The organism is Nitrosomonas nitrosa, assembly GCF_003051105.1.
GTDB lineage: Bacteria > Pseudomonadota > Gammaproteobacteria > Burkholderiales > Nitrosomonadaceae > Nitrosomonas > Nitrosomonas nitrosa.
The window spans coordinates 1-115,343 of record NZ_QAOO01000001.1 but is presented as its reverse complement, the minus strand read 5'-3'; the positions used below and the strand labels follow the sequence as shown (position 1 = coordinate 115,343).

General features: G+C 45.7%; 108 protein-coding genes, 1 tRNA gene and 1 other RNA gene. 24 read left to right on the top strand and 86 right to left on the bottom strand.

The genetic code is table 11. The annotated features are described in order from the left end of the window. Nucleotides 1–118: 118 nt before the first annotated feature. The 6 genes from C8R30_RS00555 to htpG all read right to left on the bottom strand — a co-directional run bounded on the left by C8R30_RS00555 (nucleotide 119) and on the right by htpG (nucleotide 8,255). Nucleotides 119–2,041 carry a polysaccharide biosynthesis protein gene (locus C8R30_RS00555; RefSeq protein WP_090665997.1) on the bottom strand — a complete coding sequence of 641 codons (1,923 nt, stop codon included), beginning with the start codon at nucleotides 2,039–2,041 and terminating at the stop codon, nucleotides 119–121. Further along, nucleotides 2,028–3,035, bottom strand: a complete 1,008-nt coding sequence (locus C8R30_RS00550) for an MraY family glycosyltransferase (RefSeq protein WP_090665995.1) — start codon at nucleotides 3,033–3,035, stop codon at nucleotides 2,028–2,030. The genes C8R30_RS00555 and C8R30_RS00550 overlap by 14 nt, the downstream gene beginning before the upstream one ends. A gap of 199 nt (nucleotides 3,036–3,234) precedes the next feature. Continuing rightward, a complete protein-coding gene (locus C8R30_RS00545) occupies nucleotides 3,235–4,452 on the bottom strand; it encodes a pyridoxal-phosphate-dependent aminotransferase family protein (protein ID WP_107789261.1) in 1,218 nt (405 codons plus the stop codon). Nucleotides 4,453–4,816: 364 nt separating this feature from the next. Next, the gene (gene xerD, locus C8R30_RS00540) at nucleotides 4,817–5,737 is read right to left on the bottom strand and encodes a site-specific tyrosine recombinase XerD (RefSeq protein ID WP_090665991.1); all 921 of its coding nucleotides are present in this window, start codon (nucleotides 5,735–5,737) and stop codon (nucleotides 4,817–4,819) included. Further along, nucleotides 5,724–6,167 carry a methylated-DNA--[protein]-cysteine S-methyltransferase gene (locus C8R30_RS00535; protein WP_090665989.1) on the bottom strand — a complete coding sequence of 148 codons (444 nt, stop codon included), beginning with the start codon at nucleotides 6,165–6,167 and terminating at the stop codon, nucleotides 5,724–5,726. Before C8R30_RS00535 ends, xerD begins: the two co-directional genes overlap by 14 nt. A gap of 165 nt (nucleotides 6,168–6,332) precedes the next feature. After that, nucleotides 6,333–8,255, bottom strand: a complete 1,923-nt coding sequence (gene htpG / locus C8R30_RS00530) for a molecular chaperone HtpG (RefSeq protein WP_090665987.1) — start codon at nucleotides 8,253–8,255, stop codon at nucleotides 6,333–6,335. Between the two features lie 150 nt (nucleotides 8,256–8,405). Here htpG and C8R30_RS00525 point away from each other — a divergent pair, with 150 nt between their 5' ends. Next, nucleotides 8,406–9,509 (top strand): PQQ-dependent sugar dehydrogenase, encoded by a 1,104-nt coding sequence (locus C8R30_RS00525; protein ID WP_090665985.1) that lies wholly within the window; start codon nucleotides 8,406–8,408, stop codon nucleotides 9,507–9,509. 133 nt (nucleotides 9,510–9,642) lie between these two features. Here the strand turns inward: C8R30_RS00525 and nuoN are convergent, their stop codons facing one another. The 18 genes from nuoN to C8R30_RS00435 all read right to left on the bottom strand — a co-directional run bounded on the left by nuoN (nucleotide 9,643) and on the right by C8R30_RS00435 (nucleotide 26,934). Beyond that, nucleotides 9,643–11,088 (bottom strand): NADH-quinone oxidoreductase subunit NuoN, encoded by a 1,446-nt coding sequence (gene nuoN, locus C8R30_RS00520; RefSeq protein WP_090665983.1) that lies wholly within the window; start codon nucleotides 11,086–11,088, stop codon nucleotides 9,643–9,645. 46 nt (nucleotides 11,089–11,134) lie between these two features. Continuing rightward, nucleotides 11,135–12,619 (bottom strand): NADH-quinone oxidoreductase subunit M, encoded by a 1,485-nt coding sequence (locus C8R30_RS00515; protein WP_090665981.1) that lies wholly within the window; start codon nucleotides 12,617–12,619, stop codon nucleotides 11,135–11,137. 97 nt (nucleotides 12,620–12,716) lie between these two features. Then, entirely contained in the window at nucleotides 12,717–14,663 is a 1,947-nt protein-coding gene (gene nuoL / locus C8R30_RS00510) for an NADH-quinone oxidoreductase subunit L (protein ID WP_107783643.1), read from the bottom strand. A 58-nt stretch (nucleotides 14,664–14,721) separates the two neighbouring features. Beyond that, complete coding sequence (gene nuoK / locus C8R30_RS00505; protein WP_090665977.1) at nucleotides 14,722–15,027, bottom strand: NADH-quinone oxidoreductase subunit NuoK; 306 nt, start codon at nucleotides 15,025–15,027, stop codon at nucleotides 14,722–14,724. A gap of 69 nt (nucleotides 15,028–15,096) precedes the next feature. Next, nucleotides 15,097–15,702, bottom strand: coding sequence for an NADH-quinone oxidoreductase subunit J (locus C8R30_RS00500; protein WP_090665975.1), 606 nt, complete (start codon nucleotides 15,700–15,702; stop codon nucleotides 15,097–15,099). 19 nt (nucleotides 15,703–15,721) lie between these two features. Continuing rightward, entirely contained in the window at nucleotides 15,722–16,210 is a 489-nt protein-coding gene (gene nuoI / locus C8R30_RS00495) for an NADH-quinone oxidoreductase subunit NuoI (protein ID WP_090665973.1), read from the bottom strand. Between the two features lie 12 nt (nucleotides 16,211–16,222). Continuing rightward, nucleotides 16,223–17,323: an NADH-quinone oxidoreductase subunit NuoH gene (gene nuoH, locus C8R30_RS00490; RefSeq protein ID WP_090665971.1), complete on the bottom strand. Its 1,101-nt coding sequence runs from the start codon at nucleotides 17,321–17,323 to the stop codon at nucleotides 16,223–16,225. 22 nt (nucleotides 17,324–17,345) lie between these two features. Further along, entirely contained in the window at nucleotides 17,346–19,757 is a 2,412-nt protein-coding gene (nuoG, locus tag C8R30_RS00485; protein ID WP_090665969.1) for an NADH-quinone oxidoreductase subunit NuoG, read from the bottom strand. Nucleotides 19,758–19,815: 58 nt separating this feature from the next. Next, complete coding sequence (gene nuoF, locus C8R30_RS00480) at nucleotides 19,816–21,093, bottom strand: NADH-quinone oxidoreductase subunit NuoF (RefSeq protein WP_107789260.1); 1,278 nt, start codon at nucleotides 21,091–21,093, stop codon at nucleotides 19,816–19,818. Then, nucleotides 21,090–21,566 (bottom strand): NADH-quinone oxidoreductase subunit NuoE, encoded by a 477-nt coding sequence (gene nuoE / locus C8R30_RS00475; protein ID WP_090665966.1) that lies wholly within the window; start codon nucleotides 21,564–21,566, stop codon nucleotides 21,090–21,092. The genes nuoF and nuoE overlap by 4 nt, the downstream gene beginning before the upstream one ends. A 14-nt stretch (nucleotides 21,567–21,580) precedes the next feature. After that, nucleotides 21,581–22,834: an NADH-quinone oxidoreductase subunit D gene (locus C8R30_RS00470; RefSeq protein WP_090665964.1), complete on the bottom strand. Its 1,254-nt coding sequence runs from the start codon at nucleotides 22,832–22,834 to the stop codon at nucleotides 21,581–21,583. Between the two features lie 46 nt (nucleotides 22,835–22,880). Next, entirely contained in the window at nucleotides 22,881–23,507 is a 627-nt protein-coding gene (locus C8R30_RS00465) for an NADH-quinone oxidoreductase subunit C (protein ID WP_090665962.1), read from the bottom strand. Nucleotides 23,508–23,517: 10 nt separating this feature from the next. Continuing rightward, nucleotides 23,518–23,991: a NuoB/complex I 20 kDa subunit family protein gene (locus tag C8R30_RS00460; RefSeq protein WP_090665961.1), complete on the bottom strand. Its 474-nt coding sequence runs from the start codon at nucleotides 23,989–23,991 to the stop codon at nucleotides 23,518–23,520. 1 nt (nucleotide 23,992) lies between these two features. Beyond that, nucleotides 23,993–24,349 carry an NADH-quinone oxidoreductase subunit A gene (locus C8R30_RS00455; RefSeq protein WP_090666141.1) on the bottom strand — a complete coding sequence of 119 codons (357 nt, stop codon included), beginning with the start codon at nucleotides 24,347–24,349 and terminating at the stop codon, nucleotides 23,993–23,995. 68 nt (nucleotides 24,350–24,417) lie between these two features. Beyond that, nucleotides 24,418–24,502, bottom strand: a tRNA-Leu gene (locus tag C8R30_RS00450). Between the two features lie 36 nt (nucleotides 24,503–24,538). Further along, on the bottom strand, nucleotides 24,539–24,916 hold the full coding sequence (gene secG / locus C8R30_RS00445) for a preprotein translocase subunit SecG (protein WP_090665959.1): 378 nt from the start codon (nucleotides 24,914–24,916) through the stop codon (nucleotides 24,539–24,541). Between the two features lie 17 nt (nucleotides 24,917–24,933). Continuing rightward, nucleotides 24,934–25,689, bottom strand: coding sequence for a triose-phosphate isomerase (gene tpiA / locus C8R30_RS00440; RefSeq protein ID WP_090665958.1), 756 nt, complete (start codon nucleotides 25,687–25,689; stop codon nucleotides 24,934–24,936). Between the two features lie 324 nt (nucleotides 25,690–26,013). Then, nucleotides 26,014–26,934, bottom strand: a complete 921-nt coding sequence (locus C8R30_RS00435; RefSeq protein ID WP_090665956.1) for a sulfotransferase domain-containing protein — start codon at nucleotides 26,932–26,934, stop codon at nucleotides 26,014–26,016. Between the two features lie 412 nt (nucleotides 26,935–27,346). Between C8R30_RS00435 and C8R30_RS00430 the strand changes: the two genes are divergently transcribed. The 3 genes from C8R30_RS00430 to ptsP are packed head-to-tail and all read left to right on the top strand — an operon-like array spanning nucleotide 27,347 to nucleotide 29,734. Then, complete coding sequence (locus tag C8R30_RS00430) at nucleotides 27,347–27,739, top strand: PTS sugar transporter subunit IIA (RefSeq protein WP_107783640.1); 393 nt, start codon at nucleotides 27,347–27,349, stop codon at nucleotides 27,737–27,739. Between the two features lies 1 nt (nucleotide 27,740). Next, nucleotides 27,741–28,010 (top strand): HPr family phosphocarrier protein, encoded by a 270-nt coding sequence (locus C8R30_RS00425; RefSeq protein ID WP_090665952.1) that lies wholly within the window; start codon nucleotides 27,741–27,743, stop codon nucleotides 28,008–28,010. Further along, complete coding sequence (gene ptsP, locus C8R30_RS00420; RefSeq protein WP_090665950.1) at nucleotides 28,007–29,734, top strand: phosphoenolpyruvate--protein phosphotransferase; 1,728 nt, start codon at nucleotides 28,007–28,009, stop codon at nucleotides 29,732–29,734. The genes C8R30_RS00425 and ptsP overlap by 4 nt, the downstream gene beginning before the upstream one ends. Before the next feature lie 142 nt (nucleotides 29,735–29,876). Here the strand turns inward: ptsP and ssrS are convergent. The 3 genes from ssrS to C8R30_RS00405 all read right to left on the bottom strand — a co-directional run bounded on the left by ssrS (nucleotide 29,877) and on the right by C8R30_RS00405 (nucleotide 30,611). After that, nucleotides 29,877–30,055: non-coding RNA, 6S RNA (ssrS, locus tag C8R30_RS00415), on the bottom strand. A gap of 48 nt (nucleotides 30,056–30,103) precedes the next feature. Beyond that, nucleotides 30,104–30,406, bottom strand: coding sequence for a cell division protein ZapA (locus C8R30_RS00410; protein WP_090665948.1), 303 nt, complete (start codon nucleotides 30,404–30,406; stop codon nucleotides 30,104–30,106). A gap of 1 nt (nucleotide 30,407) precedes the next feature. Then, nucleotides 30,408–30,611, bottom strand: coding sequence for a hypothetical protein (locus C8R30_RS00405; RefSeq protein ID WP_219908803.1), 204 nt, complete (start codon nucleotides 30,609–30,611; stop codon nucleotides 30,408–30,410). A 167-nt stretch (nucleotides 30,612–30,778) separates the two neighbouring features. Here C8R30_RS00405 and C8R30_RS00400 point away from each other — a divergent pair, with 167 nt between their 5' ends. Next, nucleotides 30,779–32,212, top strand: a complete 1,434-nt coding sequence (locus C8R30_RS00400) for a dihydrolipoyl dehydrogenase (RefSeq protein WP_107783638.1) — start codon at nucleotides 30,779–30,781, stop codon at nucleotides 32,210–32,212. 9 nt (nucleotides 32,213–32,221) lie between these two features. On the opposite strand, the gene C8R30_RS00395 is transcribed toward C8R30_RS00400, so the two are convergent. From C8R30_RS00395 to C8R30_RS00300, 20 genes are all read right to left on the bottom strand, one after another. Further along, nucleotides 32,222–32,911, bottom strand: a complete 690-nt coding sequence (locus C8R30_RS00395; RefSeq protein WP_107789259.1) for a VIT1/CCC1 transporter family protein — start codon at nucleotides 32,909–32,911, stop codon at nucleotides 32,222–32,224. A gap of 301 nt (nucleotides 32,912–33,212) precedes the next feature. Next, on the bottom strand, nucleotides 33,213–33,614 hold the full coding sequence (cheY, locus tag C8R30_RS00390; protein WP_090665941.1) for a chemotaxis response regulator CheY: 402 nt from the start codon (nucleotides 33,612–33,614) through the stop codon (nucleotides 33,213–33,215). A 376-nt stretch (nucleotides 33,615–33,990) separates the two neighbouring features. Then, the gene (locus C8R30_RS00385) at nucleotides 33,991–35,247 is read right to left on the bottom strand and encodes an FAD:protein FMN transferase (protein WP_181257775.1); all 1,257 of its coding nucleotides are present in this window, start codon (nucleotides 35,245–35,247) and stop codon (nucleotides 33,991–33,993) included. A gap of 21 nt (nucleotides 35,248–35,268) precedes the next feature. After that, nucleotides 35,269–36,489 (bottom strand): NADH:ubiquinone reductase (Na(+)-transporting) subunit F, encoded by a 1,221-nt coding sequence (gene nqrF, locus C8R30_RS00380; protein ID WP_107783636.1) that lies wholly within the window; start codon nucleotides 36,487–36,489, stop codon nucleotides 35,269–35,271. 13 nt (nucleotides 36,490–36,502) lie between these two features. Then, nucleotides 36,503–37,111, bottom strand: a complete 609-nt coding sequence (gene nqrE, locus C8R30_RS00375; protein ID WP_107783635.1) for an NADH:ubiquinone reductase (Na(+)-transporting) subunit E — start codon at nucleotides 37,109–37,111, stop codon at nucleotides 36,503–36,505. Then, entirely contained in the window at nucleotides 37,111–37,776 is a 666-nt protein-coding gene (locus C8R30_RS00370; protein WP_107783634.1) for an NADH:ubiquinone reductase (Na(+)-transporting) subunit D, read from the bottom strand. The genes nqrE and C8R30_RS00370 overlap by 1 nt, the downstream gene beginning before the upstream one ends. A gap of 4 nt (nucleotides 37,777–37,780) precedes the next feature. After that, complete coding sequence (locus C8R30_RS00365) at nucleotides 37,781–38,581, bottom strand: Na(+)-translocating NADH-quinone reductase subunit C (protein ID WP_107783633.1); 801 nt, start codon at nucleotides 38,579–38,581, stop codon at nucleotides 37,781–37,783. Further along, the gene (locus C8R30_RS00360; RefSeq protein ID WP_107783632.1) at nucleotides 38,574–39,803 is read right to left on the bottom strand and encodes an NADH:ubiquinone reductase (Na(+)-transporting) subunit B; all 1,230 of its coding nucleotides are present in this window, start codon (nucleotides 39,801–39,803) and stop codon (nucleotides 38,574–38,576) included. The genes C8R30_RS00365 and C8R30_RS00360 overlap by 8 nt, the downstream gene beginning before the upstream one ends. 8 nt (nucleotides 39,804–39,811) lie before the next feature. Next, nucleotides 39,812–41,239: an NADH:ubiquinone reductase (Na(+)-transporting) subunit A gene (gene nqrA, locus C8R30_RS00355; RefSeq protein ID WP_258191895.1), complete on the bottom strand. Its 1,428-nt coding sequence runs from the start codon at nucleotides 41,237–41,239 to the stop codon at nucleotides 39,812–39,814. A 173-nt stretch (nucleotides 41,240–41,412) separates the two neighbouring features. Next, nucleotides 41,413–41,853 (bottom strand): CBS domain-containing protein, encoded by a 441-nt coding sequence (locus C8R30_RS00350; protein WP_090665928.1) that lies wholly within the window; start codon nucleotides 41,851–41,853, stop codon nucleotides 41,413–41,415. Nucleotides 41,854–42,404: 551 nt separating this feature from the next. After that, entirely contained in the window at nucleotides 42,405–42,740 is a 336-nt protein-coding gene (locus C8R30_RS00345) for a hypothetical protein (protein ID WP_239654059.1), read from the bottom strand. Nucleotides 42,741–42,975: 235 nt separating this feature from the next. Beyond that, on the bottom strand, nucleotides 42,976–44,103 hold the full coding sequence (locus tag C8R30_RS00340; protein WP_090665925.1) for a PQQ-dependent sugar dehydrogenase: 1,128 nt from the start codon (nucleotides 44,101–44,103) through the stop codon (nucleotides 42,976–42,978). A gap of 188 nt (nucleotides 44,104–44,291) precedes the next feature. Continuing rightward, on the bottom strand, nucleotides 44,292–44,645 hold the full coding sequence (locus C8R30_RS00335) for a DUF1428 domain-containing protein (protein WP_090665923.1): 354 nt from the start codon (nucleotides 44,643–44,645) through the stop codon (nucleotides 44,292–44,294). Between the two features lie 46 nt (nucleotides 44,646–44,691). Then, nucleotides 44,692–45,048 (bottom strand): YciI family protein, encoded by a 357-nt coding sequence (locus C8R30_RS00330; RefSeq protein WP_090665921.1) that lies wholly within the window; start codon nucleotides 45,046–45,048, stop codon nucleotides 44,692–44,694. Nucleotides 45,049–45,090: 42 nt separating this feature from the next. Then, nucleotides 45,091–45,576, bottom strand: a complete 486-nt coding sequence (locus tag C8R30_RS00325; RefSeq protein WP_204799230.1) for a VOC family protein — start codon at nucleotides 45,574–45,576, stop codon at nucleotides 45,091–45,093. Nucleotides 45,577–45,706: 130 nt separating this feature from the next. Beyond that, nucleotides 45,707–46,111 (bottom strand): YciI family protein, encoded by a 405-nt coding sequence (locus C8R30_RS00320; protein WP_090665917.1) that lies wholly within the window; start codon nucleotides 46,109–46,111, stop codon nucleotides 45,707–45,709. A 47-nt stretch (nucleotides 46,112–46,158) separates the two neighbouring features. Then, entirely contained in the window at nucleotides 46,159–46,560 is a 402-nt protein-coding gene (locus C8R30_RS00315; RefSeq protein WP_090665915.1) for a VOC family protein, read from the bottom strand. Nucleotides 46,561–46,617: 57 nt separating this feature from the next. After that, the gene (locus tag C8R30_RS00310; protein ID WP_090665914.1) at nucleotides 46,618–47,094 is read right to left on the bottom strand and encodes a VOC family protein; all 477 of its coding nucleotides are present in this window, start codon (nucleotides 47,092–47,094) and stop codon (nucleotides 46,618–46,620) included. Nucleotides 47,095–47,214: 120 nt separating this feature from the next. Then, on the bottom strand, nucleotides 47,215–47,589 hold the full coding sequence (locus C8R30_RS00305; protein ID WP_090665912.1) for a YciI family protein: 375 nt from the start codon (nucleotides 47,587–47,589) through the stop codon (nucleotides 47,215–47,217). Between the two features lie 296 nt (nucleotides 47,590–47,885). After that, nucleotides 47,886–49,139, bottom strand: coding sequence for an RNA polymerase sigma factor (locus C8R30_RS00300; RefSeq protein ID WP_107789258.1), 1,254 nt, complete (start codon nucleotides 49,137–49,139; stop codon nucleotides 47,886–47,888). A gap of 422 nt (nucleotides 49,140–49,561) precedes the next feature. On the opposite strand from C8R30_RS00300, the gene C8R30_RS00295 reads away from it, so the two are divergent. Then, on the top strand, nucleotides 49,562–50,017 hold the full coding sequence (locus tag C8R30_RS00295) for a carboxypeptidase-like regulatory domain-containing protein (RefSeq protein WP_090665909.1): 456 nt from the start codon (nucleotides 49,562–49,564) through the stop codon (nucleotides 50,015–50,017). Nucleotides 50,018–50,186: 169 nt separating this feature from the next. Here C8R30_RS00295 and C8R30_RS00290 read toward each other — a convergent pair whose 3' ends face one another. Beyond that, nucleotides 50,187–50,861, bottom strand: a complete 675-nt coding sequence (locus C8R30_RS00290; RefSeq protein ID WP_090665907.1) for a hypothetical protein — start codon at nucleotides 50,859–50,861, stop codon at nucleotides 50,187–50,189. A 285-nt stretch (nucleotides 50,862–51,146) separates the two neighbouring features. Here C8R30_RS00290 and C8R30_RS00285 point away from each other — a divergent pair, with 285 nt between their 5' ends. The 4 genes from C8R30_RS00285 to C8R30_RS00270 all read left to right on the top strand — a co-directional run bounded on the left by C8R30_RS00285 (nucleotide 51,147) and on the right by C8R30_RS00270 (nucleotide 53,294). Beyond that, the gene (locus C8R30_RS00285) at nucleotides 51,147–51,341 is read left to right on the top strand and encodes a CsbD family protein (RefSeq protein ID WP_107784521.1); all 195 of its coding nucleotides are present in this window, start codon (nucleotides 51,147–51,149) and stop codon (nucleotides 51,339–51,341) included. A 711-nt stretch (nucleotides 51,342–52,052) separates the two neighbouring features. Then, a complete protein-coding gene (locus C8R30_RS00280; protein WP_239654060.1) occupies nucleotides 52,053–52,457 on the top strand; it encodes a BON domain-containing protein in 405 nt (134 codons plus the stop codon). 35 nt (nucleotides 52,458–52,492) lie between these two features. Beyond that, nucleotides 52,493–52,696: a CsbD family protein gene (locus tag C8R30_RS00275; RefSeq protein ID WP_090665905.1), complete on the top strand. Its 204-nt coding sequence runs from the start codon at nucleotides 52,493–52,495 to the stop codon at nucleotides 52,694–52,696. A 217-nt stretch (nucleotides 52,697–52,913) separates the two neighbouring features. Continuing rightward, entirely contained in the window at nucleotides 52,914–53,294 is a 381-nt protein-coding gene (locus C8R30_RS00270; protein WP_090665903.1) for an HvfA family oxazolone/thioamide-modified RiPP metallophore, read from the top strand. A 132-nt stretch (nucleotides 53,295–53,426) separates the two neighbouring features. Here the strand turns inward: C8R30_RS00270 and C8R30_RS00265 are convergent, their stop codons facing one another. The 17 genes from C8R30_RS00265 to C8R30_RS00185 all read right to left on the bottom strand — a co-directional run bounded on the left by C8R30_RS00265 (nucleotide 53,427) and on the right by C8R30_RS00185 (nucleotide 71,616). After that, nucleotides 53,427–54,791, bottom strand: coding sequence for an NAD-dependent succinate-semialdehyde dehydrogenase (locus tag C8R30_RS00265; protein ID WP_107784520.1), 1,365 nt, complete (start codon nucleotides 54,789–54,791; stop codon nucleotides 53,427–53,429). Nucleotides 54,792–54,819: 28 nt separating this feature from the next. Next, nucleotides 54,820–57,267 (bottom strand): EAL domain-containing protein, encoded by a 2,448-nt coding sequence (locus tag C8R30_RS00260; protein ID WP_090665899.1) that lies wholly within the window; start codon nucleotides 57,265–57,267, stop codon nucleotides 54,820–54,822. Nucleotides 57,268–57,290: 23 nt separating this feature from the next. Then, complete coding sequence (locus C8R30_RS00255; RefSeq protein ID WP_090665897.1) at nucleotides 57,291–57,731, bottom strand: response regulator; 441 nt, start codon at nucleotides 57,729–57,731, stop codon at nucleotides 57,291–57,293. Further along, nucleotides 57,728–60,286, bottom strand: a complete 2,559-nt coding sequence (locus C8R30_RS00250; RefSeq protein WP_107789257.1) for a PAS domain S-box protein — start codon at nucleotides 60,284–60,286, stop codon at nucleotides 57,728–57,730. The genes C8R30_RS00255 and C8R30_RS00250 overlap by 4 nt, the downstream gene beginning before the upstream one ends. Before the next feature lie 173 nt (nucleotides 60,287–60,459). Further along, entirely contained in the window at nucleotides 60,460–63,798 is a 3,339-nt protein-coding gene (locus tag C8R30_RS00245) for a mechanosensitive ion channel domain-containing protein (RefSeq protein WP_107789256.1), read from the bottom strand. A gap of 204 nt (nucleotides 63,799–64,002) precedes the next feature. After that, the gene (gene tatC, locus C8R30_RS00240; RefSeq protein WP_090665891.1) at nucleotides 64,003–64,785 is read right to left on the bottom strand and encodes a twin-arginine translocase subunit TatC; all 783 of its coding nucleotides are present in this window, start codon (nucleotides 64,783–64,785) and stop codon (nucleotides 64,003–64,005) included. 124 nt (nucleotides 64,786–64,909) lie between these two features. Next, on the bottom strand, nucleotides 64,910–65,332 hold the full coding sequence (tatB, locus tag C8R30_RS00235; RefSeq protein WP_090665889.1) for a Sec-independent protein translocase protein TatB: 423 nt from the start codon (nucleotides 65,330–65,332) through the stop codon (nucleotides 64,910–64,912). Nucleotides 65,333–65,394: 62 nt separating this feature from the next. Further along, a complete protein-coding gene (gene tatA, locus C8R30_RS00230; protein ID WP_090665887.1) occupies nucleotides 65,395–65,628 on the bottom strand; it encodes a Sec-independent protein translocase subunit TatA in 234 nt (77 codons plus the stop codon). A gap of 21 nt (nucleotides 65,629–65,649) precedes the next feature. After that, entirely contained in the window at nucleotides 65,650–66,003 is a 354-nt protein-coding gene (locus C8R30_RS00225) for a histidine triad nucleotide-binding protein (protein ID WP_177182259.1), read from the bottom strand. A 2-nt stretch (nucleotides 66,004–66,005) separates the two neighbouring features. Beyond that, a complete protein-coding gene (locus C8R30_RS00220) occupies nucleotides 66,006–66,335 on the bottom strand; it encodes a phosphoribosyl-ATP diphosphatase (protein ID WP_107789255.1) in 330 nt (109 codons plus the stop codon). Further along, nucleotides 66,332–66,721, bottom strand: coding sequence for a phosphoribosyl-AMP cyclohydrolase (gene hisI, locus C8R30_RS00215; RefSeq protein WP_090665881.1), 390 nt, complete (start codon nucleotides 66,719–66,721; stop codon nucleotides 66,332–66,334). Before hisI ends, C8R30_RS00220 begins: the two co-directional genes overlap by 4 nt. Nucleotides 66,722–66,765: 44 nt before the next feature. Continuing rightward, a complete protein-coding gene (gene hisF / locus C8R30_RS00210) occupies nucleotides 66,766–67,542 on the bottom strand; it encodes an imidazole glycerol phosphate synthase subunit HisF (RefSeq protein ID WP_090665879.1) in 777 nt (258 codons plus the stop codon). 204 nt (nucleotides 67,543–67,746) lie between these two features. Then, nucleotides 67,747–68,502 (bottom strand): 1-(5-phosphoribosyl)-5-[(5-phosphoribosylamino)methylideneamino]imidazole-4-carboxamide isomerase, encoded by a 756-nt coding sequence (gene hisA, locus C8R30_RS00205; protein ID WP_090665878.1) that lies wholly within the window; start codon nucleotides 68,500–68,502, stop codon nucleotides 67,747–67,749. Between the two features lie 68 nt (nucleotides 68,503–68,570). Further along, the gene (gene hisH / locus C8R30_RS00200; RefSeq protein WP_090665876.1) at nucleotides 68,571–69,221 is read right to left on the bottom strand and encodes an imidazole glycerol phosphate synthase subunit HisH; all 651 of its coding nucleotides are present in this window, start codon (nucleotides 69,219–69,221) and stop codon (nucleotides 68,571–68,573) included. A gap of 21 nt (nucleotides 69,222–69,242) precedes the next feature. Then, nucleotides 69,243–69,830: an imidazoleglycerol-phosphate dehydratase HisB gene (hisB, locus tag C8R30_RS00195; RefSeq protein WP_090665874.1), complete on the bottom strand. Its 588-nt coding sequence runs from the start codon at nucleotides 69,828–69,830 to the stop codon at nucleotides 69,243–69,245. A gap of 29 nt (nucleotides 69,831–69,859) precedes the next feature. Then, nucleotides 69,860–70,948 (bottom strand): histidinol-phosphate transaminase, encoded by a 1,089-nt coding sequence (hisC, locus tag C8R30_RS00190; RefSeq protein WP_090665872.1) that lies wholly within the window; start codon nucleotides 70,946–70,948, stop codon nucleotides 69,860–69,862. A 365-nt stretch (nucleotides 70,949–71,313) separates the two neighbouring features. Next, a complete protein-coding gene (locus C8R30_RS00185) occupies nucleotides 71,314–71,616 on the bottom strand; it encodes a hypothetical protein (RefSeq protein ID WP_420812374.1) in 303 nt (100 codons plus the stop codon). A 402-nt stretch (nucleotides 71,617–72,018) separates the two neighbouring features. Here C8R30_RS00185 and C8R30_RS00180 point away from each other — a divergent pair, with 402 nt between their 5' ends. Together C8R30_RS00180 and fghA are read left to right on the top strand one after the other, a co-directional pair. Next, nucleotides 72,019–73,125: an S-(hydroxymethyl)glutathione dehydrogenase/class III alcohol dehydrogenase gene (locus tag C8R30_RS00180; RefSeq protein WP_090665870.1), complete on the top strand. Its 1,107-nt coding sequence runs from the start codon at nucleotides 72,019–72,021 to the stop codon at nucleotides 73,123–73,125. A gap of 7 nt (nucleotides 73,126–73,132) precedes the next feature. Further along, nucleotides 73,133–73,978, top strand: coding sequence for an S-formylglutathione hydrolase (fghA, locus tag C8R30_RS00175; RefSeq protein ID WP_090665868.1), 846 nt, complete (start codon nucleotides 73,133–73,135; stop codon nucleotides 73,976–73,978). A 76-nt stretch (nucleotides 73,979–74,054) separates the two neighbouring features. Here fghA and C8R30_RS00170 read toward each other — a convergent pair whose 3' ends face one another. The 3 genes from C8R30_RS00170 to C8R30_RS00160 all read right to left on the bottom strand — a co-directional run bounded on the left by C8R30_RS00170 (nucleotide 74,055) and on the right by C8R30_RS00160 (nucleotide 77,122). Continuing rightward, nucleotides 74,055–75,272, bottom strand: a complete 1,218-nt coding sequence (locus C8R30_RS00170; protein ID WP_090665866.1) for an EAL domain-containing response regulator — start codon at nucleotides 75,270–75,272, stop codon at nucleotides 74,055–74,057. A 77-nt stretch (nucleotides 75,273–75,349) separates the two neighbouring features. Further along, a complete protein-coding gene (locus C8R30_RS00165; RefSeq protein ID WP_107789254.1) occupies nucleotides 75,350–76,393 on the bottom strand; it encodes a metal-dependent hydrolase in 1,044 nt (347 codons plus the stop codon). Nucleotides 76,394–76,402: 9 nt separating this feature from the next. Continuing rightward, complete coding sequence (locus C8R30_RS00160; protein ID WP_244887950.1) at nucleotides 76,403–77,122, bottom strand: TetR/AcrR family transcriptional regulator; 720 nt, start codon at nucleotides 77,120–77,122, stop codon at nucleotides 76,403–76,405. A 113-nt stretch (nucleotides 77,123–77,235) separates the two neighbouring features. Between C8R30_RS00160 and C8R30_RS00155 the strand changes: the two genes are divergently transcribed. Beyond that, the gene (locus C8R30_RS00155) at nucleotides 77,236–78,117 is read left to right on the top strand and encodes a hypothetical protein (protein ID WP_107789253.1); all 882 of its coding nucleotides are present in this window, start codon (nucleotides 77,236–77,238) and stop codon (nucleotides 78,115–78,117) included. 99 nt (nucleotides 78,118–78,216) lie between these two features. On the opposite strand, the gene C8R30_RS00150 is transcribed toward C8R30_RS00155, so the two are convergent. The 4 genes from C8R30_RS00150 to C8R30_RS00135 are packed head-to-tail and all read right to left on the bottom strand — an operon-like array spanning nucleotide 78,217 to nucleotide 85,872. Then, nucleotides 78,217–80,727 carry an ABC transporter permease gene (locus tag C8R30_RS00150; RefSeq protein ID WP_107789252.1) on the bottom strand — a complete coding sequence of 837 codons (2,511 nt, stop codon included), beginning with the start codon at nucleotides 80,725–80,727 and terminating at the stop codon, nucleotides 78,217–78,219. Between the two features lie 48 nt (nucleotides 80,728–80,775). Beyond that, nucleotides 80,776–83,880 (bottom strand): efflux RND transporter permease subunit, encoded by a 3,105-nt coding sequence (locus tag C8R30_RS00145; protein ID WP_107789251.1) that lies wholly within the window; start codon nucleotides 83,878–83,880, stop codon nucleotides 80,776–80,778. Between the two features lie 9 nt (nucleotides 83,881–83,889). Then, nucleotides 83,890–85,128 (bottom strand): efflux RND transporter periplasmic adaptor subunit, encoded by a 1,239-nt coding sequence (locus C8R30_RS00140; protein WP_146162661.1) that lies wholly within the window; start codon nucleotides 85,126–85,128, stop codon nucleotides 83,890–83,892. 48 nt (nucleotides 85,129–85,176) lie between these two features. Beyond that, nucleotides 85,177–85,872 (bottom strand): ABC transporter ATP-binding protein, encoded by a 696-nt coding sequence (locus C8R30_RS00135; protein WP_090665855.1) that lies wholly within the window; start codon nucleotides 85,870–85,872, stop codon nucleotides 85,177–85,179. On the opposite strand from C8R30_RS00135, the gene C8R30_RS00130 reads away from it, so the two are divergent. Continuing rightward, complete coding sequence (locus C8R30_RS00130) at nucleotides 85,871–86,545, top strand: arylesterase (RefSeq protein WP_090665853.1); 675 nt, start codon at nucleotides 85,871–85,873, stop codon at nucleotides 86,543–86,545. The two genes, C8R30_RS00135 and C8R30_RS00130, sit on opposite strands and share 2 nt — an antisense overlap. A gap of 29 nt (nucleotides 86,546–86,574) precedes the next feature. Here C8R30_RS00130 and C8R30_RS00125 read toward each other — a convergent pair whose 3' ends face one another. Continuing rightward, nucleotides 86,575–87,552 carry an RluA family pseudouridine synthase gene (locus C8R30_RS00125; RefSeq protein WP_181258671.1) on the bottom strand — a complete coding sequence of 326 codons (978 nt, stop codon included), beginning with the start codon at nucleotides 87,550–87,552 and terminating at the stop codon, nucleotides 86,575–86,577. A 761-nt stretch (nucleotides 87,553–88,313) separates the two neighbouring features. On the opposite strand from C8R30_RS00125, the gene C8R30_RS00115 reads away from it, so the two are divergent. The 4 genes from C8R30_RS00115 (at nucleotide 88,314) to C8R30_RS00100 (ending at nucleotide 95,394) form a co-directional block, all read left to right on the top strand. Continuing rightward, on the top strand, nucleotides 88,314–90,959 hold the full coding sequence (locus C8R30_RS00115; protein WP_090665850.1) for an Rne/Rng family ribonuclease: 2,646 nt from the start codon (nucleotides 88,314–88,316) through the stop codon (nucleotides 90,957–90,959). Nucleotides 90,960–91,182: 223 nt separating this feature from the next. Next, nucleotides 91,183–92,682, top strand: a complete 1,500-nt coding sequence (locus tag C8R30_RS00110) for a metallophosphoesterase (protein ID WP_090665848.1) — start codon at nucleotides 91,183–91,185, stop codon at nucleotides 92,680–92,682. A gap of 1 nt (nucleotide 92,683) precedes the next feature. Beyond that, nucleotides 92,684–94,723 carry a CHAT domain-containing protein gene (locus C8R30_RS00105; protein ID WP_107784428.1) on the top strand — a complete coding sequence of 680 codons (2,040 nt, stop codon included), beginning with the start codon at nucleotides 92,684–92,686 and terminating at the stop codon, nucleotides 94,721–94,723. A gap of 119 nt (nucleotides 94,724–94,842) precedes the next feature. Next, a complete protein-coding gene (locus tag C8R30_RS00100; protein ID WP_090665844.1) occupies nucleotides 94,843–95,394 on the top strand; it encodes a hypothetical protein in 552 nt (183 codons plus the stop codon). Nucleotides 95,395–95,448: 54 nt separating this feature from the next. Here the strand turns inward: C8R30_RS00100 and holB are convergent, their stop codons facing one another. Together holB and tmk are read right to left on the bottom strand one after the other, a co-directional pair. Further along, entirely contained in the window at nucleotides 95,449–96,513 is a 1,065-nt protein-coding gene (holB, locus tag C8R30_RS00095; protein ID WP_338065842.1) for a DNA polymerase III subunit delta', read from the bottom strand. 11 nt (nucleotides 96,514–96,524) lie between these two features. After that, complete coding sequence (tmk, locus tag C8R30_RS00090) at nucleotides 96,525–97,157, bottom strand: dTMP kinase (RefSeq protein ID WP_090665842.1); 633 nt, start codon at nucleotides 97,155–97,157, stop codon at nucleotides 96,525–96,527. 98 nt (nucleotides 97,158–97,255) lie between these two features. On the opposite strand from tmk, the gene ampD reads away from it, so the two are divergent. After that, the gene (gene ampD, locus C8R30_RS00085; RefSeq protein ID WP_090665840.1) at nucleotides 97,256–97,828 is read left to right on the top strand and encodes a 1,6-anhydro-N-acetylmuramyl-L-alanine amidase AmpD; all 573 of its coding nucleotides are present in this window, start codon (nucleotides 97,256–97,258) and stop codon (nucleotides 97,826–97,828) included. Here ampD and rnk read toward each other — a convergent pair. Together rnk and C8R30_RS00075 are read right to left on the bottom strand one after the other, a co-directional pair. After that, nucleotides 97,788–98,201, bottom strand: coding sequence for a nucleoside diphosphate kinase regulator (gene rnk, locus C8R30_RS00080; RefSeq protein WP_090665838.1), 414 nt, complete (start codon nucleotides 98,199–98,201; stop codon nucleotides 97,788–97,790). The two genes, ampD and rnk, sit on opposite strands and share 41 nt — an antisense overlap. A gap of 134 nt (nucleotides 98,202–98,335) precedes the next feature. Beyond that, nucleotides 98,336–99,235 (bottom strand): D-hexose-6-phosphate mutarotase, encoded by a 900-nt coding sequence (locus C8R30_RS00075; RefSeq protein WP_090665836.1) that lies wholly within the window; start codon nucleotides 99,233–99,235, stop codon nucleotides 98,336–98,338. A 109-nt stretch (nucleotides 99,236–99,344) separates the two neighbouring features. On the opposite strand from C8R30_RS00075, the gene C8R30_RS00070 reads away from it, so the two are divergent. From C8R30_RS00070 to glgX, 3 genes are all read left to right on the top strand, one after another. Next, nucleotides 99,345–102,197 (top strand): aconitate hydratase, encoded by a 2,853-nt coding sequence (locus tag C8R30_RS00070; RefSeq protein ID WP_107789248.1) that lies wholly within the window; start codon nucleotides 99,345–99,347, stop codon nucleotides 102,195–102,197. A 104-nt stretch (nucleotides 102,198–102,301) separates the two neighbouring features. After that, entirely contained in the window at nucleotides 102,302–103,450 is a 1,149-nt protein-coding gene (locus C8R30_RS00065) for an alpha-hydroxy acid oxidase (RefSeq protein WP_107789247.1), read from the top strand. A gap of 175 nt (nucleotides 103,451–103,625) precedes the next feature. Further along, nucleotides 103,626–105,728, top strand: coding sequence for a glycogen debranching protein GlgX (gene glgX, locus C8R30_RS00060; RefSeq protein ID WP_107789246.1), 2,103 nt, complete (start codon nucleotides 103,626–103,628; stop codon nucleotides 105,726–105,728). Nucleotides 105,729–105,942: 214 nt separating this feature from the next. Here glgX and C8R30_RS00055 read toward each other — a convergent pair whose 3' ends face one another. From C8R30_RS00055 to C8R30_RS00025, 7 genes are all read right to left on the bottom strand, one after another. Next, a complete protein-coding gene (locus C8R30_RS00055) occupies nucleotides 105,943–106,509 on the bottom strand; it encodes a c-type cytochrome (protein WP_107789245.1) in 567 nt (188 codons plus the stop codon). 145 nt (nucleotides 106,510–106,654) lie between these two features. Beyond that, nucleotides 106,655–107,224, bottom strand: a complete 570-nt coding sequence (gene flhC / locus C8R30_RS00050) for a flagellar transcriptional regulator FlhC (RefSeq protein ID WP_107784423.1) — start codon at nucleotides 107,222–107,224, stop codon at nucleotides 106,655–106,657. Between the two features lie 27 nt (nucleotides 107,225–107,251). After that, on the bottom strand, nucleotides 107,252–107,569 hold the full coding sequence (flhD, locus tag C8R30_RS00045) for a flagellar transcriptional regulator FlhD (protein WP_107789244.1): 318 nt from the start codon (nucleotides 107,567–107,569) through the stop codon (nucleotides 107,252–107,254). A 250-nt stretch (nucleotides 107,570–107,819) separates the two neighbouring features. Continuing rightward, nucleotides 107,820–108,203 carry a hypothetical protein gene (locus tag C8R30_RS00040; protein ID WP_090672621.1) on the bottom strand — a complete coding sequence of 128 codons (384 nt, stop codon included), beginning with the start codon at nucleotides 108,201–108,203 and terminating at the stop codon, nucleotides 107,820–107,822. 96 nt (nucleotides 108,204–108,299) lie between these two features. Beyond that, nucleotides 108,300–108,656, bottom strand: a complete 357-nt coding sequence (locus tag C8R30_RS00035) for a hypothetical protein (RefSeq protein ID WP_090672624.1) — start codon at nucleotides 108,654–108,656, stop codon at nucleotides 108,300–108,302. Nucleotides 108,657–108,799: 143 nt separating this feature from the next. Further along, nucleotides 108,800–109,378 (bottom strand): PIN domain-containing protein, encoded by a 579-nt coding sequence (locus tag C8R30_RS00030; RefSeq protein WP_090672627.1) that lies wholly within the window; start codon nucleotides 109,376–109,378, stop codon nucleotides 108,800–108,802. Nucleotides 109,379–110,580: 1,202 nt separating this feature from the next. Then, a complete protein-coding gene (locus tag C8R30_RS00025) occupies nucleotides 110,581–111,141 on the bottom strand; it encodes an LEA/WHy family protein (protein ID WP_090672629.1) in 561 nt (186 codons plus the stop codon). An 88-nt stretch (nucleotides 111,142–111,229) separates the two neighbouring features. On the opposite strand from C8R30_RS00025, the gene C8R30_RS16600 reads away from it, so the two are divergent. Continuing rightward, nucleotides 111,230–111,466 (top strand): transposase, encoded by a 237-nt coding sequence (locus C8R30_RS16600; RefSeq protein ID WP_107784420.1) that lies wholly within the window; start codon nucleotides 111,230–111,232, stop codon nucleotides 111,464–111,466. 318 nt (nucleotides 111,467–111,784) lie between these two features. On the opposite strand, the gene C8R30_RS00015 is transcribed toward C8R30_RS16600, so the two are convergent. Together C8R30_RS00015 and C8R30_RS00010 are read right to left on the bottom strand one after the other, a co-directional pair. After that, entirely contained in the window at nucleotides 111,785–113,389 is a 1,605-nt protein-coding gene (locus tag C8R30_RS00015; RefSeq protein WP_090672635.1) for an ABC-F family ATPase, read from the bottom strand. A gap of 622 nt (nucleotides 113,390–114,011) precedes the next feature. Next, a complete protein-coding gene (locus C8R30_RS00010; protein ID WP_146162660.1) occupies nucleotides 114,012–114,398 on the bottom strand; it encodes a hypothetical protein in 387 nt (128 codons plus the stop codon). Between the two features lie 869 nt (nucleotides 114,399–115,267). Between C8R30_RS00010 and tnpA the strand changes: the two genes are divergently transcribed. After that, on the top strand, nucleotides 115,268–115,343 hold a 76-nt coding region (gene tnpA / locus C8R30_RS16595), incomplete at its 3' end, for an IS66 family insertion sequence element accessory protein TnpA (RefSeq protein WP_420812376.1).

The following is a 115,343-nucleotide window of genomic DNA, read 5'->3' as shown; positions in this document are numbered from 1 at the left end:
AATAGTGGGGCTCGCTGATAATTGATACATTTAAAATATTACAAGAAAAAATTAGCTAAAGATTTTATGCTCCCGCCTGCGTACTGAATCAATCACCCAATAAGCCACATCTATTCCGTTACCCAGTTATTTCAACTTTCTGCTCCGTTAATGCACTTTGTTCATCTACTTTTCTATCAGAATACTCGGGAACCCATTTCGCTAAAGCCGATTTCACTTCATCGTCATTCAATACGCGCTGCGTAGCAAACCAATCCACCAATGAATCAAGCCATTGCTCATTGACTTGATCAGAAAGGGTGATACGTAGTTTTTCATGTTGAGTAGGGACGGTACTCTCATTCTCAGTAGCCAGCTCCTCGTGCAACTTTTCACCAGGACGCAAGCCGGTATAGACGATTTTGATATCTTCTTCGCTCAAGCCGGATAATCGAATCATATCTTTGGCTAAATCGACAATTTTGACAGGATCCCCCATATCCATGACAAAAATTTCTCCGCCACCTTTCACCCCGCCCATCAAACCAGCCTGCAAGACTAATTGCGCAGCTTCCTGAATGGACATAAAGTAGCGGGAAATTTCAGGATGAGTTACGGTTATAGGCCCGCCTTTTGTAATTTGCTCTCTAAATTTTGGAATCACGCTCCCGGTACTGCCTAAGACATTACCGAAACGGACAATGACAAAACAGGTTTTTGCTGGCGTTGTTCCGTTATTCTCAGCATGTAGAACCGATTGCTGAAGCGCTTGGCATACCATCTCGGCCAATCGTTTACTTGCTCCCATAACATTGGTGGGATTGACCGCTTTATCGGTTGAAATCAAAACAAACTTCTCAACCCGATATTCGATGGCGACTTTCGCCAGCTGATAAGTTCCATAGACATTATTCAACACTGCCTGCCAGGCATTGTCGATTTCCATTAAGGGAACATGTTTATATGCCGCTGCGTGGAAGACGACAGTAGGCTGATATCTTGCAAAAACCTGTTGCAGTCTTGCCTGATCTTTAATATCTCCGATGACGAAGGCCATAGCGATCGCTGGAAATTTGGCGAGAAATTCTTCTTGAACAGTATAGAGCGCAAGTTCATTCACTTCCAACAACACTAACTGCCCTGGATTGAATGCCATGATTTGACGACATAGTTCCGAACCTATCGAGCCACCTGCACCTGTAATAAGCACTATCTTTCCTGTTAACAGATCATGTAATCCTTCGGTATCGAGCACCACTGGTGCACGTCCCAACAAATCGTCCAACTCGATATCGCGGATTTGCGATACCGTCATTTTCCCACTCACTAGATCAGCGTAAGAGGGAATGGTCAGCGCTTTGATACCGAGATGTGTACACATCTCAAGGGCTTGCCGACGCACGCTCTGTGACGCTGCAGGCATCGCAATGATGACGTGGCTGACACCTAATTTTTCAACCCAAACGGGTAATTCATCGATCATCCCCAATACCCTCACCCCATGCAGACGTGTACCGAGTTTCTTGGGATTATCACCGAGCAAACCCACAACCTGCCAATCAGGGCTCCGAATCAAATCCTTTACTAGATTGATGGCGGTACTGCCTGTTCCGAGTACGATGACCGATTTATGTTCTGAATTTTTTAAGTTATAAAAACGTCTCTCTTTCCATGAACGATAAAGAACTCGGCTTCCTCCCATGATCAAGAGCAACAGCAGTGGCGCGAGAAAAATCACTGCACGGGGAACCAAAATAGGAAGCTTCAGCATATAGATGACAAACGGTACGATAACTGCACCAAGTACTACAGCTAAAACTATTCGTTTTAAATCAGGTAAGCTGGCATAACGCCATAACCCATGATAAAGGCCGAACGAATAAAAAATTGCAGCTTGGGTGGGTGCAATCCAGAATAAATTTTCTTGGAAGGAAAGTTGAAAATCGGGCGGAATTTCGAAGTTGAAGCGAAATAGATAGGCAAGCCACCACGCTGCGATCACAGCAATAAAATCATGAATGAAAGCGATGAGAGAGCGTTTATGAAATTTACTTGCGATCATTCTGTAATTTATCGAGGGAATAGCGCTGAGATCGATCAAAAGCGAGCATTATAATCAAATAAGCCCCCCCCCACATCACCGTCAACCAATTCAATGTAATTAAATCGTATGAAGCAGCCCAGATTGCGCTTCCCCCCGTAAGTAGCATCATTAGATAACCTATTAAAGCCATATTACGATGTCCCAATCCGCTTTGTATGATTCGCTGATAGTAGTGCTCCCGATGTGCTTGCCAAATTTTCTTGCCTCGGAAAAACCGCTTTATCAATGTCACCGTTGCATCAACTATAAAAAATGAAAACACCAATACCGGAAACCATAAAACCCACAATCCTTTCATCCAACCCATGAGACCCAACGCTGCCGCCATGAACCCTAAAGGAATTGCGCCTACATCGCCCATAAATATTTGGGCAGGGTGGAAATTGAATCGTAAAAAGGCACTCGCGGCTCCCACGATACAAAAATTCACCAGTGCGAATTCATGGTCATTCGCAAGCAATGCAGCCACACCATAGAAACCAAAACCAATAAGTGCCATTCCGCCAGCGAGTCCGTCAGAGCCATCCATAAAGTTATATAGATTGATCATCCATACTATTACAAGCCCAATGGCTATCGCTATTAACCAGTGTTGCCCATTCAACAAGAACAACAAGGAAAACCCTATACCCACGAGAATGTGGGTAAAAAGGCGCAGCCAGATGGATAAATTGATCCTATCGTCAGCCAGTGAAATAATCGCAAGCAATGCGACGCCCAGCCATAATGCTAAGGGCAAAGCAGCAGAAAACAGCCACCACCCTAACAGAATCGACACGATCAAACCTATCCCGCCGGTGCGTGGAGTAGGTGTGGTATGTAACGAGCGTGTATTGGGGAGGTCCAGTATCTTAGGTGCGTAGCAACTCACCAACCAAGAAATCAGTAAATAGGTTACCCCACATGTCAACAGTGGCGCCAAAATAAGTCGAATAGGAAATCCCGGATCCATAAAACGGGATTATCGCGGAAAAGACAACGATTGGCGAGCTAAGCACAAAAAAGCAACGCATCCATTCAGATGGGCTTTGAATGTGCCTAGCAAAACGCTTGAAAATTGATTTTTAAAAAATGCTTGCAATCACTTTTACTCTTGCAACGAAACAGAAAAAAGTGATTGCTTTTTATTCAAATGGCTTCAATACTCTAAATTAGAGTGTATTAGGATTAGCTGCATATGTTCGATGCGCAGCCACTTCTGCAGCTCCTCGCTCAACCTTCATTCCCATATCCGAGAAAATCTTTTCCAGAGCGTTCAAGCAGAAAACAACGTTTTCAACTCGGCTTGAAGTCCCCATCAAACCAAAGCGCCAGATTTTTCCAGCAAAACCTCCCAATCCCGCTCCAATTTCCAAATTATATTCCGCTAGCAATCGACGGCGTACTTCCTTTTCATCCACGCCTACTGGTACATGGACAGCATTCAACTGCGGCAAACGATAGGGTTCGGCTACCACATATTCTATACCCATCGTCTGCAATCCAGCCTTTAATGCTTTATGATTGCGCATATGGCGTGCCCAGGAATGCTCCAGACCTTCCTCATACAACATCAATAAAGCTTCGTGCAATCCATATAATGCATTAGTGGGAGCAGTATGATGATAAGTACGCGAAGATCCCCAGTAACCCAATAACAAATTGATATCCATGAACCAGCTATGTACTTTATGTTTGCGATTCTTCACTAAATCAACCACGCGTTCGGAAAAACTGACCGGTGATAAGCCAGGCGGGCAAGACAAACATTTCTGGCTACCAGAATACACCGCGTCAATTCCCCAACCATCGATATAGATAGGCGTTCCGCCTAGTGAGGTCACCGTATCCATGATCGTCAGGCAATCATAGCGTTTGGCAAGTTCACTAAGCGTCTTGGCATCTGATTGGACACCGGTAGAAGTCTCGGCATGCACGAATGCTAAAATTTTCGTATCAGGGTTCTTTTTGAGCGCATCTTCTACTTTCTGAGGATCGACGGGCTCTCCCCATTTATCATCCACGACAATAGCCACCCCCCCGTGACGCTCAACATTCTCTATCATTCGTCCACCAAACACGCCATTACGGCAAACAATGACCTTGTCTCCTGGCTCGATCATGTTGACGAAGCACATTTCCATCCCAACCGACCCAGGACCTGATACGGGGAACGTTAGCAAATTGGCAGTTTGAAATGCATAACGCATCAAACTTTTCAGCTCTTCCATCATATCTGTGAATACAGGATCCAAATGACCCAGTGTGGGACGCGCCATCGCAGATAACACACGTGGATGAGTATCTGACGGACCAGGGCCCATCAATACACGCTGTGGAGGATAAAAGATCGAAATTTTTTTCTCTGGACGAAAATCTTGGGTAGCCATTGATATTCCTAAAATAATAAATGTAACAATATTTAAAAAAACAAGAAGGCGATTCTATCAAGGGAACAGACATTTGACTATGGAAAGTCACGCTGAAATACGCGCTTGCATAACACTTTGCATTATTACTTAATTCAGCTTTATATCTTTATTGATTCTAAATAAGGACCTGCAGGGAAAACGTAGGTAGTCTACTACCCCACGGGAATTAAAGTTTTCTGCGCGACCGAATGACAATGACTGAATAACTGCAAAATCATTATTGCGTGCGATCAGGAGGCATCAGCATGAACTTCAATCTCGGCTCGTTACTCGTTATTGTCGCGCATTATTGCTATGGGTATGAAAAATCCTTTTTCTTCAGTCAACCTCTGGGATGATGCTTGGTGTGTATTTGTTTGAGCCTTTCTCGCGCAACATGCGTATAGATCTGAGTGGTTGAAATATCGGCATGTCCCAACAAGAGTTGAACGACGCGCAAATCGGCGCCGTGATTCAGGAGATGAGTTGCAAAAGCATGCCGTAATGTATGCGGTGACAACGGTTTGCTGATACTAGCCTGCGCTGCATAACGCTTAACGAGATACCAGAAAGCTTGGCGTGTCATTGCATCTCCGCGTGTTGTCACGAACAATTTATCCGTCACATGGTTATTTAACAGAGATGATCGCGTTTTTTTAATGTAATCGCTGACCCAATCCAGCGCTTCTTCACCAAGCGGGACAAGTCGCTCCTTGGTTCCCTTGCCTGTAACACGTACCACCCCCATGTCCAAACTTATTTGAGAGAGCTTAAGCTCCACTAACTCGGATACACGCAATCCAGTAGCATAAAGTACTTCCAACATTGTTCGATCGCGAAAGCCAAGCGGATGGGTAATATCTGGTGTACTTAGCAGCGCTTCAACTTCTGTTTCAGTTAAACTTCCCGGTAAATAGCGAGGTACCTTAGGGCGATCGATATTAAGGCTTGGGTCGATCAGGATTTTTCCTTGACGAAGCAAGAATCGATAAAACCGCTTGATGCTGGATAAAGTGCGACTTATCGTACTGGCTTTAGTCTGCAGAGAAATTCGGGTAGCGAGAAACGCCAGTAAATCGGGGTGTGTAGCTTCTATGAGAGAATATTTGTCAGGGCTTTGTTTTGCTAGCCATTCACCCAGAAGCTCCAAATCACTGCGGTAACTGGTCAACGTATTACGGGATAACCCATCTTCCAGCCAAAGTGTATCGGTAAATTCGTCCAACAATTTTGTATTGATCTCTTCGCGATCATGCACGTTCATGTTCGAGGAGCCAACGTTTGATATTCAACGGCATGCCATCACTCGCGTGCATGAATCCTCCCAAACTGCCATCTTTTGCAATGACACGATGGCAGGGAATGACAATAGGAAGGCGATTAGCACCACACGCTTGTCCAATTGCACGTGGTGCTGAATGGAGCTGATGCGCAATATCGGCGTAGCTGCGGGTTGAACCACAGGGGATGCGTTGAATAGCATTCCACACACGCTGCTGATGCACGGTACCGCTAATATGAAGTGACAAATCAAAAACAAATGCTGGGTTAGCTAAATAAGCGAGTAATTGCTTACACACTTCCTCAGCTAATTGATTGGTTGGGGCAAGCGATGGAGTATCGAGCGGCAGATAATCTATATCGGTCAACCAATCTTCTTCTGTACGAATTCCTAATACAGCAAAAGGAGTCATTAGTCTTGCTTGATAGTCTTTTGATAATTTGAATTCTGAATCTTTATTCGACTTACGCACGTACTATCGCTCCTTCTGCTCTCAGTACATCCCTCATCCTGAATACTGGTTATGGATAAGTATTATTGCGCTCTACATTGGTATCCAAACCAACTACTCGTTTCATCATTTACCACTCAAAACATTTTGCAGGAGTAGATCATTGAGTCTTCTGACAAATGAAGCTGGATCTTCGAGTTGCCCGCCTTCTGCAAGCAAGGCTTGATCGAAAAGGATATTGCTCCAATCCGAAAATTTTGCTTCTTCATATTTCAACCGTTGCACCATTGGATGATGCGGATTGATTTCCAGGATAGGCTTGGTATTCGGAACCTTCTGCCCTGCTGATTTAAGCAATCGCTCGAGATTACCGCTCATATCATGCGCATCCACTACCAAGCAGGCGGGTGATTCAGTTAAACGAAACGTAACCCGTACATCCTTGATTCGTTCGCCCAGAACCTCTTTCATTTTAGTAACGAGTTCTTTGTACTCATCTGCCTCTTTTTCGTACTCTTTTTTCTCTGCCTCGTCTTCAAGCTTTCCGAGATCAAGACTGCCTTTTGCAATAGATTGTAATTGCTTACCATTATATTCTGTTAGATTGGCCACTAACCATTCATCCACACGATCTGATAGCAATAAAACTTCAATTCCTTTCTTGCGGAATATTTCTAAGTGTGGACTACTTCTCGCTGCTTTTAAACTATCTGCCGTCACGTAATAAATTTTATCCTGCCCTTCTTTCATACGTGCAATATAATTATCCAGCGATACGGTTTGCTCGTCTGTTTCACTGCTCGTCGAAACAAAACGAAGTAACTTGGCGATGCGTTCACGATTAGCATAATCCTCACCCACCCCCTCTTTAAGAACTTGCCCAAACTCTTTCCAAAAAGTTTTGAATTTCTCGCAATCCTCTTCTTTATCGCTGCTAGCCAGATCTTCGATCAATCCAAGCATTTTTTTCACTGATCCTGCACGTATATTGTCGATATCTTTGGATTCTTGCAAAATTTCGCGCGACACATTCAATGGCAGATCGTTAGAATCTATGATCCCGCGAACGAAACGCAAATAATTAGGTAATAGCTTTTCTGCATCGTCCATGATAAAGACACGTCTAACGTATAATTTGATACCTTGCCGACGCTCGCGATCAAATAAGTCAAAAGGCGCACGTGATGGGATATAGAGCAGTAGAGTATATTCCTGTTTACCCTCGACTCTCGAATGGACGTAGGTTAGTGGGGGTTCGAAATCATGTGCGACATGTTTATAAAATTCCTCATATTGTTCCTGAGTGATTTCACTTTTAGGTCGCGCCCAAAGCGCACTGGCCTGATTAATGGTTTCATCTTCATCGGTAATTCTGTACTCGTTACTTTCCTGCGACCATTCTTCCTTTTTCATGATAATCGGCAAAGTAATATGGTCAGAGTATCGGCGTATGATCGATCGCAACCTTAAACCACTTAAAAGCTCATCTTCCCCTTCCCTTAAATGCAGGATGATTTCAGTACCGCGGTCTTTTTTATCAACTGTTTCTAATGTGTAATCTCCTTCCCCTGAGGATTCCCATCGCACGCCATGTTCGGCTGTTAGACCAGCTCGGCGGGTGACCAGGATCACTTTATCTGCCACGATAAACGCTGAGTAGAAACCGACGCCAAACTGCCCAATTAAATGCGCGTCTTTAGCTTGATCCCCAGTCAGTGAGTTAAAAAATTCACGCGTTCCTGACTTCGCAATCGTACCAATGTTATCGATAACCTCTTGTCTTGACATTCCAATGCCATTATCGGAAATGGTAATCGTGCGTGCTGTCTTGTCATAGCTAACACGTATTTTCAGATCGGAATCGTTCTCAAACAAAGCTCCATCAGTCAGTCCTTCGAAGCGCAGCTTGTCCGCGGCATCTGACGCGTTGGAAATCAGTTCACGTAAAAATATTTCCTTATTGCTGTATAAGGAGTGAATCATTAATTTCAAAAGCTGTTTGGCTTCGGCTTGGAAATTCATATGTTCTTTGTTTATTGCAGCTTGCATAGTTTTCTCCTTAAAAAATGCGGTAACATTGTGGGGGTGAATTGATCGATTTCAAGTCGCTACTATGAACATGGGCAGGAATAAGGCTTTCCAATTAATACCCTACGTCAAAAATACCTAATCAACAATAACTCTCCAATCAATTCCGTTATGAAATTATTGATCATTTTTATGCTATTTCTCAGTACTTTAAGCAATGGCATTTTTGCTGTCGCTAAAGATATAAACTTGCCTCTTGAAAAAATCAAATTACCGCCTGGTTTTTCTATTGATTTGTGGGCGACGGTCCCTGATGCCCGTGCACTCGCTCTAGGTGACAAGGGGACCGTATTTGTCGGATCACGGTCAGCTGGCAATGTTTATGCAATTACCGAACAAAACGGCGAGCGTCAAGTAAGAACCATTGCCAGTAAGTTGAAACTGCCATCAGGTGTAGCCTTTCATAAAGGCTCCTTGTATGTTTCAGCAATCAATAGAGTTCTTCGCTTTGATCAAATCGAAGATAATCTTGATCAGCCAACTCAGCCCATAGAAATATTCGATCGTCTTCCCAAAGAAGATTTTCATGGTTGGCGCTATATTGCTTTCGGTCCTGATAATTTGCTTTATGTTTCCGTGGGCGCTCCTTGCGACGCCTGTGAAGCGGACCAATCAAAATATGCTCATATTGCGCGCATGAAGCCAGACGGCAGCCACTATGAAGTCTACGCACAAGGTATACGCCATTCTGCCGGGTTTGATTGGCATCCTGAAACAAAAGAGCTCTGGTTTACTGAGATAGGCCGAAATTGGATGAACGAGAGCATACCACCTGATGAACTCAACCACGCTCCAACCCAAGGTATGCATTTTGGATTTCCATACTGTCATGCAAGCAACATCCTCGATCCTAAGTATGGTGCTAAACGAGGATGTGAACGTTCAACCCCTCCTGTTCAGGAGCTTGAGGCGCACGCCACGCCACTCGGAATGCGCTTTTATACAGGCAAAATGTTCCCGGCTGACTATAAAAGCCGAATCATTATTGCCGAGCATGGCTCCTCGAATCAACGCACCCATTCTGGCTATCAATTGGTGTCAGTTCAGCTAGCAACCAATGAAGCAGCCTCAAAAGAAACTTTTGCAGCCGGATGGCTTGATGAAGGTAAAGCTTGGGGCCGTCCAGTCGATGTATTAGTCATGCCAGATGGCGCCCTTCTAGTTTCAGACGATCTCGCTGGCGCAATATATCGCATCAGTTATACGCAACCTTGAAGGAATGCCGGCAAGAAGAGCTATGAATAAATCAAGTGCCTAGTTCTAATTTTTTAGAATTAGTCGTGGCACTTGTTCTATCAATAGCCAACTAGCCTTTAACCAATTCCTGGAAAATGGCGCAAAAACAAAATTACATTGACTGCTGTATAGCGTAAAGACTAAGTCCCATAAGCGCCTGTGGGAAAATACCAAGTGCGATCACGGCTATACCATTGATGCTAATCAACGCCTTAATATCCGGTTCAGGGAAAATAGGCGCTTCACTTTCCGGTGCATCAAAATACATCAATTTGATAATGCGCAAATAATAAAAGGCGCCAATCAAGGAAAGCATTACAGCAATAACCGTCAACCATACGTAGCCCGCACTCAATGCCGCCTGTAAAACAGATAATTTTGCATAAAAACCAATCATTGGAGGAATGCCGGCCATAGAAAGCATCAAAAACATCATAATTAGCGCAAGCCAGGGGTTACGTTGATTCAATCCTTTGAAATCACTGATATTTTCACATTCAAAACCTTCACGCGAAAGAATCATAATGATTCCAAACGCGCCAAGCGTCATCAACACATAAGCAATGACATAAAAAAGGGAAGAGCTATAGCCATTCTCTCCAGCCGCAATAAATCCGAGCAAGACAAACCCCATATGCGATATGGTCGAATATGCCAACATTCGTTTTATATTAGTTTGGGCGATCGCAACAATATTGCCAACAGCCATAGAAGCAACAGCCAAGATGACAAGCATACCCTGCCAATCTGTGACCATTTCACCTAGACCATCCACTAGTAGCCGCATAACAAAACCAAATGCCGCTAATTTCGGTGCTGATCCCACAAAAAGCGTGACTGCGGTCGGCGCGCCTTGGTAAACATCGGGGGCCCACATATGAAATGGAACTGCACTTAACTTGAAACTGATACCCGCAACGATGAATACGAGCCCAACAACTAAAACCGCATGATCAATTGCACCAGATTGAATGATTCCGGATAGTTGTGCAGTATGTAATGAGCCCGTCGCACCATACACCATGGACATTCCATAAAGTAGGAAACCCGAGGCTAATGCGCCAAGTACGAAGAATTTCATGGCCGCTTCAGTCGCAGCTGTTGAATCTCGCTGCAAAGCAACCAGCGCATAAAGCGACAGTGACAATAGTTCTAGCCCAAGATACAGCGTCATAAAATGGCTAGCTGATATCATCACCATCATACCGAGTGTAGCAAACAGAGTAAGGCTGAAAAACTCACCTTTGAACATACCACGCGCGTCAATATAAGTACGCGAATAAATGAGAATAACTGCAACGGTGGCATAAACCATCAACTTGAGCGTGTCAGACATCGGATCATCGACAAACATGTCTGAAAAGGTATAGCTGATATCTGTCGAAAATGTGGTAAAAGTGAGTACAGCGCTGCCAATCAACGCAAACTGTGCCAGAAAGAAGGCAACATAACGACTCTTCTCACCCACGAGCAGGTCAACGAGCATAACCACACAGACCATGACCAGTAAAAATATTTCTGGATAAGCAGGAGTAAAATCAGGCGGCAGAAAATCCATTAATTGTCCTCAATCTCTGGAAAATTAGTTTAATTAATAAATGTTGTTATAGCTTGCTATGCGTCATATGAAGTAATAGATTGTCTACCGTCGCATGCATAATTTCAGTTAGCGGAAAAGGATAAACGCCTAGCCACAATACCGCTACCGCTAAAATAGCCAGTAACAAGAATTCGCGTTTGGAAATATCTTCTAGTCCTTCTACATTTGCGTTTGCGATAGCACCAAATATCACTCGTTTATACATCCACAATGTATAAGCGGCACCCAGTATAAGTGTCAAAGCAGCAAAAAAAGCATACCAAAAACTTACTTCGATCGAACCCATGATGACCATGAATTCACCCACGAAGCCACTAGTACCGGGTAATCCAGCATTAGCCATTGCAAATAACATGAAAAAAGCAGCAAATACAGGCATTTTATTTACAACCCCACCGTAATCCGCAATCTGCCGGGAATGCAGCCTATCGTATAAGACTCCCACACACAAAAACATTGCACCGGATATGAATCCATGAGAAATCATCTGCACCATCGCACCTTCAATTCCGAGATCATTCAACAGAAAAAAGCCAAGTGTCACAAATCCCATATGAGATACAGAGGAATACGCAATGAGTTTCTTCATATCTTGCTGCATTAAGGCAACCAAACCGATATAGACCACCGCAACCAATGATAGCAAGATCATCATATCGGCAAGATAGATACTCGCATCAGGTGCAATCGGTAACGAAAAACGCAAGAAACCATACCCACCCAGTTTTAGTAAAATCGCAGCTAGGACAACCGATCCTCCCGTTGGTGCCTCAACGTGCGCATCTGGCAACCAGGTATGCACAGGCCACATCGGTACTTTAACCGCAAATGCCAGTAAGAAAGCTATAAAGATAAATATTTGCGGCATCATTGGCAGTGGCAATTGATGATAATCAAGTATCGAGAAGCTGCCATTGGATACATGATAGAGATAAATCAAGGCAATCAACATCAACAACGAGCCTAGCAAGGTATACAGGAAAAATTTGATTGCCGCATATACTCTATTGGGTCCCCCCCAAACACCAATGATGATAAACATCGGTATCAACGATGCTTCCCAGAAAGTATAGAAAAGCACCGCATCCAAAGATGAAAATACGCCATTGACAATTCCTGACATAATCAGGAAAGCACCTAGATATTGAGAGACACGCTCACGAATCACTTCCCATCCTGCGATTACAATGAGCGGTGTAATGAAACAATTCAATAAAATTAATGGCATCGATATGCCATCAATACCTATGTGATAATAAACATTCAGACGTTCGAACCAGACATACTGTTCTACGAACTGCATCGAACTTAGGGTAGGATCAAATCGAGTATAGAGTGGAATGGCTACAATAAATCCAGCAATTGACCCAATTAGCGAAAGCCAACGTGTCAACAATATATTACGATCACTTCCGATTGCCAGAACGATTAACCCAACAACAATAGGTAACCAGATAACTAAACTTAATAGTGGGAATCCAAACAACATGATTATTCCATTTCGTTTACATGAAAATGCGTTTTTGTTTTTTTGAGCACCATGAAAACTACAGTCTGGTACTTTTAATGTTTATTACAGCCAATTTTTAGAAATAGAAAAGCCACAAACTCATTAAAATAAATACACCTACAATCATCGTAAATGCGTAATGATAAATGTAGCCCGATTGAAAATGTCTTGCTACCGATGCTGCTAAGGCGACTACACGTGCTGTTCCATTGACAAAAAAACCGTCAATTATTTTAACATCGCCGATTTTCCATAAAATATTCCCGAGGGAACGTGTACCACCCGCAAACATCCATGAATAAAACTCATCAATGTAATATTTGCGATCAAGTAACGTATAGATAGGGCCTGATATTTTCTTGATTTTTCCGGGTAGTTCTGTTCGATGTATATACAAAAACCATGCTGTAAAAATACCCGCGACCGAGAGCCAGAAAGGTACCGTGACGAGTGCATGCATCATCATACCTATAACGCCAGAGAATTCTGCTCCCAGGCTAGCAACCGCGATATGTTCGGGATGGATTTGAATCGCTCCACCGAAATAATCACCAAATACCATCGGACCGATCAACCAACCAGCTGCAATCGTTGGGATTGCCAGTACAATGAGTGGTGTGGTAACAACCCATGGTGATTCATGCAAATGATCCCGCGTATGCGCATCCATTCGAGGCTCACCATGAAAAGTCATGAACATGAGTCTGAATGTATATAACGCCGTGACAAATACGGTAGTAAGTACGCAGAAATAAGCGAATCCCGCACCCGGAATGTCAGCGAATTTCACTGCTTCGATAATTGCATCCTTGGAAAAAAATCCGGAGAACCCGGGTACACCAGCACTTGCTAATGCGGCAATAAACATCGTCCAATAAGTAATCGGCATGTATTTTTTTAATCCACCCATTTGCCGCATATCTTGTTCATGATGCATAGCGATGATTACAGAACCAGCGCCTAAAAATAAGACAGCTTTGAAAAAGGCGTGCGTCATCAGATGAAAGATTGCAATTGAGTATGCCGAAGCGCCTAGTGCAACAGTCATGTAACCAAGCTGCGATAACGTAGAAAAAGCAACAACCCGTTTGATATCATTTTGTACGACGGCAACTAGCGCCATAAATAATGTGGTGATCCCGCCGATAATTAGGATCATTGTCAACGCCATCTCTGACAACTCGAAGAGTGGCGACATGCGAGCAACCATAAAAATACCCGCTGTAACCATGGTAGCAGCATGAATTAAAGCCGATATCGGGGTCGGACCTTCCATTGAATCAGGCAACCATACGTGTAATGGAAATTGCGCAGATTTCCCCATTGCACCGACAAACAACAATAAACAGATCACTGTCATTAACATCCAAGATTGCCCTGGGACGATTTCTATGGAATGAGAAGCCATATGACCCGCATGTGCAAAGACAATCTCATAATCTAGCGTGCCAAAATAAACTAATACCAGACCTATACCGAGTAGAAAACCGAAATCACCAACACGATTAACTAAAAATGCTTTTAAGTTAGCGTAAATGGCAGTCGGCCGGGTATACCAAAATCCAATTAATAAATAAGAAACAAGGCCTACCGCTTCCCAGCCGAAGAAAAGTTGTAAAAAATTGTTGGACATTACCAACATCAGCATGGAGAAAGTAAATAGTGAGATATAGCTAAAAAATCGTTGATAGCCTGGATCTCCATGCATATAGCCTATGGTATAAATATGCACCATTAAGGATACTAATGTCACAACCACCATCATCGTGGCTGAAAGTGAATCAATCAGAAATCCGATCTCGAAATGGGTTTCACCTAAAACCATCCAGGTATATACACTACCGTTGAATGTATTACCCTGCAGAACATCAACAAAAATAACTAATGAAGCAATAAGTGAAACGAACACTAACGCAATCGTGACGCGGTGACTCCAAGTTGTCCCTATAAAACGACCGAATAGCCCTGCAGCAATTGCACCAAATAAGGGTGCGAGCGGGACCAACAAATAAAGTTTTTCCATCTATGTTTGTGAAATATTAATTATTAGTTATTAATCAGTTTCCGCCGTAAGATACTTATCAACCTTTAAGCTCATCCAGATCGTCGACATTAATAGTGCGTAAATTACGAAACAGCACGACCAGAATAGCGAGCCCTATGGCGGCTTCTGCTGCAGCGACGGTAAGAATAAAAAAAACAAATATCTGTCCTGCCGTGTCTTGGAGGAAATGAGAAAAAGCGACGAAATTCATATTTACCGCCAATAACATCAGTTCGATAGACATCAACAGTATGATCACATTTTTTCGATTGAGAAAAATGCCAACCACACCTATCGCAAACAAAATTGCGCCAAGTACGAGATAATGGGATAACGATATCAATTAACCACCCTCTAATATAAAACTATCTTTGTGTATTAAGAATTTGACTTTTCTGATTTTTAAACAACCTTATTCCTTATTTTCAGGCGGCATTGGAATTATTCTTATCCGATCACTCCGTTTTACTGCAATTTGCTTTGATGGATTTGGTGATTTTTTATCAGTACGATGGCGTAATGTGAGTGCAATTGCAGCTACCATGGCAACCAAAAGAATGACAGCCGCTAATTCAAATGCGTACACATACTCTGTATAGATTAAGCGTCCCAGTTCTTTGGTATTGCTATAGCCCGCTTCATGGGGAGCCGGCACAGGCATATTTTCAAGATTAAACTGCTTGCCCATTAATACCATACTCATCTGAATCGCCAGGACGATTGCAAGTAAAGCGCCGAAAGGAAACCATTTCCAGAAACCTTCCCGTAATCGCTCAAGGTTAATATCCAGCATCATAACTACGAAGAGAAATAAAACCATGACGGCGCCAACATAGACCAAGACTAGCGTAATGGCAAGGAATTCAGCTTCTAAAAGCAGCCATATTCCAGCGGAAGTAAAAAAAGCAAGCACCAATAATAAAGCGGCATACACTGGATTACGGAGAGTGATTACGCCGAGTGCCGACATTATCAGTATTCCGGAAAAAGTATAAAAAATAAAATCCTGAAATATCATGATCTTCTAATGAGTTTATTTATCGGTAAGGCGCATCGGCCTCTCGATCTTTAGCAATTTGTTCCTCATACCGATCACCAACGGCTAGGAGCATTTCTTTCGTATAGGTTAAATCACCACGCCTCTCACCGTGATACTCGAGTACGCGTGTTTCAACAATAGCGTCTACCGGGCAAGCCTCTTCACAAAAACCACAAAAAATGCACTTAATCATGTCGATATCGTAGCGTGTCGTTCGCCGCGTGCCGTCTTCGCGCTGTTCAGATTCAATAGTAATCGCCAATGCTGGACATACCGCCTCACATAATTTACAGGCAATACAACGCTCTTCTCCATTTGGGTAACGTCGTAGCGCATGCAAGCCCCGAAAACGGGGCGATTGAGGCGTTTTCTCTTCTGGATAGTGGACCGTAATCTTGGGCGCGAATAGATAACGCCCCGTCACTTTCATTCCTTTTAGTAATTCAAATAATAAAAAGGATTTAAAAAATTGTTTAATGCGTTCCATTTCTCTCCCCCTTTAGTTAAACCATAGATTTAGCGGGAATGTTACCTTGATAGATTCTGGGAGTTGCATCAACCCACCTAACAAGACAATCCACACCAAAGTTATTGGGATAAATATCTTCCATCCTAGGCGCATAATTTGATCGTAACGATAGCGAGGGAAAGTAGCGCGGAACCACAAAAAGAAAAATAACATAAATGCTATTTTTAATAATAGCCATACGATCCCTGGTACTAAAGTAAACGGGGCCATGTTCAAGGGTGGAAGCCATCCTCCGAGAAACATGATGCTCGTAAGTGTTGCGACTAATATCATGTTGGCATATTCTGCCAAGAAAAATACCGTAAATGCCATCCCAGAATAATCAACATGAAACCCTGCAACAATCTCAGACTCACCTTCTGCAACATCGAATGGTGCACGATTTGTTTCAGCTACGCCAGAGATAAAATATACTAAAAACATCGGAAATAAAGGAATCAGGTACCAATTCAGAAAACTATCGCCTTGTTGTCCCTTAACAATATCCCCTAAATTTAAACTTTCTGACATCATTAATACACAAACTAGCGCAAAACCCATTGCTAGTTCATATGATACAACTTGTGCGGCGGATCGCATCGATCCTAAAAAAGCATATTTCGAATTAGATGCCCAGCCAGCGATGATCACTCCATAAACACCTAAAGATGTCATGGCTAAAATATAAAGTAACCCCGCATTGATATCGGCGAGAACTAATTCAGGAGAAAAGGGTACTACTGCCCAGGCAGCTAACGCAGGCGCGATCGTAATAACTGGCGCAAGTAAGAAAAGAAATTTATTAGCGCCAGTCGGAATAATAATCTCCTTCATGATCGCTTTGACTGCATCCGCAATAGGTTGCCCCCAGCCCCGCAACCATGGAATTCCAAAGAAGGTGACTCGATTGGGTCCTACTCGAATTTGCATGTATGCAATAATCTTACGCTCAGCAAAAGTAAGATAAGCAACTGCTAGAAGCAATGGCACGACAATCGCAAAAATAAAGAACAGATTCTTCGCCAATAAATAGGCAGTCATGCCCCACTCGGCACCAAACATCTGTTCAAACAGTTGTTGTGTATCATCCATCAACAAATCTCACTCGTGTTTTTTATAATTTTTCTACAGAAATTTCCCCAAACATCGCACCCAAACTTGATGTTTGCGGATGCGCACTCGCTACCCGGAGGCAATGTAATGGTAGTGCCTCGTCACATGCAGCTTCTAATTGAGCTTCTCCATTTTCTTGCTTTACTCTAATTATTTCGCCAACGCTGATGTTAAGTTTTTCCAGCATGGCAGGAGAAAACCATGCTTTGGGAGAAGCCGCATCGCGAGTCAACTGCAGGGATTCGGCTCGGCGCACTATGGGGTCTGCCTGATAAATAGGAATTTCTCCAATGCGCTGCAAATCACTAGCCATGACTGCTTCAGGGATATTTACGCGATAGTCTTTTAAGTCGTTGTTAAGATATCTTGTGATTGCTTCTTCACTTGGAATAACTTGTGCGCGAATCTGCTCTGAAGTTTCATAATCAAACCCATCTAACTGAAACAAATTACCAAGTACTCGCAAAACTTTCCAGGCAGGACGCGTTTCGCCTAATGGCGAAACCACACCATTAAAACTTTGTACACGTCCTTCCGTATTTACAAATGTACCTGATGTCTCAGTAAATGGAGCTATAGGCAAAATCACGTCAGCATAATTAGCTACATTGCCTTTATAAGCAGATAATGCAACAACAAAATCTGCACCATTAATGGCGCTCATTGCTTGTTGCGGGTTATAAGCATCTAATTCCGGCTCAAGATTCATGAGCACAAAGGCGCGACATGCGTTTACATTATCGTCTGAACGATGACCTAGCATTTGTATTGCATTAAGCTGTGAGGACAGCTTTTCGCTCTCGATTTCCATCCCTAATACACCGCGGCTTGGCAATACTCCAGCAAGGTAGGCGCCAACGCTATTTGCCGCTTCACCAAGAATACCAAAGCTTGCGCCTGTTATCTTGGCAATCGCTGAAGCGATCGTAAAGATATCCGCATAATGGGGGTGATGTTGCGATATATTGCCCAAGAAAACTGCAGCGGCATTATCTACGCACATGCTAGCGGCGATTTCCCGTGCTTTTTCTGATATTTTGACATCTGCTAATACATGTTTGATGTCTGCCGGAATCTCATTACTTGATTTCGATTCTATAATCGCACCAAGAATCTGTACCAACATATTCACCATGTCCGCAGGTGCTACAATCGCGCGGTGAGCAACTTTCATCAATAAATCATCGTCTACCGGATTCACGATGCTGAATTGTGCACCGTTCTTAACCGCCTGGCGGAAACGATGGGCGAGTAAAGGATGATCCTTGCGCAAAGTACTACCGATCACCAAGATTGATCTTAATTTTGGAATTTCAGCAATATTGATTCCTAACCACGGTATACCTTGCAAATTATTATCTATTCTAAAATCACACTGACGTATGCGGTGATCAATATTGCTGCTACCCAGAGCCCGTATCAGCTTTTGCAATAAATAAAGCTCTTCCAATGTACTATGTGCTGAACCTAAAGCACCGATGCTATTTGCACCATATTTTTCGATCGTCGACTTCAAACCTTCAACCGTAAACGTCAAAGCCTCCTGCCAATTGCATGGATACCATTGACCATCACGCTTAATCATGGGCGTGGTCAATCGATCTTCCGAATTGAGCCCTTCGTATGAGAAACGATCTTTATCTGAAAGCCAACATTCATTGATTTCTTCATTTTCTCGTGGCAAAACTCTCATTACCTTGTTTTGCTTTACTTGGACAACTAGATTGCTTCCCAGTCCACAATGTGGGCTAATCGATCTTCTGCGTGATAACTCCCAGGTTCGCGCTGAGTAACGAAAAGGTTTGCTGACCAGTGCGCCCACAGGACAAAGATCAATGACATTACCCGATAACTCCGAGTCAACTGTTTTACCTACGAAAGACAAGATTTCGGAATGTTCACCACGACCCGCCATTCCGAGTTCCATAATACCAGCGATTTCCTGGCCGAAGCGTACACAGCGCGTGCAGTGGATGCAGCGCGTCATATCTGTTGAAATTAATGGACCAAGATTTTTATTGGTAACGACACGCTTTTCTTCTTGATACCGCGATTCACTGGCGCCATAACCAACCGCCAGATCTTGTAATTGACACTCGCCGCCTTGGTCGCAAATCGGACAGTCTAATGGGTGATTGATCAGCAAGAACTCCATGACACCCTTCTGCGCAGTCACCGCTTGTTGGGAATGGGTAAAGACCTTCATTCCTTCTGTAGCAGGCGTTGCACACGCAGGCAGAGGTTTAGGCGCTTTTTCTACTTGCACCAGACACATACGACAATTCGCGGCAATAGACAATTTTTTGTGGTAACAAAAATGAGGAATATATATTCCGAGTTGTCTTGCGCCATCCATTACTGTACCCCCTTTAGGTACAGCTACTTGCTTACCATTGATTTCGATATTGATCATCGATTACAAACTCTCGGATTAACCATATGTAAAAATTATCACGTAATCTTACTGAATGTCACACCATGCATTTCTTATGCTCAATGTGATACACAAATTCATCTCGAAAATGCTGAAGCATCGCACGCACCGGCATCGCTGCTGCATCACCCAGCGCACATATCGTGCGCCCTTGAATATTATCGGCTAGGTTATCGAGCAAATCCAAATCTTCAGATCTTCCTTTCCCATTTTCAATACGATGAATAATGCGATAAAGCCAACCTGTACCTTCTCGACATGGCGTACATTGCCCACATGATTCTTCAAAATAAAAATAGGAAAGACGCTCCAATGCCCTTACCATGCACGTCGTATCGTCCATGACGATCACAGCCCCTGAGCCTAACATCGATCCAGCTTTAGCTATCGAATCATAATCCATATCGGTTTGCATCATTACATCGCCTGGCAGAACCGGCATTGAAGACCCTCCGGGAATGCATCCCTTCAATTTCCTGCCTCCACGCATCCCTCCAGCCATTTCCAATAATTCTGCAAAAGGTATACCTAATGGTACTTCATAGTTTCCTGGCTTATTCACGTGGCCGGACACTGAAAATATTTTTGTACCTCCGTTATTGGGTTTTCCCAGTTGCAGATATTTTTCTCCCCCATGCCGGATAATCCAAGGAACGGATGCAAAAGTTTCAGTATTATTGATCGTGGTTGGCTTCCCATAAAGGCCATAATTTGCAGGAAAAGGTGGCTTAAAACGAGGTTGACCCTTTTTACCTTCTATCGATTCGAGCAAAGCTGTCTCTTCACCACAGATATATGCGCCATAACCATGGTGATTATAGAGTTGGAAGCTAAAATTAGAACCTAGAATGTTACTCCCAAGAAATCCTGCTGAGCGAGCCTCCTCAACAGCATCCTCCATACGTTCATAGGTTTCCCAAATCTCACCATGAACATAGTTGTAGCCTGTTTTAACGCCCATGGCATAGGCCGCGATCAACATCCCCTCAATCAATATATGCGGGTTGTAGCGCATGATGTCGCGATCTTTGAATGTTCCAGGCTCTCCTTCATCTGAATTACAAACAAGATACTTATCACCCTCATATTGACGAGGCATGAAACTCCACTTTAATCCAGTTGGGAAACCTGCACCCCCACGACCGCGCAACGCAGATTTTTTTACCTCTTCGATAATATCTTCAGGAGGTATTTTGTTGGCAATGATTTTCTTGAGCGCCTTATAGCCATCACGCTCAAGATAGCTTTTTAATTTCCAGTTATCAGGATCAGCAGGATCCACACCAGCCATTATCACCTGAACAGACTGTGTCATTTACGCAATTCCTCCAACAATTGATCTATTTGATCATTGGACATGAAACTACACATTTGCTTGTTATTTACCAATAAAACAGGGGCATCTCCGCATGCGCCCATACATTCCCCTTCTTTCAAGGTGAACAATCCATCTTCAGTAGTTTCGTTGAATCCAATACCGAGTTTTTGCTTTAAATAAGCTGCGGCATCATTTCCACCCGATAACGCACAAGGCAGGTTGGTACAAACTGTAATTTTGTACTTCCCAATCGGCTTCAGATTGTACATGTTATAAAATGTCGCCACTTCATATACTGCGATAGCTGGCATACCTAAGTATTTGGCAATAAAATCCATGGTCTCAGTAGCAAGCCAACCTTTCTCATCTTGCGCTATGGCAAGAGCAGACATAACTGCCGATTGCTTCTGATCAGCAGGATACTTTTCAATCTCTCGATTGATCTTTTCCAAGGATTCAGTACTTAACATTTCTTTTTATTTATTTATCTGTCAATTTCACCAAAAACGATATCTTGCGTACCAATAATTGCCACCAAATCGGCTATCATATGACCACGTGACATTTCATCTAGAGCCGCTAAATGTGCAAAGCCTGGTGCACGAATTTTCAGTCGGTAGGGTTTGTTAGCGCCATCAGAAATAATATAGATTCCAAACTCCCCTTTGGGATGCTCAACCGCAGCATAAACTTCCCCAGGCGGCACATGAATACCTTCAGTGAACAATTTGAAGTGATGGATCAGCTCTTCCATATTTTGCTTCATCGCCACGCGAGAAGGCGGTGCAACCTTATGATTATCTACGATGACTGGGCCTGGATTGTTACGTAACCATTCGATACATTGCTTGATGATACGATTGGATTGGCGCATTTCTTCAATCCGCACCAAGTAGCGATCGTAACAATCCCCATTTACGCCAACAGGAATATCAAATTCGAGTAGATCATAAACCTCATAGGGTTGCTTTTTACGTAGATCCCATTCTACCCCAGATCCTCGTAGCATCGGCCCGGTAAATCCTAGCGCCAACGCACGTTCTGGTGAAACAACACCGATATCCACCAATCGCTGTTTCCAGATTCGATTATCTGTCAGCAGTGTTTCATACTCATCGATATATTTTGGAAAACGCAAAGTAAAGTCTTCGATAAAATCAAGTAATGATCCTTGGCGATTCTCATTGCGCTTCTTTGTTTCCTTTTCATCGTGAATGCGCGATACCTGGTATTGAGGCATCGTATCAGGCAAGTCTCGATATACACCACCGGGGCGATAATATGCAGCATGCATTCGGGCGCCAGATACCGCTTCATAGCAATCCATCAAATCTTCTCTATCACGGAACGCATAGAGAAACACTGTCATGGCACCAACATCTAAAGCATGCGCACCTAACCAAAGTAGATGATTTAATATCCTCGTTATTTCATCAAACATCACGCGAATATATTGAGCACGCAAAGGCACCTCGATCTCTAATAATCGTTCAATCGCCATTACATAAGCATGCTCATTTACCATCATGGAAACATAATCCAACCGATCCATGTAAGGCACCGATTGAATATATGTCTTACTTTCGGCTAATTTTTCTGTGGCACGATGAAGCAATCCAATATGTGGATCTGCCCGTCTTATCACTTCACCATCTAACTCCATTACTAATCGCAATACACCGTGCGCAGCAGGATGTTGAGGGCCAAAATTCATGGTGTAATTACGTATTTCAGCCATATCTAAGCAATCCTAACTCCAATAAAAGTATGTTCCGACTTCACGCTCAATCAACCTTACTGTCATCGCCATAGTGATCCTCACGGACAACATAGGGAGTTATCTCTCGAGGCTCAATTGTAATAGGTTGGTAAATCACTCTTTTCTGATCAGCGTCATAGCGCATTTCTACAAAACCAGATAAGGGAAAATCCTTACGAAAGGGGTTTCCAATAAAACCGTAATCGGTGAGGATTCTTCTTAGATCTGGGTGATTGGAAAAAATGATGCCATATAGATCAAATGCCTCTCGCTCAAACCAATTAGCGGAAGGCCATATGCCCATGACTGAATCCACCATTGGAAACTCATCGTCATCGATAAATACTCTTAATCGTAGCCGATGATTAAGGGTAGTCGACAATAAGTGATAAACTACTGCGAAACGTCTATTCTGACGCCCTTCTCCAGCAAAAGAATCACGGGTATAGCTAGCATAATCAACGCCGCACAAATCAATGAGCATATCAAAACTCAAATCGGGATGATCATGTAACACTTCTGACACATCAAGCAAATCTTGCGATTGCACTACAATAGTTATTTCTTTCAAATGTTGACCCAAATGAATCAACTTACTACCGAGCACATCCCGCAAGGCTAATGACAGCTTCTCATAACGACTAGTCGACATAATTTAAGGTCTAGCGTGCAATAGTATTTGTTCTTTTAATTTTATTCTGAAGCTGAATAATTCCATAAAGTAATGCTTCGGCGGTTGGGGGGCATCCTGGCACATAAATATCGACCGGCACAATTCGATCGCATCCACGAACCACGGAGTAAGAATAATGATAATATCCGCCTCCGTTAGCACATGAACCCATTGAAATTACCCAGCGTGGCTCTGCCATTTGATCATAGACTTTACGCAAAGCGGGTGCCATTTTATTACAGAGCGTTCCCGCAACTATCATCACATCGGATTGCCGAGGGCTTGGGCGAAACACGATTCCAAAACGGTCCAAATCATAACGAGATGCGCCTGTCTGCATCATTTCAACTGCACAACAAGCCAACCCAAAAGTCATTGGCCACATCGACCCCGTACGCCCCCAGTTAATTACAGAATCGAGCGTTGTTGTTACAAAACCTTTGTCAGCTGTACCTTCCATCATATCAATCCCACTCCAAGGCACCCTTTTTCCATTCGTAGACAAACCCTACAATCAGTATTCCAAGGAACACCAACATAGCAGTAAAACCAAACAAGCCGATTTCATTTAATACGACGGCCCAAGGAAAAAGAAATGCTATTTCCAGATCAAACAAAATAAATAAGATAGCTACCAGATAATAGCGCACATCAAATTTTATCCGCGCATCTTCAAAGGCTTCAAATCCACATTCGTAGGAAGATAGCTTTTCACTATCAGGTCGATTGGGTGCAAACATCCAGCCTGCCAACATGGATAATACGCCTACCGCCAATCCGATTAATATAAAAAGCAAAATTGGAAAATAGTTACCCAACATCGTATCTAGCATTTTGTTTTTCTCATTAATTAATTTTTTGTCTAGTCACCGATCTTGTGTACAAGAGATGGTGCCGATGGCGAGACTCGAACTCGCACAGCTTTCGCTACCGCCCCCTCAAGACGGCGTGTCTACCAATTCCACCACATCGGCTATTGATTTTAGTCGACAAACACAGCAAATCATTCTTTACTCAGGTATCTCTTTTGCCTTCGAGGAGGAATCTTCTCTTAAGGGTACATCTGGTGACGGTATTGCGTCTGCTGAAGCACTTCCTTCCTGCATTTCAACCATTCCTTCAGACTCAAACCGTTTCATTACACTCGCATTTTCTTTTTCACCCCCAGAAAAATATGCCAGCGTTAGACTTGTAATAAAAAATACCGTAGCTGCCAAAGCCGTTGAGCGGCTTAAAAAATTTGCTGAACCACTGGCACCAAATAAACTCCCGGCCGAACCGCTACCAAAGGCAGCTCCCACGTCTGCGCCTTTACCATGTTGCAATAATACCAATACAATAACAACCAATGCTGCTACCAAATGAACCGACCAGATTACTGTTTCCATTTTTTACTCTATAAAAATCAACGCTGTGCAGCCAAACAAATTGAGATAAAATCACTCGCAACTAATGAAGCGCCGCCTATCAACCCTCCATCAATATCAGGCATAGAAAACAACTCACCGGCGTTATTCGATTTCACGCTTCCACCATAGAGTATTTGTATACCATTAGCGGTAGTTTCACTTTGTTTAGCAATCTTGTTACGTATGAATAAGTGTACTCCCTGTGCTTGCGAAGGCGTAGCCGTTTTTCCAGTACCGATGGCCCATACAGGTTCATAAGCGATAACTGATTTAACCAGTGAATCAACACCTACTAATTTAATCACAGCATCAAGTTGCTCTTCAATAATTCGCTCTGTCTCACCTATTTCACGCTGCGCCAAAGTCTCACCAACGCACAAAATGGGAGTAAGTCCTTTATCCTGTACTTTCTTGAATTTCTCCGCGACCGTATGATTATCTTCACCGAACAAACTTCGTCTCTCAGAATGGCCAACAATCACATAATGGCAAGAAAAATCTAGCAGCATTTCCGCTGCCACTTCTCCCGTATAAGCGCCCAAATCAAATTGACTTACGTTCTGAGCGCCCCACAATATATGGGTATTCTCTAAAGTACGCTGCACTTCTGCCAAATAAGGATAAGGTGGGCAAACCGCACATTTAACATTCTGTAATTCTCTTGTTCCGGCAACTACCGCGTTAAGTAACGCCTGGTTCTGATCCAAATTACCGTTCATTTTCCAGTTACCGACAACTAACTTTGTGCGCATCCTCTTTTTCCTTAAATATCAGAACAGGGGATGCTACCCGTGAATGCACACCACGTCAATCTCTTGACAAACTGTGTTTTAAGCGTACCCACCCTGTTGACAATATAAATTCGTATATTGATTTTGATTTGATACAGCATAAAATCGTTAGGACAATTTATTTCTACACTTAAAAAATACTTGATAAACTCAAAATACTTTAATAGTACTTAAACTATAAATAGTTGTATTTTAGGTAATATACCTACTGCCTCAAAAAATCAGTTGACTACTGGCGATGAAAAACAAACCAAAAGGCATATAAATAAGGAAGATGATAATAAATCAATTCGGCCCGCCATGCTCGAGCCATCTGCGACAATCAGGGGTCAGCGCACGCTCGCACGCCGCTTCGTAAAGCCTCAACTCTTCAGCAGATAAGATATCGCGCCAACGCCCATTGGTGCCTTTATAAAGAAATGTCTTTGCTCCGCCTTTCCAGAATTGACCTCCACCCGGCGCATACAATTCTCCTTTACACTTCATCTCATCAAACGATATGGCCTTAATGATATCCGGCCAAGTATTTTCAGGCACATCAATCTCTAAAAATGCTGCTATGCGGCGTACTTCTCGCTCTGTATCCTCGAGCATATCTCCATAATGAAATAATTGAATATTAGGAAGATGGCGATAATTCCACCATGATTGGACATTAGAAAGGTGCGACCAATAAGGCCAACCATCCGCCTCCCACTCGAATGCCCCACGGGTTATCCAATTCCGCCAAAAAATGTGAATATCTTCTGGCGGATACGGGAGTTCGTCACCAACACGACCAACCAGCATATTCATGAGCATGAACATTTCATCTTTCATGCTTGTATAGTGATTCCATAGAGACATAAAAACATCACGAGCATCACGGGCAATGTAAAGATATTTTGTATTTTCGTTATAGGGTAATCCATCGAGAGGAAGATGCGTCTTAATAAACCGCCGATGTTGCTGGGCCTTCAATTTATTTAATACCACTTCCAAGGGAACAATCCTCATATCAAGCCATGGCGACATCTCTGCCGGTGGCGCTGGAAATTTCCCATCTTGAAAGAGAAGATGCGCAACTATTGCCTGAGTCCATGTGGTACCCGCTTTATACGAAGTTGCGATGACGATATCATCACTTCGCGGCTCGAAATAATCCCAGCGCGTGCTATCGAAATGATGATTTTGGTAAATATGCGTGCGTTGAGGTAAAGACGACATCGATAGGCTCTTCTATTTTGAATGTTAAAAAGTGATGGAATCAATCAAGAAATATTTTAGACATAATGGCTATTGCAAAAATACATTTTTAGCTGCCGCCTAATTGTAATCCCAATCTGAAAGCAATTGCTATCCTACTCAAAGTTTCGTAATTTAAAATTGAACATTCTCACTGATCACGTCGTCTATTCACCGCCCCTATCCGCATGGGTATCAGCTACCCGCTACTAGCTCTGATTCTATTGGATCGCTTGTGTAGTGAGGTATTTCAGCGATTTATTGATGCTTTAACTACGAACCTTTGTATGCCTCCGATCGATACAACTCGAATGCAAATTTGAGTGTCTGCGCTCAGACAATGATAAAATTTGCGTTTACATTAGAATTGAATTGAATAATAAGAATAAAACAAATGGTTGGAATTCTGATTATCTCTCATGATGAGCTAGGGAACAGTTTAGCGCAATGCGCCACCCATATCTTTGGGGAAGAACCGCCCTTATTAATAAATCAAGGGATCTCGATTCATGATGATCCCGACGCCATTATCATTAAAGCCAAAAGTTTGATAGAGGAGCTTGATCAAGGCGATGGCGTTTTGATCATGACAGACATTATTGGCGCCACCCCCTGTAACATTGCTCGGCAGTTAACGCAATCCGGCAGAGTAGAATGCCTAGCGGGTATGAACTTGCCGATGTTAGTCCGCGCCATAAGTTATCGACACGAACCGCTTTCCACCATGTTAGAAAAAGCCCTTACTGGAGCAAGAGATGGAATCGCGCGTATCCTTCCTGAGTACTAAAATGCTTACTAAAGAAGTGACTATCATTAACAAACTTGGTTTACATGCCCGCGCTTCAGCCAAGCTCACGCGATTGGCGAATCAATTCCAAAGTGAAGTATGGCTTACACGCAATGGACGTAAAGTCAATGCAAAAAGTATTATGGGTGTAATGACACTAGCCGCGAACAAAGGGTCAATCATCGAGATAGAAGTAGCCGGCATTGATGAATTTGAAGCCTTACAGGCACTAACAACCTTGATTAATGATCACTTCGGAGAAGGTGAATGAGTTTTATCTTGCATGGCGTAGGTGCTTCCGAAGGCATCGCAATAGGTCACGCACACCTTGCATCGCCTGCCGCGCTTGATGTCCCACATTACTTAATCCCCAAGACTCAAATAGACAAAGAAATTGTTCGGCTAAATAATGCTTTTACAATAGTACGCAAGGAGCTTGAGAAGCTTCAATCCACGGCAAATCAAGGTCCGACATTTGCGGAATTCAACGCATTTCTCGAATTGCACCACATGATTCTAGATGATCCGACGCTTGGATTAGCCGCTGTCGATTGCATCGCCCAAACTCAATGCAACGCAGAGTGGGCCGTGACACAACAAATGGAAGTTTTGCTCGCTCAATTTGAAGAAATTGAGGATGCTTATCTAAGGGAACGTAAAACGGATGTTATCCAGGTTGTCGAGCGAGTTCTAAAAGTTTTGCTGGGGCATCCAGGCTATATCCCTCCTCCTTCCAAACACGATGGCAATAGTATATTGGTCGCACATGATTTGAGTCCTGCGGATGTAATGCAGTATAAGCAACATCAATTCGCAGCCTTTTTGATCGATTTGGGTGGAATTACCTCACACACCGCAATCGTGGCACGCAGCTTGAACATCCCTTCGATAGTAGCGATGCAGCATGCACGTCAACTTATCTACAATAACGACAACTTGATTGTAGATGGCGGGCAAGGGATTGTCATAATTAATCCGGATAAATATATCCTGACAGAGTATCGCTTAAAGCAAAATCAGCTTGACCTAGAAAAGCGCAAGCTTAAGCGTATACGATCAATACCAACTAAAACACTTGATGGAACACTTATAGAAATCCATGCCAATATAGAGCTACCTCAAGATGTGGAACAAGTCAAAGAAAGTGGCGCAACAGGAATAGGATTGTTTAGAAGCGAATTTTTATTTCTCAATCGCGATGACTTACCTGACGAAGAGGAGCAGTATGATGCCTATTCAAGTGTCGCTCAGAATATGCGCGGACTTCCAGTCACAATCCGCACCTTTGATCTTGGTGCAGATAAAAATCATAAAATTGGTAATCATTCTACTGTCAATCCAGCTCTAGGGCTTCGCGCAATCCGGCTAAGCCTGGTGGAGCAAGCAATGTTTCTTACTCAATTACGCGCCATATTAAGAGCATCAGTTCATGGCGAAATTCGCATCCTGATTCCTATGCTCTGCAATGATTATGAACTCAATCAGACCTTACAACTGATCGAACGCGCAAAGCAAAGCTTATCAGATAACAATGTACCTTTTGGCCAGAAGGTCAAAATAGGTGGGATGATCGAGATTCCTGCCGCGGCACTGAGTGTGGAAATGTTCATGCGTAAACTGGATTTCCTCTCTATTGGCACAAACGATTTAATCCAGTATACACTCGCCATAGATCGCGCCGATGATGCAGTTGCCCACCTATATGATCCCCTACACCCTTCCATACTCTGGTTACTTGCACATGTTATTCATGCCGCAAATCGTGCCGGTATGCCTGTCTCTGTTTGTGGTGAGATAGCTGGTGATATTCGATATACCCGATTATTACTGGGTTTAGGTTTACGGCAATTTTCCATGTATCCCGCCCAAATTTTGACTGTTAAGCAAGAAATTTTGAAAAGCTACCTACCCAATATCTTGCCTATTACACAAAAAATGCTTAAATCCGAGGAAGCAGAAAAAATTCATGGACTACTAGCGAAGTTGAATAGTTAAATGGAGTGGGGTCCATATTCTGTGCAAATTATCCATGAACTTACACCCATTTACAGTCGATTTTTATGCCTAATTGGTTTAAGCCCTAGTAGGCATGTAATTGAATGTGGCAATTATTAACTCTATTGATGATATCCAAATCAGTTTCCCCGCAAATGCCGTCAGGCTGTCATCTTGAACCTAGTGGTTCAAGGTGGTTGCTCACCGTATGCATCAGGCTCTTCTTCGATGAGAAGCGCTCAACAGCATCGCTTTAGTTTACAACCCGTTACTTAGAGTTGGTTCAAAGAGTATGAGCCTTAACAAACACCGCAGGGAATAATCTATATTGCTCCATTCATGAGCGCTATGAAAAGTGCTAATAAGCTATTAACTCTCTTTTCTTGGTAACAGCTCATCTAATTTGCTTTCGATTATCTTAATTCTACGCTTAAATTCACTCATGTCAAAACTTTCGACCGACCGCAAAGTAAGTAACTCATGGGCAATTTGAAGGGCGGCAACGATTGCAATTTGCTCGTTGCCTACTATTTTTCCCTCATTTTTTATGTGCTGTATTTTTTGATCTAAATAAGATACAGCATACAACAAGCCTTCCCGCTCCTCTTTAGTACAGCTCATGGAAAATTCACACCCTAGAATTTTAACGGTAATCGACTTCTCACTGCTCATTTTAGCTTTCAGGCAAGGTACTTAAAAGAACCTGCAGGCGATTTGCGGCCATCTGTATTTTTTCAGTGAGCTGATTATTTGCTGTAATTACATCAGCCAATTGTCGTTGCAACCTGATATTTTCTGCATGCGTATCTCTGTACAACGTGATCAGCCGATCAATCTTTTCTTCAAGTAAAATTAATTCTTTATCCATAGAAGCCACTATAGTTTTTCGAATACAATAAAGTCAATAATCAATTTTCCTTAATTTGCTTATCTTTTAAAATGGCAAGCTGCCACGCTAGCAAACACAAATCTAGCATTCGTAGCTATTGAGTAAACTCAGTTAGAATAATAAATTCATATCCTCCAAATCACATAAAATGGATTATGGTCCGTAACAGCAGTGAAATCCTAGATGTCATTATCATCGGTGCTGGTAGCGCAGGGTTATCCGCACTGCGTGAAGTGAAAAAGCGAACCGAACGATTTATTTTGATTAATGACGGTTACTGGGGCACGACATGCGCACGCGTCGGATGCATGCCTTCCAAGGTACTTATCGAGGCTGCCAACGCTTTTCATTACCATACGAAACTCGATGCTTTCGGTATTCGCGGCGCAGAACACTTGTCGGTAGATATAACCCAAGTCATGCAACGTGTCCGTAAGCTTCGTGATGATTTTGTCAATAGCACGCTTAAGACGACAGAAGCACTAGCAAATAGAACGATCTCAGGCCGAGCGCGCTTACTGGGTCCAACCCAGGTATTTATCAATAATCAAATATTGAGCGCAAAAAAAATTATTATAGCAACTGGCTCCCGTCCGATCGTACCCCCAAATTGGCAAACATTAGGAAAAGCCTTATTGACGACAGATAATCTGTTTGAACAAGAAAAACTTCCCTCGAGTCTGGCAGTCATTGGGATGGGGCCGATTGGCGTAGAATTGGCCCAGGCACTTTCACGTCTAGGCATTAAAGTAACCGGGTTTGGTAGTCACAAGCTGGTCGGCGGGCTTAGTGACCCCTATGTCAATCAAGTGGCAGTAACCTTGCTCTCACAAGAATTCCCGCTGTACCTAGGGGAAAAAGCAGATCTCGCACTTGGATCCAAGGATAATAGATTAAGCGTCAATGCTGGCTCAACCACTATCGTAGCAGAAGGCATACTTGCTGCACTTGGACGACGGCCTAATATCGATGACCTGGGGCTCGAGACACTAGGCGTTCCGCTTGATCAGCACGGGTTACCGCCAGTCAATTTGGCCACATTACAGATAGCTGATCTTCCCGTATTTTTGGTCGGCGACGCTAATAATTTTTCACCAATACTGCATGAAGCTGCTGACGAAGGCCATATTGCAGGACTTAATGCTACACGAGAAAATATTTTTTGTTTTAAACGCAGAGTGCCACTAAACATCGTTTTTTCTGACCCATGTATCGCGACGATAGGTAGCCGTTTTAAATTACTCAAAGACAGAGAAATCGTAATAGGCGAAGTGCATTTTGATAACCAGGGGAGAGCTCGCGCGGCCCAGCGCAATAAAGGGATAATCCGTGTTTACGCTACAGCAAAGAGCGGTCAATTACTGGGTGCAGAAATGTGCGCGCCCGCTGGTGAACATATGGCTCACTTACTAGCCCTGGCAATTGATCAATCATTAACCGTGTGGGATTTATTGCGCATGCCCTACTACCACCCAGTGTTAGAAGAGGGATTGCGAACAGCGTTACGTAGCCTGGCAGCTCAATTACCTGAACGAAATGAATCCGATCTTGCTACATGTGGCGCATTCAATGCAGATGCACTTGATTGAGACAGATAACTAAACTACAACACCGAAAAGGCTACCAACAGCTGCAGTGAGCACCATTGCGAGTATTCCCCAAAAAATAACCCGCAGCGATCCCACGAGTATCTTAGCGCCCCCTAAATAAGCTGCAAGCGCACCCAAAATAGCTAAAGAAAAAAGCGAAACAATCGAAACAGTTAAAATAATTTGCGTGATCGGTGCAATAAAAGTAGCAATCAAAGGCATCGAGGCACCCAAAGTAAACGTTCCAGCCGATGTCAGAGCAGCTTGCAGTGGTTGTGCGTGAATACGCTCGTAAATACCCAACTCGTCCCTGAGATGCGCATCCAAAGCATCGTGCGTCATTAATTGCTTGGCTACTTCTCTCGCCAATTCCGGCTGAAGTCCTCTACTCACATAGATATCGACTAATTCTTGGAACTCAAAACCAATATCTTCGCTAAGGTGACGTTGCTCAAGCGCAATATCAGCCTTCTCGGTATCAGCTTGTGAACTCACCGACACATACTCACCTGCAGCCATTGACATAGCTCCGGCAACAAGACCCGCCACTCCTGCCAATAGAATTTCCTCACGTCCTGCATTGGCAGCAGCCACACCAATGATGAGGCTAGCCGTAGAAACGATGCCATCATTCGCACCTAACACCGCTGCGCGAAGCCAGCCAGTCCGATGCGAACGGTGCTCTTCATTACGATTCATGCATTCAATCTGATAGAAGTAAGCTTAATTATAGATATTAATGACTTTTAGGGGGGTGCCTGACTCTACAACACAATAATGATGCTTGTGATCTTTCCATTTCACACTCACAATAATTCTTTAGCGAGAATAACTTACATCGTTAACTGTACCGAATTTCGCTCATGATATTTCAACAACTATTTTAAAAAAATGACAGTACAACGTTAACTCACCATTTTCAATGGAGAAAGAAATATGTGACAAAATATTCTAATGGTATATCTGTGTTATGCCTTTAAGTTAAACATAGAAAATATCTTCAAGCTGAAACGCTATTTGCCGTATTCTGAAGAATCTTACTCAACTTCTCGCCCAATGTTGCAGCAGTAAACGGTTTTACAATATAACCACTAGCGCCAGCTTTTACTGCTGCAAGGATGTTTTCCTTCTTAGCCTCAGCTGTCACCATAAGCACAGGTATTTCCTTTAACTCATCGTCTGCCCGAACTCTCTGCAACATGGTCAATCCATCCATATTGGGCATATTCCAATCGGAAACGATAAAATCAAAACCACCTTCACGCAACTTCTTGAGTGCGGATGCACCATCTTCTGCTTCTTCCACATTGCAAAAACCTAACTCTTTCAGAAAATTACACACAATTCTTCTCATCGTAGAAAAATCGTCCACTACGAGAAATTTCAAATCCTTATCTAACATTATCGACTTATCTCCATGTTTTTATTCCAGCCATGCACCGATATCTAGCTTCTTAAGAGTCAAATCAATCCCGCCGAATCAGCTCAATTAAATTATCTCGTAAGAGTGCTCAGGCTCTTATCATGGTTATCGGTCAATGTTGATAAAAGTTTAATGCGTTTATTCTTTAAGAAGAACGGTATTTGGCTACCTTTTGTAGGTATAACCGTGAACAGCTCAGTAGTATGTTTATTGTAAATAGCTTTTTGCTTAAATTTTCAATTAATAATCACCTTTCATGAAAATTCTGCGCAGCATAATTGATCGTTTTTCTGTATGGAGATGAATCTAGGACCCTAGGTATTATAAAGATTTTATATATTCATATATCCGTTACTCATTTTTCTGGTTTATCCAGAGAAACTATATGCGAAGTTGAGTTTGCGCAAGATTTTTGACAACCTGCATCACACTCCAATCCAAAACGCCCTAATCCACCACAGCTTCCAGCAAGCGGTTTGCGTCCCATCAAAGTACCAGCCGCCATAGCTCCAACAGCGATAGCCATGACCAAAAAACTTGCTAAAAAGGTAGCCAAAAAAGTTTGGCTGCTCTTAGACTCAAAATGACTCGTTGCACGCTCTACAAAAGCACCATTCCGACTCACGATAAATAATGCGGACAACCCAAGCTGTTCGGCAAGGCGTATACCACGTTCAAGCCCCATAACCAGCAACGCAGTTGCCCATGCATCAGCCAACATGCAAGTTTCTGCCATCACAGTCACCGAGGCCAAATGATTTTCGACTGGCCAGCCTGTTACCGGATCAATGATATGCATATATTGCTTACCATCGATCGAGAAATAATTTCGATAATTACCGGAAGTAGCGAGGGCAGTATTTTTGACCGGTATAATCTTTTGTACCGAATAATTCAATGATTGAGGCGATTCAATCCCGATTTGCCAAGGGATTCCTTGAGCATTCTTACCATTTGCACGGATTTCTCCCCCAATTTCAATCATATAATGTTCAATGCCATGTCGCTCAAGTATTACCGCAATTTGATCGACTGCATACCCCTTAGCGATCCCGGAAAGATCAACGTATAGGTCGGAACGTAATTTACGTACGGCTGAGTTCGTTTCATGCAACTCAAGTTTGTTATAACCGGTTCGTGCAAGCACAGCATCGATCTTGGCTTGATCCGGAAGCCTTTTGGGCCGACTCTCCGGCCCAAACCCCCATAGATTGACTAAAGGCCCTATCGTGACATCGAAAGCACCCTGGCTTTGTCGGCTGATCTCTTTTGCTGTCTCGATGACGCTGTAAAGTGATTTAGAAACCAACAGCCAATCGGTTGTCTCAGCACGATTGAGAAGCGACAATTCTGAATCAGGATCATAAGTTGACATGACCCGGTTGGTCTCCACCAGTTGGCGTTCAATTTCAGCATGTATGATTTGAGAAGAAGATGCATCTGGCGCATCACGGTATTTTACCGTGTAGCGTGTTCCCATCGTATTTCCCGATAACTCGGTCAAAACAAGCGAAGAACGGCTGACAAGAAAACTAAAAGTAATTACAGCGAAAAAGAAAACAAACAACACTATGATTACTACACGTGTTGATGAAGTAGATAGCGTAGACATGTCAATTAATATGATTGACGTTTAACCCCCAAAGTCGTCAAACAGAATATTCTCCTGCTCAACCCCGAGATCCACCAGCATTTTGATAACCGACTGTATCATCATTGGTGGCCCGCACAAATAATACTCACAATCTTCTGGCGCCGGATGATTTTTCAAGTATTCCTCGTATAATACTTCATGGATAAACCCTGTATAACCTTCCCAGTTATCTTCAGGTAAAGGCTCGGACAAAGCGACATACCATTTGAAATTATCGTTTTCTTGTGCCAGCTTATCGAAATCTTCTACATAGAACATTTCATTCTTAGAACGTGCCCCATACCAGAATGAAATTTTACGCTTGCTTTTAAGCCGGCATAATTGATCGAAAATATGTGAACGCATTGGCGCCATACCTGCCCCGCCGCCAATGAAAATCATTTCGTTGTCAGTTTCACGTGCATAAAATTCACCAAATGGTCCCATGATATTGACTTGGTCGCCAGGCTTAAGAGCAAAAATATATGATGAACCCTGACCAGGCGGTATTCCTTCGGTTTTAGGAGGCGGTGTAGCTATACGAACATTCAACATAATGATGCCCCGTTCTTCCGGATAGTTTGCCATAGAGTAGGCACGTATTACAGCTTCCTTGCTTTCCGAGACATATTGCCAAAGATTGAAGCGGTCCCAATCTTTGCGAAAGCGCTCTTCAATATCGAAATCCTTGAAAGCACATCGATGAGGGGGACACTCTATTTGGATATAACCTCCCGCACGAAATTCTACGTTTTCTCCAGGAGGAAGTTCCAAAATGAGTTCTTTAATAAAGGTAGCGACATTATGATTTGAGCGCACCTTACATGCCCATTTCTTGACACCAAATACTTCCTCGGGGACAGCAATCTTCAAATCCTGTTTTACAGCAACTTGACAAGATAAGCGATAGCCAGCTCGTGCGTCGCGTTTGTTGATATGCGATGTTTCCGTAGGGAGAATTGCCCCTCCTCCTTCGAAAATTTTTACTCGGCATTGCCCGCATGTCCCACTGCCTCCACAAGGAGAGCTTACGAATATGCCTGCATTGGCAAGCGTACCGAGTAATTTTCCACCTGCTGGTGTTTCGATAGTACGTTTATCATTGACAACGATCTTGACGTTTCCCTGTATCTGAAGCACCGAACGTGCCCATAAAATCAGGAAAACCAGCGCAATAACGATGGACGTAAAAAAAAAGACGCCTAGCGCAATCTCTAGCATAGCAAGATATCGTTCATAGCCGAATACCGGAAAAAGCCATGAAACCTAAAGCCATCAGTCCAGCACTGATAAAAGTAATACCCAGTCCTTGCAAACCATCGGGTACATCCGAATACTTGAGTTTCTCTCGTACGCCTGCCATAGCCGTAATAGCAAGCGCCCAGCCAAACCCTGAACCGAGTCCATAGGTAACACTCTCGGCGAACGTATAATCCCGTTCCACCATGAAAAGCGTCCCCCCTAGAATGGCACAATTAACGGTAATCAGCGGCAGAAATATACCGAGAGCGTTATAAAGAGCAGGCACGAAGCGGTCTAAGAACATTTCGAGAATTTGTACCATGGCAGCAATGACGCCAATGTAACTCACAAAACCCAGAAAGCTAAGATCAACATTGGAAAGCCCTGCCCAGTCGAGCGCACCATCACGCAACAAGTAACGATAAATCAAATTATTGAGTGGAACAGTCAATGTCTGAACCACGATAACCGCAATGCCCAAACCAAATGCAGTTTCAATTTTTTTTGAAATCGCCAGAAAAGTACACATTCCCAAAAAAAAGGAAAGTGCGAGATTTTCAACAAAAACTGCAGTGATAAAAAGGTTGACCAGTGCTTCCATCAGGCAACCTCACTATGCTGTCGCATCGTTTGGATACGATATTCGGCTTTTTCGACTTGTGTTCTTTTCCATGAACGTACAACCCAAATGATGAGCCCAATCAGGAAAAATGCACTCGGCGGCAACAACAGCAAGCCATTAGGCACATACCAGCCACCATCCTTGGCGAGCGGCAACATGGTATAGCCCAGTAAGGTGCCAGAACCAAAGAGCTCACGGATCGTGCCTACTATTAACAAAATAGCGCTAAAACCGAGACCATTACCCAAACCATCGAGAAAACTGGGTAACGGTGGATTTTTCATAGCGAATGCTTCAGCACGTCCCATCACGATACAGTTAGTGATGATCAATCCAACGAATACTGACAATTGTTTACTGATTTCATAGGCAAAGGCGCGTAGAAACTGATCAACGACGATTACCAGGGAAGCAATAATCGTCATCTGCACAATGATCCGGATATTCGCAGGTATATGGTGACGGATCATGCTAATTACTGCACTGGAACAAGCAACAACCAATGTTAATGCGATACACATCGTGATTGCGGTCGACAATTTACTTGTCACCGCGAGCGCAGAACAGATGCCTAAAACTTGCAATATGATTGGATTATTATCGACGACAGGTGAAAATAGAATCTTGCGAACCGGATAAGCCATACTGTCACCTCCTTTCTTTTTGCTCTCGCAGTTGGGCCAGATAGGGCCCAAAGCCTTCTTCACTCAACCAATAATTCAATAATTGCATAACACCTCGAGTTGTCAAGGTAGCCCCCGATAATCCGTCAACCTTATGTTGATGATCGGGTGTTGTGGTTCCCACGGCACCCTTGACTAGTTCGATATGTGGTTCCCAATCATCATCAAAGGCAATTTTTCCTTCCCATAGCGCGAGCCATTGAGGGTTGTCAACTTCACCACCCAGGCCGGGCGTTTCAGCATGCTGATAAAATCTAAGCCCCTGAATCGTGCGTAAATCATCTTGTAGAGCAATAAATCCATAAAGTGTTGACCATAATCCATAGCCATACACAGGCAAAATCAAGGTTTTGAGTCGACCCACTTCATCGTTGACTCGATAGACTGGCAAGTATTTAGGCTTTCGTCTGATCTGTGCGGGGTCTTCGTTTCGTTTCAGCGGTTCCGACAAATTGACGTCTTTGGCCGCCTTTGCGATATCAAAATGCTCTGGATCAAGTGCATCCGTCACTTGGCCGCTACTCAATTCGACCATAACAGCGTCAACTTGTCGAAAAGCCTGCTCAACAGTCAGACCAGGCTCTAGGAGATCAGCAATCTCGACAATTATGCGCTTGCGTTCAATGCTTTGATTGTTCAACTGGATCGGCTTAAGCAGTATTGCAGCACTTGCAACAATGAGTGAGCAGACAAGGCAAACGGAAAATGCCACCAGTAGTGTTTTACTGCCACTATGCCGAACAGGAGGTGCTTTTGATTCAGCCATGACGACGCAGTCTCCGCCGAATATTAATCTGGATTACGACATAATCGATTAACGGTGCAAAAATATTGGCAAATAAAATTGCAAGCATGATGCCTTCTGGAAAAGCCGGGTTAATTACGCGTATCAATACAGTCATAATTCCTATCAGAATACCGTACACCCAGCGTCCGGCCGTGGTCATGGCGGCGGATACCGGATCAGTTGCCATAAACACCATACCAAAAGCAAACCCACCCAACACCAGATGCCAGTACCATGGCATTTCCGTCAGTGGATGCGTTTCGCTACCAAAGGCATTGAACAACAAAGTTGTTCCCACCATTCCAAGAAATACACCGAGGATGATCCGCCAGGAGGCAACTTTTGTATAAATAAGAAAGGCAGCGCCAATCAAACAAGCCAAAGTCGAGGTCTCACCCAATGAACCGGGAATCAAGCCAATGAAAGCATCCCACCAAGTATAGCCACCAGAAACAATAGCATCCATTCCCCCCGTAACTCCCAATCCCAACGGGGTTGCCCCGGAATAACCATCTACCAGAGAGGTTGCCCCCGAGGAAATATCTGCCGCGACCCACACTTGATCACCCGACATCTCTGCAGGATAGGCAAAAAAGAGAAAAGCACGCCCAACCAATGCAGGATTAAGAAAATTCTTACCGGTACCACCAAAAATCTCTTTGCCAATCACGACGCCGAAGCTGATACCGAGCGCCACCATCCATAACGGCATATCAGGAGGTAGCGTCAGCGCAAACAACATAGAGGTCACCAAAAACCCCTCATTGATTTCATGCTTGCGCACAATAGCAAAAAGGACTTCCCAGACCCCCCCTACAATCAAGGTGGTCAGGTAAATAGGCAAAAAATGTAAAAAACCATGTGCCATATTAGCCAGAATACTATCGGGTGCGAATCCTATACGCAGCCCTTGAAGCAGCGCGCCTCGCCAGTCGTCTTTAATGAGTGCGAGCTCCTGGATGGCAAGGTTCGCCTGGTAGCCAGTATTGAACCAACTCCAAAGTATGCAGGGAATCAACGCGATCACGACATAGCTCATCAATCGCTTCAAATCGATCGCATCGCGTACATGGGGGGCGGTACGAGTCGAATCGGCAGGCGTATACAGAAAAGTATCGACCATTTCATACAAAGCATGATACTTTTCGAAACGCCCACCTTGAGAGAATAGGGGCTTCATAGATTCGAGCAAACGACGCATCTCAGATATCAGCCTTCTTTTTCGATTTGTCTCAAATTTTCACGTAAAATCAAACCGTAATCATGCTTACCTACGCATACAAAAGAACACAGCGCAAGATCTTCTTCGTCGAGTTCAAGGCAACCCAATTTTTGTGCCATTTCAGTATCCCCCACCAACAAGGCCCGCAATAATTGCGTAGGCAAAATATCAAGAGGCATGATTTCTTCAAAACTACCGGTCGGTATCATGGCACGCGGACTGCCGTTCTGGCTAGCCGTAAAATCGAATGTTTCCCCTCGGTTGCGCAAAAAACTCGAGATCAAAACATTCATTTGTGAGAATTTTTTCCTTCCAGGCGCTAACCAGCCAAGAAATTCTCGCTCAGTGTGCTCTCTAATGGCGCTGATTTGTAAATGATGTCGCCCGAGATAAGCAGACCAGTCAGCAGCACGACGTCCTGACCAGACCGAACCGGAAATAATTCGGTTATCGGTGGAGTCAGCCAGCTCACCGTCAAGAAGTTCGTCCAATGAAGCGCCTAGGCGCGTACGTAATAACCGTGCTGAACCTTTTCCCGGATGTGCTGGAAGCGTCGCACCTAAACGCGAATGTAATACCTGGGGGTATTTTACCTGCGGACCGCCAAGCGCAATGATGCGCTGTGTCCATAACCGCCCTGTAGTAAACAATTTACCGATCGCAATAACTTCCTGGTAATTTAAATACCATACAGTTTTGTGTACGTTGACAGGGTCCAGAAAATGAATATGCGTACCGGCCAAACCGGCCGGATGCGGACCTGCAAAGCTAGCCACTTGTAATTGCGCTAGGTCCTCGGGTAAGGGAAAATGCGCGTCGTCTGCTTTACACACCCAAAGTGGGCCAGCTGTGAGATGGGTCAGTACGGTAAGTCCATGCGCGAAGGCATCTGCCTCTGTGGCAATAATCGGCGCAGGATCGGCAGCCAATGGATTTGTATCCATAGCCGTAACGAAAATAGCTGCTGGCTGTGTAGCAGGATCCGGTATCTTACTATAGGGGCGCGTCCGTAACGCAGCCCACGAGCCCGATTGCAGAAGATTTTCGATGACTTGGTCTGCTGAAAGATGAGGAAGCTTATCTGGTGTATAGGCAGCAAATGTTTCCTGATCTTCAACCGGATCCAACTGAATGATTACCGACAATAACCGTCGCTGCGCACCCCGATGAATCGCAATAATTTTTCCAGCGCCAGGTGCCGTGATCAACACATTAGGCAGCTTTTTATGTTCGAACAGCGCTTGCCCAAGCTTAACCGAATCACCTTCATCGACCCGCATAGCAGGTTTGAGATCGATATAATCCGGGCCCAAGATCGCCACATGGCGAACAGGTGGTGCCTCTTCTATCATTTGGATTGGTTGACCACTGATAGGCAGATCAAGTCCCTTCTTAATCCTGATAAGCATAGACATGAGCTCTCTTTAGATTCTTGATGATTCTTGATATGAGCAAGGTTGATATCGAAATCAAAATTATCGTACCAGCGTCATAAAATACTCCCGCTGCACCAGATCACTACCCCGTAATCGGCAATGAAACCGGACCATCACAATTTTAATGGGGTAGCATTATAATTGACGTATGCTTATATTTCAGGTGTGTCATAAATATAGCGTTCAAGCTGCTTGATGACAAACTGATGCTCAGAAATCGTATCCTTCACTAAATCTCCAATCGAAAGCAAACCAACCACTTTACCTTCATCGACCACGGGTAAATGACGCACGCGCATCTCGGTAATAAGCGCCATACAATCTTCATTGGTATCATCCAGCCCTACATAGGCCACTTGGCGTGTCATAATTTCCTTAACGTGCATTTCCTTGACGGGTTTATGTAACAAATAGGATTTACGTGAAAAATCACGCTCTGTAAGGATTCCCAACAATCTCTCATCTTTCATAACCAACAAGGCGCCAATATTATTGGCAGCCATCAACTGCATTGCATCGAAGACCGATGCATCAGGGTCGATTGTGGTTACTTTATGCCCTTTCTCTTGCAGCAGTTGCTTTACAGTTTTCATGGTTATCCTTCTCCTCTATCAATAAAATTATCTATGGGCTAGTCCTCTTGGCCATATTGTTAGTTTATAGCATCTAGCCCGAATTTTTCATAAATTGCCATGCGCGCCCCCATCCGTCCTTTGATCAATTAGAAAGATTTTACTTAGCTGATTGTTTGAAACGCAACACAACATTTCAGAAATATTTATTTATAAATCAACAAGATACAATATCATTACGTAAAAATATGAAATATACTGACTCAGTGTACGCTACCAAATGAAGCAAACGGCAAGCCATAAACTAAATTAGCTTAATAATCGTTGCAAATACTGATAGTAAATTGCACCCACAAATGGCAAATTGCCGGTATAACAAATAGCTATGCGAGTTGAAGTAAAATTTGAATTGATCAGTAGATACCAAAGAAAACTGCAACCAGATCCACTATAAAAATAATTGGAGCAAATATGCAGTTGATGATGCGATTACACGATGTAACTCTGATATTCGCGCAATCGCATTGATAGACAAAAGAAAAAAATTTCAAACAAAGCAGTCGAGGATGATATCAAAACAACCCGAGTAAATTTCCCAGGAGCTTATCAATAAATGGCTGAAATACACCCATAAAATTATCTAAATGGACGATGCCAACTAGTAAGATTAAGAATCCACCCATCGTGATACCGCGTTTTAATCCCCAGGCAAAATTAGCTGATGCAGGCAACTTCAAATGCGGTGGATTTGAAGACGAAAATATGATTTTCATAATCGCCAGAAATAAACCAAATAAAATACACCATAAAATTAATTTGAACGAATGATACAATCGCGTACCTAGATCTTCTTCCGCCCATTCAATGGCTGAAAAACGTAAACATATTATAGCGACGAGTATCAGCACCAATGAATTCCAGAATCCTCCAAATCTCGCTCTCATTTCGCTCTCGAAACTCATGTAACTCTCCTTTCAAAAAAGAAAATCTGTATTTGGAATCTACCCGATCATTATCAGATAGGGCGCTACCTGCATTGCTGATGTTATCATGCCCTATGTTAAATTTTCGTAAGTTAGCCAAATAATTTATGAGCGAGAGGATGGTTAAAAAATAGACGACCCAACCAGGTTTGAAGTTTAACTACTCACTTGCTCTCGTCAGCTTCAGCAGTTTGCCGTTCTCATCATCGGTCAGCAGATAAATCGCACCATCAGGCCCTTCTGCCACGTCGCGTATGCGTGCGCTATCTTTCAACAGTTTTTCTTCACTAATGATTTTAGTGCCTTCGATAGCGAGCTTGATCAAATGCTTACCAACAAGGGAACCAACGAACAAGTTTCCCTTCCATTCAGGAAACATATCACCTTGGTAGAACATCATACCGGAAGGTGCCACGGCAGGCGTCCAATGGTAAACAGGCTCCTCGAATCCTTGTTCTGCATGCTCATCCTTGATGGGCGTCATCCAATAATGAATGCCGTAGCTTGCCTTGGGCCAACCGTAATTCTTACCTGCTTTAGGAATATTGATTTCATCCCCACCGCGCGGCCCATGCTCATGCGTCCATAATTGCCCTGTTTGAGGATGAATGGCAGCACCTTGAATATGCCGGTGACCGTATGACCATATTTCTGGTTTGGCTTTTCTATCTTGAACGAAAGGATTATCAGCAGGCACGAGACCATCTCGGCGAATCCTCACTAATTTACCAAGATGATTATCAAGCGCCTGAGCTTCATCCATATACTTAAAACGGTCCCCCAGTGTCACAAAAAGATTGCCATCAGGTGCAAATACAAGTCGTGATCCAAAATGATTGCCGCCTTCAGTTTTAGGCTGCTGGCGAAAGATGACTTGCAGATTCTCCAGCGCCCCTCCCACTAATTTGGCTCTCGCGACAGCAGTGCCAGCCAAATCGCCTTGTGGCTCCGCATAGGCTAGATAAATAAAACTGTTCTTGGAAAAATCGGGATCCAATGCGATGCCCAGCAATCCCCCCTGATCTTGAGCGAATACGGTCGGTACACCCTTGATTGGGGGAGATAGCTGGCCTTCAGAGGAGACAACACGAAGTCGCCCCGCACGCTCAGTCAGAAGTATTCGGCCATCGGGCATGAAGGTCATGCTCCAGGGATGATTAAGCCCGCTGACCAGAACCTTGACATCCAACTTCACCTGCGAAGATTGGGCATGTGCGACCGAATAAAAAAAAGCACCACTTAAGGTTGTTAGAATGAATAATTTAATTATCTGCAAGATAAGCGTCATTTTATATTTCCTCCTGGTCCGTAGGCATGAATAATTCAGTCATTAAGCGGGCATTGACCAACCATTCGTGCCACCCATACAAGCATTCCCTCTCCATGCTCAAAAAAACATGCCACCATTCATTTTTTTATTCTACAAGAGATGAAGTTTGCTTTTTAGTTTATTGATGTCACGCTGAGCTATTTGGTTTACTCGTCGACAATCATTTCAAACCCACCATATATCATGCGTTTACCATCAAACGGCATGGGATTTACATCAGGTTGCAACCGTGGATCCGACATGACTTTCTCCATGCCTTGATCGCGCACTTCGCGCGACGGCCAGATAATCCAAGAAAAAACGACCGTTTCATCCTGCTGACACTTGACTGCCATAGGGAAAGAAGTGATTTTCCCTTCTGGTACATCATCTCCCCAACATTCGACCAGTTTGAGCGCACCATGCTCTTTAAATACGGCAGCCGCCTTCTTTGCATGCGCTCTGTAAACCTCTTTATTTTTTGTGGGAACTGCCGCCACAAATCCATCAACATAAGTCATCGCGTTTATCTCCTGTTTAAATGACAATCTATCTTACATAATACGATTAAACCGTAGGCAAGCCCTTGATTTCGATTATCGGTCTAATTTCAATTGTTCCTTTGCGTGCCAGCGGAATACGGGCTGCAATACCGATAGCTTCATCCAAATCAGTAACATCAACCAGATAATAACCCCCCAATTGTTCACGTGTCTCTGCGAAAGGTCCATCGGTGATCAGCTGCTTACCATCGCGTACACGGATGCTGGTCGCCAATGATGTTGGCTGCAGAGGATTGGCGGATAAAAATTGGCCGTTGGCTTTGAGCTGATGAGCAAGCTCTGTAGATTCCTTGTAACATTCTTCACGGTCAACTTCACTCAAGGTAAGCTCATCTTGATATATCAGCAACATGTACTTCATTACAATCTCCAAAATTAATTAATACGGGGGGAAGATTGAAAACTAATCTGCAGCGCGCAGCAGCGCTGCAATATCAATTTTCTTCATTTCGAATATTGCTTCGAGAACACGCTGGGATTTTTCAGAGTCAGGGCCATTGATCAGCTCGGACAGAATAGTAGGAACAATTTGCCAAGAAACACCGTATTTATCCTTGAGCCAGCCGCATTGCTGGGCTTTCTCATCCCCTCCTTCCGACAATTCTTGCCAGTAATAATCAACTTCTTCCTGCGTCACACAATTCACTTGAAATGAAATGGCCTCATTGAAGGTAAACATCGGCGCACCATTTAATGCAGTAAAAACTTGCCCATTCAGCTCAAACGATACTGTCATGACCGAACCTACCTGTTTTTCATGTATCGCTTTTCCTGCCTCACTGTAGCGGGAAACAGCCAAAATCTTTGCGTCCTTAAAAATTGAGGTATAAAACAATGCAGCTTCCTCAGCCTGATCGTTGAACCATAAACAAGGGGTTATTTTTTGCATCTTCCATAATCCATTTGGCTCATTGGCAACACAAAATCCCATCTCTTTCCAATATTCTGTAACCTGAATTGGATACTGCCTCTATCTCCAGTATGTTGCGAAGCTTGAATTCCCAGGATAAATCGATCGATTACCCTAGCATCTCGGGATAGTCTCCTAGTACCTTCTGAACATCAGCAGGAAAATCAGAGAATTCTTGTACTTGTCGTATTTCAATAATTTCATTATCAGAAGCCGGACAACGCATTGCCCATTGGATAGCTTCTTCCTTAGATGTCACTTGTATCATCCAATAGCCTCCCAACACCTCCTTAGCTTCAGTGAACGGCCCATCGGTGACATGGGGTTTGCCACTTTTGAAGGTAACTCGTGCACCCATTGAAGGGGGGTGAAGTCCATCAAGTGTGATGAGCACGCCTGCCTCTTGCAAAGCTTGGTTGTATTTCATCATGGCAGCGACAGCCTCTGCTTCAGGCAGAGTACCCGGCGTGGCGTTTTCATATCCCTTGGGAATCATCAACATCATAAAACGCATCCTATTTCTCCTCTGTTTATGTTCCACGAGCGTTTGATCAAAGCGATTTAGTTAGGAACATTGGGCTCCATAAAGATCAATTCCCAAATATGACCATCCAGATCTTGAAAACCATGTGAGTACATAAATCCATGATCTTGTGGCTCGCTATAGATTGTTCCCCCTGCCGCGACTGCTACACGAACCTGCTCATCAACTTCCGCGCGGCTACGACAGGATAAAGCGATGAGTACTTCGGTATGCTTCGTGGCGTCACAAATTGCTTTGGGGGTAAACAGCTTGAATTTTTCCTCAGTCAGCAGCATAACGAAAATATCCTCGCTGATGATCATGCATGTAGCCGTCTCATCGGTAAACTGAGGGTTAAAGGAATAACCCAGTTGGGTAAAGAACTTAATCGACTGATCGAGGTTTTTTACAGGCAGATTCACAAATATTTTGGTAGCCATCCCAATTTCCTTAAAAATCTATATAAAAGCATAACGTACGCTTACGTTTGGCTTGCATCAACCCTTGTGTGTCGACATAAAGGCTTCCATCCTGCTTGAGAGTTCACTGGGATCGACATCTTCAATATGCGTAGCGATATGCCAGTAGTGCCCGAATGGATCGACAATTTGGCAAGCACGATCTCCCCAAAATTGGTTTTCCAGGGGCATTTTCTCTATCGCTCCCGCTTGGATTGCATTCGCGAAAGTGGTATCGACATCCGGCACGTAAAGATGGAGCGTAACAGGGCTACCGCCGAGTGCCTCGGGAGAAGTTGAACCCCAATCTGGATTTTCATCTGAAATCATGAAAATGGAATCACCAATTTTGAATTCGCCATGCGCAATTTTTCCGTCTGGCAGATTGAGTCGCATCAACTCAGTCGCACCAAAAGCTTTTTTATAGAATTCGATCGCGCTGGCTGCTCCCCGAACAATCAAATAAGCGCTCAACGTATGGTACCCATCGGGTACTGGCTTGATTTTGTTAGACATACCCCTATTCTCCTGTATGTAATTAAACGAGATAAAATAATCCGTTACACTTATAGTCGAATGGCTTTAGCCAATTTCGACATGGCGCATCAATTTTTATACCGCAGATGAACCGCCTGGCTAAATAAAACCAAGCGCTTCAAGGGTTCGCTTATCTTCAGCGACGGGTCTGACTTCAACACACCCTATTTTAGCCCCTGGAATCCTTGAAGCCACCTGGATAGCCTCGTTCAGATCGCGAGCTTCTATAAGATAATAGCCGCCAAGCTGTTCTTTAGTTTCTGCGTAAGGCCCATCCGTTGTCATGACCTGGCCATTCCGTACTCTGAGCGTAATAGCTGCGTTAGGCGGCAAAAGCCGGTTACAGCCAAGGTAATGGCCACTTGTCCTGATGGCATCGGTAAATTCGGTATACTCCTGAAAATGCTGTTCTGCGACCCCTTTACTCATTTGCTCCATAACTTTCTCGGCACAGATTAAACATAAATATTTCATAGCAATACTCCTTACGAATACAAAAAATACAACTTCTAGTTTCATAGTCGATTGGGGAAACCCGATTTCGACATCGAAATCATAAGCAAATAAGAACTTTCTGCAGACAAGTGGCTGTGAATAAATCTACCGCACGTCTCAATCTCTACGTAGGCAGGTATTAGAAGATAGGATGAAAGCGTATGCTTTAATTAAGCTGCAAATTGATGGAGCAAAGGACTAAGTAAAAAAACGGAATACCCATCTACGAGAACAGAATGATCGATTCTGGTTTTCCCAAAAAAGCACTGAAAAAATCAGTTCTGTAACTCATCTAGCCGCCGGGCCAGGAAACGGCGCCCGGGTGCAAGTTGAGAAAGGTTAAAGGCCAATTGATAGGATGCCTTGGCTTCTGCGATCCTTCCCAGCCGACGGCATAAATCGGCCCGCGAGGAATGTGCCAAATGATAATCATTGAGCTCACCTCGCGCCAGTATGGCATCAATGAGCGCAAGTCCAGGCAAAGGACCATCCCGCATTGCCACTGCAACAGCACGGTTGAGTTCGATAATCGGTGATGGATCGAAGCTAAGCAGAATATCGTACAACGCAACAATCTCAGCCCAGTCAGTTGCCTCCGCACTGGCTGCATTGGCATGGACAGCAGCAATCGCCGCTTGTAATGAATAAGGACCAAAGCGCCTTGACGATAACGCCTGCTCCACCAACCTTGACCCTTCTACGATATAGTTTTGATTCCAAAGCGCGCGATCCTGCTCAGCCAGGAGTACCAAATCACCAGAAGGCAGGCAGCGAGCGGCACGGCGCGATTCCTGCAATAGCATTAATGCAAGCAGTCCTTGCGCTTCAGCTTCCGGCAACAATTCTACCAGCAACCTCCCCAAGCGAATGGCTTCTTCAGACAACTCCGGGCGAACTAGCGAGTCACCAGAGGATGCAAAGTAGCCCTCGTTGAAGATCAGATAAACAACGCGCAATACATTACCCAGGCGATCACGCAGCCTGTCCGCTGAGGGTACTTGATAAGGAATTCGTGCTGAACGAATTTTAGTTTTTGCACGGACGATGCGTTGCGCCAGGGTTGTGGGCGCTATCAGAAAGGCACTGGCAATGGCCTCAGTAGTCAGGCCACAAACTTCGCGCAATGTCAGTGCGATCTGAGCTTCAGGCAGTAAAGCAGGATGACAGCACGTAAAAATCAGTCTGAGGCGGTCATCTTCAATCCCCTCCCCATCCAGTCCCTCAGGGATATCGGCAGCAAGCCGCTCTTCAATGTCCTCTGGCAATTGCTCGAAACGAGCAGATCGCCGGATGGCATCGATGCCTTTGAAGCGACCCACCGAAACTAGCCATGCACGCGGATTAGCCGGGATACCATCGCTCGGCCACTGTTCGACCGCAGCCTTAAACGCATCATGCAATGCTTCTTCGGCCATGTCGAAATCACCCAGCAACCTAATCAAGGTGGCAAAAACATGCCGTGAATGATTTCGATAAATGACTTCGATAGCTTCATGTATCTCTGTAGCTTTACAAAACGCTTGAGACATGGGTTAAAACCTATTTGCCCTATATTCAGCTTAAATTGATGATGAGGATAGCCTAAGCCTAATATTGATAATGGCTTCAGGCTGAGCATCTCAACAGTTCTTCAATTGCCTAAATGAACATTTCTCCCAACCTACGATGAAAAGCAAATTAGTTTAATGCATACGCTTACGCAGAGCGAGTTCATCAATGTCAAAAAAAGTATCATCAACGATAATCACCCACTTCTGATGCCGAACTTTTTTCGGCTAGCTCGTGATAATTTTGCAAGGGGCTCTAAAAAATTACCTGATAAAACAATTCGTCCTAGCTGATATTTTTGGGTAACACCAAATATAATGGAATGGACGTATATGGACATGAATGTGATAAAGCCCTTACACTAACTTCACTGAACGCATAATATTATAAAACAGACAAAATAATGGATATCACTAAACTTATTAGGGCAGGCTCAGTTCTGATTTTATTAGGTATTTTAAGCACTTCCGGTCTTTCTCAAAACACCCCCTTGTCGATAAACTATACCCTGCCACCATTACAAAACCAAGGTGGCATAGAGTTTCTGACAGGTGGCATTGGCTCGGATGAATCCCAAGCGATATTACAGGAAGGAGGAAAATGGCCATTGATGCTCGAGTTGGCCAGAGCCAGTGCGCCTCGAGCGGAATATCTTAGCGATGTTCACATTACTATTAAGGATGCATCAGGCCTTACTGTACTGAAAACAGTAACCCGAGGGCCTTACCTACTCGCTAAACTTCCTCCCGGAAGATATTCGCTTGATGCTACATACGAAGGGAAAACACTACATCAAGACCTGAACCTGCAGAAAGAACATAAAAAAATTACGCTACTTTGGCCTGCTCCCAAGTTGTAGCTCTCTCCTACCGCGAGTAAGCTAATCAGAGCGGATATATGCTCGTGCATCCAGCCAATCTATAGTCTAACGATGCTATTATCAGTAATGCTATATTAAAAAACCAAGGATAATGTAGCATCTGCGGAAGTCGGCCATCTCAAGTCGATTACCTGACCCATGAGGATGATTATTTAATATCAAGTGGAATTTGGATTTCGATATTCGCTCCCCTATTACCATTGTTCTCACTCAAACCACCGCTGAATTTGAATTTCGTTCTATTATTTACAAGTATGTAATTAATTGCCCCGCCACCTCCAATTGTATTAACTCTTGCACTTACACCATGTCCGCTTGTACTGGAAAAACCACCACCAAATGAGTTCAGTTGCGGTCCTGTTATATAATTCGAAAAATTAGTATCTAACGTGATAGTTCCATTCGAATTTTTATGCATGTAATTTATTTTTCCATCACCTCTTTTAAAATTAATTACTGCATTTGCACGATATCCATTGGTGCTTGAGAACCCCCCACCTAATGACTTCATCAGTGGGCCTGTCTCCTCACTCGAAAAATTTGTATCAAATGTAAAAGCACCACTGTCTTTTTTATGCATGTAGTTTATTGTCCCATCACGTTTTTCTAGATTGACAGTCGCTTTTGTACGATGCCCGCTCGTACTAGAAAAATCACCACCAAATGATTTCATGCGATGCTCTGCCCCTGCATCCGAGAAATGGCTCTCAACTGTCACCGTTCCAACCGACTCAGATTTAATGGGTAAACGTATACTCTCTGCGTTTATTGTGTTAATAATAAACAGCATACTTAAACCATAAATTCTCATAACGGTATACATTTTTTACTCTGCCATCAAAATAGCCAAAACTCCTTTGTTAAGTGTCATAGAGGAATGACAACAAGACTATATAGAAGTGACAAAAAACATAACGAATCAGTAAAAATCTTTGCATTTATTTTAGACCATGATAGAAACAACTATGTTACCTAGCGCACAGAAGGGGAGTCACATCCACTTTATTATGATCCTTAGTCATTATTGAATTAATGATGTGGCTCATAGCACGCGAGCCGAGTACGGCTCGTTTTATAGATGTTTCAATTAATTATTGAGGAATTCATTATGAACAAGGATCAAGTAAAAGGCGAAGCAAAAGATATCGCTGGTAAAATTCAGGAAGAAGCAGGCAAGATGATTGGCAGCACAGAACAGCAAGCCAAAGGACTGCAAAAGCAGACTGAAGGTAAGATACAGAAAGGGGTTGGCGATCTGAAGGAAGCCACCACAGATCTGAAAGAAGCCATTAAGAAAGGATAAAAATTGCTGTCGAACAAACCCTGTAGAAAAACTTAAAACTGGCTATAGCCACCATGATATTGGTTCGAATGGCAGGCTGTTTATCGTTTGGTTCGGGTAAGACTGGCCCGCAAGGCCCACAAGGCGAGTCCGGAACCAAGGAAACGATCATTATCGTACCTGAGAAACAGAATTGAACCTATTCGGAAATAAATAACCAACCAACGCATGCTTATAGGTAACGCGCTAGCAGTGCTCTAAGCAGCCCTCCTTCGATCAATTCAGAAATCCATCTTCCAAACATATCCTGAGTCGGCTATTTCATTAAGCAGAATCTGGTGAAATAGCCGGGTTAAAAATTAAGTTCGTCACAAGTATTTCGTAGCAGTCACTGCAATGCCGCCGCATACCCTACCGTCGTGTTGAGCTACGCGATTAGCTCATAAAAAGGAATAGGGTAATTTCTTAAAAGTGATTTTGAATTATTTATTCAGTTATGTGCGTCAGCGTACAGAACAGTGGGCAACATACCAAGGATAATGAAAATTATAGAAATCATGAAATAGAAAGCCGCGACAACCTCCAAGTTAGAACTAAATAAAGCTTCAATATATTCAACGCAGGAGAAAAAATGTATGGATATCAAAAATAGATTAATTGTGCCGAGGCTAGAACCACAGTAGGAGACGAAATCGATGATAGCGTCGTTACCACAAGGTGAAGGCTGCGCTGTTGAATGATACGGGTCTGGATAGTTTAGCAATCAAAGTTGAAACACGTAAGGGCGAAGTTCAGCTCAGTGGATTTGTGGATAGCCAAAATCAAATGGATCGTGCTATAGCGGTGGCTCAAGAGGTCAAGGGCGTCAAAAGCGTAGTTAATAAAATGAGTCTTAAGTCTGGCGACACCAGCGTAGGCGTCAAGATAGATGACGGAGTCATTACTGCCAAGGTTAAAGCCGCACTCATTAGCGATCCCATCATCGAGAGTGCTGATATCAGTGTAGTGACACGTGATGGAGAAGTTCAACTCAGCGGGTTTGTAGAAAACCAAGCCCAAATTGACCGGGCAATAGAGGTTGCACAGGAGGTCGAGGGCGTAAAAAACATCCTCGATGAAATGAGCATCAAGCAGTAACAACCGTAATTTTAATGTAAGAAAGGAGCTACAAAATGAACTGGGATCAAATAGAAGGTAACTGGAAACAATTCAAAGGAAAAATCAAGGAACAATGGGGCAAGCTCACCGACGATCATCTCGACACGATTGCCGGGAAACGCGATCAGCTTGCTGGCAAAATCCAGGAATCCTACGGAATCAGCAAGGAAGAAGCTGAAAAGCAAATCGAAGAATGGGAAAGAAAACATAAAGATTAAGTAGCGCCCTCCTCCTGCGTAAAGCAGAGCAGCATGTTGCGAAAGCGACATGCTGTGCAACAGATTTTTATTGTCGGCCTAGCAGTCCGTGCACAGTAAATCATGAAACATTCAGAATTGCCGTGATCGCAACTAGCTTTGCGTCTACAATAAAAAATACCGGATTTCCCGGTAAGCTCTAGCGTAGTATTCCTTTAATACATTCAGGAGAAACATCATGTCTAAAAGAAAATCAATCATTTCTGCTGCAGTCGGTTCTGCTTTCGCTGTAACCCTCGGTATTGCACCCTTAGCTTCTGCTGCCGAAAATCCTTTCAGCATGCAACCAATGGAAAAAGGGTTTATGGTTGCCTATGGTGATAAGAAAGCAGGTGAAGGCAAATGCGGCGGTGAAGGTAAATGTGGTGAAAATAGGTGTGGTGCTAACATGGCTGACACCGATAAAGATGGCAAGGTTAGCAAGGAGGAATGGGATAAACACCACGATGCCATGTTCGAGAAAATGGATGCCAACAAAGATGGCGTTATCGATAAAGATGAGATAGAAAAATCGAAAGCAGAGAAAAGAAAAATGCATGGTGACAAGAAAAGCTATTAAGCTTTAATTAACCAGCAAAAGCAGGTTTCCGGCATGAAAAACAATTCATGCTGGAAACCTGCTCTATTTTAAGCTACTTATTTGCAACAAGTTTGAAGCAAGCAAAATGTGCGACCTATCCGTTACTTGTCATTATCCAACCCATATTGTTTTAATATTCACAAACTCACGAATGCCATGGTAGGACAATTCCCGGCCAAAGCCGGATGCTTTGATGCCGCCAAACGGCAAACGCGGGTCGCTTTTGACGATGCCATTGACAAAAGCCGCTCCCACAAGTAGCCGTCGGGTGATTGCTTCACCGTGCGCGATATTACGGGTCCATACGCTCCCACCCAAACCAAACGGAGTTTGATTAGCTAACTGAATTGCTTCCTCAGTGTTTCTCACGCGTACAATTGCAGCAACCGGACCGAATAACTCCTCATCGAAGGCGGGCATGCCTGGGTATACCCGATCCAAGATAGTGGGCGCGTAATAAGCGCCTTGCGTACCGATAGTTTCTCCTCCTGCCACAAGTATTGCCCCCATCGCTAGGCTGCGCTCGATTTGTGCATGCAGTGCGTCACGCAAATCTACGCGCGCCATTGGCGCGATGGTCGTGGATTCATCCTTAGGGTCACCCATGCGCAATTGACTTACCAATGTTTTAAAGTGTTCTAAAAAGAGATCAGCAATACCCTCCACAAGGATGAATCGCTTGGCAGCAATGCAACTTTGTCCCATATTCTGAAAACGGGCGGAGACTGCCTGGGATACCGTAAATTCAAGATCTGCATCCTCCAGCACAATGAAAGGATCTGATCCGCCCAATTCCAATACACATTTTTTCAAATGCTGGCCGGCAATTGCGGCCACTTTACGTCCGGCTGCACTGCTGCCGGTCAAGGTCACCGCTGCAATGCGTGGATCTGCAATGACCTTCTCGGCTTGTGTAGCCGAAATCATCAAGGTGCGAAAGGCATTCTCCGGAAAACCTGCTTCACGAAATGCTTCTTCTAGTGCGAGTGCACAGCGCGGGACATTGGAAGCGTGCTTAAGCACAACGGTATTGCCTGCCATCATTGCAGGCACAGCAGCGCGTATCAGTTGCCAGAAAGGGAAATTCCACGGCATGATACACAATAACGTACCCAAAGGTTGATAAATGACCCCACTGCGGCTGGCATCTGAGTCTATGATTTCCTCAGCCAAATAGGTTTTCGCATGCCCCGCATAATGTTCACAGCCGAGCGCACATTTGTCGATCTCTGCCCTGGCTTCTTTTAGTAATTTCCCCATCTCCTCGGTGATGAGTTGGGCGTAATCGTCTCGACGCTGACGCAAGACCTGGGCCAGATTGTGCATGTAAACTGCTCTCTGTTCGATATCGAGTGCCGACCAGTAGGCGTAAGCAGTGACGACACGGCTCAAGGTCGAATCGATCGTTTCATCCGACCAGAGGGGAAAGGAATCCAAGATTTGCCCTGTAACGGGATTGATCGAAAGTATAGGCATCAGCAAAAATCCTCAATAACAATTTAGCTTATTGCTGGAGCAGTCGAATAAACTCAGATATGGTCACAGGGCGGCCAAAATAATAGCCTTGCACCAGATCACATCCCTGTGCATAAAGAAAAGCCAATTGCTGTTCCGTCTCCACACCTTCCGCGACCACTTCCAGATCAAGTTTATGAGCGAGCGAAACACTCGCTTCCACGATTGCGGCGTCGCTGGTATCGCTTGTGATGTCACGGACGAATGTCTGATCGATCTTGAGCGCATCGAGTGGAAAGCGCTTCAGGTAAGCCAACGAGGAGTAACCGGTACCAAAATCATCAATGGCGATGCGGACGCCCAAGGCATGAATGGCTTCCAGCAATTCAGCTGCACTGACAGGATCGCGCATCAATATATTTTCTGTAATCTCGAATTCAAGTGCTTGATGGGGCATGCGCTCCTCTTTTAGCACTCGTTGCACCTTAGCGAGCAAATCAGCGTCGCCAAATTGGGCAGCAGAAACATTGATAGAAACGCGTAAATCGTTGAACCCCAATTTACGCCATTTGCGATGCATTCTACAGGCTTCATGCATCACCCATTCACCCACCGGAACGATCATACCTGATTTCTCTAGCAAGGGAATAAAATCGGCAGGCGAGACCAATCCGCGCGTAGGATGTTGCCAACGAATCAACCCTTCCGCTCCGATTATTCGGTTATCACGCAGGTCGATTTGCGGCTGATAGTGCAATACAAACTCCTCTTGTTCCATGGCGCGACGCAAATCAGCTTCCAATGCCAGCAGCTCATGACCACGAACGTTCATATTGGGCGCATAAAAACGGTATTGATTGGGCCCAGCCGATTTAGCCTGATACATGGCGATATCTGCATGACTCAGTAAATCCTCTATTCCTGTGCCATCATGTGGGTAAAGTGCGATGCCGGTACTGAACGTCACATAAATTTCTTGCGAGTTAACGATTATTGGCCGCTCGATTGCCTTTCGCAGCTTGCGCAGCACACCTAGGATATTTTCTGGATCATCGAGATCGCCAACGACGATAGTGAATTCGTCGCCTCCATGCCGCGCCACGGTGTCATTGGCACGCATACAACTGTGTAACCGTTGAGCCACCTGCTGCAGTAAACTGTCACCAGCTGCGTGTCCGAGGGTATCGTTAATACGCTTAAAGTGGTCCATATCCAGGAAAAGCACTGCGACATAGTGTCTATGCCGCCGCGCATGTTCCAGTGCGGTGGTAAAACGATCAACCAAAAAAAAACGGTTCGGTAGATTAGTCAAACGATCATGCGTTGCCTGATGCTGTAACTCAGCTTCAAAACGTTTTCGTTCAGAGATATCACGTGCGATGGTGGATAAAAACTCGATTTCTTGACCATTGTTCTTATGCGCCAATACAACTTGGGAAACAGGCAATTCTCTGCCGGCAGCAATCTGTAAGACCGTCTCTCCACTCCAAATTCCATCCTGACTTGCGGACTTGATAATCTCATCCATCATCTGTTGCGCAATATCCTTTCGGAATAGTGTTTGCATACGATATTGAGTAATATCTTCTCTCAGACTGATCCCCAGAAGCCGTCGCCCTGCACCATTCAAGTAACGAAAAACACCGCTCGGCTCAAATATGGCGACCAGGTCAGGCGTCGCTTCCAGAATAGCCGCCAGTCTCGCACGTTCTCGCTCGATATTGACCCGGTTCGTGATATCTCTACCGGTTGCGACATAATGCGTAATATGTCCTTGTTCATCCTTTAAAGGCGTTATTTCCTGTTCTTGATGAAAAAATTCTCCATTCTTGCGCCGGTTAACCAGCGTCCCTTTATAGATATTACCACTGACGATCGTTTCCCATAACTGACAGTAAACATTACGATCATGTTGGCCTGAACACAAAATGGCAGGTGTTTTCCCCTTAGCTTCATCGATGCTGTAACCGGTAAGCAGCTCAAACGCCGGATTCACATATTCGATATGCCCCTCCCGATCTGTGACGAAGACGCTGTCCGTTGTCTGGGTCACCACCAAAGATAGCTTGCGCAACAATTGATCAGTCTGACGACGCTCCCGGCGTGACCGGGCTTCACGCAGCTCGCGATCAATCGCGGGCAGTAAACGTCCCATGTTTCCTTTCATGACGTAGTCCTGTGCGCCATGTTTTAATGCTTCTACCGCTATTTCCTCACCGATCGTGCCGGAAATAAAAATAAAAGGGAGATCAGGGTCATGCTTGCGTACAATTTCAAGTGCATGAATGCCACTAAAGCCCGGCATGGTGTAATCAGAAAATACGATATCCCACGATTCCTGCAGCTTCAAGCTGACTTCCTGCTCAGTCGCTACCCGCTGCCAATCAAATTCAAGACCACCAGAACGAAGGAAGTCTACCAGCAATAGCGCGTCGTCTTCCAAATCCTCTATGAACAGAAAACGTAACAACGGTGAAGATAGCTGGGTTATCGACATACTTTTTCCCCAAGATCGGACTGTTACCGTCCAAATGGTGATTCATTCAATACCAACCAATAGAGCCCCAGTTGACCCGCAGCCTGGACAAAATCATCGAAATCGACCGGTTTACGCACATAGCTATTGGCGCCCAGCGCGTAACCTTTGAGACGATCTTCATCCTCGATGGACGAAGTCAAAATAACGGTAGGCAAAACATGGGTACGCTCATCGGCCCGAATTTGCCGTAATACTTCCAGACCATCGATTTTGGGAAGCTTCAGATCAAGTAATACGAGTACGGGCAGGTCAGCAGCATTCCGCTCTGCATAGATCCCTCTACAAAACAAATAATCGAGTGCTTCGACACCGTTGCGAGCGACCACCACTTTATTCCCGATTCGATTCGCTTCCAGAGCTTCTATCGTCAACAATGCATCGTCTGGATTATCTTCGACCAACAATATGGCCTTATCACTCATGCGCTCTCCTTTTCATCCAAAGTAAAATAAAAAATTGCACCTTGATTGACAGCGCTCTCTGCCCAGATCTGGCCCCCATGCTTATGAATGACGCGCTGCACCGTTGCCAGACCGATTCCCGTTCCAGGAAATTCGGCAGCATCGTGCAAACGTTGAAAAGCGCCAAATAATTTATCGGCATAAGCCATATCAAACCCTATACCATTATCCCGAACAAAGTAAACAATTTGTCCACCCTTCAGCTCCTCCCCTACTTCAATAGAAGCTGCTTGCGCATGAGCAGTGAATTTCCAGGCATTACCCAGCAAATTATCCATCACCACGCGCAACAACCGTGCATCCCCATAGGCCATCAAGCCGGATTGTATTTGAATACATACCGTTCGTGCCGGATCATCCTGTTGCAAGATTTGCAACACCTCATTTGCCATCTGAGTCAAATCGACTTCTTCCCGCTTGATCTCCGTACGACTGACGCGCGACAATTTAAGCAAATCATCGATCAGGGCACCCATGCGCTGTGCTGCAGCGCGTATCCGCCTAAGCCGGTCTCTTCCTTTTTCATCGAAATGATCAGCGTATTCATCGAGCAACGTGCGACTAAAACCATCCATGGCGCGCAGTGGCGCACGCAAATCGTGAGAAACAGAATAGCTGAATGCTTCCAGCTCGCGGTTGATGGTTTCGAGTTCCTTGGAACGCGCTTGTAGACGCTCGTTCAATTGTTGAATCTTATGTTCACTCTGCTTACGCATACTGATATCTTCCAGAATACCGTCGAAATAGATTCCGCCTGATTCATTTTTTTTCATGACAGCCGACAAAGCCGCATAAAACTCCCGTCCCTTCAAGGTTTTTAAACGAACTTCTTCACCCTTGACGTAGCCATCGTGCAAAACCTTACCGATAAATCGATTGCGTTCAGCAAGATCGCAATAAGATTCTCTGAAATGATGAGTGAGCAGTTGCTCTGCCGATTCTGCTTCAAAAATATCGACCATCGCCTGATTGACTTCAAGGAACTGTCCTTTTTCATCCGGCTTGTTACGATAGACCCCTACCGGCAAATTGTTGACGAGACCATGGTAGCGCATTTCTACCTGTCGTTGCATTTCCTCAGCCTGCTTGCGTGAGGTAATATCACGAATAATACTGGTAACCAATAACCCTTGATCCGTTTGTAAAGGACTCAAACTGATCTCCACCGGGAATTCGCTACCATCCTTGCGTCTACCAAAGAGTTCTAGCCCAGCCCCCATCGGCCGAGTTGCCGGTTTTCCAGCATAGCGATCCCGTACCTTCACGTGGCCCGAGCGGAAGCGTTCGGGTATGAGTTGCTCGATATGGTTCCCGAGCAACTCATCGCGTGTATAACCGAACCATTGCTCAGTTTGTGAATTGACTAAAGTGATAACCCCGCGTTGATCGACAATGACAATACCATCGGGCGCCGATTCGAGCAGCCCCCGAAACCGGATTTCACTCGCGCGGACCGCAGCTTCGGCTTGCCGACGGCGTACTATATAATAAGCGATGATCCCACTGACTAGCGCCAGCACAAATGTCAATCCAATAAATGCGATGACAAGATTGCGCTCATTTTCAGCGGTACTGGCCGCAATCACTGAAGGCGGCACATATGATATCAATACCCATCGTTCTTCTTCTGCATTCACGTTATTTTGCGCTTCTGCTGGGCTGATCTTAGAATAAGTAAATAACCCTTTCTCGTGCTCCCATTGTCCGAGTTGAGGTCCTTGCATAATTTCAGACCAAATCTCTTCACCGAATTCGCGCTCAAAGCGCACTGCCTGACGGTCTTGATACATAAATCCCCATTCAGTTCCCGGATCTGGACCCAATAACCAGTAGCCCGCCGCATTAAGTAACCATAGGCTACCCAGACTTTGCTCTGAAATAGCGCGTAAACGATTAAGTAACCGATAGCCTTGGTAATTGAGTACAACGAGACCCCGTTTCTGTCCATCATCATCGAATACCGGTGCACTGAAGCGTATCGTAGGACTAATGGGTTCTTCTATTACACCCTGTTCGATATTGAGATCGAACGGTGATATCAGAACCGCTTTTTCATCCAGCGCAAGCGTATTTCGCACGTAGGGGGACTCTGACAGGTCTTGTAAGCTTGCTAACTCTATAAACGAATGGCCATCATGAAAATTGATGCGCACTCTCTCATAGCCATGTTCATCCAAAAAGCGGATTTGGTCATAGTGCGGACGGCGTTTTGCAAAAGCCAGGAAGTCATGTGCAAGGCGTGATTTTGCCTCGGAATCATGGGTATCCAACCAGTGTTGTAAGGATGAATGTTCTGCAAGATAAAGTGCATCGCCGACGAGTACGCTCAGCGCAGCGTCTATAGAACGTTTCCCCATCTGGATTGATTGGCGCTCGTTTGCCTGCAAAATGGCTAGCGCGGCATCTGCTTGTGTGCGAAATAGTATCCATAGCACCACAACCAGCAATAAAACCAACGGCAACCACAAGCGCAGAAAATACTGCAAGAATTGATAACCCCATTTAGGTGTCTTCATTGCGCTCCTTTATCAGCTCAGCGGCTGATGATTATTTATCTTACTTGCACACGCTATTTTTGTTCACTCGGGATTGCCAAAAACTCTCCGAATAGTTTCGATATAATATTATTATATGTCAAATGGATATAATGTTAATTTGAAATTCTATTGGGGTCATATCGATCGCGCATTTACCTTGATTCTGGTATCTTCTTGTCACCTCCACGATAAAAATGAACATCCAATTGCGGGAATGCAATGTCGATCTTCTCTTCAGCAAACCGGCGGTGAATTTCCATATGCAGATCATGGATGAGTTCCATTCGGTCCGAGATCTGCGCAACATGGACTCTTAATTCAAAATTCAGCGAGCTTGCACCAAACTCCAGAAATAGTGCGCTTGGTTCGGGATCACGCAAAACCGACGGATGATTCCGCGCGATGTCCAACAGCAATGACCTTGCTTTTTCACAATCCGATCCATAAGCTATCCCCACGGGTATCTGAATACGGGTAACTTGGTCAGTAAGCGACCAATTGATTAATTGCTGGGTAATAAAGGTTTTATTCGGGACAACCACTTCCTTGCGGTCGGGGTCAATTAGAGTCGTCGCGCGAATATTGATCTTGCTGACCGTTCCGGTGACATTGTTCAATGTCACCAAATCACCTATCCTGATTGGCCGCTCGAACAAAAGAATGATCCCGGATACGAAATTGGCTACAATTTCTTGTAACCCAAAGCCCAACCCGACACCTAGCGCGGCCACCAGCCACTGGATTTTAGACCATTCCATACCGATCATCTGGAAAGCCACCATCACACCAATGATGATAATGGTATATCTGAGCAATGTGGTGATTGCGTAACCGGATCCGGCATTCAGCGACAAGTGTTGTAGCACGAGCAGCTCCAGTGTACCTGGTAGGTTATGCGCTCCCACAATGACTAGGGATAAAATAACCAACGCGACCAGCAATGTTTCGAGTGTAATGAGGCGTGTCACCACTTCGCCTTCGACCATGGTGGACGTACGCCAGATGATGATTTTTTCCAGAAACCCGAAGGCGGGTAACATTTCCAGCCAAATCACACTTAACCCACCCAGCAACACCCCCCATACGCTGATTTTCAGTAGGGTCGCGGATTGTTTGCTGATTGATTTGACATCGATATAGTTATCATCCACATATTCGATTTCACTACTCCCTGCAGTTGCACGTTGCGCAAGTATTTCTTCCCGCTTTGCCAGCGCACGTTTAAAAGCAATTCTTCGCTGCGTAATCAACAGACTCCGATAACCGAGGAAAAAAATCAGGCTGCAGAGTATTATCCAAGAAATCGATTGGAATATCAGGATGCTTTGATACAGCGCAGCAAAGTAATAACCCCTCGCCGCCATAACGATCATATAGAATTGCTGCAGGAAGAGTAGTGACATCCATAGTTTAGGATTCTGGATGAGGGTCAATCTTTTTCCGGAATAAAGCGCCTTCCCGGAGCGGGACATCGCTGTCCAACCCAAAGCAAACAATGCCAGCCAGATACATAACAGGATAAATGCGGCCCGCCCAATGCTGTTACGCACCACATCATCGGTAAGGGCATCCGTGAAGCCAATGACGATCGCGAGTACCCATATACCGGGGGCGTAAAATTTTACGTCATGATAGAGTTTGTTGACCCAATCTTCGTGACAATCAAACTGACTCACGAGCAGCCCGCCAGGACGACAAAGCTGCAGTAAAAAACTCCAGAAAAAAACGGTGACTGCCGACACATAAAAAACCAAAGAAAGTGCACGGTTGATTTCTGTATTGATACTATGCTGAAGCACCTCATGAATCAGCATGAACGGTAAAGCAACCAACGCAGACTGAACGAGATTGATCAACAGCATACCGACTGGATAACGCACCTTATCTTGGTTAACTTTTCCCCAAGCTTCATTAGCCGCTTCTTCCCAGCGCAAATAGCGAGGCCAATAAATCAGCCTAAAAATCAATCCAATCAGTAGCGAAATACCCATAATGATCAAAGCAGGCAACCAGACTTTATCGATTACTTTGATCAACGCCGATCGGGTCTTATTGGAAGCTAGCCAGCTTATCGCCGCATTAAAATCATCGATTACCTCCAAACTAACAGGTTTCGCACTCCTTGTAACGAGCAAATTCTCTTTGAGTAACAGCTCATATTGGTCAATTTTCTCGACAAGCTGAGTCTGAATCGAAATATAGAACTCTAATTCCTTGATATAAGAATGCAGGACACCCATGAATTGATCGATGACATGCAAACGGGAATTCTTGAGCTCCTGAAACGCATCGACAATAGCCTGATAGGCCGGGTCTTTGCTATTGATAGCATGCCCTTCAGTCATATTCTTGAAATAAGCTTTATCATTCAGCATCTCCAACTTTTCTTGCTCGAGCTGGAATAACTCGAGTTTTGCGCTATTCAATAATTTCTGTGCGTTCCGGATATTGGGTTTGGATAGGATCTGCTTGAATTGTTTTCTGATCTCGGTCCCTACTGCATCATCTTCCTCCTGGAACTCGAGCCGTTGCTGCATTGTCGCGTAATTTCTGGTAATCAAATTGAGCCGGTTTTCATACTGCGCTTTTTGTATCATCAAATTTGCTGCGCGCTCTGCATAATCACTGAGCTTAGCGGCGAGATCTTCGTTGTTTTTCACCATCATGAGCAACGCAGGGTGCTGCCACTTACCGTCACCCAGCAATTGGCCCGTTTTTTCGACAACCTTTTCGGTCTCACTCTTTCTAGTGAGGTTGATCTGCTTGATTAACCACTCCGCTTCTTGCTGCAAGACATGAATTTCTGGCTTCAAAACGGTATCTTCCTGCAGCGTCGCGATATCGATAGCGTGAGGCAAGACCAATGCTTCGAGCTCCAGCATACGAATCTTATCTGTCAATGCCTGGTTCTGATATTCTTGGAGTATTTTTTGCGCATCGACAACTTTCTCATCTGAGATATCGTGAGGAGAAGACGATAATGACTTTTCAGTCAGTACTTTACGCGCATTAATGGTTGTTACCAGTTCCTCACGAATCTTGATCGCCCGTTGACGGAGGGTAACAATTTCGGAAATCAGTTTTTGCTGTTGATTCTGGAGTTCCGATAATTTTGCTTGTACGGTTACATACCGCTGCTCCATTTCTGGCAGAGATAATTTCGCTAATTGAGCGGTATCAATTTGTGCAGAAGTCGTCTTGCTTTTCTGCTTCCTAAGCGCTTCAAGCTGCTGAGGGTACTTTTTTAGCTGCTCGGTATAAAGCTGTGTTTTATCGAGATACTCCTGGTGATCGAGTAAAACTTGTTGCGTATTGAGGTAAATTTCTTTCAGCTTCTTTTTCTGCGGTGTTTCATCGCCGCTACTCACCGTTTCAAGCTTAGACTGGATAGATTGAAGCTGGCTGGCAAGCTCGCTCGCTTTGCTATGTCCAATATCGACTCCTACCCCAAACAGCAAGAAAACGATAAATATGAGTTTGATTATGTGCATTCGTATTTCAATTAAGAATCTCTGATCCGATATTTTCACTGATCTGATTCTACGGAAATTTCTACAGCTTTAAAGCGTATCCTGAAGCGGTTAGAAAATCTAAACTGACTACCGATAGCTCTATCTTTTCCTGCAACATCATCGCTCTTTCCAAGACTTAACAGGGGGTTGAAGCACTTGGAGGCAGATGCAGACTACTTCAGGTCAAAAATCTTTTTCTTTGGCAGCAGGCTTATGAGCGTTATCAACCAAGGGTTTATCCAAATCCGCACCAGCTGGCTTGTTAGTCAATCCTGCTAGAAAAATTCCCAGTTCATAAAGCAAATAGAGGGGTACTGCCAGCAGAAATTGGGAAATGACATCGGGTGGTGTAAAAATTGCACCAATTACAAACGCGCCCACCAACACATAAGCGCGCACTTCTTTCAGTTTTGTCAGCGAAATCGCCCCCGTTCGGGCCAGTACTACGACAAATACGGGTACCTCGAATGCGATGCCGAAGGTCAGAAACATGGTGAGCACAAAGCTGAGGTATTCACCGATATCAGTCATCACTGCCACGCCATCGGGGGCAAAAAATATAATAAACTCAAATACTAGTGGCAATGCAGCAAAATAAGCAAAGGCCATGCCTAAGAAAAACAACAGACTGCTTGCGAATACCAGCGGCAAAAACAAGCGTTTCTCATGTGAATACAGACCGGGGGCAACGAAAGCCCAGACTTGATAAAGTGTATGAGGCAGCGTGACGACGAAAGCAGTCATCAAAGCCACCTGCATCGGAATAAAAAAGGGGGTTGCCACTGCAGTCGCAATCATTTGCCCCCCCAACGGCAGTTTCTCCAATAAAGGCTGCGCCAAGATGGTATAAAGATCGCGCGCAAAATAGGCGCAGGGCAAAAAACCCAGCACGATCACGGTAAAAGCCCGCACTAACCGGGCGCGCAACTCAACCAGGTGCGAAATAAAAGTACTCTCGTCATTCATATGCTCATGATGAAACGGCTTGATGAGATCATCCGGTAAATCACTGAAGGGATGATCGGGGTCAATCTCAGCGGTTAGATTAGCAAGAAATTTGCTTGGCTAATACAACCCACGTAATATTTTTTTAAGATTTTGGTGGATTTTTAGTTGATTCAGGTGTCTGTTGCAGTGCGGCAGATGGGCGTTGACTGTCAGATACACTTTGAGAAAGCCCACCTGCGTGCTTGTTCTCAGTCCCTTCAGTCACCGTAAGGGAGGACCTGTTCTCAGCCTTATTCATATCGACATCCGCTCGCAACTCATCGAATTCTTTCCTGACTGATTGTTCGATAGAACGCGTTGTTTCATGCACGGACTCTTTTAGACGCTTTAATTCATCGAGTTCGATTTCATGCCGGATATCATTTTTGACATTGTCGACATAACGCCGTGCACGCCCAAGAAGATGACCGACGGTCCGCGCGACACGAGGAAGCCGCTCAGGCCCAATCACTACGAGCGCAACGATTGAAATGATCAGCATTTCCAGAAAGCTGATATCAAACATGCAGAATTTCCGTCAAAACAGTCTCTCTCCCAGAGCCTTCCACCAAAGCAAATACAAGTCGCTCAGAGCTTGGTCTGATTTTTCTCTTTGATTTCAGCTTCGACTGTATGGTTTGTAATCTGTTGAGAATGTGAAGGCGGGGGCGTTGTATCCTCCTCAGCACCCTTCATCCCTTCTTTGAACCCTCTGACTGCATTGCCAAGATCACTGCCGAGATTACGCAGTTTTTTCGTACCAAAAACCAGTACCACGATTGCCAGTACGACCAACCAATGCCAAATACTGAATGTTCCCATTTCGTTAACCCTCAAGAAAATTTATTGCCCATGATGAATCATCGTCGGCAAGCGGTCTTTTCCGCCAATAATATGGATATGGAGATGAAATACTTCTTGCCCACCTACGCGTCCCGTATTGATAATCGTCCGGAAACCGTTCTCGCAACCCTGCCGCTTAGCCAATTGAGGAACCAGCCAAAGCATTTTACCCAACAATGATTGATCCATTTCACCTACCTCATACAATGAAGCGATATGTTGCTTGGGTATCAGTAAAAAATGCACAGGTGCAGCAGGATGAATGTCATGAAAAGCGATAAAATCTTGATCCTCATAAACTTTGCTCGCCGGAATCTCGCCTTGGGTTATCTTACAAAAGATACATTCTCCCATTTTCATCGCTCCATTTTACGTGATTGTTTCTCTTCGATACCGGAAACACCCTCTCGCCGTTCCAATTCATGTAATACATCGCCAGGTTTCAATCCATGATGCGCCAGCAATACCAGACTATGAAACCACAAATCAGCCACTTCATAAACAAGATGTTTCATATCGCCGTCTTTTGAAGCCATGATGGTCTCCGCTGCTTCTTCGGCAATTTTCTTGAGTATTTTATCCTGACCACCAGTGAGTAGCTTTGCAACATAGGAGCTCGCAGGATCTGCACGCTTACGTGCCTCGAGTGTTTCCGCCAAACGATCGAGAATGGTTAAATCGCTCATTGCTGGTAGATCTCCGTAGGATCTTTGATTACAGGTGTCACGACCACCCATTGATCTCCCTCCAGTTTATTAAAAAAGCAGCTTTCTCTACCCGTATGGCACGCAATCCCACCGACTTGCTCAACAGTGAGCAGGATCACGTCCTCGTCACAGTCTAGATAAATCGCTTTCACTTTTTGCACATGACCTGATTCTTCGCCTTTATGCCAAATTTTTTTGCGGGAGCGAGACCAATAGACAGCTTGACCTGTTTCCGCAGTCAATTTAATCGCTTCCCGATTCATCCACGCCACCATCAGCACTTTTCCGCTCTTTTCATCCTGTGCAATAACGGGCACCAATCCATCCGCAGACCAGTTTATTTTGTTAAGCCAAGTATCCGACATAAGCGCTCATCTCGATAAGGTATCACTCAATTTTGATTGGAGTATTACAAACGAACTTCAATTCCATATTTTGCTAAATATTCTTTGGCTTCCTGAATAGTATGCTGACCATAGTGAAAAATACTCGCTGCCAATACTGCATCAGCATGCCCTTGTAGAATACCGTCAACCAGGTGATCCAAACTGCCCACACCACCGCTTGCGATCACAGGCACATCGATAGCCTCTGAAATCGCTCGCGTTAAAGCCAGATCAAAACCATTACGCGTTCCATCTCGATCCATACTCGTTAGCAAAATTTCTCCTGCACCCAGCGACTGCATTTTGCCCGCCCATTCGATCGCATCCAGACCCGTCGCCTTGCGGCCGCCATGGGTAAATACCTCCCAACGCGGGCGACCATCCTGATCATCGGTAACTTGTTTGGCATCGATTGCGACTACGATACATTGTGAACCGTAATGACCGGAGGCATCTGCTACCAGCCGCGGGTTGATCACGGCAGAGGTGTTGATACTCACCTTATCGGCCCCCGCATTGAGCAATCTACGCACATCCTCCACTTTGCGTACACCACCTCCGACAGTCAGTGGAATAAAAACCTGAGCGGCCACTTCTTCTATGACGTGCAAAATCAAATCACGATTATCAGCACTTGCGGTAATGTCCAGAAATACCAGTTCATCTGCGCCTTGTTCATCATAGCGGCGAGCAATTTCGACAGGATCTCCCGCATCACGGAGTGAAACGAAATTAACACCTTTGACGACGCGCCCATTATTAACATCGAGGCAAGGAATAATACGCTTAGCAAGACCCATGAAGCTAGAAACCTTTTAAAGTAGAAAGTTGGAATAAGGAAGAAACATGTTTATGAGAAAGGATTACGGTACCGTACAATTTGCGGCAAGACCGGTCAAAATCAGCAATGGATAGAGAACAAGCTTACGCAGCTACGATTTGCCTGTTGGATAATATTAGCGTGAAACGATAGCAGACTTTTGAATTCAATACATGTTACCGTATTATTTTTCGTAGGCTATTTCGCTCAGCTTGTCAGCTAAAAGCTGTGCTTCTTTAAAATTCAAGGAACCTTCATAGATCGCCCGGCCTGTGATGGCCCCCATGATGCCTTCCGATTCGATTTCACAAAGCGTCTTGATATCGTCTATATTGGTAATACCACCGCTGGCTACAACTGGCACCGTCAGTTCGCGCGCTAACGCAACCGTTGCTTCTATATTGATGCCGGTAAGCATGCCATCGCGACCAATATCCGTATAAATAATGGCTTCTACGCCATAATCCTCAAATTTTTTTGCCAAATCGACAACATCGTGCCCCGTCACTTTCGACCAACCGTCTACTGCGACTTTTCCCTCTTTGGCGTCAAGTCCCACCATAATCTGACCTGGGAATGCATAGCAAGCATCATGAAGAAACCCTGGAATTTTGACAGCAGCCGTACCGATGATGACATAGGTAATACCACTATCGAGGTAGCGTTCGATCGTCTCTAGATCACGAATACCTCCGCCAAGCTGAATTGGAATACTGCCGTCAATAGCTTTGACGATGGCACGTATCGCTGACTCATTCTTAGGCTTTCCGGCAAAAGCACCATTCAAGTCGACGAGATGCAATCGCCGCGCGCCTTGCTCCAGCCAATGCTTTGCGACAGCATCAGGGTTATCTGAAAAAATCGTGGCATCTTCCATAACGCCTTGTTTGAGACGTACACATTGCCCATCTTTGAGGTCTATTGCAGGAATAATCAGCATATGTTGTCAGGACTAATTAAATGAAAAATAAAAACAGACTCAAAAAGCCATCTATTCAATGAATCGGATCATGCGAATGATTCGGGCTCCCATTTGGCAAAATTGCTCAATAGCGTCAATCCAGCCAGATGGCTTTTCTCGGGGTGAAACTGAACCGCAAAAATATTATCCTTAGCAACCGCGCAAGTAAATGGCGTGGGATACCGTGTATAAGCTGCCGTCACTTCGGGATGCGCCGCTTCTACATAATAGCTGTGAACAAAATAGAAGCGCGCATCATTGGCGATGCCCTCCCACAAAGGATGCTCGATTGTCTGATGCACTTGGTTCCAGCCCATATGTGGCACCTTGAGCTTGTTTTTCTCAGCATCAAACATCGTATCATGCGGAAAATGACGCACCTTTCCCGGCAAAATACCCAGGCCGTTTACATTGCCTTCTTCACTCTCGTCAAACAGCATTTGTAAACCGATGCAAATACCAAGAAATGGTTTATTTTCTGCTGCTTCGAGTACTGCTTGCTTGAGTCCGCGTGTGGTAAGTTCATGCATGCAGTTTGGCATTGCACCCTGCCCGGGAACAACGACGCGCGCTGCTTTTTGGACGACTATGGGGTCGTTGGTCACCACAATCGAAGCATGCGGCATGACATGTTCGAGTGCTTTTGATACCGAACGTAAATTACCCATCCCGTAATCAACAATGGCGATATCAATCATACTTGAAATAGTTAGGGGTGTTTACAAAGAGCCTTTTGTGGAAGGAATGACATCAGCGGCACGGGGATCGGCTTCTATGGCCATGCGCAAAGCCCGTCCAAACGCCTTAAAAATGGTTTCTGCCTGATGATGCGCGTTATGGCCAGTGAGATTATCGATGTGCAAAGTCATCATGGCATGGTTGACAAGACCCTGGAAAAACTCATGCACGAGATCGACATCGAAATCACCGATGCGTGCGCGGACAAATTCAACATGATAGACCATACCGGGACGTCCGGATAAATCGATCACCACACGCGACAATGCCTCATCAAGAGGCACATAGGCATGTCCATAGCGACGCAATCCTTTCTTGTTGCCATAGGCTTGTGCGAGGGCCTGTCCCAATGTAATACCGATATCTTCAACAGTATGATGCGCATCGATATGCAAATCACCCTTTGCTTTTATTTTAAGATCGATCAATCCATGCCGTGCAATTTGATCAAGCATATGATCCAGAAAGGGCACACCGGTATCCAGCATCACCTGACCTGTGCCATCTAGGTTGACCTCAACAGTAATTTGGGTTTCCAGCGTATTTCTTGTGACTTGGGCTTGCCGCATAGAACAGTTTCGCAGATTATGTGTTGTGATCAGGCCAGTTGCAAAGGTTTTTCAAGTATGCGGCGCAAGGTCTTGCAAAATTGTGTATTCTCATCAGGTGTACCTACGGTCACTCTTAAGCAATTTGTTAATAAGGGATGAGTGCCATCAAGGTTTTTGATTAATATCCCATGCCGCTGCAGTTCCTGAAAAACCCGGCTCGCCTCATTAAGCCGGAATAAAACAAAGTTCGCATCGGATGGAAAAACTTCCACCTCCCCCATCGTTGCCAACCGCGCTCTCAAAATAGCGCGCTCGGCCTTGATAGAGGCTGCTTGCTCCAACAAGATATCATAATGTTGAAGTACTCTCTCCACGATCAATTGCGTCAAAATGCCGACATTATAAGGCAAGCGCAGCTTCTCGAATTGTGTCAGCCACTCCGCTCTGCCAACCAGCATGCCTAGCCTCAATCCTGCCAATCCCAATTTGGATAGGGTACGCATCAACAAAAGATTGGGATACTCCATCAGTTTCTCTATAAAACTTGCATCGGCAAAAGCGTGATAAGCCTCGTCGACGACAACAATGCCCGGGGTAGCTTCAATGATGCGGCAAATTGCCTCGGTATCGAATAAATTCCCACTTGGGTTATTGGGATAAGCCAAAAAAATAACCGCGGGCTGGTGTTGATCGATCGCAGCCAGCATAGCTTCCAAGTCAAGGGAGAAATCGGCTGACAACGGCACACCAACATAATTCATTCCGCAAAAAGTTGCGATGATACGGAACATGGCAAAACCCGGATCAACCCCCATCAATACGGCACCAGGCTTGGCAGTAGCAAGCGCGATGATTTGAATGATTTCATCCGAACCATTCCCCAGCATAACCGACATTTCCGCAGGAATAGACAATGTTTCCTTCAAGATCGTCTTGAGCGGGGCAGCACTGGGATCAGGATAACGATTAATGCGTGCATCCTCTGCTAACTGCGAAATTTCTTCTCGTAGAATCAATGGCAAGGCATAGGGATTTTCCATCGCATCCAGTTTTATCATGCCTTCTGCCGGCGGCACATGATAAGCAGATAAGGCAACGATTTCCGGACGAATGATACTTTCAGGCAGATTAGACATGCTTTATGTGTTCAAAGCGACAAGGAAAGCAAGCTTGGAATGCGTAAGGCGTGTAACACATTGTGATTATTTTCGATATCAGCAAGAGCAAATTAGGAAAAGAAGAGTAGATTCATTTTGTGATTTTTGATTGGGGCGAACTGTGCGCTTTTCTTTAAAGAATAGCTTATTGCCCATTACACTATTGTTATTATTATTTTTTAGCTGATTTCTATTTGCATTCCCAACAACAAAAATATTATCACTGTTATTAATTAATCAAAGTTTAACATACCCGACCAGAATCAAAGATCAAAGCATTAAAATATTTTTGCATGTTCGAGGATTTTTAATCGAGTAACTAATAATAAGTCATCTTCGATAGATTATAACGAATCACAATCTCTTTTTTCTTGCCATGTCATATAAATACAGACACCGACAATCACAGATACAGGAAAAACGACGTAATACGCAAGCGCATAAATGGCATCGATAGCTTGACCTGTGGGCGGAGGGCTGTTGATAATTTTATAGCCATGAAATACTGCCATAACCAAAACACCGCCCAACCCGGCGATGCGTCGGTTGATCAAAATTCTCCTGGCGAATACATTAAGCCCATGAATAGCAAAATAGCCAAGAAAAAAAACAACCGTATAAAAAAGCAGCGCACCCACTGGAATCAATAAAATTTCGTTTCGTTAGACAAGTCGATCAAATCGCTCAATTACTTTCATCTGGCCATGATACCTAAACAGTTCCTGAATAATCAATGTTTGTTTGCAGCCAATTGATCCAGAGATTTGTGACCATTCTCGATCTCGTGTACGACTTTACATAAAAAGAGAAGGTGAGTAAGCAGCCGTCCCGAACGATTATCTCGTCGCAATCATCCCGTCTTTTTACCGACCAATCAACAGGTTCTCGCACAAACAAGCGTCTCTCGCTTCATTATGAGCGCATCGATACTTCACAAATCACTATCTCACAAACACGATGATACGTTAATATTTTAACTGCGCCTTGCTCATCTCTGATAAGCAGGTAGCTTAGTACCTTCTACTACCCAAAAAAAGGAACCATCTAGCATGAAAACACGTGCGGCTGTTGCCTGGCAGGCGGGACACCCTCTCACGATAGAAGAAGTCGATTTGGCAGCACCCAAAGCCGGAGAAGTATTGGTTGAAGTCAAAGCAACGGGCATTTGTCATACCGACTATTACACGTTATCTGGCGCTGACCCTGAAGGCTTATTTCCTGCTATCCTGGGACATGAGGGCGCAGGAGTCGTGGTAGATACCGGCCCGGGCGTCAAGTCGCTCCAACTGGGCGATCATGTCATTCCCTTATATACGCCAGAGTGTCGTGAGTGTAAATTCTGCTTGTCAAGAAAAACCAATCTATGCCAAGCGATCCGCAGCACCCAAGGTCGCGGATTGATGCCGGATGAAACTTCTCGCTTCTCTCTCGATGGCAAACCAATCCTACATTATATGGGTACCTCCACTTTCTCCAACTACATCGTGGTACCAGAAATTGCGCTCGCTAAAATCCGGAAGGACGCGCCTTTCGACAAGGTTTGCTACATCGGTTGTGGTGTGACTACCGGTATCGGTGCGGTGGTATTCACCGCAAAAGTGGAAGCCGGAGCGCATATCGCTGTATTTGGTCTCGGCGGCATTGGCCTGAATGTTATTCAAGGTGCTAAAATGGTCGGCGCTGACAAAATTATCGGTATCGATATCAACCCTGAGCGCGCAACCATGGCGCGGGAATTCGGCATGACGCACTTTCTCAACCCTAACGAGGTGGACAATATCGTCGACGCCATTGTGCAATTGACAGGTGGGGGAGTTGATTTCAGCTTCGAGTGTATCGGTAACACACAGATTATGCGCCAAGCATTGGAATGTACGCACAAGGGATGGGGACGCAGTATCATCATCGGTGTCGCCGAAGCCGGTGCAGAGATCAGTACGCGCCCTTTTCAGTTGGTTACCGGACGCAAATGGGAAGGTTCCGCCTTTGGAGGCGCGCGTGGTCGGACCGATGTTCCAAAGATTGTAGACTGGTACATGGAAGGCAAGATCAAGATCGACCCATTGATCACCCATACCTTGAAACTGGAAGAAATCAATGAGGGCTTTCAGCTTATGAAAGCGGGCAAATCGATTCGCTCGGTCGTGGTTTATTGATACAGCTATGACGGCACATCTGGAAATACGCAGCACACATCGTTGCTTCAGCGGCACACAAAGTTTTTATCAGCATACTTCCGAAATCATTGGCTTACCGATGCGTTTTTCGGTATACCAGCCTCCTCAAGCACAAGAGAAGAAGGTGCCGGTTCTTTTTTTTCTAGCTGGGCTCACTTGTACGGAAGAGACGTTCATGATCAAGGCTGGAGCCCAGCGGGTGGCCTCGCAACTTGGCATGATGTTAGTCAGCATGGATACCAGTCCACGCCAAACGGGTATCGATGGCGAAGCGGATGATTGGGAAATAGGCGCGGGTGCGGGTTTCTATCTGGATGCGACTGAAACGCCTTGGTCAAGCTATTTTCGTATGGAAAGCTATGTGACAAAAGAACTGTACCAACTAATTCTGTCTCAATTTCCGGCCGATCAGGAACGTATCGGAATTTTTGGCCACTCTATGGGAGGGCATGGCGCACTTACCCTCGCATTACGCAACCCGGGTCTTTATCGCTCCGTATCGGCATTTGCTCCGATTGCCGCTCCGCTCCATTGTCCCTGGGGCCAGAAGGCATTCCACCATTTTCTAGGAAACCTACCACAAAGCTGGCGTGAGCATGATGCCACCGCATTGATTGAGGCAGGTTATCAGTTACCTGCCCTGCTGGTCGACCAAGGTCTCAACGACCCATTTTTGAACGAGCAACTTCATCTTGATCGCTTCGAAGCAGCATGCCAATTGAAGGGGCAACCCCTTAACTTACGCCGCCACGAAGGGTACGACCATGGCTATTACTTCATCAGTACTTTTATTGCCGATCACTTGCACCATCATTACAATCAGCTGGCGTAACAAAGCAGTGCGCGTAGCGATCGATCATTTGAGCTTGATTCGTTGCAAAAGCGGGCAAAGGAACAGAACCATCGTTTCAGGTTTGCAGTTTCTCGGTTTGCACCCGCTGTTTCCATACTTCTATCCAGGCTGGAATTTCTTCGGCGAGCAATGGCTTTGAAATGAAATTGCCTTGAGCAAGGTTGCAGCCAGTGCGGCGCAACAGATCCCAATCATCCCGATCTTCCACTCCCTCCGCCACCGATTCCATATTCAATTGTTTCGCCAATGCCAAACTGGTGTCGTAAATTGCTCGTAACGTCTCATTTTTCCAGGCGTGATGGACGAATCCTTGATCGATCTTGAGTTCGTCGAAAGGAATATCCCGTAATTGCGCCAAGGAAGAATGCCCCGTACCAAAATCATCGATGGAAAGATGAAAGCGTTTCAGCCGGAGACGCGAGAGTATCTCGAGCGATACACGCATATCCCCCATCAACTGACTTTCCGTGACTTCCAGAACCACCTTATGAGGAGAAATCCCGGCTTTTGCTGCAAGATCGACCACCAAATCCTGAAAATCCAGTGAAGCCAGATTGTCCATGGAAACATTGACGGCTACGCGCAGCTCTAAACCAGCCTGCTGCCATTTTTTTTCTTGGGCGAATGCTTGGGTCAGAACCATACGGGTTAAATCGTTGATCAACCCATTGGCTTCGGCCACACCGATAAACTGATCTGGAAAAATCAGCCCATCTACCGGGTGATGCCAGCGTACTAACGTTTCTACACCAATCACGGCGCAGCTGGCAACAGAAACCTTAGGTTGATAATAATTAATCAGCGCACCCTCTTTGATAGCAGCGCCGATCTCTTCAACGTCATAGACCTTTTTCGCTTTGATCGGCTTTGCCGGCAAAGGGGGCGCCCATAACGCCAACATCGCCAGTAACGCTTCCGGTTTTACCGGTTTTTGCAAATAGCCTAGCATCGGGATGTTATGCGCCTGCACGAGCTTTTCAGCTGTGCGCAGCATTCGCTCATCTTCACCACTGACCAGTATCAAGCTACCGGTAAACTTCCGATCAACAAGGTAACGGACAAATTCGATTCCATCCATTCCCGGCATGTTCAAGTCGAGCAAAATCAAATCGGGCCGGGTTGCTTGATTATCCACTTGCATCAACGCATCACGCCCGTTATCACAACAAACAACTGAGGTGAACCCCTGATTGGCCAGCATGCGCGCCAATAATTTGAGCATAAATTGCTCATCGTCAAGAATTAGAATTTTGATCGTGGAAGCATCGATCATGATGTGCCTTTCCAAAGAAAAAAATGTTTTTAAAAATCATGTCAATGATGATGGGTACCACTCTATCAGTAAATGATTCAATCAATCCAGAAAGTGCCTCTTTGCCGCTGTAAAAACCAGTCGGCTCCTTCATTTTTGCACCCGCCATAGCGGAATGAAGGAGGTAGATAAGGAAACTGAAATCGTAAATCGTAAAACCAGACACAGATCCCTTTGTCAGAATAGTCGATACGCTCCATTTGTGGAAACACAGCAAATCGACGGAAATCAGTTAATGCAGATTGGTGCCAAGCTTCACGAGCAAGCAGCTCATCTGCGGCGGTAGCGCCAAATCGTTTAAGTTGCTGCCATTCAGCGAATAACGAGGGTCGATATGTAGCTGCCATTCTAGAAAGCAACCCGGCATCAATAGCGGCTATCCACGGGCTGGATCCGAGATTAATCCATGCGATATGGTAGGTATCCTCTTGCGTGACAATGATTTTCCAATTGTAAGGTGAGAAAGGTTGCGGCAAAACGTTGATCTCTGCTGAAATCAACGCCATTTCTCGCGCATAAGCTTCACCTATCCTGTTAGCTTGCTGGTGTAACGATGCCAGAAATAGTCCATACAGTCCAAGACAAATCAGCGCACCAGCAGCCATCATTCGACCCCATGCGAACAATCCGCTCAGTATCAACCCCAGCACAATGATACCGCTGAACCACAAATCGATAACGAATGCCAGCGGCACCGAGAACCGCTCAGTGGAAAAAGGCGAGAACAACATCAGCCCATAAGAAGTGATCACATCGCCTGCAATATGAATCGTGATCCCTAAGCAAACTGGAAAATAAAAGCATTGCCACGCATAACGGCCACGTGTAATCAATGAAAACACATGCGCGAGCAAAAATGCCCATAACGGCAACAGCACCAGCGAATGGGTTGGCCCCTGATGCCAGTTGAGATAAGTAAGCGTGTCGATCAGCCTGAGCACAATATCGATATCGGGAAAGGCTGCCGCAGCAAATCCGGCAATCAGTGCGTTACGTAACGGAAGTGCGCGCGACTTCGACTGTGGGCTGATGGCCGCACGGACCAGTAAAGCTCCGCTCAATGCATGAGTCAACGGATCCATCGCTGCAGTTCACTTAGGAATGGGTTCTTTGGTTGGCACATGGGCTGGCAAGTAGATTTGATGAGGGGGCGTACGCGTCGCACTTGGCTTTTCTTCGCCATAAACGGCCTGTCCCACCCACATCGCCAAGCTGAGATTACGATCGAGAAACCGGCGTGTGTGGCTGGATCCGGGCGATTCATCCCGCATCCAGAAAAAAAAAGTCATCAGATAAATGGTCGTCAACACGGATTCTTCCAAAGCACGCCGCAAAAAGGTCGCATCGCGTTGGGCGGCTTCGCGTATCCATTGCACAGTACGGCTGATACGCATCACTGCCGGCACCTGGATATGGATATGTCCAGGCTCCATCTTGGCCAATATCATCTGCCGTGTCACCTTGCGCTGGGCCGCCAAGGCATCCAGCCATGCCATTATAAGACAATGAATACGCTGCTGTGGGACCAGTTCAATGAAATCTGCCGCTTCGGCTTGCTTAAGCATGACGCCGTCCGCACGGTCGAACCAGGCATCAACCAAATCCTCCTTTTCACGAAAATAACTACGAATATCCTCCAAGGAAATATCCAGCTCGGCGGCAACGTCGTATAGACGCACCGCTTCCCATGAAGTCCGCGCACCTATTGCAACCGCCGCATCGACAATCGCGTCACGCATCGTATCTTTCTCTGCCATCATGACCTCCTCATATATTTTTTTCTCCCGTATCACCCCGATCAAAGGCGACACGCTTCCACCTTCAAAAAATTGAAGATAAGCCTTTCCCATGCCGAAAAAGATAGGATACTCTATCCGCCCAAGTTATAAATTCATTTCATCACACTTAAAGGGAGACCATTGATATGAAACACCGCTTGAAGCAGCTGATTTCTTCGGCTTGCGCACTTATCCTCGTTGGCAATATCCAGATTGTATCCGCCGATCTAGCCACTGATACCGAAACACTGCTCAATTGGGCTGAAAATACCTATCCTCAATTCTTTCCAAGCCGTCGTGCAACACAAAGCCTGGAGCCCTGGCTTTACCGATATTATCCCGAAACCAATACCTACGCAGGCGTTAACAAGGACGATAACGGCGTCTACGTCATGGGCGGCAGTTGGGGAGACAGCCCGACCTATATCGACAATCTTCCTGGCATGATCAGCTTGATCAATAACTCAGGAGGTAATGGTAGCATTCCCGCTTGTAATACTGCCAATGCGCCTACAGGCTTTTCTTATAGCCAAAGCGGCAATGTCGTCACCATCACGACCAATGGGCAATGCATCAAAGTTCCCAACATGACGACCAATTTTTGCGAAACACCTGCTCAACCTACGCAAACAGGAATTTCCGTATTCACAACGAGTGAAGTAACTTCGGCAGAGTGGCGTGGCATCACGTTCAGCTCGAGCTTTCCTACCGACCCCCTGGCATCCATGACAGGCACATTCAAACAATGCACCATCAACGCGCCAGCGGAACAAACGAATTTGGTGGTCAATTCGGATACTTGCATGGATATGACCGAACAGATGGAAGCTTCATTCGCCAGCTTAATTGAACAAGGTTATGCGACGGTTACCCCGCCTATCACGTTCGCATCCAAATCGACGTATTCAAGTCAAGCTGTAGCAGATTGCTTCGCAACGGACGCTGACAGCATCTACGATGCTTTCACGCAACAGGTCTGGATCAAACAGAATGGTCAATTTGTTGAAATCAGTAACCCAAATCAATAAACCACGTCTCACGTTCTAAGTAACAAGTACAACAGGCAAACGACAGAAAGCTATCGTTAACGATAGCTTTCTGCTTTCAATCCCTACCAATGACCACCGCTATCCAATTCTGCGCAATGTCAGCAAGGGAGGTTGCGAAAGCGAGGAACGCGTACCGAGCAGCCCTGCGATGGTCACCCCGATTATTCCCACCACAATACCCACCAGCCAAATCCAAGGGTTAAAGGTATAGGATACGTGCAACGCATAATCGCCGATCACGTAGGCCAACACGGTTGCGCCAGCCGAGGCGAATAATCCTACCAAGGTGCCAAGAATGGCGAATTCGGCTGCCCAGGCGCGAATCAGTTGCCTACGTTTCGCACCAAGGGTACGAAAAATAGCCGCTTCATAGATACGCTCGTCTTGGGTGGCCGAAATCGCGGCATACATGACGATCAAGCCTGCCAGCAAAGTAAACATAAATACGAACTCAATTGCGTTGGATACTTGCAGAATCATCTGCTGTATTTGTTCGATCACAATCGCCACATCGATGATCAAAAGGTTTGGAAAGCTCCTGACCAACTCATGCATGATCCCCGCATGCGAAGGCGGCAAATAAAAGCTGGTTACATAGTTGATGGGATACTGTTCAAGGGAACCGGGGCGCGCAACTACGAAGAAATTAACCTGAAAAGTGTCCCAATCGACTTTCCTTAGGCTCGTGATGGTGGCTGTATAAGGACTGCCTGCAATATCAAAAGTGAGACGATCGCCCAGTTTGACACCAATGGTCTTGGCAACTTCATCTTCGAGCGACAATTCATTCTCCGGAGTAGCTTCTTCGTCCTGCCACCACCGGCCAGCCACGATCACATTATCCGATTGCATTTCTTCCGACCACGATAAATTGAATTCCCGGTTCAGCAGCTGCTTCTTACGCAAATCGGTATATTCATCGACGCGCACAGATTGATCGTTGATTTTTACCAGCCGTCCACGCACCATAGGAAAGAACTCCGGCTGATCCATTTCATGCTGATCGAAGAACGCCGCCAGCGACTGTAACTGATCGGGTTGAATATTGACCAGAAAACGATTAGGCGTATTGGGTGGCAAACTCCTCCGCCAATCTTTCAGCAAGTCGTTCTGAATCAAGGTCAACACCAGCATGGCCATCAACCCCAACCCTAATGCAATTGCCTGAATGACCGTCGCTATCGTACGGCGCCGGATACTGGCCAACCCATAGCGCCACGCACTCGTGCCTTGCTGCCTAATCATCAACAATAACCTGATCAGCAGCCACCCTAAAAATGCAAATACGACAATGGCCGTCAAAAATCCCAGCATGACTAAAATACCTAAATGGAACTCGCCTGCTTCCCAAACGAACAAAATGGAGAGCGCAAATAGCCCAAACGCATAACCAGCGAGGCCGTGCAAATTGGTCTTACCAATATCACGCCGCAATACGCGCAAGGCGGGGACTCGCTTTAAATTGAGAAGAGGAGGCAAGGAAAATCCCAGCAACAAGACCATTCCACTCAATAAGCCATGCACAGCAGGCATTCCACTTGGCCAAGGCAGTGTGGTGTTGACTAACTCTGACAGCCAGCGCGAGAGAAATTCCTGCGCGGCAAACCCCATCACGCAACCGGTAATACTGGCAGCCAGCCCCAGGATGGCAAGATGATACGAATACAGACGCAATATTGTCGCTTGGCTCGCACCCAGACACCGCATGATTGCGCAACCATCGAGATGACGCTGTATGAAACGACGCACAGCCAACGCAACTGCGGCTGCAGCCACCACGACGCTGGCTAATGCAGCCAGACTTAAAAATTTTTCGGCACGCTCCAGCGCAGCACGGATTTCAGGGCGGGAATCGCGTATCCCCTCGATGCGCTGTCCAGGAACAAGCTGTGCCTGAGCCCAGTTACGGAATCCAGCAACCCGCTCCTCATCGCCCGCCACCAACAACTGGTAGGTCACACGGCTTCCTGGCTGAATCAGATCGGTCGCAGCCAGATCCTTCACATTCATCAACAATCTTGGCCCCATGTTGACAAAACCAACAGAATGGTCGGGCTCACGTGCAATCATCGCGGCAGCCATCATCTGCACGGCGCCTACTTCCAATTCCTCACCCAATTTGATATCCAAACCGGCTATAATTTTTTCATCTATCCAGACCGTTCCTGGTGCAGGTATCCCTGGAGCGACATAGGTCACCTGCTCCGAAAATGTACCGTCTGGTGGATCAGCAAGCCGCAAATCGCCCCGTAACGGATAGCCATCGGACACTGCCCGAATCTCAGCCAGGAGATTGCTTTCATCTTTGCTCGTCATACTTGGGAAACGCGTCATCGTTGCAGTCTTCAAGCCATACTGCTGCGCTTTTTCTGCATAGTGCGCTGGTAAGGGGCGATCGCTAATAACGAGCAAATCAGCGCCTAATAAGCGATTGCTTTCTCTGGAAAGCGCCAGCTGTACCCGATCAGCAAAAAAACTGACTGTCGTGATACTGCTCACCGCAATGATCAAGGCCAGCGCAAGAATGCGTAATTCCCCGGCCCGCCAATCACGCCGTAACATACGTAAGGAAAGTCGAAAAAGATTCATAAAATTTGTCCTTTCAGAAACTCAACGCATTTTGGAATAACCACTTTCTTATTCAACCCCCTTGCAAGAAGTAAGCATGTCAGATCGTTCATCGATTTCCAGCGGCCCACTTCCAGAAAAACGGTCAAGGTAAAGGTAAATCACCGGTGTAATAAACAAGGTAATCACTTGCGAAAACAATAACCCTCCTACCACTGCCAAACCCAGCGGCTGGCGTAACTCCGCACCGGCTCCAATCCCCAAGGCAATCGGCAATGCTCCCATCATTGCTGCAAGCGTCGTCATCATGATGGGCCGAAAACGTAACAGACAAGCTGTCCGAATCGCCGAGTATGGCGTCATGTGCTGCGTGCGCTGTGCGTTCAGTGCAAAATCGATCATTAAGATAGCATTTTTTTTGACGATCCCGATCAACATCAGAATACCTATCATCGCGATGATGGAGAGCTCGATATCAAACAGCCACAATACCCCCAAGGCACCGACGGCTGCCGATGGCAGGCCGGAAAGAATAGTAATGGGATGAATATAACTTTCATATAACACACCCAATAAAACGTACATGACCAGCAAAGCAGCCAAGATCAGGACAATCTGGCTGGTTTGAGTGGACTGGAAAGCGGCTGCATCTCCCGCAAAACTCGTCAGGATATTGCCGGAAAGATTGATTTCTTGCTCAAAATGTCCAATAAGCTTGGCGGCATCCCCCAAGGCTGCGCCAGTGACAAGATTGAACGAAATAGTCAGCGACGCCAGCTGTCCCACGTGGTTGATTGCCAGTGGGCCCATTTCGCGCATGACCGTGGCAATACTAGGCAAGGGGACAAGCGCACCATTTTTTGCACGCACATGAACATGATCGAACGCATTTTCATCCACTCGATATGCTTCAGCAACCTCCAGAATAACCCGGTAGCTGTCACTCGAAGTAAAAATGGTCGATACCTGGCGTTCACCATATGCGCTATAAAGTGCAGAACGGATCGCAGCCATTTCGATACCCAGTAAACTAGCCTTGTCTTGATCGATCTCCAGCCGCGCTTGCAGCCCTTTGAGCTTCAGATCGCTGGTGACATCTCTAAAAATGGTATGTTCTTTTTGCATCTGCGACATCATCGCCTCTGCTGCCACATATAAATCTTCGGCACGCACGCTGCGCATCACATATTGATAACGGCTTTTACTTGGCATGCTGCCGATGCGCAAATGCTGGGTGGGTGTCATGAAAATTTTGATACCAGGTATAGCACGCACTTCCTGGCGCAAGGCTTCCAGCACTTGGCGCATTTCCGGGCGTTCGCCGCGCGGTTTCAATCCGACAAACATCCGTGCACTGTTCGCCCCCTCCGTGAAGGCGATACTGTTATCGACGAGTGGATTTGCCCGGATGATATCGCTTGTTTTCTCGACCAGCTGCAACATGGCAGGAAAAGAAATATCCTCCGCAGCTTCAATTGCGATCATGATGCGCCCCGTATCTTCTTCCGGGAAAAAACCTTTGGGAAGGATTGCGAACAGCACGCCGGTCGCAACGAACGTACTCATCGCGATAACCAGCACGGTTCGCCGATAGCGCAAAGCACTGTCCAATAAATAGGTATACGCCGCCAATAAGTGATTAAACCCATTTTCAAACCATTGTGTCAATCGCATTACCCCGCCATCAGTCGAATCAATAGCCAGATAGCGACTTGCCATCATAGGGATAAGTGTCAGCGACACCACTGCGGACATGAGAACGGCGATGCTGACGACCGCAGCGAATTCGTGAAACATCATTCCAATGACACCCGGCATGAAAAAAACCGGGATAAATACCGCCACCAGTGAAATCGAGATCGAGAGGATGGTAAACGTGATCTCTTTCGATCCACGTAGTGCCGCCTCTAACGGCGACAAACCTTTTTCGATATGCCGTACGATATTCTCTAACATCACGATGGCGTCATCCACCACCAATCCCACTGCAAGCGTAATGGCCAATAAGGAAATATTATCCAGCGTATAGTCGAAAAACCGCATGAATGCCACAGTACCAAGCAACGATATGGGTAGTGACAATGCGGGTATCAGCGTAACAGTGGGTTTGCGCAAAAACAAGAACATGACCAGGATAACCAATGCGACCGTCAAGCTAAAAGTCATTTGCACATCGAAAATCGCCTCCCGAATCGATTGTGATCGATCCAGATAGAACGCCAAGTGAGCCGCAGCAGGCAGCTGGGCGTTGATCCCAGGCAACGCCGTCTTGACCGCATCGGCAATCGCCACCACGTTTGCCCCAGGTTGCGCATAAACCAGCATGACGATTGAGGGCTGACCATTCGTCCAGCTTGCAGTCTTGACGGACTCCACGCTGTCTTCGACCTTAGCGACATCCGACAACTTAACAAGATGCCCCTCAGCGGTCGCTGCCACGATCAACTCGGCGAATGCGGCCGCATTGTCGAGTTGTCGATTGGTCTGGATGACCAAGGTCTGTCGAGGACCATCCAGCGTCCCTACGGGTGAATTATCATTGGCCTGCGCCAAGGCGGCTGCAATGTCATCCACCGTCAAGTTGCGCGCGGCCAATGCCAGCGGATTGACTTGCACACGTACCGCGTATTTCTTCTGGCCATTCACTCTTATTTCGGCAATGCCAGGCAGGGTAGACAATGTTGGCACGATCAGCTTGTCAGCAAAATCGTTCAATGCTGAAAAAGGCATTGTTTCCGATGTCAACGAAAGCAGGGTAACCGGGGTATCGGCTGGATTGATTTTCCGGTAGGAAGGCATCGCCGTCATCTCAACTGGCAGCGAGCGCTGCGCCTGCAGCAAGGCCGCTTGAACATCTACGGCGGCGCTATCCATATCACGGTGCTGATTGAACTCCAGCGTAACCACGGTGTTACCTTGCGTACTGGTCGAGCTGATCATAGACAAACCAGCAATCGCTGAGAACTGTCGCTCAAGCGGCATGGCCACCGCCGAAGCCATGGTATCCGGGCTTGCTCCCGGCAGTGCTGCGGTTACTGTAATCGTAGGTGTATCGAAACGAGGCAATGCAGCGATGGGTACACTGCTATAAGCGAGCATGCCAGCAAACACCGCTGTCAACGATAACAATACGGTCATCACTGGGCGCCGAATGCATAGCTCCGCCAGATTCATCGTCAATGGCTAAGAGATCACAGCCCGATTGGTATGAGGCCCTTGCCCGCAACCCTGTCGTCCGGCATCATTGCTATCTTCTGTCTCGCTGTCATGGTCTTTGACTATACTGCCAGGACGAATACTTTGCGTTCCTTCGACCACGACACAATCATCCGGCGCAATCCCTTCCACGACGGCAATGCCTTCTTGGATCAATCTGACATGAACAGGCTGAGGGCTGACTTGATAATTCTCATCCACCACAAAAACAAATGTCCCCTTTATATCGTTTTGTACTGCCTGTGCAGGTAACGTCAGTACATCAGATAGGGTGCTGGATATGAGCGTCACATTGGCAAACATACCAGGCCAGAACGTACCCTCAGCATTAGCAAACTCAGCTTTGACACGTATCGTGCCACTCGCGCTATCAACTGCACTATCGATGAACACGACACGCCCCACGTGTGTCTGGGCATTGGGCAAATCTAGCCGTGCAGTCACCTTTACCTCATCTCTGTTTAGTGCTTGCATCAGGGGAGCCAGTTCGCGTTCGGGCAGAACGAAACTCACATGAATCGGATCTATTTGCGTGATACTGACCAGCAGGGTAGCTTCAGGCCGCACTAAGCTGCCTGGATAAACGCGAATGATGCCGGTACGCCCTGCAATCGGCGCTACGATTTCGCCATAATCACGGACAACGCGATCAGCTTCGATCGCGGCCTGATCAAAGCGTAATTGACCTCGCAAAATCGCTACCTGATTCTCGGCCACATCCAAAGCCGCCTGAGAAATAAAATTTTTATGGAACAACTCCCGTTGGCGCTCTAGTTGCCGCTCGGCGTTACTGAGTTCCGCGCGCGTTTTAGCAAGCTGAGCGACAGATTTGGCCAACCCAGCTTCTTCAGCGCGTGTATCCAATGTAAACAAGCGTTCACCCTTGTTTACAAATTGACCTTCTGTAATATGAACGGCTTTGATGGTTGCTGTCACCTGAGGATACACTTCAACCGTTTGAATAGCCGAAACCGTACCCTTGGCATTAAATTTGACAGGCATATCGCGTTGTACCGCCCTTACTGCGATAACTGGAATAGCATGCACTTCAGATTGTGCACGTGAAAAGTCAGAAGTGGATGGGCGAAATAACCAATATCCCACTGCCGAGACAGTGAGCGAGCAGCCCATGATGAGCATCACGCCAAAACGCCTAGTACGCCGTGTTTGAGCAGTTACACTTTCTTGGGGAATCGTTGCTTGCAATAGTCTAACCCGTTTTAAGTTCTACCCAGTAAGCTTGGATCAATCAGGTCAGTTGACAATTCTGCCTGCCGCCATGCGAATCTGCCGAGAACAGCGGTTGGATAAAGCTTCATCATGCGTAACCAGCACCAGCGTAGTTCCACGCTCCCGATTCAACTCGAACATGAGCTGAATAATTTGTGCACCCGTCGCCGAATCGAGATTACCTGTGGGCTCATCGGCAAATAATAATTTGGGTTGTGTGACAAAAGCACGCGCTATCGCCACACGTTGTTGTTCACCCCCCGAAAGCTGTCTCGGATAATGCTTGAGCCGCATCCCCAATCCCACCCGCTCGAGCAATTCCTGCGCCGCTTGCCGGGCATCGTTCACACCTGAAAGCTCCAGCGGCAACATCACATTCTCAAGCGCAGTCAACGCAGGCAAAAGCTGGAATGATTGGAACATAAAACCAAGTAGCCTGCTGCGCAAGGCTGCCCGCTCATCTTCGTCCAACAAAAAAATTTCTTCACCATCCAAATAAACTTGACCACTCGTCGGAACATCTAACCCGGCCAGCAGTCCTAGTAAGGTAGATTTACCCGAGCCGGAGGCACCTATGACAGCAATTGACTCACCTGCATTTACTTCCAAGTGGATATCCTGCAAAATTGTCAACTGATTGTCGCCGGTGTCAACTTGTTTAGTTAGGGCGTGAGCTCGTACGATAGGATTTGCTGCTTCTATGACACGATCATTTATCATGAAAAAATTATTGGTCCTTCTTTTTTGTTTATTTAATATTCTACCCACTGCAATGGCCAAGCCGGACGGTGGGCTCACTGTCATGATTCTAGGAGACAGTTTATCAACTGGTTATGGTTTACCCGCAGACGCAAGCTGGGTCAATTTACTCAAGCAGCGCATGCAAGCACTCTCCCCTCGCTATCAGGTTGTCAACATCAGCATTAGTGGTGAAACAACGTTGGGTGGTCGCAATCGTATCGAGCAAGCGCTCAAAACACATCACCCGGATATCGTCATTATCGGATTAGGTGGTAACGACGGACTGCGCGGCGCATCTATTAAATCTATCCATGATAATCTGGAAGCCATCATTCAAACTTGCCAACAATACCATGCTACGCCTATATTGGCCGGCATGCAGCTACCGCCCAATTATGGCATAGCCTATACACAAAAGTTCCGAAATATTTATACCGATCTGGCTGAACGCTATCAATTGAAATTGATTCCATTCTTACTGGCCGGGTTCGGTGATAAGCGTGAATATTTCTTAGCGGATGGCATCCACCCGGATATCCCAGCCCAAAAAATCATCACAGAAAATGTTTGGGACGTATTACATACCATGCTGGAGTCGGGTTTTTCTTCCGCAAAAGGAACGATACAGACCGTTCCAACCTACAATAATTAATTGATTATATTGGTATAATGTTGCTTAACTTAAGAAATCTCATCATTCAGTTCATGTAAAAATAATTTTAATTCATCAGTCAGTGGCGCCTCCAAACAAATAGGCTTGCCTGTAGCAGGATGCGCCATCTCCAACTTGCACGCGTGCAAAAACATTCGCTTTAAATTAAGACCCAGTTCGCCTTTCAATAAACGCTTATTCAATTCAAAATCACCGTATTTATCATCGCCTGCAATCGGATAACCAAGATGGGCTAGATGAACTCGGATTTGATGCGTCCGGCCAGTTTTCAGCTCTGCTTCCAGCAAGCTGAAATTTTTCCAGTTTTTGATCAAAGTAAAGAGGGTATGCGCGGATAGTGCCTTTCGCTCGTTATTTTTTTCAGCAACAACCGCAACGCGCCGCTCTCCCTCTGCAGTTACATATTTGCTGAGTGACAGTCTCACATTTTGCTGGGCATTACGCCATTTACCGCGAACCACTACCGAATAACGTTTCTGAACGATACCTTCACGAATTTGCCGGTGTGCTTCGACCAATGCACTCCGTTTCTTAGCGAGCAACAGCACGCCTGAAGTCTCCCGATCGAGGCGGTGCACTAACTCAAGAAATTTCCAGTCTGGATGGCGTAGACGGAGCTGTTCGATTACCCCGTGACTTATCCCGCTACCACCATGCACAGCCACACCCGACGGTTTGTTGATGGCTAATAGATATTCATCTTCAAACAGTATCTCGAATGTCGTCAAATGAGGTTTGACACGCTTCCCCCCACTTTGTAAAGGCCCGCTTGGTGTCACTTTTATTGGGGGAATACGCACTTTGTCATTGATCTTCAATCGATAGTCTGCCTGAATACGTTTACTGTTGACACGCACTTGACCGCTACGTAACAATTGATAAATATGACTCTTGGGAACGCCCCTGAAACGTTTAAAGAAAAAATTATCGATACGCTGCCCATCGGCATCTTCACCGATATTTTCTACTTTGGCCATATCTGGCATAATGTCTTTGCTTAGTGCTCTAATTTTTCCTATACTTTTCAACTGAAATTCCCGGTTAGACCCATATACAGATATCATGTATCGACTACATGAGGAATATGAATACAGGATTATTAAGAATAGTATTAACTTATCCGATAATTTTGAAGTGCTGAAGAATATCAGCACTGATTTGGTTAATGTCGCTCACCACCTAAAGTAGCGATAGTAATTGATTTGCGCGCTCAAAGCACATATGAATTTTAGTTTTTGGTTTCGTAGTCCCCGTAGACGGGATAGACTTTGTCGAAACCCTGTATAGCTTGATCCAAATCTGTTTAAAAACACACAGGAAACAGGATACAAACAAGAAATTGGCCAGTCTCCAAGAATAGGAAATTAAAGAAGGTCTGAATAAGTGAGCAAAAAAATCGCTGCAAGGAGCGCTCGAAGCATAAGACCTACAAAAACGAACAAAGCGCATGCCACTAAACCCAATCAAGCAAATTTTAGTGACGTGCACTTTGTAAATTTTGGTAAAACTTCGTTTTGGCGAAACTTCGTTTTGGCAAAACTCTTCGTTTTGGCAAAGCTGCATATCGTACGATTCAACCCAAGCGCCGCGCAATACGGCTGCGCCACATCAGTCCCTCTCATCCAGATCTTTCCTAATAGCAAGACCCCCAATTATCTGAACGATAAATTCTATTATGTATAAACGATAGGTAATTATGCTGCAGTATGCAGTGATAAACCCGTGAAATGAGCGCGGGAGGCATAAAATGAAACGCATGTTATTCAATGCGACACAACCTGAAGAGTTACGTGTCGCAATTGTTGATGGACAAAAGCTAATTGATCTCGATATTGAAACAGTTGGCAAGGAACAACGCAAAAGTAATATTTATAAAGCTGTCATTACTCGGTTAGAACCCGGTCTGGAAGCTGCTTTTGTTGACTATGGCGGAGACCGTCACGGTTTTTTGCCCTACAAAGAAATTTCTCCTACCTGCCTTGGGCAGGATGCAGATTTACCTAGCCACCGCATTCCAGATTTCCTAAAGGAAGGTCTGGAACTGATCGTCCAGGTCGATAAGGACGAGCGGGGAACCAAGGGTGCGGCATTGACCACCTATATTTCGCTAGCCGGAAGATATCTTGTTCTGATGCCTAACAATCCAAACAGCGGCGGGATCTCGCGTCGCATCAGTGCGGAAGAGCGGACAGAATTACGTGAGGTCATCGCGCACCTCGAAATTCCTGCTGGAATGAGCATTATTGCACGTACAGCGGGTATCGGCCGAGATGAGGAGGAATTGCAATGGGATCTCAATTATCTGATCCAGCTCTGGCGTGCTATTGAGGAAGCCGCCAAAAATCAGAGCGGGGTCTTTCTGATCTACCAAGAAAGCAGCTTGGTCATCCGCGCCATTCGTGATTACTTTCACCACGAGATTGGCGAAATCTTAATTGATAATCCCGAAATTTATGATCAGGCATGCCAATTCATGGCGCATGTCATGCCTGGCAATGTCGATCGTCTCAAACTGTATCAAGATGATGTCCCCCTATTCTCCCGTTTCCAGATCGAGCACCAAATAGAAACAGCTTATTCACGGCAGGTATCCTTACCGTCAGGAGGGGCAATCGTCATCGATCACACCGAAGCGCTCGTTTCCATCGATGTCAACTCGGCGCGCGCTATTCGCGGTACAGATATCGAAAACACTGCATTCAACACCAATTTGGAAGCAGCTGATGAAGTGGCGCGGCAGCTCAGGTTACGTGATCTCGGTGGATTGGTCGTGATCGATTTCATTGACATGGAGGTTACTCGTAACCAACGCGAGGTGGAATCACGTTTGCATGAAGCCCTGCGTCATGACCGTGCACGCGTTCAGGTCGGAAAAATATCACGCTTTGGCCTGTTGGAACTTTCAAGACAGCGCTTACGACCTTCGTTGGGCGAAAGCAACTATATCACTTGCTCTCGCTGTCATGGCACGGGCCACATTCGCGGCACCGATTCATCCGCATTGCATATTCTCAGAATCATTCAGGAAGAAGCCATGAAAGAGCACACCAGTGCAGTTCATGTGCAATTGCCGGTTGACGTCGCCACTTTCCTGCTGAATGAGAAACGCTCTGATATTCATAACATCGAAGCGCGTTTAAAGGTCAATATCATCCTGATTCCCAATATTTATCTCGAAACACCGAATTACAAAATCAGCCGGCTACGCCATGAAGATATTAAAGCTACCGAAATGCAAGCCAGCTACGAAATGGTTGAAAAAGTTGCAGAAGATATTACTTTCCCCGTAAAAACACAGGATATCAAGGCAATTCGCCCACAAGCCGCCGTGAAGGGCGTGACACCAGCACAACCTGCTCCGCTACGTGAAGAAAAACCACGTGAGCCTCTTTCGTTTCTTGATAAATTTTTTAGTTGGTTCAGGCCAACGAGTCAAGAACATGCGCCAGTGGAAGCAACTCCCCCAATTCCTAAGGAAAAATCATCGCGCCATGAGAGGGGCCGGGGGCGTCGTGATCGCAACCGTCGCGGTCGCGGCAAAGATGCGCTTGCCCATGAACAAATAAAACATCAGGACATCAATGAACCCATAATCGAAACAGTAAACGAAGAAAGCGGTATATTGCTTCAGGAACAGCTTACATCTGAACGTGCTGGTGAGAAGGCCCCAAAAAACCGTGAGCAGCATGCGATGCGAAAAAAACAAGCTCGCTCTCCCCGTGAAGAAAAGATAGCCCCTGAAACAGAAATAACGAGCGCTGAAGTTATCCCTGCTATCGAATCATCCTACGAACAAGTCGAAGAACGGGGACGTTCGCGCCGTCGCCGAGGTGGACGACAGCGTACCCGTGCAGATCGCCCACAGATTTCCCATACTGCCGAAACAGAAGAAACTTCGTCTGCGCTACCTGTTCAGTCTGATACGGACACTGGCGAGGAAAAGCAACCGGATACACACTATCCCATCACGGTCACACCGCAAATCGTCCCCTTGGCCCCTGAAGTAGCTGAAACCAGCAAGCCACTTGAACCGGCAGAACAAACAGAGCCTGCACCTATTCTCTTGGCAGCGTCCCCTGATTTTTCTGCTCAAACCGAGCCATCATTAGACCATGTTCAAGAGTCGGTAGCCATTGAGTCGCTTGAGTCGCCTTCGCCTCAAATCACGCCACCTCAATCAACCCAAACCCATACCAAGACACCTACCGAGATACCCAAGACAATCGAGTTACCCGATTTGACTAAAAGTGGCCTCGTTATGATTGAGACTGCGCCAGAAAAAGTATCCGAGACGGTAGAAGAACCCGATCTCCCTAAGAGGGTACGGCGAAAACCTGTCGCTCCTAAATCGATCGAATCCGAACCATTGGTTCAAGTAGAAACTAAAGATTGACGTAATAAAAGCCTGCGGCATCATCGCAGGCTTTTATTAGTTGAGATGTCGTTGATGGTAGGTATTCAGCGCTTGTTCTCAATACCACGGTGACAGCCATGAGATCGCTACACCTTTGTCAGCGCGTTACTGAATACACATTTCCTCGCAAGGGGAAAGCATCATGTTATATCAGCAGCATCGGCTGTGACTGTAATCATTTTATTTTAATGAGGTAACAGGTATGAGCGATTTTCCCGAATACGACGAAATTCATGTCATCTCCGATATTCATATGGGAGGCGACAAACCAGATTTTCAAATTTTGCGTGAAACCAGTCGCCTCGCCAACTATATCCGCTGGGTTGCAGGCCAGCGGCCCGAGGGACGTGTAGCATTAATACTCAATGGAGATGTCATCGATACGCTCGCTGAGGACATACATGGTTATGTTGCTGTCGACGAAGCGGTTGCCATCTTAAGGCGGATCATGAAAGATGCTTCATTTTCCGATATATGGCAGGCCTTGGCCGATTTTGTCAAACTGCAAGGGCGCACGCTCATCATTGTCATTGGCAATCATGATATCGAATTATCCTTCCCGGTCGTCCAGCACTTGCTCATTACTTCACTTGCGGGTGACGACTTAGCTGCGCGCGCGCGCATCGAATTCTCGACGACTGGCGCAGGCTACACTTGTCAAGTCGGAAATGCCCGCGTCTACTGCACTCATGGTAATGAAGTCGATGCCTGGAATTACAACCGCTACGAGGATTTGGCTAAAGTAGGCCGTCGCTTGAACGCTGGCCGCTCGCTCGACCCGAGTGAATGGTATCCAAATGCGGGGACGCGCATGGTCAAAGAAGTCATGAACGATGTGAAACGCAGATTTGCCTGGATCGATTTGCTCAAACCCGAAACTTCAGCCGCCGTAGGAACACTCCTAGTGCTGGATCCCTCACAAATAAGTAAAATAGGCAAGCTACTATCCATTGTCGGTGAAAAAATTCAGGGCAATAAACAGGTTGATCAACGTCTGTCAGCAGAAGGCTTCCATCAACCGGACCAGGAAATTCCTTCGTCCATTACGGTGGATCGTCTATTGGGCCCCAATCTCAAAGCGGGCATACTCAGCTCAGCCTTGCCTGGAGGAAGAAATGCTGACGATATGCTGCTCGCTGCTGAAGAAAACCTCAACCGTACCGACGCAGGCAGTACGGCTGTCGACAGTACTCTGGGCACCCCCCAACTGATACTGGATAGCTTGACTGGCTGGATGAGAGGCGTCGGTAAAGATGAAGCATTACGTCGCGCGCTTAAAGATTGGTTGGCAAACGACAAAACGTTTGATATCACTGATCAAGATGATACTTACAAACAAGTAACCGCCGTCGTTGGACCCGCCATCGACTTTATTGTGACTGGGCATACGCATCTCGAACGCGCGATCGATATGGGTGGCGGGCGATACTATTTCAACAGTGGCACCTGGATCCGTCTATTGCAATTTACTGAAACAATGCTCAAAGATACGGCTACCTTCAGACCCGTTTACGATGTTCTCATCGATGGCAAGATGGAAACCATAGATCGAGCGGTATTCGATAACCGGCCCTTTGTCATGAATCAAACCAGCGCAGTATCGATTAAAGCCGAGAGTGGACAAGTCGTAGGCCGACTGTTGCATGTGATGGGTGATGGCACGGATGCGCCTGTCGAGATAAAAAGATTTCCGGAGAAATGAGATGAGTGCCGACCCTAATAAAGTTATCCAGAAAGTTAAACTCGAATTTCTCCGGCCGGGACCGCCTCACAACCAATTACTTTCCCCGCTTACCCCTTATATCGCGTTATGCGGCGAGGATGGGCCTGTAACAGTGCAAATGCCGTTCGAACATCGGCATTTGCTGATGCGTTTACGCAGATTACGTTACGAATCCGATAAAGATCCGGCTAAAGATGAGCAGCGACAAGCTGAGGTGCGCGATATGGGCGAAGCAATCGGCAGGATGCTTGGGCAAATTCCGGCATTGCTGTCCGAGTTGGGTAACACCTCAGGGGGCGTTGGTAAGATGGTCCACCTACGTCTTTCCTTGTCTGCATTTGAGCTTGGATTAATTCCTTTCGAACTTGCCATTGGCACAGATGGTTTTCCAGGCTCCGGTTCGCCTCTGTTTCTGCAATCGCGCACCCCGATTTCGATCACACGGGAAATCCGCCGCGGACGCCCACTACCCATCGAGTGGAACCGGGCACCGCGCATTCTTTTCGCTTTTGCAGAACCTGATGGTCTTTATGTACCCGCCCAGGCGCATTTACAAGCACTGCGTTCTGCCATCGACCCTTGGGTAAAGATCAGAAGCCCCGGCATGGCCAAGGAGCGTGTCGAAGACGTCAAAAAAATACTGACTGTTTTACCCAATGCCACATTGAAACAAATCCGTGAGGCTTGCGCCGAAACCGAATATACCCACGTTCATATCCTGGCCCATGGCGCACCAATAGAGAGTTCTGGTGACAAACACTATGGCGTAGCATTATGTAGCGATCTCGATCCGAGTAAAGGGGATATCATTGATGGCGAAAGGCTGGCAATTGCCCTGACAGCCCGCGATTCTTCGGGAAACACAAAATTTTGCCCGACATTGGTCACGCTAGCGACCTGTGATTCCGGGAATATCGAATCCGTACTCACACCAGGCGGCAGTATCGCGCATGAACTTCATGCAGCCGGTATTCCCTGGGTCATTGCTTCACAATTCCCACTATGGATGCGCGCTTCAGCCATCGCTGCCGAAGTGTTGTATCGTCGGCTGTTAAGTGGCGATGACCCACGCTGGGTCATCTATGAATTACGTCAGCGCCTGCGAACCGATGCGCCCAGTACGCATGATTGGGCGAGTATCGTCGCTTACGCTACTGTACCATCAGATTTCGAAAACCAAGTTGCCATTTTCCGAGACAAGCAGATCAGAAGGCGGCTCGAAGTCAAATACGACCGTATCGATGAATTGGTTGGTGCCAATGCCGATATCGCTCTCCCCTTGGAATCTGCGTTCACCGTCAATTCAATCGAGCGTGAAAAGGAAATCACAGCGTTATGTAAATCGATCCGGAGTGAACTCAAAACATGGTGCAAAGAACCCGAAGCGGCTTATTCTCCGAAAATAAAAGCGGAGCGCCTCGGCATGAGTGCTGCCAGCGAAAAACGCATCGGAATTGCTTTTTCATTGCTTGCGCACAATCAAGCTACAGACTCCGAACAAACCCAGAAATGGATGAGAGCAAGTCAACAAGCTTATGAAGCTTCACGTGAGTTTTATCGCGAAGCACTGGAAGTCGAACCTCATAATCACTGGGTCATGACTCAATATCTTTCAATATCTGCCATCCCTGCTTTGGCAGACAAGCCAACGTTCGAAGCATTGCCTAAAAACTATGGTCAATGGTGGACCGCGGCGCGACAAATTACCGAATGGAAACTAAACAAAGCAACTGCAGCAAATCGAGCATGGGCGCTTGGAACATTGGCTGAACTCACGTTACTCGGAATCGCCTATGATGTTCAAAATTTCGACCCGATACAAGCCAAAAAGGATATTGTCCGCTATTGTAATGAAATACGTGCGTTACTAGGTCCTGACGAGTTTCCCCTGTTCTCGACCCAGCGCCAATTCAGGCGTTATATCAAATACTGGGAAAGAGAGGAGTGGAAAGACTTGGCCTTAACAGCATTAAAAACTTTAGGCGATCCATCGCCGCAAGGTACGCGCATAAACGGATAAGAGGCCCCTATTGGTAATTTCATTCCAGTAAAATGGGTTGCATAATATGTAGAATGATCTCAATATTGTGTTCTGGATGCCGACATAAACTATTATTCAATCAATGAGGAGTCGGAACCATGCGTTATTTCTCATGCTTACTTGCTGCATTCATGATGGTCACACCTCAAGCCCTGGCCAGCGATATAGGCGTTTCCATTCGAATTGGCCAACCCGGTTTTTATGGAGAACTTCATTTTGGCGGCTATTACCCCACACCTCGACTCATTTATCCCCAGCCTGTTTTAGTATGGCATACCCCCGCAAACCTGCGGCAACCGCCTATTTATATGCATGTCCCCCCCGGTCATGCAAAGAATTGGAACAAACATTGCCATCTCTATCGCGCTTGTGATCGGTATGTTTATTTTGTTCAGGAAAGTTGGTACAACAATGTCTATATTCCCTATTATCAGAAACGCACCAGTCACTCATACCGATACGATAATGGGTATCAGCAACCTTATCGAGATGATCGCAGGGATTACCATGATCATGAGCGGGATCATGATGAGGGTTATCGCAAAAAACGCAATCAGGATAAACGTGGTCACGATCATTACCGCGACAGATTTGATCCTCATCCCGGCCAGGAAAAACAGGACAAGGGCCACCGAAAAGACCGAGACTGAATCAGATTGGCAGCCAATCAGCGCTTCTAAGAAGTGCTGATCAAATAATTTCAATTATTCCCTGTACCGTCCAGGCACCATGACGCTCATGTAAGAAAACAGCATTTCCTCTATGAACAACTTTGTATTGAGCGGATGCTGCGATAATCGCTGGGTCTTAATCAGATCGCGCCAGAACTGAGCAAACTGAAGCGGGTTAATCGTTGCAGCAAGCTTTCTTATAGTCGTTTCATGCTGTAAGTGATAACGCACCTTGCCTGTCACGCGGCAGCTCATCAAGTCATAGCACCATTTCTGTAGCCAGTTGACAAGCATGGATAGATCAAGCTTACTCAATGCACTAGACAGCGGAATCGGATCGAGACGCTCTGGCAAACTCATTTGCCGGATGAACTCAGCATGTTGCACAAGGTAATCTCCCTGACTGAACATTTTCGCCTGCAAGGGCGATGCACCAGCCAATGCCAAGTAGGTTTCAGGGGGATCGACGCCTTGCTGGATCAGCCAGTCGCATGCGGTAACCGTATCCGGCACCGGCATCGTAATTTGTTGACAACGACTGCGTATCGTCGGTAGCAAATCCTGCCACTGATGGGCTATCAGCAGGAATAGCACATGGGCTGGGGGTTCCTCGAGCTTCTTCAGCAAGGCGTTGGCTGCCGCCGCATTCATCGCTTCTGCAGGATGAATGAGAATAACCTTGTATCCCGCCTGATGACCGGAAAAATAGACAAAATGATCAAGTGATCTGACTTGATCGATCGTAATTTGCTGACTGGCTTTCTTCCGGGATTTTACGGTGTCGTTCTCCAGCCGATCTTCGTCGCTTTCCAGCGCAGCATCGCTGGGCGCCGAAGTAAATGCTTCCGGTGCTATCAAGTAGAAATTGGGATGTGTTCCCTGCGTAAACCATCTGCAACTCGCGCATTGCCCACAAGCAGTCAGTCGTGCTGTCACTCGTTCACACAGCAACGATTTGGCAAGTGCATATGCAAAACTCAGTTTGCCAATCCCTTTCCTCCCTTTCAGCAGCAAGGCATGCGCACGCATTTCTTCAGCACGCCTGAGCTGTTGCCAGAGGGTATTTTGCCAAGGATACAGTTCTTCCAATTCTTCCACGATTGGCTACGCTATTGCGTCCGCTCCGATAAAATTTCACTCATAATCGCTTCAAGCGAAGCCGTGACTTCCGCTAGTGGACGCCCGGCATCGATCAATCGTATCCGCTCAGGAAATTGACGCACCCGCTGCAGATAGGCTTTCCGTACCCGCTGAAAAAATGCGCTCTGCTCTTGCTCGAAACGATCGGCAGCTTTGATGGATTGCACGCGCTGTTTGCCCAATTCTACAGATACATCGAAATAGAGCGTCAAATCAGGCTGAAACGAACCTTGCACCCATCGCTCCAATTCCTCCAATTTGCGCAAAGCCACCCCCCTGCCACCGCCTTGATATGCAAAACTCGCATCCGTAAAACGGTCTGATATCACCCATTCCCCTTTATCGAGGGTGGGGAGAATAACTTTATCCAGATGCTCACGCCGCGCAGCGAACATCAACAACACTTCTGTTTCGGCATGCATCGTCTGCCGCTGATCGAGCAGCAGCGCGCGCAATTGTTCACCGAGCGGCGTTCCCCCTGGCTCACGCGTCGTCACCGTAGTGATCCCTTTGCTCATCAAATAATTTTCCAGCCAGACAAGATGTGTGCTTTTGCCCGCACCATCGATACCTTCCAACGTGATAAATTTTCCAGGTTGCATGTTTTTTTACGAAACAGGAATAACAGTAAGCACCCGACAATGCACTATCATATATATGTACTTAAATATGTACTTAAATTTTTATGAGTTAATCGTCTATGCGAATCGACGCAACTGGCTATCTTGAAAACGTGCGATTCATTCCTTCGCCTAATTGTGATGAACGTCCGCCCGAATGCACCATTACCCTCCTGGTCATCCACAGCATCAGCCTGCCGCCTAACGAATTCGGTGGTAGTGGGATCATTGAGTTATTCACCAATCAACTCGACCCCACCGCACACCCTTACTATCTCTCGCTACGCGATCTTAAAGTCTCCAGCCATTTCCTGATACGCCGCGACGGTGAAGTTATCCAGTTTGTTCCATGCACACTGCGTGCCTGGCATGCCGGCATTTCCTGCTGGCAAGGCAAAAACCGTTGTAATGATTTTTCCATCGGAATCGAGCTCGAAGGCAGCGACGATATCCCCTTTGAATCCATACAATACGAGCGACTCATTGCATTGACCTCCGCGCTGCTGGCTGCCTACCCGATAATCGATATCGTCGGGCATGCCGACATTGCACCCGCCCGCAAAACCGATCCGGGCCCATTTTTTGATTGGAAAAAATACCGGCAAGCACTCGCTAACGGTGATATTCGCCTGATCGCTCAGGCTGATAAATAACCTCTTCCATACGAACGCGCAACATGCCCCCACCTGGTTTTGGCCATTCGATCTCATCTCCTTGCGAAAGACCAAGCAGTGCACTACCGACAGGTGCAAGAATAGAAATCTTGCTACCGCTCGTATCGCTATCTTTTGGATAGACCAGTGTCAACTCGAATTCTTCAGATGATGATTCGACTTTAAATCTGACTGTTGAATTCATGGTCACCACGGTCGGTGGAACATGCTCGGGATCAACGACATCCGCCCTCGCCAGTTCTACTTCTAATTCCTTCTTACCTGGAAAGCTTTGATCAGGCAATGATTCGATCAGATTTTCTAGTCTTTCTGCATCGAGCGATGAAATTATTATTTTTGGTTTAGTTTTCATGGTCACTCTATTGAATTGGGTTAACGTTGGAGATCCCATAACTGAATACGTTCAGTTATGGGAAGGCTTCAGTTATGGGAAGGCTTTAAAAAAACCAATGCAGCCTCATTCGGCATACGTAGCTGATATTGCTATTACTCAGAGCGGTATTGCGCAGTCAATCTAAATTCGCTGCCTGGCTGAATCGTAACGACATCACTCGCTGCATTGGTTGTTTCGACACATAACAAGCGCAGGTAATCATCATCCTGCAAATCAGCCATTTCAGACGCTATTTTTGCCCAAGGGTTCCATATGACCGCCGATCGGCTACCTTGAGAAGTGATTCGAACGTTGCGTTTCCTCGCAGCATCGTGAATAACCAGTTCATTCGCGACATCCAGATAAATGCGATCAACTTCTGTGTTTATCGTTACCGCCCCGGATTGTATTTTTTGTTGCCCGCCATCGACCTTGTCGATATAAGATTTGCCTTCCAGGCCCGATACACTCGTCTGATGGATATCGCCGACGCCGAAATAGGTATGGAAAGCTTGTGTGATGCTGAACGGCTGATCCCCGCTATTGCGCGTGATTAGCGCCAGACCCAGCGTCTCCCCGATGGTGATTTCCAATCTCAAAACGAAAGCATGCGGCCAGATAGATCGCGTTTCCGGTGTATCCGTCAACCCCAACACAATCCTGGCCTCCCCATTGACCGATACCGCGGTATCGATCACATCCCACATCCGGTTACGCACAAAACCATGGGCCGGGCGTCCTTTTCCTTCGGGATCAGAGCCAAACCACGGCCAGCAAATCGGCACGCCACCTTTGATCGCTTTCCCTGCTTGATAATAAGCTTTTTCACTGAGAAACATCAAATCGTCAGCCTTGCCCGCCGGCCGGTAAGCAAGTACCTGGCCAGCATAAACTGATATCAACGCATTGGCCTTGGCATTGCTAGCACGAATGAAAGGCAGCCCACCCTGCCCTTCGAAAAACTCGATCTGACCCACAATACCATGATCCGCGTTAAATTGTTCAATATTCATTTTTTACCTTATTTTTGTCGCAATAGGTTTGGAATGATAAACTCAAACGCATACTTCATAAACCTAAACCGCAATTTGTCGATTATCGAACCCTGCTGAAGGAATAACCATGACCCATACGCTATTCAATACACTGAAAACCCTGCAACTCCCGACAGGCCAATCCGTCCGATACTATGCCTTATCTGCACTGGAAGAGGCAGGCCTTGGCATGATCTCACGACTGCCTGTTTCGGTCCGTATCGTTCTCGAATCAGTTTTGCGTAACTATGACGATCAAAAAATAACGCAAGCCCATGTCACGCAATTGGCTGGTTGGCAACCCAATGCCGCGCGTACTCATGAAATCCCGTTCGTGGTCGCACGTATCGTGCTACAGGATTTTACTGGCGTTCCGCTATTGGTCGATCTCGCCGCCATGCGCAGTGCCGCGGAGCGGCTGGGTAAAGATCCTAAACGGATCGAACCGCTCGTCCCCGTCGATCTGGTTGTCGATCACTCGGTGCAGGTCGACTATTACGGTGATAAAAATGCGCTCGCCCGCAACATGGAAATGGAATTCCGCCGCAATAAAGAGCGTTATCAATTCATCAAATGGGGCATGCAAGCATTCGATACCTTTAGGGTGGTCCCTCCTGGGATCGGCATTGTCCATCAGGTTAACTTGGAATACCTGGCGCGTGGCGTGCATCAGAAAAATGGCTTGATTTATCCGGATACGCTGGTCGGAACCGACTCGCATACGACCATGATCAACAGCATCGGTGTCGTTGGGTGGGGCGTAGGGGGGATTGAAGCAGAAGCGGGTATGCTGGGCCAACCGGTCTACTTCCTTACACCCGACGTGGTCGGCGTTAATCTGACCGGAAAGTTGCGAGAAGGCGTCACCGCCACCGATCTGGTTCTCACTATCACCGAAATGTTACGCAATGCGAAAGTGGTCGGTAAATTCGTCGAATTCTTTGGTGAAGGTGCTGCATCGTTGAGCCTGCCAGATCGCGCCACCATCGCTAATATGGCACCCGAATATGGTGCAACCATGGGCTTCTTCCCGGTCGACGATGCCACACTCCAGTATTTCAGAAATACTGGACGAACCGACGGGGAAATTCAAGCTTTTGAAATTTATTTCAAAACACAAGGGCTGTATGGCATGCCCCGCACGGGCCAGATTGATTACAGTCAAGAACTACATCTTGATTTGAGTTCGATCGTCCCGTCCTTAGCCGGCCCCAAACGACCGCAAGACCGCATTGCGTTGGGTGATCTTAAATCAACCTTCACCGAGCTTTTCAGCAAACCCGTGGCGGAAAATGGCTATGGCAAGCCAGCAGAAGAACTCAGCCGTGCCTATACCCCACGCGAATCAGGCTGTCCGGAGAGTGATGTGTGTGTCACGAGCCCAATCAATCAAGATGAAGCCACGCTACCGCCGGGTTCTGAAAGAAACTTGGCCGAATTGGTCAATAATCGCCCCACCCAGGATACGATCAAGGGCAATAGCAAGCTAACTCAGCCCTTTGAGCTATATCATGGCGACGTGCTGATTGCTGCGATCACCTCCTGTACCAATACTTCCAATCCCACGGTCTTGATTGCCGCAGGTTTGCTTGCCAAAAAAGCGGTGGAAAAAGGCTTAAGTGTCAAAAAGCATATCAAAACTTCGCTCGCACCCGGTTCGCGTGTTGTCACGGAATATCTCAATGCAGCCGGTCTGATGCCCTATCTGGAACAACTTGGCTTCAACCTGGCAGGCTACGGCTGCACCACCTGCATCGGTAATTCCGGACCATTGCCAGAAATCATCGAAGAATGTGTCGTCAAGGATGATCTCATCTGCTCCGCTGTCCTATCCGGCAACCGGAACTTTGAGGCTAGAATTCATGCCAACATCCGCGCCAATTTTCTTGCCTCCCCCCCGCTGGTAGTCGCCTATGCCCTGGCAGGTACCGTGCTTAAGGATCTCACCACCGAACCGATCGGGATGGGCAAGGATAATCAACCCGTTTGGCTGAAAGATATCTGGCCGAGCAGCGCGGAAGTCGAATCCTTGATGAAATTTGCCACTCAAGCCGATACCTTCCGTCAGCTCTATAGCGATTTCACCAAAGATCTTCCTCTATGGAACGAGATTACCTCAGTCACAGGTAAACTCTACGACTGGCCGGACTCTACATACATTGCAGAACCTCCCTTCTTTCAGGATTTTACACTGCAACCTGCCACAGAAAGTGGCGCCGGTGGCATCCGCAGCGCGCGCGCATTGGCGATCTTCGGCGACTCGGTTACCACCGATCACATCAGCCCGGCAGGGGCCATCAAAGAAACCTCACCGGCTGGCACCTACCTACTTGCCAACCAAGTCACCAAAGCCGATTTCAACAGCTATGGCTCACGCCGCGGTAATCATCATGTCATGATGCGCGGCACTTTCGCCAATGTCCGCATCAAGAACCTGATGATTCCCGGCAGCGAAGGGGGTATCACGCGCTATCGCGGCAACGATGCCATTGAGGGCGAACAGATGTCGATTTACGATGCAGCCATGCGTTATATCAAACAAAACATTCCCACTGTAGTGTTTGCGGGTAAGGAATATGGTACCGGTTCGAGCCGTGACTGGGCGGCGAAGGGAACGCAACTGCTGGGAGTCAGAGCTGTCATTGCGGAAAGTTACGAACGCATCCACCGCAGCAACTTGGTCGGCATGGGGGTGCTGCCTTTGCAATTCAAGGATAACGTCAACGCACAAGCCCTTGGCATTACCGGCGATGAGTTGTTCGATATACAAGGCATCGACACCATCCAACCTCAGCAACAAGTCACGCTGATCATACATGACAAAGATGGCAGTCAACGCGAAGTCCCTCTGCTTTGCCGTATCGACACCGCCATCGAGGTCGATTACTACCGTCATGGCGGCATATTACCTTACGTACTCAGACAGTTAATGAACGGTTAAAAAATAAACGGATGCTGATAAAACCCACGATGCGATGGATCGAATAACTTCGATTTCTGAACAATATCGGGCACGCGTTGCTTTGCTTCACACAGCCAAACAAAATGAACCCAATAGTCAGTATCGACGATTTAAAAAAGCTGGCACAACAACGCGTGCCGAAAATGTTTTTTGATTATGTCGATTCTGGCTCATGGACTGAATCGACCTATCGCGCAAATGAAAGCGATTTCCAGAAAATCAAATTGCGTCAGCGCATCGCGGTCAATATCGCAGATCGATCGCTAGAAACTAAAATGATCGGCTATAAAGTTGCCATGCCGGTAGCGCTCGCCCCAGCAGGTTTATGCGGTATGCAGCACGCCGATGGTGAAATCCTGGCAGCCCGAGCTTGCGAGAAATTTGGCGTTCCTTTTACCCTTTCGACCATGAGCATTTGCTCGATCGAGGAAGTCGCTAGCGCAACCACGGAGCCCTTCTGGTTCCAGCTCTATCTCATGCGCGATCGTGGATTTATCGAACGCCTGATCGAACGTGCCAAGGCGGCTCACTGCACTGCTTTGGTACTGACCCTCGATCTGCAGATTCTCGGACAACGTCACAAGGATATCCGCAACAATCTCTCCGCTCCACCGAAATTGACACCCCAGCATATTTGGCAACTAATGACACGGCCACGTTGGTGTCTGAAGATGCTCGGTACTCGTCATCACGGTTTCGGTAATATCGTTGGTCATGCCCGTGGGGTCAGCGATTTGTCTTCTTTATCGGCCTGGACTGCCGAGCAATTCGATCCCCATCTCTCATGGCACGATGTGGAATGGATCAAGGAAAAGTGGGGCGGCAAACTGATCTTGAAAGGAATCCTGGATGTAGAAGATGCCAAAATGGCTGCGCAGTCTGGTGCCGATGCGCTGATCGTATCGAACCATGGCGGCCGCCAACTGGATGGCGCACGCTCCTCCATTGCTGCCTTAGCGGGTATTGTCGATACTGTCGGCGATCAAATCGAAGTTCACATGGATGGCGGTATTCGCTCCGGCCAGGATGTACTGAAAGCGCTGTCAATCGGCGCCAAAGCAGTCTATATTGGGCGCCCCTATCTCTATGGTTTGGGTGCGATGGGAGAAGCAGGGGTTACCAAGGCGCTTGAAATCATCCACAATGAATTGGATATCACCATGGCGTTTTGTGGAGAACGACAGATAACGCAGCTAGGCCGACATAATATCGATGGTTCGGTTTATCTTTGAAATTCATAGAGGTGATGATGAGCTCAAAAAAAAATTCAACCCAATCCCTTCTCCTTTTGGATGATAGTCACTTAATCAGCATCTATAACCCTAGCGTGAATCGGGCTATTAAGGTTAGTATATAAGGTTAATTGCACCAAAATTATAAATTCTTCCACCTAGAAAAAATAAAAATATGAAAGTATGGCCAGGACAACCTTATCCACTAGGGGCTGTTTATGACGGTTCCGGTACCAATTTCTCGATATTTTCCGAAATCGCGGAGCGTGTCGAGCTTTGCCTGTTCGATGAAGAAGGGATTGAAACCCGTATCGACTTACCTGAAGTAACAGGCTATTGCTGGCATGGATACTTACCCTCCATCGAACCCGGACAACGCTATGGTTTTCGCGTTCATGGACCTTGGGAACCCACCAACGGGCAGCGTTGCAACCCCGCCAAACTGCTGCTCGACCCCTATGCGAAAGCAATTGAAGGCCAGGTCAAGTGGCATGAAGCGGTTTTTCCCTATTGCTTCGATAAAGGCCCCGACATACGCAGCGATCGGGACAGCGCGCCCTTTGTCCCTCATAGTGTCGTGCACCAACCCCACTTCGAATGGAATGGCGATCGAAGACTACAAATCCCCTGGCATGAAACCATCATCTATGAAACCCATGTCAAAGGGCTCACGGCCCGGCACCCAGAAATTCCTCCAGAGTTACGGGGCACTTATGCAGCATTGGCACATCCTGTGATTATCGATTATTTCAAGCAGCTTGGCGTGACGGCAATCGAACTCATGCCGATCCATCATTTCATTCACGACAAGCATTTAGTCGACCAGGGATTGCGTAACTACTGGGGGTACAATTCGATCGGTTATTTCGCACCTCATAGCGAATACGCTTACCAGAAGCGTCCAGGTGCCGCAGTCGCTGAGTTCAAGCAAATGATCAAAACTTTGCATCACGCTGGCATCGAGGTTATTCTGGATGTCGTCTACAACCATACGGCAGAAGGGAATCACTTCGGCCCGATGCTCAGTTTCAAAGGGATCGATAACGCCTATTACTATCGCCTGTGTGATGATCGGCGCTATTACAAAGATTACACAGGCACAGGCAATAGCCTGAATATGCGCAACCCTTTCGTACTCCAACTGATCATGGACTCCTTGCGCTACTGGGTGTTGGAAATGCATGTTGATGGATTCCGTTTCGATCTGGCCGCGACCTTGGCGCGTGAATTACACGATGTGGACCGGCTTTCGGCGTTCTTCAATATCATCCAGCAAGATCCAGTGATCAGCCAAGTCAAGCTGATCGCCGAGCCTTGGGACGTCGGCGAAGGCGGCTATCAGGTAGGAAATTTCCCCCCCGTGTGGACCGAGTGGAATGGAAAATATCGAGACTGCATCCGTGATTTCTGGCGGGGTGAGGACCAAACACTCGGCGAATTCGCTTCCCGTTTTACCGGCAGCTCCGATCTGTACGAAAACACCTCCCGCCTTCCCTATGCAAGTATCAATTTCATCACTGCGCATGACGGGTTTACTTTAGAAGACCTGGTCTCTTACAACGAAAAACATAATGATGCCAATGGTGAAGGTAATCGGGACGGCGAAAGCCATAATCGTTCATGGAATTGTGGCGAAGAAGGTGCTACTGAAGATAAGGCAATACGCCAGCTACGAAACCGCCAAAAACGAAATTTCCTGACTACATTATTGCTGTCCCAGGGCGTGCCCATGCTGCTGGGTGGCGATGAAATCAGCCGGACACAACAAGGAAATAACAATGGTTACTGTCAGGACAATGAAATTTCCTGGTATGACTGGGAAAATGCGGATACAGATTTTCTCGCCTTTTGTCAGCGGCTCATTCACTACTGCAAAGAACATCCTGTTTTCCGTCGTCGGCACTGGTTCCAAGGTCAGCCGATTCATGGCAGCGATGTCAAGGATATCGCTTGGTTTACGCTCGAAGGCGAGCAGATGTCTGAAGAAGATTGGGGACTCGGCTACGCCAAATCACTGGGTGTATTCTTGAATGGTGCGACTATCCCTAACCCCTACCCACGTGGAGAGCCGGTAAAAGATGATAATTTCTATGTAATTTTCAACGCGCATCACGAAGCACTGACTTTCGTTCTGCCTGGCTCGCAGTGGGGGACACGCTGGATAAAAGAGCTCGATACCCATATCGGCTGGCACGAGAATGAAAAACCACTTAAAGCAGCAAGCCGAATCAAGGTAGAAAGCCGTTCAGTCGTGATATTGCGTCATGCTTCTCAATGAAATACGCATCGAGCTTGCAGATGCAATCAATTCCGTCTGCTACTGTATCGCGCATACCACTAATTTGATCCATCAGCATATCCCCCGGAGGCTGTCCGAGACTAATCTACAGCGAACGAGCCTGGATGGCTGGATTTTCCGATCCTTTTCGTTAAATAGAACGACTATTCACCTCAAATGATCGAAAAATCCAACTCAACTAGACTCACCCTCGCTATTCTCGAGCAGCCTCCTCGTGGTGATGATCGTCATCGGCATCATCACCATGTAATTTCACTAATGCTGTGTATTGTTCAGCGGTCATGCCATGTAATCTTTGCACTAAATGTGCCATTGCCCAAATCGACTCGTCATCATGGGTCAACCCCCAGGCAGGCATGGCTGTCATTTTGATTCCATTTTTGATTACCCAAAAGTATTTCTTGATGAGATATTTTTTGTCTTCCTCATCCGTCACGGGTACTCTTTCGTAGAATAGAGGCGCTTGTGGGTAAAGCCCCGTGGCCAATTCCGTAGTCGAATAACCTGGCGCCAGATGACAACCGATACACATCGCGTTGTAATGCGATACCCCTTTATCCAGAATAATGGATTCCTCCAAGACAGGGGGTACCAAATCTTCCGCACGGGCTCTGATCGAGCTTTCACGAACCCAAGTGATCACCTTCTCGGTAATGGCCCAGTGTTTCTCGGTAGCGGCCATATTGTAAACTCCGGTGTCGATCACCACGTATACCAGCGCCAATACTGCTGCTAACAAACCCGCAATCAGCATTTTCATCTTCATTCCTCCTAGTGGATATGCAGAACGATCCATGACAGCTTACGGATATAAATTATCACATAAGGATACGTTTGTAGTATTAAGTTTAATTTTTGGTTATGACATCTCAGTTTATGACTATCCTGCTTGTCTACCCTGCCGGTCAAGCTGCATGCTCATGATCACCCTCAACCGCTTCTTCTGTTGCAGCAGCCTCCACTTTCTTGGTTTTACCCGCACGGGAAGGCACATGACACAATCCGCAAACATGGTGAGAATGGACTTCCAGGCTATGAACGATGAAATTGCCATTACATTCGACGCAAGGCGTTACGCACAACACTTTGCTTTCCAGGAAACGCATCAGGGTCCAAGCCCGTGTCAAGCTCAGAACACGCGGAAGCTGATTGATTTCAATATGCTCCAGGTAGAGCTTGTAGCTTTTTATGATGGCATCGATGCCTTGTACATGCGCATACTTAACCATATAGTTGTAAATATTGATGAATAGCGAAGAATGCACGTTAGGCTGCCAGCTGGTAAACCAGTCCTCGGAATACGGCAGCATGCCTTTGGGGGGTGAAACCCCTTTAATTTCTTTGTATAGCCTTACCAGCCGCTCACGGCTCAATTTCGTATTGGCTTCCAAAACCTGCAATCTAGCACCTAGCTTGACCAATTCGGTTGCAAGCTGAATTTGACGTGCTTCTGACAAGAGGCTCTTCTCTTTCATGTTCTTCTCCTTTTACGCCATCTCAAATCAAGCAACCGCTTCTGCGGGCAATCCAGCCATCAATATCGTGGCGTGAGATTGCGCCAACGCGCGATCACGGTGATGACTCGACAGAATCTCGGCAATCAGCTGATCGTCAAATCGGAAACGGCATAACAGCATATTGGAGGCCGCCATTTTCAACAACTGGCTGGAGGTCAAGTTTTCTACAATATTGGCCAAATCTTCGCCAATACCCAGGCGGTACATTGCGGTTGCTTTATCTTCCCGTAGCAACTGTTGCGCTAGCAACATGTAGCCAAGGTTGATTTCTCTGATTTCATCTAGAATCTGGTTTGTTTCCATTTCAGCGCTCCTTGTCAAACGATTAAAGGTTGGGATCGAGTCTGTATGGGTACATTCTCGATCTTGGCGCTTGACAAGTAAATGGCGCATCCGCCAAATGCAATGTCAGGATTTTGACAGCAAATTTGTAGGCGTTTTCTTACAAAGGAAAAGTGCTTCGTTAAGCGCTTGGTTTAGATCTGAGGCACTGAACAGTATATTATCATCGAGTAATTCCACTTCACGCAGCCACCATCGGAATAGGGAAAAACTACTTCGCTTCAGTAATGAGCGTACGGCCGTCACGTCTTTCGAGTTCTATGAACAACGTCTCACCCGCCTTCTTTTCCAGAATGAACGTGCGTAGCGTATCTACAAAGCGCCGATGGTAACTTGTGCTGTGGCTAGATACGACCTGCCTATCCTGCTTATCCCTACACCAGATGATAATCGCACCCACCTGATCCAATTGCACGGTATAGTTACCCTCACACTCGCCCGATCTTGACGGTGTGCGGTGTGCAAGAGAGAGCCGTGCCCCATCTACCTGAGCAATTCGTTGAGCCCCCGCCTCGATATCGTAGGCGATACGCGTTGCGGCGTCGGTGAAACACCCCGCCAGCAGTAAGAGCGGCATCAAAATAAATTTGCGCATGATTACCCTCAATTGAGTTGGATAGCTGGAGGGAGGGCTTTTACAGGCACTAAGAGGTTGTCTGAGACGAGGCGCCACGTTGAGAGCTTTGCGTCCTCACTGCACGTCATGACGTAAGCGGAGTTTAGCCATCACATTGGCAAGCCCAATCGTTGGCAACGCAAGAACACCAAACAAAATCAGACCTAGCGGCAACAAACCGTAGCTTGAACTCGATACCATCAAAACACCCGCTTGTGCGAACATCACTGCCACCCCCCAACGCCAAGATCTCTCAGGGAAGCGATAACCAAGCCACCCTGACCATATAATTGCCAGTGGATAGGCAACCGTCCAATAGGAAGACGCATCCCAAGCTTCGGTTCTTCCGCTCATCATAGCCGTAGCCAGCCATAAGCAGGCTCCGCCTGACATCGCTAGGGCATAAGCACATCGCGTTGTTGACCTATCCATGATCCACTTCCCATAATATAAAAGCGTAACAACGGCAACCGTGAGCACTTCTTGATTTTTTCGCCTAAAGGGAGGCCGTTTATTGTCGAGCCAGACAGTGCATCTCCTGTTTCTTTACCTGGATATTTACAATCAATACAATTCTAAAAACCGTAAGAAAGCGTGTTGTTGGTCTCAGTGATCAATTTGTTGGCAAACAGCATATCGATGATGTGATCGATCTCTTTCTGCGCAATATTTTTCTGAAAAATCGATGCGATATACTGCGATAGCGTCTTGAGCTTTCTTGGGCGGTTTTTCTTGTCGGATTTGCCTAATACATCGATCACCCGCTTGTAATTGGGGTCGTCTATCGATACAGATTTCGGATCAAGCTCGAGCAGGCTGTTGATCCTTTTGACTTTCAACCCGATTTTGTTCAAATAACGCAATAATGGGTCAAATCCCTTGTCTTTCGACAGAACGATGCAATGAATTTGTGGTGAGCGCTCTGCAACGCGGCCGAGGTGATAAGCAATATGAAAATCAAGCGCGTTGTTACCGTTGCCCTCTATTTTCTGCCATTCGATACGCGAACCCAGCTTCTGCGCAGAGGCAACCAACTCCAGCGGAACCGCCTTTTGATTGGCGCCCACGAAAATAATCACGTCCGTGTTGTCGCTCAAGTGCGTAAAATCAATTTGTTGAACGTTTTCAAAATCAACGAGCAGAAGTTTATGCATCAAAAGCGTCTCTCCAAAAATAGGAAACAACAAACTACGCTATAACCTTGTTTATCATACAATATGTGAGCAATTTCCCTATCCGTCACATAGCACCATGATCATTATCCGATAATTACTCGGTTGTTAAAGTTAAGAAATAGGCGAATTTACCATGTCATGATTTTATGAGATAAAATCAACCACGGAAAATGACTGCTGCATTATTATCCTCTTTGCGCGCAATTCAGCTTCGTATCAATTCACTCTGGCAAAAGGCTCTCTTCGTTTTTCACGCAACAGGAAAAATTCAGTTCAAATCCGGGGCGAATCATTGAACTGCTGAAGCATTAGCACTAAAACGGTCATTTTTCTGACAATCAAGTCAATACGCATATCCTCCGAACTTTTTAACGTTATTCCAACAATACCCCCCTACTTTGTACGAAATCTTGTTCCCCATGAATGGCAAATAAGCTTTTTATTTGGGCTATTTTCATTTGCTTCAATTTGAGATTGACTCCAACTGTTTCATGATGTGATCCGTCAGCAATATGGACAGAAACGAGTGTGAAATCAAACCGACCGGCGCGGAAAGATGCACAATAGGGTGATCGTTAAAACTGAAATACATTCGGATTTGCGATCGTTCCATTGAAAGCGATCTCACAGACTAACCTGGATATCCTCAGCATATTTGGAAAAGTAAATATCTGAGCTAAATCCTAACTTAACAGATACCCAGACATTTTTGTAACCGCACGGTCCCGCCTAGCTAGACCCCAGTAATTAAATGAACTCTTTATTGACAACATACCTCAGTTTTGTTTGGATTCTTGATCTTGCTGCGGCACACCCCCTACGGACATGTAATTAAATTAATAACCTGGGACCGTCGGATTAACAGGCGCAGATCCCCTGAAGAGAGAATGAACTTAAATAGATAATTTCACTAGTCCCATGACATTGAGGCGGCGCCTCTTCGGTAACCACATAGACTCACTGCTCATCATCCCTTTCAGCAAGTGAATTGGAATTACCATCCCTGATTAGCGCTACCTAACGAAATTTTGCGTCCTGGAAAAAGGGTATGTTTGCTTAAAAACGATAATTATGCATTATGGCTCTTAATGCGAGAAAACCTTTGTCACTCTCAGCATCCTGCCTACTACAACACTTGCACGCTCGCTTTGGCCAAGTTGGCTCAATCAGATGACGAAAGATTAAAGTTTCTCTAAATCATCAGTGCTATTAGGCATAGATACGTTACCCTTCTGTTCAAAGGGGACACTGCCTAATCCCTGCAAGAAAAGTCGTCCAGATAATCGATAATCAACTTTGTCGCGGCGAGATTTCTGCGATTCAACAAGTTGCTTCCATACCATTCCAAGAGTACTTGCCGCTTTTACTTCCATCACAATTTCACCCAAACGTGGCACAGTTACGACCTTATCGGACAACCCCCTAGCAAAAGTCGCTCCATCAAGTTCAATTTCGAAGGTCATGCCATTGATAGGCAGTGCTACGTCATTGGGATTCTGTATGCGAAGCTTGAGGTTGAATCGTTGCTCCAGGAGACCGAGTTCCACAAGTTCGATGCCAGCCAAAGAGATATCTGGATTCTGCTTTATTCCAGCCAGACGGACACAGCCTGTTACTAAAACAATCATTCCTAGAAACAGAATCAAAACAATGCGTTTTATGCCACCATCTGGTATCCGCCAGTCATTATCGGGAGCGGCATCAAGGGGTATTTGCGTCCTGAAAAAAGGTTGCGTTTGCATAAGGTGATAATCTTTCGTGTGTTCGGAGCTTTATGAGCGTTAATTAGGCAATACCCCAGAACTGTACGCTGTTTCATTCGATGATGCTATGTTGATACCATCAAATGCGCAATCGACCATCCAATTGTTTCAGCAAATCGAAGCACATCATTCAACAGCAGCATGTATTCACATTATTTGTGACAATACTCCTTATTATCGATCCCAACTGATCAGCGATCATCTCAACGACTCAAAAATAAAACGGGGTTTTTTGCCGCCGTATGCATCCAACCTGAACCTAATTGAGCGTTATTGGAAGTTTTTCAAAAAGAAGATTCTGTAGGGTCGCTATCATAAAACTTTTTCACTTTTCAAAAGCGCTTGCGAAGCTTTTATCACAGCATCAGATCATTACAAAGCAGAATTACGCACACAATTGGCTGATAATTTCCAAATCATCGGTAGTGCCTGAGTGCCGAAATTTCATGTGCGATGAGTATACATCCAAAATATCAGACTGCTTTAGCGCTAAAGAAGGTACCGATATCTTTTGCTGTGTGCGTAGCTATCTGCAAATTGTTCCGAATAACGGTTAAACACGACTTCACTTCCTGGTTTCTTTATATGGTTCAACTGCTCTGGATGATTGCAGCAAGCACAATTATTCAATTCCTTGTGATTTAAGATAATCTTCATAATTACCTTTGAAGTCATTAATACCATCCGGTCTCATTTCGAGAATTCGTGTGGCCAGTGAAGAAACGAATTCCCGGTCATGAGAAATAAAAATCAACGTGCCAGTAAATTTTTCAAGCGCACTGTTCAGTGATTCGATCGATTCCATATCCAGATGATTGGTAGGTTCATCCATCAGCATAATATTCGGTTTCTGGAGAATCAACTTGCCAAAGAGCATGCGGCCTTGTTCTCCGCCAGAAATCACGCAGGTAGATTTTTTAATATCATCGCCCGAGAACAATAATCGACCCAATGTACCTCGTATCGTTTGATCATCATCATTTCCTTGTCGCCACTGATCCATCCATTCGGTCAATGACATGGTATATTCAAAATCAGCCGCATGATCTTGTGGATAATAACTGGTACGCGCCTTCTCGGCCCATTTTATTTCGCCAGCATCCGGTATTAAATCACCTGCGAGGCAACGTAGGAGCGTAGTTTTACCGATTCCATTAGGGCCAATGATGGCGACTTTCTCGCCGGCTTCTATGTCAAAGCTCAAATGATCAAATAATGGCTTATCCAAGCCGGGGAAACCTTTGCTGATTTCTTTGATGGAAACAGCCAGACGATGAAGCTTATCCCTCTCATCCACTTCAAACTGTATAAAAGGATATTGGCGGCTGGATGGCTTTACATCTTCAAGTTTTATTTTCTCAATCTGCCGAGCACGGCTGGTTGCCTGTCTGGCTTTCGATGCGTTCGCAGAGAAACGACTGACAAAAGATTGCAAATCGGCAATCTGTGTTTTCTTCTTGGCATTACTTGCTAACATTCGCTCGCGAACCTGGGTCGAGGCGATCATATATTCATCATAATTACCAGGATAGATCCGTAGCTCACCGTAATCCAGATCAGCCATATGCGTGCAAACGCTGTTCAGAAAATGCCGGTCATGGGAGATAATGATAATTGTATTTTTGCTTGTATTGATGACATCTTCCAGCCAGCGGATCGTATTAATATCGAGATTGTTGGTCGGTTCATCCAGTAATAAGATATCTGGATTGGAAAATAATGCCTGCGCCAATAATATGCGTAACTTGAATCCTGGCGCAATCGCACTCATCAATCCATGATGCTGGGAAGATGGAATGCCCACTCCAAGAAGCAACTCCCCGGCGCGCGCTTCAGCAGAATACCCATCGAGCTCGGCAAATTGTGACTCAAGTTCTGCAGCATGCAGATAATCGTCTTCAGTGGCATCCGGGTTGGCATAAATTGCGTCACGCTCTTGTTTGACGTGCCATAACTCTGCATGTCCCATCATTACAGTATCAATGACGATACAATCTTCAAAAGCGAATTGATCCTGACGCAGCTTTCCCACCCGTTCACCACTGTCGACAGCGACATTACCAGCAGTCGGTTCAAGATCCTTGCCAAGAATCTTCATGAATGTTGACTTGCCGCAACCATTAGCGCCAATCAAACCATAGCGATTACCACCGCCAAATTTTACGGAAACATTTTCAAAGAGTGGCTTGGCGCCAAATTGCATGGTGACATTGGCTGTTGTAATCAATAGGTATACCTTAAGGTTAATATTGCAAGAAAAGGGCTGACATTCTAAATGTTTTTAAGTGTTACGTGGAGCGTTAGTCTCTTCCAATATGGAATGAGTCTGAGCAATTAGATTCTGAACTGGCCATTTTATGCAAGACACGATGGTCGAGATGGATAAAGCAAAGCTACAAACGGTTGCACCGGATTTTGGGAAAGGACGCGCGATGTTACCAAATTCCGAAATAACAGCATCACCTATCAAAATTAGGTACTCAGCAACGTATTGAGAAGCCAGCTATTAGACCAATCATCTGGATTTAGCAAAGGTGTATCTAACGCAATTGGTGCATGGAACTTTTTGTAGGTAAAAAATATAAGTCCGGCGCTCATCCCTGCACCCCAATCGAAATATTCTGGCGGAATCTCAATATAACAAAGCGTTACCCGCAGATAAACTTCTCATTCCTGTCTATTACCAGTGACTGTAGGATTAATAGGTATTATAACCTACCCTGTTTTTATTAATTTAATACTCGCCAATGCTTGAAACATGCCAATAATCATCAGATTTATCACGTTTTCTTTATGACTAACTCAAACTCGGTAACATTTTCGTTTCTAACCGCAGTGCCTGATTTGTTTTATAAATATGGATAAAGCCATATAAAGATTATGGCAAAAACTGTTAGCAAACAGATCAAGAGCTCATTGCATATAAATCTATAGGGTTTGATGGTATAGGCATCTGCCAAGTCTATATTGATTTTTTTTGCTACTTCCATTTCCAGAACTCTTATACGACAATAAATTGGCCTATTTACAAACCAACGAAGGCATTCAAGTCCTAGCAAAATACACGTTAAACCAATTTGTATAAAAAGCTCTTCTTTTATAAGCATGTGTATTTGCTCAGAAGAAAATAACCAACCGAGCGCAACCAAATGTATGCTGGTAGATATCCAAACGTTTTCAATATACTGTTTTGTTAGAAATTTTAGCGCGCCTAACTTTCCTACTTCTAAGTCCATAATGGCTACCCTTACCTTTTCGTTTAGCAACATTCGTTATTTTATTATGGGTTCTAGTTAAGAAATTAAACAAATTTCTTTTAGATATTTGAAGTAGATTCACACTCCTGTACTTGACGCACACTAGCGGCTTGCGGATTAACAATTGCAGATCCCTTTACGAAATAATGGGCTTAAATTGACATCCTCACCAACCGAGACCAGCTATCATATGTCTAGTAAAGGAAAGACGACAAACAGAGTAGAAAGACTGTTTCGGACGGTGAACATGAGAGTCAATATCATCGAGTGAGGCACAGAAGGAGCGCTTAATGTCACCAAGGCTCGACTCGCTTATTACTACAATGGGTTTGATGCTTGACGGTGACGCAACGACAGCAAAATGGAGGGCCATTACTTCAGGTCTCTTATTGACAACGCTACCAAATATTGAGCTCGCCAGTTTTTAACTAAACTGCGTTCAACATTCATAATTTTTATATGCCCACTCAATTACCAAAGTTCTGGCTAGCTGTGCTATATGCAGGGATTGTAGCAGGAATAATTTCGACCATCGTACAGCTTTTGCTCTGGTGGACATTCTGGGACGCTTTACCTTCAATTTTGTATCGGGATGCACGTTTTGCGGCAGCAATTATATTTGGACAGGAGGTTTTACCACCCCCAGCAACACTGAATTGGCAAATTATGTTGATTGCAACATGGATACACTTTGGCCTTTCAATCATCTACGTTATAGTACTTTCCTGGTTGATTCATCGCCTAGACTTAAAAAACTCGCTGATCATGGGTAAGCGTTCAGCACGACCATCTAACCATAGATAATCTAGTCCATTATTATCCCCATACCTATTTCAAGAGGATAATTGATGGTGTTAGCGCTGTACAAACAAAACCATATAGAAGCCTGGCAGGCAAGCGGCTTATCGCAAAGGGATTATTGCC

Excerpts from the sequence above, each read along its gene's own strand:
- C8R30_RS00555 (WP_090665997.1), bottom strand. The coding sequence starts at position 2,041 with ATGATCGCAAGTAAATTTCATAAACGCTCTCTCATCGCTTTCATTCAT.
- C8R30_RS00550 (WP_090665995.1), bottom strand. The coding sequence starts at position 3,035 with ATGGATCCGGGATTTCCTATTCGACTTATTTTGGCGCCACTGTTGACA.
- C8R30_RS00545 (WP_107789261.1), bottom strand. The coding sequence starts at position 4,452 with ATGGCTACCCAAGATTTTCGTCCAGAGAAAAAAATTTCGATCTTTTAT.
- xerD (WP_090665991.1), bottom strand. The coding sequence starts at position 5,737 with ATGAACGTGCATGATCGCGAAGAGATCAATACAAAATTGTTGGACGAA.
- C8R30_RS00535 (WP_090665989.1), bottom strand. The coding sequence starts at position 6,167 with ATGACTCCTTTTGCTGTATTAGGAATTCGTACAGAAGAAGATTGGTTG.
- htpG (WP_090665987.1), bottom strand. The coding sequence starts at position 8,255 with ATGCAAGCTGCAATAAACAAAGAACATATGAATTTCCAAGCCGAAGCC.
- C8R30_RS00525 (WP_090665985.1), top strand. The coding sequence starts at position 8,406 with ATGAAATTATTGATCATTTTTATGCTATTTCTCAGTACTTTAAGCAAT.
- nuoN (WP_090665983.1), bottom strand. The coding sequence starts at position 11,088 with ATGGATTTTCTGCCGCCTGATTTTACTCCTGCTTATCCAGAAATATTT.
- C8R30_RS00515 (WP_090665981.1), bottom strand. The coding sequence starts at position 12,619 with ATGTTGTTTGGATTCCCACTATTAAGTTTAGTTATCTGGTTACCTATT.
- nuoL (WP_107783643.1), bottom strand. The coding sequence starts at position 14,663 with ATGGAAAAACTTTATTTGTTGGTCCCGCTCGCACCCTTATTTGGTGCA.
- C8R30_RS00500 (WP_090665975.1), bottom strand. The coding sequence starts at position 15,702 with ATGATATTTCAGGATTTTATTTTTTATACTTTTTCCGGAATACTGATA.
- nuoI (WP_090665973.1), bottom strand. The coding sequence starts at position 16,210 with ATGGAACGCATTAAACAATTTTTTAAATCCTTTTTATTATTTGAATTA.
- nuoH (WP_090665971.1), bottom strand. The coding sequence starts at position 17,323 with ATGGATGATACACAACAACTGTTTGAACAGATGTTTGGTGCCGAGTGG.
- nuoG (WP_090665969.1), bottom strand. The coding sequence starts at position 19,757 with ATGATCAATATCGAAATCAATGGTAAGCAAGTAGCTGTACCTAAAGGG.
- nuoF (WP_107789260.1), bottom strand. The coding sequence starts at position 21,093 with ATGACACAGTCTGTTCAGGTGATAATGGCTGGTGTGGATCCTGCTGAT.
- nuoE (WP_090665966.1), bottom strand. The coding sequence starts at position 21,566 with ATGTTAAGTACTGAATCCTTGGAAAAGATCAATCGAGAGATTGAAAAG.
- C8R30_RS00470 (WP_090665964.1), bottom strand. The coding sequence starts at position 22,834 with ATGGCTGAAATACGTAATTACACCATGAATTTTGGCCCTCAACATCCT.
- C8R30_RS00465 (WP_090665962.1), bottom strand. The coding sequence starts at position 23,507 with ATGTCGACTAGTCGTTATGAGAAGCTGTCATTAGCCTTGCGGGATGTG.
- C8R30_RS00460 (WP_090665961.1), bottom strand. The coding sequence starts at position 23,991 with ATGATGGAAGGTACAGCTGACAAAGGTTTTGTAACAACAACGCTCGAT.
- C8R30_RS00455 (WP_090666141.1), bottom strand. The coding sequence starts at position 24,349 with ATGTTGGGTAACTATTTTCCAATTTTGCTTTTTATATTAATCGGATTG.
- secG (WP_090665959.1), bottom strand. The coding sequence starts at position 24,916 with ATGGAAACAGTAATCTGGTCGGTTCATTTGGTAGCAGCATTGGTTGTT.
- tpiA (WP_090665958.1), bottom strand. The coding sequence starts at position 25,689 with ATGCGCACAAAGTTAGTTGTCGGTAACTGGAAAATGAACGGTAATTTG.
- C8R30_RS00435 (WP_090665956.1), bottom strand. The coding sequence starts at position 26,934 with ATGTCGTCTTTACCTCAACGCACGCATATTTACCAAAATCATCATTTC.
- C8R30_RS00430 (WP_107783640.1), top strand. The coding sequence starts at position 27,347 with ATGGTTGGAATTCTGATTATCTCTCATGATGAGCTAGGGAACAGTTTA.
- C8R30_RS00425 (WP_090665952.1), top strand. The coding sequence starts at position 27,741 with ATGCTTACTAAAGAAGTGACTATCATTAACAAACTTGGTTTACATGCC.
- ptsP (WP_090665950.1), top strand. The coding sequence starts at position 28,007 with ATGAGTTTTATCTTGCATGGCGTAGGTGCTTCCGAAGGCATCGCAATA.
- C8R30_RS00410 (WP_090665948.1), bottom strand. The coding sequence starts at position 30,406 with ATGAGCAGTGAGAAGTCGATTACCGTTAAAATTCTAGGGTGTGAATTT.
- C8R30_RS00400 (WP_107783638.1), top strand. The coding sequence starts at position 30,779 with ATGGTCCGTAACAGCAGTGAAATCCTAGATGTCATTATCATCGGTGCT.
- C8R30_RS00395 (WP_107789259.1), bottom strand. The coding sequence starts at position 32,911 with ATGAATCGTAATGAAGAGCACCGTTCGCATCGGACTGGCTGGCTTCGC.
- cheY (WP_090665941.1), bottom strand. The coding sequence starts at position 33,614 with ATGTTAGATAAGGATTTGAAATTTCTCGTAGTGGACGATTTTTCTACG.
- C8R30_RS00385 (WP_181257775.1), bottom strand. The coding sequence starts at position 35,247 with ATGTCTACGCTATCTACTTCATCAACACGTGTAGTAATCATAGTGTTG.
- nqrF (WP_107783636.1), bottom strand. The coding sequence starts at position 36,489 with ATGCTAGAGATTGCGCTAGGCGTCTTTTTTTTTACGTCCATCGTTATT.
- nqrE (WP_107783635.1), bottom strand. The coding sequence starts at position 37,111 with ATGGAAGCACTGGTCAACCTTTTTATCACTGCAGTTTTTGTTGAAAAT.
- C8R30_RS00370 (WP_107783634.1), bottom strand. The coding sequence starts at position 37,776 with ATGGCTTATCCGGTTCGCAAGATTCTATTTTCACCTGTCGTCGATAAT.
- C8R30_RS00365 (WP_107783633.1), bottom strand. The coding sequence starts at position 38,581 with ATGGCTGAATCAAAAGCACCTCCTGTTCGGCATAGTGGCAGTAAAACA.
- C8R30_RS00360 (WP_107783632.1), bottom strand. The coding sequence starts at position 39,803 with ATGCGTCGTTTGCTCGAATCTATGAAGCCCCTATTCTCTCAAGGTGGG.
- nqrA (WP_258191895.1), bottom strand. The coding sequence starts at position 41,239 with ATGTCTATGCTTATCAGGATTAAGAAGGGACTTGATCTGCCTATCAGT.
- C8R30_RS00350 (WP_090665928.1), bottom strand. The coding sequence starts at position 41,853 with ATGAAAACTGTAAAGCAACTGCTGCAAGAGAAAGGGCATAAAGTAACC.
- C8R30_RS00340 (WP_090665925.1), bottom strand. The coding sequence starts at position 44,103 with ATGACGCTTATCTTGCAGATAATTAAATTATTCATTCTAACAACCTTA.
- C8R30_RS00335 (WP_090665923.1), bottom strand. The coding sequence starts at position 44,645 with ATGACTTATGTTGATGGATTTGTGGCGGCAGTTCCCACAAAAAATAAA.
- C8R30_RS00330 (WP_090665921.1), bottom strand. The coding sequence starts at position 45,048 with ATGAAGTACATGTTGCTGATATATCAAGATGAGCTTACCTTGAGTGAA.
- C8R30_RS00325 (WP_204799230.1), bottom strand. The coding sequence starts at position 45,576 with ATGCAAAAAATAACCCCTTGTTTATGGTTCAACGATCAGGCTGAGGAA.
- C8R30_RS00320 (WP_090665917.1), bottom strand. The coding sequence starts at position 46,111 with ATGCGTTTTATGATGTTGATGATTCCCAAGGGATATGAAAACGCCACG.
- C8R30_RS00315 (WP_090665915.1), bottom strand. The coding sequence starts at position 46,560 with ATGGCTACCAAAATATTTGTGAATCTGCCTGTAAAAAACCTCGATCAG.
- C8R30_RS00310 (WP_090665914.1), bottom strand. The coding sequence starts at position 47,094 with ATGTCTAACAAAATCAAGCCAGTACCCGATGGGTACCATACGTTGAGC.
- C8R30_RS00305 (WP_090665912.1), bottom strand. The coding sequence starts at position 47,589 with ATGAAATATTTATGTTTAATCTGTGCCGAGAAAGTTATGGAGCAAATG.
- C8R30_RS00300 (WP_107789258.1), bottom strand. The coding sequence starts at position 49,139 with ATGTCTCAAGCGTTTTGTAAAGCTACAGAGATACATGAAGCTATCGAA.
- C8R30_RS00295 (WP_090665909.1), top strand. The coding sequence starts at position 49,562 with ATGGATATCACTAAACTTATTAGGGCAGGCTCAGTTCTGATTTTATTA.
- C8R30_RS00290 (WP_090665907.1), bottom strand. The coding sequence starts at position 50,861 with ATGTATACCGTTATGAGAATTTATGGTTTAAGTATGCTGTTTATTATT.
- C8R30_RS00285 (WP_107784521.1), top strand. The coding sequence starts at position 51,147 with ATGAACAAGGATCAAGTAAAAGGCGAAGCAAAAGATATCGCTGGTAAA.
- C8R30_RS00275 (WP_090665905.1), top strand. The coding sequence starts at position 52,493 with ATGAACTGGGATCAAATAGAAGGTAACTGGAAACAATTCAAAGGAAAA.
- C8R30_RS00270 (WP_090665903.1), top strand. The coding sequence starts at position 52,914 with ATGTCTAAAAGAAAATCAATCATTTCTGCTGCAGTCGGTTCTGCTTTC.
- C8R30_RS00265 (WP_107784520.1), bottom strand. The coding sequence starts at position 54,791 with ATGCCTATACTTTCGATCAATCCCGTTACAGGGCAAATCTTGGATTCC.
- C8R30_RS00260 (WP_090665899.1), bottom strand. The coding sequence starts at position 57,267 with ATGTCGATAACCCAGCTATCTTCACCGTTGTTACGTTTTCTGTTCATA.
- C8R30_RS00255 (WP_090665897.1), bottom strand. The coding sequence starts at position 57,731 with ATGAGTGATAAGGCCATATTGTTGGTCGAAGATAATCCAGACGATGCA.
- C8R30_RS00250 (WP_107789257.1), bottom strand. The coding sequence starts at position 60,286 with ATGAAGACACCTAAATGGGGTTATCAATTCTTGCAGTATTTTCTGCGC.
- C8R30_RS00245 (WP_107789256.1), bottom strand. The coding sequence starts at position 63,798 with ATGCACATAATCAAACTCATATTTATCGTTTTCTTGCTGTTTGGGGTA.
- tatC (WP_090665891.1), bottom strand. The coding sequence starts at position 64,785 with ATGAATGACGAGAGTACTTTTATTTCGCACCTGGTTGAGTTGCGCGCC.
- tatB (WP_090665889.1), bottom strand. The coding sequence starts at position 65,332 with ATGTTTGATATCAGCTTTCTGGAAATGCTGATCATTTCAATCGTTGCG.
- tatA (WP_090665887.1), bottom strand. The coding sequence starts at position 65,628 with ATGGGAACATTCAGTATTTGGCATTGGTTGGTCGTACTGGCAATCGTG.
- C8R30_RS00225 (WP_177182259.1), bottom strand. The coding sequence starts at position 66,003 with ATGGGAGAATGTATCTTTTGTAAGATAACCCAAGGCGAGATTCCGGCG.
- C8R30_RS00220 (WP_107789255.1), bottom strand. The coding sequence starts at position 66,335 with ATGAGCGATTTAACCATTCTCGATCGTTTGGCGGAAACACTCGAGGCA.
- hisI (WP_090665881.1), bottom strand. The coding sequence starts at position 66,721 with ATGTCGGATACTTGGCTTAACAAAATAAACTGGTCTGCGGATGGATTG.
- hisF (WP_090665879.1), bottom strand. The coding sequence starts at position 67,542 with ATGGGTCTTGCTAAGCGTATTATTCCTTGCCTCGATGTTAATAATGGG.
- hisA (WP_090665878.1), bottom strand. The coding sequence starts at position 68,502 with ATGCTGATTATTCCTGCAATAGACCTCAAAGATGGGCAATGTGTACGT.
- hisH (WP_090665876.1), bottom strand. The coding sequence starts at position 69,221 with ATGATTGATATCGCCATTGTTGATTACGGGATGGGTAATTTACGTTCG.
- hisB (WP_090665874.1), bottom strand. The coding sequence starts at position 69,830 with ATGCGGCAAGCCCAAGTCACAAGAAATACGCTGGAAACCCAAATTACT.
- hisC (WP_090665872.1), bottom strand. The coding sequence starts at position 70,948 with ATGTCTAATCTGCCTGAAAGTATCATTCGTCCGGAAATCGTTGCCTTA.
- C8R30_RS00180 (WP_090665870.1), top strand. The coding sequence starts at position 72,019 with ATGAAAACACGTGCGGCTGTTGCCTGGCAGGCGGGACACCCTCTCACG.
- fghA (WP_090665868.1), top strand. The coding sequence starts at position 73,133 with ATGACGGCACATCTGGAAATACGCAGCACACATCGTTGCTTCAGCGGC.
- C8R30_RS00170 (WP_090665866.1), bottom strand. The coding sequence starts at position 75,272 with ATGATCGATGCTTCCACGATCAAAATTCTAATTCTTGACGATGAGCAA.
- C8R30_RS00165 (WP_107789254.1), bottom strand. The coding sequence starts at position 76,393 with ATGGATCCGTTGACTCATGCATTGAGCGGAGCTTTACTGGTCCGTGCG.
- C8R30_RS00155 (WP_107789253.1), top strand. The coding sequence starts at position 77,236 with ATGAAACACCGCTTGAAGCAGCTGATTTCTTCGGCTTGCGCACTTATC.
- C8R30_RS00150 (WP_107789252.1), bottom strand. The coding sequence starts at position 80,727 with ATGAATCTTTTTCGACTTTCCTTACGTATGTTACGGCGTGATTGGCGG.
- C8R30_RS00145 (WP_107789251.1), bottom strand. The coding sequence starts at position 83,880 with ATGAATCTGGCGGAGCTATGCATTCGGCGCCCAGTGATGACCGTATTG.
- C8R30_RS00130 (WP_090665853.1), top strand. The coding sequence starts at position 85,871 with ATGAAAAAATTATTGGTCCTTCTTTTTTGTTTATTTAATATTCTACCC.
- C8R30_RS00135 (WP_090665855.1), bottom strand. The coding sequence starts at position 85,872 with ATGATAAATGATCGTGTCATAGAAGCAGCAAATCCTATCGTACGAGCT.
- C8R30_RS00125 (WP_181258671.1), bottom strand. The coding sequence starts at position 87,552 with ATGCCAGATATGGCCAAAGTAGAAAATATCGGTGAAGATGCCGATGGG.
- C8R30_RS00115 (WP_090665850.1), top strand. The coding sequence starts at position 88,314 with ATGAAACGCATGTTATTCAATGCGACACAACCTGAAGAGTTACGTGTC.
- C8R30_RS00110 (WP_090665848.1), top strand. The coding sequence starts at position 91,183 with ATGAGCGATTTTCCCGAATACGACGAAATTCATGTCATCTCCGATATT.
- C8R30_RS00105 (WP_107784428.1), top strand. The coding sequence starts at position 92,684 with ATGAGTGCCGACCCTAATAAAGTTATCCAGAAAGTTAAACTCGAATTT.
- C8R30_RS00100 (WP_090665844.1), top strand. The coding sequence starts at position 94,843 with ATGCGTTATTTCTCATGCTTACTTGCTGCATTCATGATGGTCACACCT.
- tmk (WP_090665842.1), bottom strand. The coding sequence starts at position 97,157 with ATGCAACCTGGAAAATTTATCACGTTGGAAGGTATCGATGGTGCGGGC.
- ampD (WP_090665840.1), top strand. The coding sequence starts at position 97,256 with ATGCGAATCGACGCAACTGGCTATCTTGAAAACGTGCGATTCATTCCT.
- rnk (WP_090665838.1), bottom strand. The coding sequence starts at position 98,201 with ATGAAAACTAAACCAAAAATAATAATTTCATCGCTCGATGCAGAAAGA.
- C8R30_RS00075 (WP_090665836.1), bottom strand. The coding sequence starts at position 99,235 with ATGAATATTGAACAATTTAACGCGGATCATGGTATTGTGGGTCAGATC.
- C8R30_RS00070 (WP_107789248.1), top strand. The coding sequence starts at position 99,345 with ATGACCCATACGCTATTCAATACACTGAAAACCCTGCAACTCCCGACA.
- C8R30_RS00065 (WP_107789247.1), top strand. The coding sequence starts at position 102,302 with ATGAACCCAATAGTCAGTATCGACGATTTAAAAAAGCTGGCACAACAA.
- glgX (WP_107789246.1), top strand. The coding sequence starts at position 103,626 with ATGAAAGTATGGCCAGGACAACCTTATCCACTAGGGGCTGTTTATGAC.
- C8R30_RS00055 (WP_107789245.1), bottom strand. The coding sequence starts at position 106,509 with ATGAAAATGCTGATTGCGGGTTTGTTAGCAGCAGTATTGGCGCTGGTA.
- flhC (WP_107784423.1), bottom strand. The coding sequence starts at position 107,224 with ATGAAAGAGAAGAGCCTCTTGTCAGAAGCACGTCAAATTCAGCTTGCA.
- flhD (WP_107789244.1), bottom strand. The coding sequence starts at position 107,569 with ATGGAAACAAACCAGATTCTAGATGAAATCAGAGAAATCAACCTTGGC.
- C8R30_RS00040 (WP_090672621.1), bottom strand. The coding sequence starts at position 108,203 with ATGCGCAAATTTATTTTGATGCCGCTCTTACTGCTGGCGGGGTGTTTC.
- C8R30_RS00035 (WP_090672624.1), bottom strand. The coding sequence starts at position 108,656 with ATGGATAGGTCAACAACGCGATGTGCTTATGCCCTAGCGATGTCAGGC.
- C8R30_RS00030 (WP_090672627.1), bottom strand. The coding sequence starts at position 109,378 with ATGCATAAACTTCTGCTCGTTGATTTTGAAAACGTTCAACAAATTGAT.
- C8R30_RS00025 (WP_090672629.1), bottom strand. The coding sequence starts at position 111,141 with ATGCAAACGCAACCTTTTTTCAGGACGCAAATACCCCTTGATGCCGCT.
- C8R30_RS16600 (WP_107784420.1), top strand. The coding sequence starts at position 111,230 with ATGTTGATACCATCAAATGCGCAATCGACCATCCAATTGTTTCAGCAA.
- C8R30_RS00010 (WP_146162660.1), bottom strand. The coding sequence starts at position 114,398 with ATGGACTTAGAAGTAGGAAAGTTAGGCGCGCTAAAATTTCTAACAAAA.